This window comes from Hyphomonadaceae bacterium BL14, from assembly GCA_027627705.1.
Classification (GTDB): domain Bacteria; phylum Pseudomonadota; class Alphaproteobacteria; order Caulobacterales; family Maricaulaceae; genus Oceanicaulis.
On record CP091242.1, the window covers coordinates 2,483,430 to 2,598,772 of the forward strand.

At 67.6% G+C, this 115,343-nt stretch carries 99 protein-coding genes, 2 pseudogenes and 1 riboswitch (2 of these 102 cut by a window edge); of the genes and pseudogenes, 44 read left to right on the top strand and 57 right to left on the bottom strand.

Annotated features, from left to right (window positions below; genetic code table 11):
- The 6 genes from mgtE to L2D00_12150 form a co-directional block, all read right to left on the bottom strand.
- Positions 1-282 carry the start of a magnesium transporter gene (gene mgtE, locus L2D00_12125; protein WBQ12588.1) on the bottom strand. The gene continues 1,056 nt to the left of window position 1, outside the view, so only the first 282 of its 1,338 coding nucleotides appear in the window; it begins with the start codon at positions 280-282; its stop codon lies off the left edge, out of view.
- A gap of 67 nt (positions 283-349) precedes the next feature.
- Entirely contained in the window at positions 350-2,350 is a 2,001-nt protein-coding gene (tkt, locus tag L2D00_12130; GenBank protein WBQ12589.1) for a transketolase, read from the bottom strand.
- A 69-nt stretch (positions 2,351-2,419) separates the two neighbouring features.
- Positions 2,420-3,961: a glucose-6-phosphate isomerase gene (gene pgi / locus L2D00_12135; GenBank protein WBQ12590.1), complete on the bottom strand. Its 1,542-nt coding sequence runs from the start codon at positions 3,959-3,961 to the stop codon at positions 2,420-2,422.
- An 18-nt stretch (positions 3,962-3,979) separates the two neighbouring features.
- On the bottom strand, positions 3,980-4,927 hold the full coding sequence (locus L2D00_12140; GenBank protein ID WBQ12591.1) for a metalloregulator ArsR/SmtB family transcription factor: 948 nt from the start codon (positions 4,925-4,927) through the stop codon (positions 3,980-3,982).
- A gap of 101 nt (positions 4,928-5,028) precedes the next feature.
- Positions 5,029-6,282: a hypothetical protein gene (locus L2D00_12145; GenBank protein ID WBQ12592.1), complete on the bottom strand. Its 1,254-nt coding sequence runs from the start codon at positions 6,280-6,282 to the stop codon at positions 5,029-5,031.
- 28 nt (positions 6,283-6,310) lie between these two features.
- Positions 6,311-7,111 (bottom strand): aldo/keto reductase, encoded by an 801-nt coding sequence (locus L2D00_12150; GenBank protein ID WBQ12593.1) that lies wholly within the window; start codon positions 7,109-7,111, stop codon positions 6,311-6,313.
- Positions 7,112-7,255: 144 nt separating this feature from the next.
- On the opposite strand from L2D00_12150, the gene L2D00_12155 reads away from it, so the two are divergent.
- The 6 genes and pseudogenes from L2D00_12155 (at position 7,256) to rimM (ending at position 12,140) form a co-directional block, all read left to right on the top strand.
- Positions 7,256-7,768 carry a glycoside hydrolase family 108 protein gene (locus tag L2D00_12155; GenBank protein ID WBQ12594.1) on the top strand — a complete coding sequence of 171 codons (513 nt, stop codon included), beginning with the start codon at positions 7,256-7,258 and terminating at the stop codon, positions 7,766-7,768.
- A gap of 107 nt (positions 7,769-7,875) precedes the next feature.
- Positions 7,876-8,442 (top strand): elongation factor P, encoded by a 567-nt coding sequence (efp, locus tag L2D00_12160; GenBank protein WBQ12595.1) that lies wholly within the window; start codon positions 7,876-7,878, stop codon positions 8,440-8,442.
- Between the two features lie 4 nt (positions 8,443-8,446).
- Positions 8,447-9,244, top strand: a complete 798-nt coding sequence (locus L2D00_12165) for an inositol monophosphatase (GenBank protein WBQ12596.1) — start codon at positions 8,447-8,449, stop codon at positions 9,242-9,244.
- A 240-nt stretch (positions 9,245-9,484) separates the two neighbouring features.
- Positions 9,485-11,008, top strand: a complete 1,524-nt coding sequence (ffh, locus tag L2D00_12170) for a signal recognition particle protein (protein WBQ12597.1) — start codon at positions 9,485-9,487, stop codon at positions 11,006-11,008.
- A 30-nt stretch (positions 11,009-11,038) separates the two neighbouring features.
- A pseudogene (gene rpsP / locus L2D00_12175) lies at positions 11,039-11,290 on the top strand (30S ribosomal protein S16).
- Between the two features lie 316 nt (positions 11,291-11,606).
- Positions 11,607-12,140, top strand: a complete 534-nt coding sequence (gene rimM / locus L2D00_12180) for a ribosome maturation factor RimM (GenBank protein WBQ12598.1) — start codon at positions 11,607-11,609, stop codon at positions 12,138-12,140.
- Between the two features lie 166 nt (positions 12,141-12,306).
- On the opposite strand, the gene L2D00_12185 is transcribed toward rimM, so the two are convergent.
- The 5 genes from L2D00_12185 to L2D00_12205 form a co-directional block, all read right to left on the bottom strand.
- Positions 12,307-14,421: an amidohydrolase family protein gene (locus L2D00_12185; protein ID WBQ12599.1), complete on the bottom strand. Its 2,115-nt coding sequence runs from the start codon at positions 14,419-14,421 to the stop codon at positions 12,307-12,309.
- A 265-nt stretch (positions 14,422-14,686) separates the two neighbouring features.
- Positions 14,687-15,127: a hypothetical protein gene (locus L2D00_12190; protein ID WBQ12600.1), complete on the bottom strand. Its 441-nt coding sequence runs from the start codon at positions 15,125-15,127 to the stop codon at positions 14,687-14,689.
- Between the two features lie 684 nt (positions 15,128-15,811).
- Positions 15,812-16,696, bottom strand: coding sequence for an oxaloacetate decarboxylase (locus tag L2D00_12195; GenBank protein ID WBQ12601.1), 885 nt, complete (start codon positions 16,694-16,696; stop codon positions 15,812-15,814).
- Entirely contained in the window at positions 16,693-17,241 is a 549-nt protein-coding gene (leuD, locus tag L2D00_12200; GenBank protein WBQ12602.1) for a 3-isopropylmalate dehydratase small subunit, read from the bottom strand. Before leuD ends, L2D00_12195 begins: the two co-directional genes overlap by 4 nt.
- Complete coding sequence (locus tag L2D00_12205; GenBank protein WBQ12603.1) at positions 17,238-18,524, bottom strand: 3-isopropylmalate dehydratase large subunit; 1,287 nt, start codon at positions 18,522-18,524, stop codon at positions 17,238-17,240. Before L2D00_12205 ends, leuD begins: the two co-directional genes overlap by 4 nt.
- A 142-nt stretch (positions 18,525-18,666) precedes the next feature.
- Here L2D00_12205 and L2D00_12210 point away from each other — a divergent pair, with 142 nt between their 5' ends.
- Both L2D00_12210 and L2D00_12215 read left to right on the top strand, forming a co-directional pair.
- Entirely contained in the window at positions 18,667-19,866 is a 1,200-nt protein-coding gene (locus L2D00_12210; protein ID WBQ12604.1) for an acyl-CoA dehydrogenase, read from the top strand.
- Between the two features lie 112 nt (positions 19,867-19,978).
- Positions 19,979-22,555 (top strand): bifunctional aspartate kinase/diaminopimelate decarboxylase, encoded by a 2,577-nt coding sequence (locus tag L2D00_12215; protein WBQ12605.1) that lies wholly within the window; start codon positions 19,979-19,981, stop codon positions 22,553-22,555.
- A gap of 10 nt (positions 22,556-22,565) precedes the next feature.
- Here the strand turns inward: L2D00_12215 and L2D00_12220 are convergent, their stop codons facing one another.
- The 8 genes from L2D00_12220 to L2D00_12255 all read right to left on the bottom strand — a co-directional run bounded on the left by L2D00_12220 (position 22,566) and on the right by L2D00_12255 (position 28,613).
- Entirely contained in the window at positions 22,566-22,997 is a 432-nt protein-coding gene (locus L2D00_12220; protein ID WBQ12606.1) for a hypothetical protein, read from the bottom strand.
- Positions 22,997-24,166, bottom strand: a complete 1,170-nt coding sequence (locus L2D00_12225) for a CoA transferase (protein WBQ12607.1) — start codon at positions 24,164-24,166, stop codon at positions 22,997-22,999. The genes L2D00_12220 and L2D00_12225 overlap by 1 nt, the downstream gene beginning before the upstream one ends.
- On the bottom strand, positions 24,163-24,465 hold the full coding sequence (locus L2D00_12230) for a DUF5615 family PIN-like protein (GenBank protein ID WBQ14511.1): 303 nt from the start codon (positions 24,463-24,465) through the stop codon (positions 24,163-24,165). Before L2D00_12230 ends, L2D00_12225 begins: the two co-directional genes overlap by 4 nt.
- Before the next feature lie 29 nt (positions 24,466-24,494).
- Positions 24,495-24,728 (bottom strand): DUF433 domain-containing protein, encoded by a 234-nt coding sequence (locus L2D00_12235; protein ID WBQ12608.1) that lies wholly within the window; start codon positions 24,726-24,728, stop codon positions 24,495-24,497.
- A gap of 24 nt (positions 24,729-24,752) precedes the next feature.
- Positions 24,753-25,934 carry a CoA transferase gene (locus tag L2D00_12240; protein ID WBQ12609.1) on the bottom strand — a complete coding sequence of 394 codons (1,182 nt, stop codon included), beginning with the start codon at positions 25,932-25,934 and terminating at the stop codon, positions 24,753-24,755.
- Positions 25,935-26,029: 95 nt separating this feature from the next.
- Positions 26,030-27,226, bottom strand: a complete 1,197-nt coding sequence (locus L2D00_12245) for an acyl-CoA/acyl-ACP dehydrogenase (protein WBQ12610.1) — start codon at positions 27,224-27,226, stop codon at positions 26,030-26,032.
- 33 nt (positions 27,227-27,259) lie between these two features.
- Positions 27,260-27,781, bottom strand: coding sequence for a MaoC family dehydratase (locus L2D00_12250; protein ID WBQ12611.1), 522 nt, complete (start codon positions 27,779-27,781; stop codon positions 27,260-27,262).
- A 10-nt stretch (positions 27,782-27,791) separates the two neighbouring features.
- Complete coding sequence (locus L2D00_12255) at positions 27,792-28,613, bottom strand: CoA ester lyase (protein ID WBQ12612.1); 822 nt, start codon at positions 28,611-28,613, stop codon at positions 27,792-27,794.
- Between the two features lie 230 nt (positions 28,614-28,843).
- On the opposite strand from L2D00_12255, the gene L2D00_12260 reads away from it, so the two are divergent.
- A complete protein-coding gene (locus L2D00_12260; protein WBQ12613.1) occupies positions 28,844-31,393 on the top strand; it encodes a zinc-dependent metalloprotease in 2,550 nt (849 codons plus the stop codon).
- A 103-nt stretch (positions 31,394-31,496) separates the two neighbouring features.
- Here L2D00_12260 and L2D00_12265 read toward each other — a convergent pair whose 3' ends face one another.
- The 5 genes from L2D00_12265 to L2D00_12285 all read right to left on the bottom strand — a co-directional run bounded on the left by L2D00_12265 (position 31,497) and on the right by L2D00_12285 (position 35,164).
- Positions 31,497-32,021, bottom strand: coding sequence for a hypothetical protein (locus L2D00_12265; protein WBQ12614.1), 525 nt, complete (start codon positions 32,019-32,021; stop codon positions 31,497-31,499).
- A gap of 28 nt (positions 32,022-32,049) precedes the next feature.
- Entirely contained in the window at positions 32,050-32,331 is a 282-nt protein-coding gene (locus L2D00_12270) for a DUF2312 domain-containing protein (GenBank protein ID WBQ12615.1), read from the bottom strand.
- Positions 32,332-32,423: 92 nt separating this feature from the next.
- Positions 32,424-33,404 carry an alpha/beta hydrolase gene (locus L2D00_12275; GenBank protein WBQ12616.1) on the bottom strand — a complete coding sequence of 327 codons (981 nt, stop codon included), beginning with the start codon at positions 33,402-33,404 and terminating at the stop codon, positions 32,424-32,426.
- Positions 33,401-33,964 carry a hypothetical protein gene (locus tag L2D00_12280; GenBank protein WBQ12617.1) on the bottom strand — a complete coding sequence of 188 codons (564 nt, stop codon included), beginning with the start codon at positions 33,962-33,964 and terminating at the stop codon, positions 33,401-33,403. Before L2D00_12280 ends, L2D00_12275 begins: the two co-directional genes overlap by 4 nt.
- A 516-nt stretch (positions 33,965-34,480) precedes the next feature.
- On the bottom strand, positions 34,481-35,164 hold the full coding sequence (locus tag L2D00_12285) for an SDR family oxidoreductase (GenBank protein ID WBQ12618.1): 684 nt from the start codon (positions 35,162-35,164) through the stop codon (positions 34,481-34,483).
- A 185-nt stretch (positions 35,165-35,349) separates the two neighbouring features.
- Here L2D00_12285 and L2D00_12290 point away from each other — a divergent pair, with 185 nt between their 5' ends.
- Positions 35,350-40,263, top strand: coding sequence for an NAD-glutamate dehydrogenase (locus L2D00_12290; GenBank protein WBQ12619.1), 4,914 nt, complete (start codon positions 35,350-35,352; stop codon positions 40,261-40,263).
- A 20-nt stretch (positions 40,264-40,283) separates the two neighbouring features.
- Here L2D00_12290 and L2D00_12295 read toward each other — a convergent pair whose 3' ends face one another.
- Genes L2D00_12295 through L2D00_12310 form a run of 4 tightly spaced genes read right to left on the bottom strand, consistent with a single transcriptional unit; the run spans position 40,284 to position 44,686 of the window.
- The gene (locus L2D00_12295; protein ID WBQ12620.1) at positions 40,284-41,036 is read right to left on the bottom strand and encodes an ABC transporter ATP-binding protein; all 753 of its coding nucleotides are present in this window, start codon (positions 41,034-41,036) and stop codon (positions 40,284-40,286) included.
- Positions 41,033-42,022: an iron ABC transporter permease gene (locus L2D00_12300; GenBank protein ID WBQ12621.1), complete on the bottom strand. Its 990-nt coding sequence runs from the start codon at positions 42,020-42,022 to the stop codon at positions 41,033-41,035. The genes L2D00_12295 and L2D00_12300 overlap by 4 nt, the downstream gene beginning before the upstream one ends.
- Positions 42,019-42,858, bottom strand: a complete 840-nt coding sequence (locus tag L2D00_12305) for an ABC transporter substrate-binding protein (protein WBQ12622.1) — start codon at positions 42,856-42,858, stop codon at positions 42,019-42,021. Before L2D00_12305 ends, L2D00_12300 begins: the two co-directional genes overlap by 4 nt.
- A 10-nt stretch (positions 42,859-42,868) precedes the next feature.
- Entirely contained in the window at positions 42,869-44,686 is a 1,818-nt protein-coding gene (locus L2D00_12310; protein ID WBQ12623.1) for a TonB-dependent receptor, read from the bottom strand.
- 176 nt (positions 44,687-44,862) lie between these two features.
- A riboswitch (cobalamin riboswitch) is annotated at positions 44,863-45,072 on the bottom strand.
- A gap of 180 nt (positions 45,073-45,252) precedes the next feature.
- Between L2D00_12310 and mdh the strand changes: the two genes are divergently transcribed.
- Positions 45,253-46,221 (top strand): malate dehydrogenase, encoded by a 969-nt coding sequence (gene mdh, locus L2D00_12315; GenBank protein WBQ12624.1) that lies wholly within the window; start codon positions 45,253-45,255, stop codon positions 46,219-46,221.
- Between the two features lie 176 nt (positions 46,222-46,397).
- Positions 46,398-47,426 carry an aspartate-semialdehyde dehydrogenase gene (locus L2D00_12320; protein WBQ12625.1) on the top strand — a complete coding sequence of 343 codons (1,029 nt, stop codon included), beginning with the start codon at positions 46,398-46,400 and terminating at the stop codon, positions 47,424-47,426.
- A gap of 15 nt (positions 47,427-47,441) precedes the next feature.
- On the opposite strand, the gene selD is transcribed toward L2D00_12320, so the two are convergent.
- Positions 47,442-49,631, bottom strand: a complete 2,190-nt coding sequence (gene selD / locus L2D00_12325; GenBank protein ID WBQ12626.1) for a selenide, water dikinase SelD — start codon at positions 49,629-49,631, stop codon at positions 47,442-47,444.
- Positions 49,632-49,801: 170 nt separating this feature from the next.
- On the opposite strand from selD, the gene L2D00_12330 reads away from it, so the two are divergent.
- Positions 49,802-51,004, top strand: a complete 1,203-nt coding sequence (locus L2D00_12330) for a pentapeptide repeat-containing protein (GenBank protein WBQ12627.1) — start codon at positions 49,802-49,804, stop codon at positions 51,002-51,004.
- A gap of 40 nt (positions 51,005-51,044) precedes the next feature.
- On the opposite strand, the gene L2D00_12335 is transcribed toward L2D00_12330, so the two are convergent.
- The 4 genes from L2D00_12335 to L2D00_12350 are packed head-to-tail and all read right to left on the bottom strand — an operon-like array spanning position 51,045 to position 53,436.
- Positions 51,045-51,539, bottom strand: a complete 495-nt coding sequence (locus L2D00_12335; GenBank protein ID WBQ12628.1) for a DUF1178 family protein — start codon at positions 51,537-51,539, stop codon at positions 51,045-51,047.
- The gene (locus L2D00_12340) at positions 51,536-52,360 is read right to left on the bottom strand and encodes a carbon-nitrogen hydrolase family protein (GenBank protein WBQ12629.1); all 825 of its coding nucleotides are present in this window, start codon (positions 52,358-52,360) and stop codon (positions 51,536-51,538) included. Before L2D00_12340 ends, L2D00_12335 begins: the two co-directional genes overlap by 4 nt.
- The gene (gene grxC, locus L2D00_12345) at positions 52,357-52,623 is read right to left on the bottom strand and encodes a glutaredoxin 3 (protein WBQ12630.1); all 267 of its coding nucleotides are present in this window, start codon (positions 52,621-52,623) and stop codon (positions 52,357-52,359) included. The genes L2D00_12340 and grxC overlap by 4 nt, the downstream gene beginning before the upstream one ends.
- A 27-nt stretch (positions 52,624-52,650) precedes the next feature.
- A complete protein-coding gene (locus L2D00_12350) occupies positions 52,651-53,436 on the bottom strand; it encodes a ComF family protein (protein ID WBQ12631.1) in 786 nt (261 codons plus the stop codon).
- On the opposite strand from L2D00_12350, the gene L2D00_12355 reads away from it, so the two are divergent.
- Complete coding sequence (locus tag L2D00_12355) at positions 53,424-54,359, top strand: methyltransferase domain-containing protein (protein WBQ12632.1); 936 nt, start codon at positions 53,424-53,426, stop codon at positions 54,357-54,359. The genes L2D00_12350 and L2D00_12355 overlap by 13 nt on opposite strands.
- A 4-nt stretch (positions 54,360-54,363) precedes the next feature.
- Here L2D00_12355 and mutS read toward each other — a convergent pair whose 3' ends face one another.
- Complete coding sequence (gene mutS / locus L2D00_12360) at positions 54,364-57,048, bottom strand: DNA mismatch repair protein MutS (protein ID WBQ12633.1); 2,685 nt, start codon at positions 57,046-57,048, stop codon at positions 54,364-54,366.
- A 125-nt stretch (positions 57,049-57,173) separates the two neighbouring features.
- Between mutS and L2D00_12365 the strand changes: the two genes are divergently transcribed.
- From L2D00_12365 to L2D00_12375, 3 genes and pseudogenes are all read left to right on the top strand, one after another.
- Positions 57,174-59,099 (top strand): beta-lactamase family protein, encoded by a 1,926-nt coding sequence (locus L2D00_12365; protein ID WBQ12634.1) that lies wholly within the window; start codon positions 57,174-57,176, stop codon positions 59,097-59,099.
- A gap of 186 nt (positions 59,100-59,285) precedes the next feature.
- Positions 59,286-60,407, top strand: a pseudogene (locus tag L2D00_12370) (NADP-dependent malic enzyme).
- A gap of 15 nt (positions 60,408-60,422) precedes the next feature.
- On the top strand, positions 60,423-61,475 hold the full coding sequence (locus L2D00_12375) for a hypothetical protein (GenBank protein WBQ14512.1): 1,053 nt from the start codon (positions 60,423-60,425) through the stop codon (positions 61,473-61,475).
- Here the strand turns inward: L2D00_12375 and L2D00_12380 are convergent.
- Positions 61,472-63,187 (bottom strand): carboxylesterase family protein, encoded by a 1,716-nt coding sequence (locus tag L2D00_12380; GenBank protein WBQ12635.1) that lies wholly within the window; start codon positions 63,185-63,187, stop codon positions 61,472-61,474. The genes L2D00_12375 and L2D00_12380 overlap by 4 nt on opposite strands.
- Before the next feature lie 160 nt (positions 63,188-63,347).
- Here L2D00_12380 and L2D00_12385 point away from each other — a divergent pair, with 160 nt between their 5' ends.
- Positions 63,348-63,785 (top strand): acyl-CoA thioesterase, encoded by a 438-nt coding sequence (locus L2D00_12385; GenBank protein ID WBQ12636.1) that lies wholly within the window; start codon positions 63,348-63,350, stop codon positions 63,783-63,785.
- 15 nt (positions 63,786-63,800) lie between these two features.
- On the opposite strand, the gene trxA is transcribed toward L2D00_12385, so the two are convergent.
- The 6 genes from trxA to tsaE all read right to left on the bottom strand — a co-directional run bounded on the left by trxA (position 63,801) and on the right by tsaE (position 73,185).
- Positions 63,801-64,121: a thioredoxin TrxA gene (trxA, locus tag L2D00_12390; protein ID WBQ12637.1), complete on the bottom strand. Its 321-nt coding sequence runs from the start codon at positions 64,119-64,121 to the stop codon at positions 63,801-63,803.
- An 87-nt stretch (positions 64,122-64,208) separates the two neighbouring features.
- Positions 64,209-67,874, bottom strand: coding sequence for a double-strand break repair helicase AddA (gene addA / locus L2D00_12395; GenBank protein WBQ12638.1), 3,666 nt, complete (start codon positions 67,872-67,874; stop codon positions 64,209-64,211).
- Positions 67,871-70,936: a double-strand break repair protein AddB gene (gene addB / locus L2D00_12400; protein ID WBQ12639.1), complete on the bottom strand. Its 3,066-nt coding sequence runs from the start codon at positions 70,934-70,936 to the stop codon at positions 67,871-67,873. Before addB ends, addA begins: the two co-directional genes overlap by 4 nt.
- Positions 70,933-71,646, bottom strand: a complete 714-nt coding sequence (locus L2D00_12405) for a nucleotidyltransferase family protein (protein WBQ12640.1) — start codon at positions 71,644-71,646, stop codon at positions 70,933-70,935. The genes addB and L2D00_12405 overlap by 4 nt, the downstream gene beginning before the upstream one ends.
- Entirely contained in the window at positions 71,643-72,743 is a 1,101-nt protein-coding gene (locus L2D00_12410; protein ID WBQ12641.1) for a phosphotransferase, read from the bottom strand. Before L2D00_12410 ends, L2D00_12405 begins: the two co-directional genes overlap by 4 nt.
- Positions 72,727-73,185 (bottom strand): tRNA (adenosine(37)-N6)-threonylcarbamoyltransferase complex ATPase subunit type 1 TsaE, encoded by a 459-nt coding sequence (gene tsaE / locus L2D00_12415; GenBank protein ID WBQ12642.1) that lies wholly within the window; start codon positions 73,183-73,185, stop codon positions 72,727-72,729. Before tsaE ends, L2D00_12410 begins: the two co-directional genes overlap by 17 nt.
- Positions 73,186-73,320: 135 nt before the next feature.
- On the opposite strand from tsaE, the gene L2D00_12420 reads away from it, so the two are divergent.
- The 7 genes from L2D00_12420 to L2D00_12450 all read left to right on the top strand — a co-directional run bounded on the left by L2D00_12420 (position 73,321) and on the right by L2D00_12450 (position 77,258).
- The gene (locus L2D00_12420) at positions 73,321-74,538 is read left to right on the top strand and encodes an FAD-dependent oxidoreductase (protein ID WBQ12643.1); all 1,218 of its coding nucleotides are present in this window, start codon (positions 73,321-73,323) and stop codon (positions 74,536-74,538) included.
- A 48-nt stretch (positions 74,539-74,586) separates the two neighbouring features.
- Positions 74,587-74,907: a 2Fe-2S iron-sulfur cluster-binding protein gene (locus L2D00_12425; protein WBQ14513.1), complete on the top strand. Its 321-nt coding sequence runs from the start codon at positions 74,587-74,589 to the stop codon at positions 74,905-74,907.
- A 135-nt stretch (positions 74,908-75,042) separates the two neighbouring features.
- A complete protein-coding gene (locus tag L2D00_12430) occupies positions 75,043-75,603 on the top strand; it encodes a hypothetical protein (protein WBQ12644.1) in 561 nt (186 codons plus the stop codon).
- Positions 75,604-75,966: 363 nt separating this feature from the next.
- Positions 75,967-76,239, top strand: coding sequence for a hypothetical protein (locus tag L2D00_12435; GenBank protein WBQ12645.1), 273 nt, complete (start codon positions 75,967-75,969; stop codon positions 76,237-76,239).
- A 6-nt stretch (positions 76,240-76,245) separates the two neighbouring features.
- Complete coding sequence (locus L2D00_12440; protein ID WBQ12646.1) at positions 76,246-76,632, top strand: hypothetical protein; 387 nt, start codon at positions 76,246-76,248, stop codon at positions 76,630-76,632.
- Positions 76,633-76,812: 180 nt separating this feature from the next.
- On the top strand, positions 76,813-76,986 hold the full coding sequence (locus tag L2D00_12445) for a CsbD family protein (protein ID WBQ12647.1): 174 nt from the start codon (positions 76,813-76,815) through the stop codon (positions 76,984-76,986).
- 116 nt (positions 76,987-77,102) lie between these two features.
- On the top strand, positions 77,103-77,258 hold the full coding sequence (locus L2D00_12450; protein ID WBQ12648.1) for a DUF3309 domain-containing protein: 156 nt from the start codon (positions 77,103-77,105) through the stop codon (positions 77,256-77,258).
- Positions 77,259-77,330: 72 nt separating this feature from the next.
- On the opposite strand, the gene L2D00_12455 is transcribed toward L2D00_12450, so the two are convergent.
- Positions 77,331-77,564, bottom strand: a complete 234-nt coding sequence (locus tag L2D00_12455) for a hypothetical protein (protein WBQ12649.1) — start codon at positions 77,562-77,564, stop codon at positions 77,331-77,333.
- A gap of 168 nt (positions 77,565-77,732) precedes the next feature.
- Between L2D00_12455 and L2D00_12460 the strand changes: the two genes are divergently transcribed.
- Positions 77,733-78,467 carry a Crp/Fnr family transcriptional regulator gene (locus tag L2D00_12460; GenBank protein WBQ12650.1) on the top strand — a complete coding sequence of 245 codons (735 nt, stop codon included), beginning with the start codon at positions 77,733-77,735 and terminating at the stop codon, positions 78,465-78,467.
- Positions 78,468-78,471: 4 nt separating this feature from the next.
- Here L2D00_12460 and L2D00_12465 read toward each other — a convergent pair whose 3' ends face one another.
- Positions 78,472-78,813, bottom strand: a complete 342-nt coding sequence (locus L2D00_12465) for a DUF2794 domain-containing protein (GenBank protein WBQ12651.1) — start codon at positions 78,811-78,813, stop codon at positions 78,472-78,474.
- A 329-nt stretch (positions 78,814-79,142) separates the two neighbouring features.
- On the opposite strand from L2D00_12465, the gene L2D00_12470 reads away from it, so the two are divergent.
- From L2D00_12470 to L2D00_12510, 9 genes are all read left to right on the top strand, one after another.
- On the top strand, positions 79,143-79,898 hold the full coding sequence (locus L2D00_12470; protein ID WBQ12652.1) for an ABC transporter ATP-binding protein: 756 nt from the start codon (positions 79,143-79,145) through the stop codon (positions 79,896-79,898).
- Positions 79,895-80,635, top strand: a complete 741-nt coding sequence (locus L2D00_12475) for an ABC transporter permease (GenBank protein ID WBQ12653.1) — start codon at positions 79,895-79,897, stop codon at positions 80,633-80,635. The genes L2D00_12470 and L2D00_12475 overlap by 4 nt, the downstream gene beginning before the upstream one ends.
- Positions 80,632-82,479 (top strand): Gldg family protein, encoded by a 1,848-nt coding sequence (locus tag L2D00_12480; protein ID WBQ12654.1) that lies wholly within the window; start codon positions 80,632-80,634, stop codon positions 82,477-82,479. The genes L2D00_12475 and L2D00_12480 overlap by 4 nt, the downstream gene beginning before the upstream one ends.
- Positions 82,476-83,555, top strand: coding sequence for a DUF4340 domain-containing protein (locus tag L2D00_12485; GenBank protein WBQ12655.1), 1,080 nt, complete (start codon positions 82,476-82,478; stop codon positions 83,553-83,555). The genes L2D00_12480 and L2D00_12485 overlap by 4 nt, the downstream gene beginning before the upstream one ends.
- Before the next feature lie 250 nt (positions 83,556-83,805).
- Positions 83,806-85,656 (top strand): ATP-binding protein, encoded by a 1,851-nt coding sequence (locus L2D00_12490; protein WBQ12656.1) that lies wholly within the window; start codon positions 83,806-83,808, stop codon positions 85,654-85,656.
- 25 nt (positions 85,657-85,681) lie between these two features.
- Positions 85,682-87,124 (top strand): MFS transporter, encoded by a 1,443-nt coding sequence (locus L2D00_12495; protein ID WBQ12657.1) that lies wholly within the window; start codon positions 85,682-85,684, stop codon positions 87,122-87,124.
- A gap of 106 nt (positions 87,125-87,230) precedes the next feature.
- Positions 87,231-87,872 (top strand): outer membrane beta-barrel protein, encoded by a 642-nt coding sequence (locus L2D00_12500; protein ID WBQ12658.1) that lies wholly within the window; start codon positions 87,231-87,233, stop codon positions 87,870-87,872.
- Positions 87,873-87,959: 87 nt separating this feature from the next.
- Positions 87,960-89,474 carry an NAD(P)/FAD-dependent oxidoreductase gene (locus L2D00_12505; protein WBQ12659.1) on the top strand — a complete coding sequence of 505 codons (1,515 nt, stop codon included), beginning with the start codon at positions 87,960-87,962 and terminating at the stop codon, positions 89,472-89,474.
- A 121-nt stretch (positions 89,475-89,595) separates the two neighbouring features.
- Positions 89,596-90,489 (top strand): RNA polymerase factor sigma-32, encoded by an 894-nt coding sequence (locus L2D00_12510; GenBank protein WBQ12660.1) that lies wholly within the window; start codon positions 89,596-89,598, stop codon positions 90,487-90,489.
- Positions 90,490-90,493: 4 nt separating this feature from the next.
- On the opposite strand, the gene L2D00_12515 is transcribed toward L2D00_12510, so the two are convergent.
- The 5 genes from L2D00_12515 to L2D00_12535 form a co-directional block, all read right to left on the bottom strand.
- Positions 90,494-91,342: a DMT family transporter gene (locus L2D00_12515; protein ID WBQ12661.1), complete on the bottom strand. Its 849-nt coding sequence runs from the start codon at positions 91,340-91,342 to the stop codon at positions 90,494-90,496.
- A 92-nt stretch (positions 91,343-91,434) separates the two neighbouring features.
- Entirely contained in the window at positions 91,435-91,974 is a 540-nt protein-coding gene (locus L2D00_12520; GenBank protein WBQ12662.1) for a DUF3035 domain-containing protein, read from the bottom strand.
- Between the two features lie 92 nt (positions 91,975-92,066).
- Positions 92,067-92,573 (bottom strand): signal peptidase II, encoded by a 507-nt coding sequence (lspA, locus tag L2D00_12525; protein WBQ12663.1) that lies wholly within the window; start codon positions 92,571-92,573, stop codon positions 92,067-92,069.
- A 71-nt stretch (positions 92,574-92,644) separates the two neighbouring features.
- Complete coding sequence (locus L2D00_12530) at positions 92,645-93,577, bottom strand: bifunctional riboflavin kinase/FAD synthetase (GenBank protein WBQ12664.1); 933 nt, start codon at positions 93,575-93,577, stop codon at positions 92,645-92,647.
- Positions 93,578-93,585: 8 nt separating this feature from the next.
- Positions 93,586-94,026: a MaoC family dehydratase gene (locus L2D00_12535; protein WBQ12665.1), complete on the bottom strand. Its 441-nt coding sequence runs from the start codon at positions 94,024-94,026 to the stop codon at positions 93,586-93,588.
- Between the two features lie 139 nt (positions 94,027-94,165).
- On the opposite strand from L2D00_12535, the gene L2D00_12540 reads away from it, so the two are divergent.
- From L2D00_12540 to L2D00_12560, 5 genes are all read left to right on the top strand, one after another.
- Positions 94,166-94,552 carry a response regulator gene (locus L2D00_12540; protein ID WBQ12666.1) on the top strand — a complete coding sequence of 129 codons (387 nt, stop codon included), beginning with the start codon at positions 94,166-94,168 and terminating at the stop codon, positions 94,550-94,552.
- A gap of 78 nt (positions 94,553-94,630) precedes the next feature.
- The gene (locus L2D00_12545; GenBank protein WBQ12667.1) at positions 94,631-95,299 is read left to right on the top strand and encodes a protein phosphatase CheZ; all 669 of its coding nucleotides are present in this window, start codon (positions 94,631-94,633) and stop codon (positions 95,297-95,299) included.
- Between the two features lie 109 nt (positions 95,300-95,408).
- Positions 95,409-97,583: a primosomal protein N' gene (locus L2D00_12550; GenBank protein WBQ12668.1), complete on the top strand. Its 2,175-nt coding sequence runs from the start codon at positions 95,409-95,411 to the stop codon at positions 97,581-97,583.
- A gap of 97 nt (positions 97,584-97,680) precedes the next feature.
- The gene (gene purE, locus L2D00_12555; GenBank protein WBQ12669.1) at positions 97,681-98,178 is read left to right on the top strand and encodes a 5-(carboxyamino)imidazole ribonucleotide mutase; all 498 of its coding nucleotides are present in this window, start codon (positions 97,681-97,683) and stop codon (positions 98,176-98,178) included.
- Position 98,179: 1 nt separating this feature from the next.
- Complete coding sequence (locus L2D00_12560) at positions 98,180-99,259, top strand: 5-(carboxyamino)imidazole ribonucleotide synthase (GenBank protein ID WBQ12670.1); 1,080 nt, start codon at positions 98,180-98,182, stop codon at positions 99,257-99,259.
- On the opposite strand, the gene L2D00_12565 is transcribed toward L2D00_12560, so the two are convergent.
- On the bottom strand, positions 99,250-100,611 hold the full coding sequence (locus tag L2D00_12565) for a dicarboxylate/amino acid:cation symporter (protein ID WBQ12671.1): 1,362 nt from the start codon (positions 100,609-100,611) through the stop codon (positions 99,250-99,252). The genes L2D00_12560 and L2D00_12565 overlap by 10 nt on opposite strands.
- A gap of 232 nt (positions 100,612-100,843) precedes the next feature.
- On the opposite strand from L2D00_12565, the gene L2D00_12570 reads away from it, so the two are divergent.
- A complete protein-coding gene (locus L2D00_12570) occupies positions 100,844-103,081 on the top strand; it encodes a TonB-dependent receptor (GenBank protein WBQ12672.1) in 2,238 nt (745 codons plus the stop codon).
- 85 nt (positions 103,082-103,166) lie between these two features.
- Here the strand turns inward: L2D00_12570 and L2D00_12575 are convergent, their stop codons facing one another.
- The 7 genes from L2D00_12575 to hslU all read right to left on the bottom strand — a co-directional run bounded on the left by L2D00_12575 (position 103,167) and on the right by hslU (position 110,280).
- On the bottom strand, positions 103,167-103,568 hold the full coding sequence (locus L2D00_12575) for a F0F1 ATP synthase subunit epsilon (protein ID WBQ12673.1): 402 nt from the start codon (positions 103,566-103,568) through the stop codon (positions 103,167-103,169).
- Positions 103,569-103,604: 36 nt separating this feature from the next.
- The gene (atpD, locus tag L2D00_12580) at positions 103,605-105,044 is read right to left on the bottom strand and encodes a F0F1 ATP synthase subunit beta (GenBank protein WBQ12674.1); all 1,440 of its coding nucleotides are present in this window, start codon (positions 105,042-105,044) and stop codon (positions 103,605-103,607) included.
- Positions 105,045-105,107: 63 nt separating this feature from the next.
- Positions 105,108-105,992, bottom strand: coding sequence for a F0F1 ATP synthase subunit gamma (locus L2D00_12585; protein WBQ12675.1), 885 nt, complete (start codon positions 105,990-105,992; stop codon positions 105,108-105,110).
- 60 nt (positions 105,993-106,052) lie between these two features.
- Positions 106,053-107,585 (bottom strand): F0F1 ATP synthase subunit alpha, encoded by a 1,533-nt coding sequence (atpA, locus tag L2D00_12590; GenBank protein WBQ12676.1) that lies wholly within the window; start codon positions 107,583-107,585, stop codon positions 106,053-106,055.
- Positions 107,586-107,589: 4 nt separating this feature from the next.
- On the bottom strand, positions 107,590-108,150 hold the full coding sequence (locus L2D00_12595) for a F0F1 ATP synthase subunit delta (GenBank protein WBQ12677.1): 561 nt from the start codon (positions 108,148-108,150) through the stop codon (positions 107,590-107,592).
- 486 nt (positions 108,151-108,636) lie between these two features.
- The gene (locus L2D00_12600; GenBank protein ID WBQ12678.1) at positions 108,637-108,891 is read right to left on the bottom strand and encodes a type II toxin-antitoxin system ParD family antitoxin; all 255 of its coding nucleotides are present in this window, start codon (positions 108,889-108,891) and stop codon (positions 108,637-108,639) included.
- Between the two features lie 84 nt (positions 108,892-108,975).
- Entirely contained in the window at positions 108,976-110,280 is a 1,305-nt protein-coding gene (gene hslU / locus L2D00_12605) for an ATP-dependent protease ATPase subunit HslU (GenBank protein ID WBQ12679.1), read from the bottom strand.
- A 166-nt stretch (positions 110,281-110,446) separates the two neighbouring features.
- Here hslU and L2D00_12610 point away from each other — a divergent pair, with 166 nt between their 5' ends.
- From L2D00_12610 to L2D00_12620, 3 genes are all read left to right on the top strand, one after another.
- Positions 110,447-110,884: a VOC family protein gene (locus L2D00_12610; protein WBQ12680.1), complete on the top strand. Its 438-nt coding sequence runs from the start codon at positions 110,447-110,449 to the stop codon at positions 110,882-110,884.
- A gap of 92 nt (positions 110,885-110,976) precedes the next feature.
- A complete protein-coding gene (locus L2D00_12615; GenBank protein WBQ12681.1) occupies positions 110,977-113,550 on the top strand; it encodes a valine--tRNA ligase in 2,574 nt (857 codons plus the stop codon).
- A 1-nt stretch (position 113,551) separates the two neighbouring features.
- Positions 113,552-113,968, top strand: a complete 417-nt coding sequence (locus L2D00_12620; GenBank protein WBQ12682.1) for a DUF1330 domain-containing protein — start codon at positions 113,552-113,554, stop codon at positions 113,966-113,968.
- Here the strand turns inward: L2D00_12620 and L2D00_12625 are convergent.
- Positions 113,954-115,343, bottom strand: partial view of a Na/Pi symporter gene (locus L2D00_12625; GenBank protein WBQ12683.1) — the 3' portion only. Its footprint extends 266 nt past the window's final position; only the last 1,390 of its 1,656 coding nucleotides appear in the window; the start codon falls outside the window, past its right edge; the stop codon is at positions 113,954-113,956. The genes L2D00_12620 and L2D00_12625 overlap by 15 nt on opposite strands.

Sequence of the window (115,343 nt, forward strand, 5' to 3'; positions counted from 1 at the left end):
GTCGGCCCGGTCGTCGGAGTTCATCTCGCTGACGATCTCGACCAGCTTGGCGCGCTCCAGGATCAGCGCCAGCGCCTCCTGGGTATCGCCATAGAGATAGCCGAAAATCTCGGTCTGATGATCCAGTGTCTGGGCCATCAGAAGATCGCGCGCCTGTTCGGGCTCCAGCTCGTCCAGCAACGCCGCCGCATCCACCGCGTGGGCGTCGGCCACAAAGGCGGTCAGCGCTTCGGTGTCGTTCAGGTCGAGGCCGTCCTCGGCCATGGCTTCGAGCACGCTCATGAGCGATCCGTGTTTGCTGCGGGCAGGGCGCGCGCGGTCAGGTGTGCGCGCCGGAGGCGGTATAGGCTTATACGCGCTTGAGGGCCTCAGCCGCCACAGCCTGCGCTGTAATGGCGAAATGATCGTAGAGCGCCTCCGCCGGTGCCGACGCGCCAAAACCGGTCATGCCGACAAATCCGCCTTCGCGTCCGATCAGCGCGTCCCAGCCCCAGCGTATCCCGGCCTCCACCGCCACGGCGGGCAGAGCCGGATCGACCACGCTGTCGCGATACCCCTTGTCCTGGGCCAGGAAGGTCTCGACGCTGGGTGCGGATACCACGCGGGCGTCCACGCCGCGCTCTTTCAGGAGGCATTGGGCTTCCAGCGCCAGCGCGGTCTCGGTGCCGGTGCCGATCAGGGTTACCTGAGCCGTCCCGTCCGCCTCGCTCAGCACATAGGCACCGCGCCCGCTGAGATTCTTCGAGCCAGTGTCCGTGCGCAGGTGCGGCGTCTTCTGGCGCGACAGGATCAGGCAGGTCGGCCCGTCCCGGCGCTCCAGCGCCACACGCCAGGCTTCGGCGGCCTCCACCGCGTCAGCGGGTCGGAACACCGCCAGATTGGGGATGGCGCGCAGGGCGGAGAGATGCTCCACTGGCTGGTGGGTGGGGCCGTCTTCGCCCAGCCCGATGGAATCGTGGGTGAAGACATAGATCACCGGCTGGTTCATCAGCGCCGACAAGCGCACCGCCGGGCGGCAATAGTCTGAAAACACCAGGAAGGTCCCGGCATAGGGGCGCACGCCGCCATGCAGCGTCATGCCGTTCATGGCCGCGGCCATGCCGTGCTCGCGCACGCCGTAATGGATGTACTGGCCGGCGTAATTGTCAGCGCTGAGCGGGGCTTGCCCCTTCACCAGCGTGTTGACCGAGCCGGTCAGGTCCGCCGATCCGCCGGTCAGGCCGGGGACTTTGTCCCAGAAGCTTTCAATCGCCTTGCCCGACGCGGCGCGGGTGGCCAGCGCCGGCTTGTCGGTCATGAGCTTGGCGATATGAGCGTCCAGCGCCTCCAGCGCGGCTTTGGGCGTGTCTCCCGACAGCTGCGCATCGAACTGCGCGCGCGATGATGACGTGGCGTGGCGCTGCGTCCACGCCGCGCGGGCCTGCGCGCCGCGTTCCGCCACGCTTCGCCAGCCCTCATACACGGCGTCCGGAATCTCGAACGCGCCATGGGTCCAGCCCATGGCCTTGCGGGCACCGGCAATCTCGTCCGCGCCCAGCGGCGACCCGTGGGACCCGGCCGTGCCGGCCTTGGTGGGCGCGCCCTTGCCGATGATGGTCTTGCACGCGATCAGCACCGGATGGTCGCTCAGCCGCGCCTGCGTCAGCGCGTCGTCCACCGCTTTGGGGTCATGTCCGTCCACGTGAAACACCCGCCAGCCCGCGCTTTCAAAGCGCGCGCCGTGGTCAGTGGTGTCGGACAGCTCGGTGGAGCCGTCGATGGAGATGGAGTTGTCGTCCCATAGCACGATCAGCCGGTTCAGCTTCCAGTGACCGGCCAGCGCAATGGCTTCCTGGCTGATGCCTTCCTGCAGATCGCCGTCCGAGGCGATGACGAAGGTATGGTGGTCCACAAGATCATCGCCATAGCGCGCGTTCAGCATGCGCTCGGCCAGCGCCATGCCCACCGCCGTGGAAATGCCCTGACCCAGCGGGCCGGTGGTTGTCTCCACGCCCGGCGTGTGGCCGTACTCGGGATGGCCCGGCGTCTTGGAGCCGAGCTGGCGGAAGTTTTTCAGCTCCTCCATGGTCACACCCTCCACCCCGATCAGGTGCAGGATGGAATAGACCAGCATGGAGCCGTGACCGGCTGACAGTACGAACCGGTCCCGGTCCGGCCAGGCGGGATCGGCCGGGTCAAACTTGATGTGGCGCGTCCACAGCACGGCGGCGGCGTCCGCCATCCCCATGGGCATCCCCGGATGGCCCGACTTGGCCGCTTCCACCGCATCCATGGCGAGGGCGCGGATGGCGTCGGCCAGCGGCTGGATCGCCGTGGTGTCCAGAGGGGGGAGAGCGGGGGTGCGGGTCATGGGCGAGCCTTCGTCAAGAGCCTGTCAGTGGCGCGCATATAAGCGGATTCGCACCCCGGAAGCGAACGCCTAGACGGCGTCCAGCCCCAGCCTGCGGGCGAGATCAAGCGCAACGGGATCGAAGCCGCCCGTGTCGCCGGAAAGCAGATCGCGGGCAAGCGCCTTGCCCAGCTCCACGCCCCATTGGTCAAACGGGTTCAGGCCGTAAAGCGCGGCCTCCACAACGACTTTATGCTCATGCAATGCCACCAGCGCGCCCAGGCTCTCAGGGCTCAGGCCGGGCAGAAGGATCGTACTGCTCGCCCGCCCGCCCGTGATGGCCTTGTGCGCCGAGAGCGGGCCCTCGCCGCCGCCGCGTCCCGTGGTCAGGGCTGCGCCCTGAGCGGTCATGTTGGCGTTGAGCGCGCGCGCACGCGGGTCTTCCATGAACCCCGCATCCTTGAGGGCGATGAAGTCCACCGGCGCCTCGTCCTGGCCCTGATGCAGCCACTGGAACACCGAGTGCTGCAGGTCCGAGCCGCGCCCGCCCCACACCAGCGCGCCCGAATGACTTGCCGCCAGCGCGCTTCCGTCATGGGTCACCGACTTGCCCAGGCTCTCCATCTCCAGCTGTTGCAGATAGGCGGGCAGGCGCTCGAGGCGTGAGGAATAGGCCGTCACACAGCGCGAGGGGAGCCTGCGCGCCGCCCGGTTCCAGGCGTCCACCAGTCCCTTGGCGATGGCCATGTTGGCGGCGGGCGGCGCGTCCATCACATGATCGTCCATCACCCGTGCGCCGTGCAGCAGGCGCGAATAGACCCGTGAGCCCACCGCCAGCTCGATGGCGATCCCCGCCGGCGACCACAGCGAATAGCGCCCGCCCACCCCGTCCTCGAACGGGAAGATGCGCTGGGGATCCACGCCGAACGCCGCCGCCTTGTCCGGCGCGGCTGTCGCCGCGCACAGGCGCGCATTGGCACCGGCCTCGCCCAGCCGTGCCGCGAGCCAGTCGCGCGCCGCCTGGCCATTCATCAGGGTTTCCTGGGTGGTGAAGGATTTCGACACGATGACCACCAGCGTGGTCTCAGGCTCGGCCCCCTCCAGCGCGTCGTCCAGATCGGCCGGATCGAGATTGGAGACGAAGCGCGCCTCCACGCCCTCGCGCCGCCAGGCTTTCAGGGCGTCATAGATGAAGCGCGGCCCCAGATCGGATCCGCCAATGCCGATATTGACGATGCGCCGCAAGGGATGACCGTCCAGCACATCGTGCGCCTGCGTCGCGTCGGTGAAGGCGGCGGTGCGCGCGCGGGCGTCGCGCAGCCGGCCCGCCAGCGCCGCGTCAGACAGGCGCTCCGGGTTGCGGCAGGCGGTGTGCAAAGACGGGCGGCCTTCAGTGGTGTTGACCTGATCGCCGCGCATCATGGCCGCGAAGGCGTCCGGCACGCGGGCCTCGTGTGCGGCACCCAGAAGGGCGGCCCAGGCCTCCATATCCAGGCGCTGGCGGCGGGCGTCGAACACCAGGCCGGCGGCGTCGACCACCAGCGCGTCATCGCGGCGAGGCTGCGCGATCAGGGTGCTCATGTCAGCTTTGGCGAGGCGGCCGGCATGGGTCGTCAGGGCGGCGAGAGTCATCGGGGGTGCTCCAGAATTTCAGTCCTGCCGGTGTTCGGCGGCCCAGATCAGCACGGTCAGCCCGCCCTTGATGCCTTCCGGCTCGAGGGTGACAAGCTGTTTGAGGTCAAGGCCCGCGCCGGTCAGCCAGCCGGTGACCTGGGCGGGGGGGAAGCCGAGATGGCGGTGATGATGCTCCACGCGCAAGGCTTCGTGCCGGTGCTCGGCGAAGTCCACGATCAGCAAGACACCGCCGGGTGCCAGCACGCGCGCGCATTCGCGCACCGCCTCGCGCGGGTCAGACAGATAGTGCAGCACCTGGTGCACGGTGACCAGGTCGGCAGCGCCATCTTCCACCGGCAGAGCCGAGGCGTCCGCCTGGCGCACGAAGCGCGTGCTCAGCCCGGCCTCTGACAACTTGGCGCGCGCAACCGACAGCATTTCGCGCGACAGATCCACGCCCATGCCTTCATCGGCCTGGGCACTGAACAGCTCCAGCATCCGCCCGGTGCCCGTGCCCACATCCACATGGCTTTTGAAGCGCCGGCCGGTCACCAGGCGCACCAGTTCATTTTCCACCGCCGCTTCGGAGAAATGCATGGAGCGGATCTGCGCCCATTGCGCCGCGGCGGCCTCGAAAAAGCGTTCGGCGCTCTGGGCGCGCAGGCGTTTCAGCTCGCTCAGGCGCTGGCGGTCACGCTGTACCTGGGGGTATTCAGGATCGGTGAAGTCCTCGATCAGCGCTGCCAGCCTCGAGACCGGTCCGGTGCGCACCAGCCGGTAGAATACCCAGCCGCCTTCGGGGAAGCGCTCGCACAAACCGGCGTCTGCCAGGAGCTTCAAGTGACGCGACACGCGCGGCTGGCTCTGGCCGAGCACCTGGATGATTTCGCTCACCGTCATTTCGCCCTGGGACAGCAGCGACACGATGCGCAGGCGCGAGGGCTCGGCAAGCGCCTTCAGTTTCGCCAGCAGATCGGTCTGCATCCCGTCACCTCGCTTCACGCCGGACCGATGCGCGAGCATGGCCAGACGATGATGGCTTAGCGGGGCTGGTGCGATTTGTCATCCGGACGCGGGTGTGCGCCTCAGATCAGATCCAGTGATCCGAGCACGCCGGGGATGGCCTGCTTCAGCTTGAAAAAGCCTTTTTGCGCATGGGTGAAGAAGCCCCGGTCCCAGTCCCGGCGCAGTTCGCCCAGCGTCAGGCCGGCGGACTTGAACGTGGGCATGGCCGAATCCAGGGCGTCACGCGCCGGGCCCTGACAGGGGCGCTGGGTCAGGATCTGGCGGGCACCGGCCTGCTTGGCGAGGGCGATGACGTCGGCCATGGACGCGGCCTCGTGAACCGGGCAGCCCAAGGTCTGCGCCGTGCGCTGGCGCGCATCTTCGAAGGCGGCGCAGGTGAAGGCGTTTGCCGCGGCACCAGTCGCGAGCGGGCTGAGCGCGGCGGACGTATCCAGCGTCACCGCGCCGGCAATATCCATCCCCGCCAGGCCCCAGCTTTCCGGGTGCAGGTCGTCGGCCGTCAGCAGCAGGAAGCCCGGCGCAGTCCGGTCCAGGCGCGCCGCCGGTGCCAGCGGTACCGGCGCGGGATGACCCGGATCGTCCGCCAGCGGCGGTGCCTCAGGTGCCAGATCGCCGGCGCGCGGCTGGAAGCGGCCGCCTGTGAACCGCGCGATATTGTCAGCGCGCGCCAGATAGGTCTTGCCCGGCGTATGCAAGCCCCCCACCCAGCGCCAGCTCAGCGTGTTGGACGCGGGGTCGGCGTCGATGAGATGGCGCAGGAACCAGTCCGCCCCCAGACGCCAGGGCAGGCCCAGCGTGTAGATCCAGATCGAGGCCGCCCACATGCGCGCATGATTATGCAGATAGCCGAACGCATCCAGCTCGCCCGCCCAGGCGTCGAAGCAGTCCAGTCCCGTGCGTCCCTCCATAGCGGCGGTGTAGCGGGCCGCCAGCGCGCGATCACGTTCCAGCGCGTCGAGATCACGCGCCAGCCCGGTGCGGTAATCGGCCCAGACCGAGGGCCGCATCTCCAGCCAGCCTTTCCAGTAAGTGCGCCAGCAGACCTCCTGGACGAACTTTTCCGCGCCCTGAAGCCCGTGGGCCTCTATCGCGGCGCGGGCCAGCTCGTCCTCGCCGATCATCCGCCGGCGTATATGGGCGCTAAGGCCCGAGATATTGGACCGGTCATCCGGCCCCCGGTCCTCATTGCGGTGCGCGCCATACACCCGGCCCATGGACGGCGTGAATGCCGCAAGCCGGGCGAGCCCGGCGGCACGCGTCGGGCCGGGCAGGGCGGCGCTGAGGGCACCGGAAAACAGATCGGTCTGGCTCATGGGCGCAGCATTTAGCGCGCCCCCGGCGTCAGCCCAGCCCGGCGGCGTCGAGATGGGCGTCGAGATGGGCGCGCCGCGTGGTGTTGACCAGCACGCTGTCCACATCGCTGCGCGCCAGCGCCGCAAGGACGCCCGCCGCCGGATGCACCCGTCCCCGTCCGCCTGTGGCCGGACGCAGACTGCGCGCCAGCGCATAGAGATCGGCCGGACGGCGCGGGACGCGCCGCGCCGGGCGCGCATCGCCTGCCGTCTGAATGGCGATCACCGCCATGCCGCGGGCGCGGGCGGCGGCCAGGCGCGCGTCTTCGCGGGCCCCGATGAAAGGGTGGACAGGGGCCATCATCAGATCAAACCGCCCTGTGGCGATGGCGGCGTCCAGCTCCGGCCCCAGCCCGGTCACGCCCAGCCGCCCAAACGCGCCTGACGATTTCAGCGCCGCCAGCCGGGCGAACAACGCATCTGTCAGCTCGGACGGGTCGGGTCCGTGCAGGAACAGCGCGTCCACCCCCTCCACGTCCAGCCGGGACAGGCTGGCGCGCAGGCTGGTTTCGATGGCTGCGGGCGAGAAATCGCGGCTGCGCCGGGCCACACCGCTGCTGGCAATCCCCGCCTTTGTGCAGACGAAAACATGATCGCGCGGCAGCTCCCGCAACGCCCGGCCCAGCCGCCGCTCCGCCTCGCCCGCGCCATAGGCGGGCGCGGTGTCGAACACCCGCACCCCGCCCTCGAACGCATGCCGGATCAGGCCCAGCGTGGCGTGGGCGGGAACCAGCGGCGTGCCATGGGCGCCCGAGACGCCGAAGCCGAGACGGGAGAGACCTTCAATCATGGGCGCGAGCTTTACTGGCTTTGCGCGCCGACGGGAATGCATTTCGCCATTCCATGGGCGCACCGTCCGCCCTGCTATCCCGTCGTTATCAGACAACGGAGCGATGGCCCCATGCTCTGTCGCGTTCAATTCAGGGAGACCGGCATGGACAGGTTCGAGACGGCGCTGGCGCACGTGTTTCACTGGGAGGGGGGATTTTCCGATCACCCGGCTGATCCCGGCGGTGCCACGAATTTCGGCATCACCCAAGGCACGCTCGCGGCCTGGCGCAGCGCGCCGGTGAGCCGCGAGGATGTACGCGCCCTGACCCGGCAGGAGGCCGGCGCTATCTATCGCGCGCGCTACTGGGATGCGTGCCGCTGCGATGATCTGCCGGCGGGCGTGGATGCGATGGTCTTTGACGCCGCGGTCAATCACGGCCCCCGCCAGGCTGCGCTCTTCCTCCAAAGGGCGCTCGGCGTTGCCGATGACGGCGTGATCGGCCCGCAGACGCTGGCCGCCGCCGCGCGCCTCAAACCCGCCGATACGATCTGCGAGATCGCGGCGCGGCGCATGGTGTTCTATGCCCGCCTCAACACATTCCCGACTTTCGGCCTGGGATGGGCGCGGCGGCTCATGAGTACAGTGATGGAGACGGGGGCGCTGGCGGCGGGGTGAGGGCGTGCAGCTTGCCGGGGCCGGGCGGCCCTGATACACGGGCGCGGCTCTAGACAAACCCGCGCCCGGTCCGTCCGGACGCGCCGCATCCCAGGATCGCGCCTTCCATGAAAATCAACGGCAATGAAATCAAGCCCGGCATGGTGATCAAGCACCAGGAGACGCTGTGGACGGCGGTCAAGGCCGATCACGTGAAGCCCGGCAAGGGCGGTGCCTTCGCCCAGGTGGAGCTGAAGAACATTCTCGACGGGCGCAAGCTCAATGAGCGCTTCCGCTCGGCCGACAAGGTGGAGCGCGTGCGCCTGGAGCAGCGCGATTATCAGTATCTCTATCCCGAGGGCGAGATGCTGGTGTTCATGAACACCGAAACCTACGAGCAGATCTCCCTGCACATCGATTTCGTCAGCGAGGAGCGCGCCGCCTTCCTGTCCGACGGCATGAAGGTGATGGTCGAGCTCTACGAGGACAAGCCCATCGGCATCACCCTGCCCAATCATGTGGAGTTGGAAGTGGTCGAGACCGAGCCGGTGGTGAAGGGCCAGACGGCGGCCAATTCCTACAAGCCGGCTGTGCTGTCGGGCGGTGTCAAATCCGCCGTGCCGCCCTTTGTCGGCGTGGGCGAGAAGATCGTCGTGTCCACCGAAGACGGCACCTACGTGCGCCGGGCCGACTAGGCCCATGGGAAATGTCTCCGCCCTGATGCAGGTGATGACCGGCGCGGTCCGCAAGGCCGGCCGCAAGCTGGTGCGCGACTTCAACGAGGTCGAGCATTTGCAGGTCTCGCGCAAGGGCCCGGCCGATTTCGTCACCGCCGCCGATCTCAAATCGGAAGAAATCCTGTTCGCCGAGCTGTCGCGCGGGCGTCCGGGCTATGGCTTCCTGATGGAGGAGCGCGGCGCGGTGGACGGCACCGACCGCTCCCACCGCTGGATTGTCGATCCGCTGGACGGCACCACGAACTTCACCCACGCCCAGCCCCATTTCGCCATCTCCGTGGCGCTGGAGCGCGAGGGCGAGCTGATCGCGGGCGTGATCTATAACCCGGCCACCGACGATCTGTTCCACGCCGAAAAGGGCCGCGGCGCCTATGTCAATGACCGCCGCCTGCGCGTCGCCGAGCGCCGCCATTTCCAGGACTGCGTCATCGCCACCGGCCTGCCCTTCTTCGGCAAGACCGGCCATGCCCGCGCCCTGAAGGAACTCCACGCCATCATGCCCATGTGCGCCGGCATCCGCCGCTATGGCGCCGCCTCGCTGGATCTGGCCTGGACCGCCGCGGGCCGCTTCGACGGCTTCTGGGAGCGCGGGCTGAAGCCCTGGGACATCGCAGCCGGTATCGTCATGATGCGCGAAGCGGGCGGCTTCGCCGGCGCTATCGAGGAAACCGGCGACGTGCTGGAAACCGGCGACATCGCCGCGGGCAATGAATACGTCCTGGCCGAGCTGCGCGAGCGCCTGAAGAAGGTGGCGGGGTAGGGGGTGGAATCCCCTCACCCTTGACTCTCCCGCCGTCTCCCCCTATCCCCCGCGGGTTCTCTGAAGCGACCGGCTTACCGCTCGTCATCACCGGCACACGGAGCCCGCGAAAGCGCGGGACACCCTCCTGGAGGCCGGCGAGACACCCAGGCTCGACGCGTTGCGTCCAGCGGGGTTGTTGCGGCGTGTGCGCTTGCCGGCGCGGCTTCAGGGACATGAGCGGCTATTGAAGGGCTTTGAATGTTCGACACGTTGACCGACCGCCTGTCCGGCGTCTTCGACCAGCTCACGGGGCGCGGCGCGCTCTCTGAGAAGGACGTGGACGCGGCCCTGCGCGAGATCCGTGTGGCGCTGCTGGAGGCCGATGTGGCCCTGCCGGCGGTGAAGGACTTCATGAGCCGGGTGCGCGCCGAGGCGGTGGGCGAGCGCGTCATCCGCGCTGTGGCCCCCGGCCAGCAGGTCATCAAGATCGTCCATGACGAGCTGGTGGTGCTGCTGGGCGGCGAGGGCGAGCCTGAGGGCCTGTCGCTGGGCGGCGAGCCGCCAGTGGCGATCCTGATGGCGGGCCTTCAGGGCTCCGGCAAGACCACCACCACGGCCAAGCTCGCTTTGCGCCTGACCAGCCGCGAGAAGAAAAAGGTTCTGGTCGCCTCGCTGGATACGCGCCGTCCGGCGGCGATGGAGCAGCTCGCCCAGATGGCCGAAAAAGCAGGCGTCGCCTGCCTGCCCATCGTCAAGGGACAGTCGGCCACCGAGATCGCCAAGCGCGCCATGAGCGCGGCGCGCCTGCAGGGCTTTGACGTGGTGATCCTGGACACGGCCGGGCGCACCTCCATCGATGAAGAGATGATGGCCGAGGCCGCGCGCATCGCCGACATCGCCCGCCCACGCGAGACGCTGCTGGTGGCCGACGCCCTGACCGGTCAGGACGCGGTGGAGACGGCGCGCCGCTTTCACGAGCGCCTGCCGCTGACGGGTCTCGTCCTGACGCGGATGGATGGCGACGGGCGCGGCGGCGCGGCCCTGTCCATGCGCTGGGTCACCGGCCTGCCGATCAAGTTTTTGGGCGTCTCGGAAAAGGTGGACGGGCTCGACGCGTTTGACGCGCGCCGTCTGGCCGGGCGGATTCTGGGGCGCGGCGACATCGTCTCGCTGGTGGAGAAAGCCGCCGCCGAGGTGGATCAGGACCAGGCCGAGCGCCTCGCGCGCAAAATGGCCAAGGGCAAGTTCGATCTGGAGGATTTCCGCCAGCAACTGGCCCAGCTCAAGAAAATGGGCGGGCTCGCCTCGATCATGGGCATGATGCCCGGCATGAACAAGGCAGCCAAGGCGCAGGTCGCGGCGTCTGGCTTTGACGACAAGGCGATCTCGCGCCAGGAGGCGATCATCCTGTCGATGACGCCCGAAGAGCGCGCCAAGCCGGACATCCTCAAGGCCAGCCGCAAGCGCCGCATCGCCAAGGGTGCCGGTGTGGAGGTGCCCGAGGTCAACAAGCTGATCAAGATGCACCGCCAGATGGCGGACATGATGAAGAAGGCCGGCAAGGGCAAAGGCCTGCCCGGCATGCCCGGCGGCGGCAAAATGCCCCCCGGCATGAGTGGCGCGGGTCTCGACGCCGCCGCCGCCGATCTTCTCAAGGGACGCGCGCCTTCGGGCGCGGGTGGACTGCCAGGCCTGCCGGGCGCTGGCGGACCGTCTCAGCCGCCGGCTTCCGGCGGTTTTCCGGGTCTGCCCGGCCTGCCCGGCGGCAAAACCAAACGCTGACATTCAACCAACCAAAGGACTTCGAATCTCATGGCCGTTAAAATCCGTCTCGCCCGTGGCGGCGCCAAGAAGCGCCCCTATTACCGCATCGTCGTGGCTGACAGCCGCAATCCGCGCGATGGCCGCTTCATTGAAAAGATCGGCACCTACAACCCGATGCTGCCCAAGGATCACGAGAACCGCGTGACCCTGGACACCGAGAAAGCCGCCGACTGGCTGAAAAAGGGTGCCCAGCCCACCGACCGCGTCGCGCGCTTCCTCGCCGCCGCCGGCGTGATGGAATGGAAGCCGGGCCAGAACCTGAAAAAGGGCGAGCCGGGCGCCAATGCCAAGGAACGCGCCGCCGAGCGCGCCGAGAAGGAAGAAGCCCGCAAGACCGCCGCCGCCGAAGCCAAGGCCGCCGCTGAAGCCCCGGCTCCGGTGGAAGAGGCCCCGGTCGAGGAAGCCCCTGCTGAAGACGCCCCGGCCGAAGCCGCCGCAGAAGAGGCGCCCGCCGCTGACGCCCCGGCTGAAGAGACCCCGGCCGAAGACACCCAGGCCTGATCATCGCACCGGCCCTGCGCATCCGCGCGGGGCCGGGCTGCGTTGAGCCTTGCTCATGACAAAAAAGACCGCCGATCCGTCACCGGAGCTGATCGTCATTGCCGCCCTGGCCGGCGCCCACGGGGTGCGCGGCGAGGCGAAGATCAAGGCGTTCGGCGATCCGGCCCTGGTGTGCAGCTATGGTCCCTTCCTGGATGCGTCGGGCAAGCCTGTGCTCACGCCCGTGAAGGCCAAGCCGGGCGCGGGCGGTTTCGTGATCGCTACGTTGCGTGAAACCCTCACCCGCGAACAGCTCATGGCCATGAAGGGCACGCTGCTGCACGTGCCGCGCGCCGTGCTGCCGCCGCCGGAAGACGACGAGTATTACCACGCCGATCTGATCGGCCTGCAGGCCCGCGATGCCGGCGGCCAGCCCTTGGGCCGCGTGCGTGCGGTGCAGGATTTCGGCGCCGGCGACGTGCTGGAGATTGCCGGGCCGGGCGGCGTCGTCTACGCCCCCTTCACCCGCGAAGCCGTCCCCCACGTGGACCTGGCCGGCGGCTGGCTGACCTTGATCGTGCCCGAGACGCTGGACGGCGACGCGCCTTAGGGCTTGCAATCTCCGCCCCATGCTTTCCCGGCCGACCCCGGACTTGATCCGGGGGAGAGCCGGGACCCATCCACCAGAACGGGCCGCCGCTGCGGCGGTCGACACTGACCGGGATGGATCCCGGATCGGCTTCGCCGTCCGGGACGGCAGTCTCGGGGTTAACCCCCTACTGCGCCACGCTCACCGCCGGCGCGTCCACAAACGGGCGGATCCCGAATTCAGGGTAGATATCCGCCGGGAAATAGATCACCCCGTCCGCGGCCACCATGGCGATGGTTTTGATGGCTTTCAGGTCCGCCGTGGGATCGCCGGGGATCAGGAAGAAATCCGCCAGATAGCCCGGCGCGATGCGGCCGACCTCGTCACCCGCGCCCAGATACTCCGCCATGCCATGACCGGCCCAGGCGAGAATCTCCGCCGGGCTCATGCCGATCTCCTGATACAGCTCCAGCTCGCGGTGATAGGTGAAGGAGCCGCCGGTATCCGTTCCGGGGACCAGGAAAATCCCGCGGTCGCGCATGCGCCGCAGGGTTTCGATGATCTGGTCGAACGCGCCGCGATAGGCCGCGTCATCCGCGTCAGAGGCGATCTCCACCCAGGCGCTGCGCGCCGAGCGCTGCACCGAGACCGGCATGTGGTCGATATAATCCACCGCACCCGGATTGATCACGCCATTGCGCGACAGAAGCAGCGATTCATGGATCACCAGCGTGGGATCAATCGCCACGCCGCGCGCCTGCATGGCGTCCAGGGTCGCATTGACGGCGGCGCTGTCCAGATCAAGCTCCGGCAGGCGCTTGAGCGCGGTCAGCCTGAGCAGCGTGCGCGTATCCTCGTCCGCCTCCAGCACCCAGCCCAGCATGAGCTGGTTGATATGGGTGATCTCGTCATAGCCCGCTGCGATCATCGCATCGGCATTGGTAAAGGCGGGCACATGGCCCGACACCCGCATCTCGCGCTCACGCGCCGCGGCGATCACCTCGGGGATCCAGTCCGGGCTCATGGAGTTGTAGATCTTGATCTGGTGAAACCCGCCCCGGTCGGCATAATCGTGGACCGCGGCCACCGCGTCCTCCACCGAATCCACCAGCACGCCGGAATTGGAGTTGAACGGGCTGCGCCCCTCGATGAAGGCGCTGCGGAACACGCGCGGCCCCGCCACACGCCCGGCCTCGATATCGGCCACCAGCCGGTCCAGGCTGTCATTGTCATTGCCCATATCGCGCACGCTGGTCACGCCCGCCGCGACGTTCAGAAACGCCGCCGTCTCGCTCAAATGCGCATGCATTTCAAACAGGCCCGGCACCAGCGTGCCGCCCGCGCCATCGATCACCGTCTCGCCGGTCACGCGCGCGTCCGGCGCTTCCACCGCCACGATCCGCTCGCCCTCCACGCGCACCGACACCAGATCGGTCAGGCCCAGCGCTTCGGGATCGAACACGCGCACATTGGCGATACGCACCGGCGTCTCATAGCGGCGCGCCACACGGTCCTGGATGGCACCATAGCGTTCGGATTCGTAATTCCCCGCCCGCTCGCGCAGGCGCGCATCCTCGCCCTCAAACCCTTGCGCCAGCACCGCAAAGCGCGGCGACACCGTGCCGAAGAAATCCTCGCCGTCCATCAGCACCCAGGACGGGTTCAAACTGGTGCCCGACAGCGCCCACACGCTCACCGCACGCACACCGCCATCGGCATGGGTCACCTCCAGCGTCTCCACGGGGTCCAGGCGCAGCATCCCGCCGGGCAGGGCCGGCAGGGACCGCTCCGGCGCCGCCATCAGCGCCTGCGCCGCCAGGCCCAGCGCCCAGGGGCTGGCGTTCTGCGGCACATAGAGCGCCGGGCCGTCCGGCACTGCTTGCCCCTCGCCGGTGGAATCGCGCCAGCGCGCGCCGGTCTCATCGCGGTGGAACCTCTCGTCCACCTGATTGCCGAACGTGGTCGCGCCCTCCACCGTCCAGTGGACGGGATGACCGGCGGCATCCAGGCCAATCGCTTCCTGATAGGTCGGCCCGCGCCCGTTATTGCGGAATTCATAGCCGATGGCATAGCCGGCCTCTTCGCGCCAGACCTCCAGCGCGCCGATGGCTGTGCCGCTGGTCAGCACGGTAAAGACCGCGTCGGCCGGCTCGCTCTGGCCCCAGCGATTGACCTCGGTCGCGCCCGGCTCACCGCCCGCGCCGGCACCCTCGCCAGCGCCCTCGCCGCACGCCGTCAGCACCAGCGGCGCCGCCAGAACCGCTGCCCACAAGCCCGCCCGCGCCGTCATCCATGCCCGCATCTCAACACCCTCCGCCGAATATCTGTTTGGCCAAAGGGTTAGCACGCAAGGCGCGGGCCTGTCTGCGCGTTATAGAATAACGGGGGGCGTGTGGATCTGATCAAAATAGTGTTGTCCCGGCCGAGCGTAGCGAGAGCCGGGACCCATCCACCGAAACTCTCCACCGCCGCGGCGGCTCAAAGCTATCGGGATGGGTCCCGGACAGCCCCGGCTCGGGGCCGGGACTTCCGGGAAAACAGGGGTGGGGATTTGGGCCAGAAGCCCCCTACTTCCCCCCGCCCGCCGGCGTCACGCCGCGGAACTCTTCCACCGGCTCGCCGAAACAGACGCCGAACCGGGCCGTCCAGCTGGACGGAAACTCGGGATTGTCGAAGGTCAGCTCCACCCGGCCCCAGTCATAGGTGGTCGTGCCCATGGGATCGGTCAGCGCCGCGCTGCACGCCGGCTCGCCGCTCTCGGCGGTCCAGAAGCCCGAATAATGGCCGCGCCCGCCCATCACATCATTCTGCAGGTCCGGAAGGAACAGGCGCATCTCCGACGGCGCCACCCCGTCGCCATAGAGGTTGAACACCGCCATATCGCGCAGCGTGGTCTCCCACTGCATGTCGCCAAACGGGGTGGACCACACCTCGTCCGCCATCACAGGCGCAGCGCCCGCATCCAGGACGATCAGAGCGGCGGTCAGTTGAGTGGGCAAACAACGCATGGACATACTCCCCGAAGCGGCGCGGACTGCGCCGTGCCGCCGACAAGGTCACATAAGTCATTGAGACGCATGGAAATGTGGGAAGGCGGGGCGTGCGAGGATCAAACAACCCACCTTGTTTTCCCGGGCGGCGGAGCCTTGAGCCGGGGAGACCCGGGATCCATCCACCAATACTCTCCACCGTCGCGGCGGCTGAGATGGGGCGGGATGGGTCCCGGACAGCCGCTTCGCGGCTTCCGGGAAGGCAGGGATGGAGATTAAATCAAACTATTGTTTTCCCGGCCGAGCGGAGCGAGAGCCGGGACCCATCCACCGACTTGCTGCACCGCCGGGGCGGCTAAAAGCTATCGGGATGGGTCCCGGATATTTGCTGACGCAAATTCCGGGAAGGCAGAGATGGGGATCAAGCAACCCGAACGCCCTTCCCGGATGGGCCAGGCGAAAGCAATGCCGGCAAAACCTCCAGCGTCAAAGCCTCGCCCTCCCCCCTTATCCACCCCCACCCCACGCCGGTGTAACCTGCGGGCCGCTCTTTCTCATGCCGGACTATCCGCCGCGTCCCGTTTGCAGGGGCGCCAGGCGGCCTCGAACGCAAACGGCCGGAGAAGCGGGAGGGTGGTAATGATGATAAGAATTCACGCTCCGCGCCGACTCTCACCCCTCTCACGCTCTCACACGCCCCCCTCACTCCGCAGCTTTGGGCGCTTCGCCGGCATCATAGCGCTCGCCGTCGGCCTTCATCTCGTCAATGCCCAGAAGGGCGTTGAGCTGGCCGAAATCGAGCATGCGGTCGCGGTACCGGGCTGTGGCGCCGTCGGTTTTGAGGGTTTTGAGGAAGTCGCGGGCCATGAAGGCCAGGGCACGCACCAGGGCGCCGGGGGTGATCACCAGGCGGTATCCGGCGCCGGACAGATCATCGAGGGTGCGCATCGGGGTGCGCCCGCCCTCCACCATATTGGCCAGCAGCGGGGCGCGGCCGGCGAAGCGGGCGGCGGCGGCGTTCATCTGGGCCATGTCCTGGGGCGCTTCGATGAAGAGGATGTCGGCGCCCGCATCCAGATACGCCTCGGCGCGGTCCAGCGCGGCATTGAAGCCCTCCACCGCGATGGCGTCGGTGCGCGCAATGATCAGGGTGGTCTCGCTGGCGCGCGCATCCACCGCGGCGCGCACCTTGCCGGCCATTTCCTGTGCGCTGACCAGCGACTTGCCGGACAGATGCCCGCAGCGCTTGGGCAATTGCTGGTCTTCCAGCTGGATGGCGCTGGCGCCCGCGCGCTCAAAGGTTTTGACCGTGCGCTGCACGTTGAGCGCATTGCCAAAGCCGGTATCGGCGTCAACGATCAGGGGGATGTCCGTGCGCTCGTGAATGCGCGCGATGGTGTCGGCTACCTCCTTGGCGCTGACCAGGCCCAGATCGGGGCGGCCCAGCTGGGTGTAGGCGATGGAGGCGCCCGACAGATACGCCGCCTCGAACCCGGCCTCGGCCACCAGAAGCGCGCTGAGCGCGTCATACACGCCCGGCGCCAGGACGGCGGGGCCGTTTTTGAGGCGGGATTTGAGGTCAGTCATGTGAGGCTCCCAGAAGCGGGGACGGGCCGGGCGGGCACCGGGTGGCGGGCGGCGGGGTCAGCAAAGCGGGCCGTCAGGCTCGCCATCAGCCCGCCCTGTTCGATCATGGCCATGAGGTGGGGCGGCAGGGCCGGCACCGGCCAGGTCTCGCCCCTGGCCAGATTGGACAGGCGCCCGGCGGCCAGATCCAGCCGCAGCGTGTCGCCGGGATGGATGCGGCCGGCCGGATCAAACACGATCGCGGGCAGGCCGATATTCATGCAGTTGCGGTAGAATATCCGCGCAAAGCTCTTCGCAATCACCGCCGAAACGCCCAGCGTTTTCAGCGAGATCGCCGCCTGCTCCCGGCTCGATCCGATGCCGAGGTCCGCGCCCGCCACCAGCATGTCGCCGGGCTTGATGTGGGCTGCAAAATGGGGGTCGATGGCTTCCAGCGTGTGTCTGGCGAGCTCCGCCGGGCTTTTCTTCATGGCGTGGCCGGGGGCCAGCAGATCGGTGTCGATCCCGTCGCCATAGACCCAGGCCCGGCCCTCGCGCACACTCATGCTGCGGCCCTCTTGTCCTTGAGGAAGGGGCGCGGATCGGCGATGCGGCCCTCGATCGCGCTGGCCGCCACGGTGTAGGGCGAGCCCAGATACACCGACGCGTCCTTGTGGCCCATGCGGCCCTTGAAATTCCGGTTGGTCGAGGAGATGCACACCTCCCCGGCCGCCAGCAGGCCGGCACCCAGTCCCGCACACGCGCCGCAGCCCGAGGCGAGCACCACCGCGCCCGCCTCCACCAGCGCCGCGAGCGTGCCGTCTTTCGCTGCGGCCGCCGTGACTTTGGATGAGGCCGGCGCCACCAGCAGGCGCACGCCCGGCGCTACGTGCCGACCTTTCAGGACCCTGGCCGCCATATGCAGATCGCCGAGTTTCGCGCCCACGCAGGCCCCGATATAGGCCTGATCAATCCGCGCCCCGCCATGGGCGTCCACGCCCGCGCTGTTGGCCGGGGAATGCGGCGCGGCCACTTGCGGCACCAGCGAGGAGGCGTCCAGATCAAACACCTGCGCACAGGCTGCGTCCGGATCGGAGCGCCAGCGCTCAATGGCGTCGTCGTCGACACTGCCGCCATGGGCGCGGATGTGATCGAGCGTCGTCTGGTCCGGCGCGATCAGCCCGGTTTCGCCGCCCAGCTCCGCAGCCATATTGGCCAGCACGGTGCGCGCCTCCATGTCCAGAGTGTCCACGCCGGTGCCGGCGTACTCGATCACCTTGAAATGATTGCCCATGCCCAGATCGCGGCACAGGGCGAGCATGATGTCCTTGGCGGTGACGCCCGCGCTGAGCGCTCCGGCGATCTGCACGCGGATCGTCTCAGGAATGACGGTCCAGGTCTCGCCGGTGGCCACGATGGCGGTCATGTCGGTGGCACCGAAGCCGGCTGCATAGGCACCGAACGCACCGGCATTTGTGGTATGGCTGTCGCCGCCCGCAATCACCATGCCCGGCTTCACATGGCCATGCTCGGGCAGGATGACATGGCAGATGCCCTTCATGTCATAGAAATTCTTCACGCCGTAATCGCTCGCGAATTCACGCGTCAGCTGCAGGATGGCCGCTGAGTCCGCATCCACTGCCGGCACATAGTGATCGGACACGATCACGACCCGCGACGGGTCCCAGAGCCCGGTCCCCAGCGCTTCCAGCCGCGCCTGCCAGCGCCTGGGCCCGGACGAATCATGGGCCATCGCCAGATCCACCGCGATGGTTACAATCTCGCCCGGCGACACTGTGTCACGCCCGGCCGCGCGCGCCATGATCTTCTCTACAAGGGTTGCAGCCATAGCTCCGCCTCAGTACCACACTGCCAGACTACACGCGCAAACGGTTTCCGATCAAAGGATATATCTTTATAACATTTCGAACCCAAGCCTGCGCATGCGTATTATCCGCCGCGCGTCGCAGGCGGTGATCAGGAGATGACCCATGGCCGCGCTGGACGCTGCAGATAACACCCCGTTGAGTTTCTCGTGGGAAGACCCGCTCCATCTCGAGCATCAGCTCAACGAGGAAGAGCGCATGATCGCGCACAGCGCGCGCGCCTATTGCCGTGAAAAACTCATGCCGCGTGTCATCAGCGCCTATCGTGAAGAGCGCTTCGACCGCGAGATCATGACCGAAATGGGCGCACTCGGCCTGCTCGGCGCAACCGTCGGCGAAGAGTATGGCGGGGCGGGTCTGTCCCACGTCGCCTACGGCCTGATCGCGCGCGAGGTCGAGGCGGTGGATTCCGGCTATCGCTCGGCCATGAGCGTGCAGTCCTCGCTGGTCATGTACCCGATCGAGGCATTCGGCAGCGAAGCCCAGAAACGCAAATACCTGCCCAGGCTCTCCACCGGCGAATGGGTCGGCTGCTTTGGTCTGACCGAGCCTGATGGCGGCTCCGATCCGGGTGCCATGCGCACCACGGCCAAAAAGGTCGATGGCGGCTATCTCCTGAACGGCTCGAAAATGTGGATCACCAACTCGCCGATCAGCGATCTTGCGGTGGTCTGGGCCAAGCTCGACGGCGTTATTCGCGGCTTCATCGTGGAGCGCGGCGTGACTGGCTTCGATACCCCGAAGATCGAGGGAAAGATGTCCCTGCGCGCGTCGGTTACCGGCTCGATCTCGCTGAGTGATGCGCTGGTCCCCGAAGACGCGCTGCTTCCCAATGTGAAGGGGCTGCGCGGGCCGTTCTCCTGCCTCAACAAGGCGCGCTACGGCATCGCCTGGGGCGCGATGGGATCGGCGGAGTTCTGCTGGCGCGCCGCGCGCGACTACGCGATGGAGCGGGTCGTGTTCGGCAAGCCTATCGCCGGCACCCAGCTGGTGCAGAAAAAGCTCGCTGACATGCAGACCGAGATCGCGCTGGGCTATCAGGGCGCGCTGCGTCTGGGCCGCCTGATGGACGAAGGTGCCTACGTGCCCGAAGCCATCTCCATGATGAAGCGCAATAATTGCGGCAAGGCGCTGGCCATCGCCCGCGAGGCGCGTGACATCCATGGCGGCAACGGTATAGCCGAGGAATATCACATCCTGCGCCACGCGGTGAATCTGGAGACGGTCAACACCTATGAGGGCACCCACGATGTGCATGCCCTCATACTGGGCCGCGCCCAGACCGGGTTGCAGGCGTTTTACTGATACCCCAGCGCGGGGGACGGGGATCTGCACCCCGCGCTGAACGTCTTTGCGCAGTGCAGCATGGCGCGCTATGTCACGCAGCCCCGCTGTGAGACCTGACCGGATCGTCGCCATGCCTGCAAACGCTGCCTGTCCCTGGATCGTGATGAAGTTCGGCGGCACGTCCGTGGCCGCTCCGGACCGTTGGCGCGTGATCGCTGACATCGCCCGGCAGCGCCTGGAGGCCGGCGAGCGGGTGCTGATCGTCCACTCGGCGCTGGCCGGGGTGTCCAACCTGCTCGAAGCCCTGCCCGCCGCCGCACTGGCCGGGGCCGGGGAGGCTGCGGCGCAAGCGGTCAAGGCGCGCCATCGCGCGTTCGCCGCCGACGCCGGCCTCGACGCCGACACCCTTTTGGAAGACCATTTCGCCCTCATCGACCGGCGCTCCGCCGGGATCGGCTATTCGGGCGAGGCCAGCGCCCGCCTGCGCGCCGAGCTGATGGCCCAGGGCGAGCTGATGGCCAGCGAGCTGGGGCTGGAATGCCTGAAAGCCGCCGGGCTCGATCCGGTGCTGCTGGATGCCCGCGACGCCCTGACGGCCCTGAACAATGCCGATGAGCCGCGCGCCTGGCTCGATAACGGCGCAGCCGAGGACGCCGACCCGGCGTTACAGGAGCAATTGTCCGGCGCTGGTCTGGTACTGACGCAAGGCTTTATCGCCCGCCATGCGAGCGGTGCCACCGTGCTGCTGGGCCGGGGCGGGTCGGACACTTCGGCGGCGTATTTTGCTGCACGCCTGCAGGCGGCCCGGCTGGAAATCTGGACCGATGTGCCCGGCCTGTTCAGCGCGGACCCGCGCCTGACCGAAGGTGCCCGCCATCTGCGCGCCCTGTCCTATGAAGAAGCCCAGGAAATCGCCACCATGGGCGGCAAGGTGCTGCACCCGCGCTGTATCGGTCCGGCGCGCCGCGCCAACATCCCCATGGAAGTACGTTCGACATTGCGCCCGGATCTGGCCGGTACGCGCATCACTGGCGCCCCCGGCGATGATGCCCCGCGCCTGAAAGCCGTGTCGGTCAAGACCGGCGTTCGCCTTGTGGTCATGGAAGGCGCGGGTATGTGGCGCCAAGCCGGCTTCCTGGCCGACGTGTTCGCTGGCTTCAAGGCGTGCGGTGTGTCGGTGGACCTGGTTTCTACCTCTGAAACCAACGTGACCGTCAGCCTCGATCCTGATCCGGGCCTGGATCAGGCGCGCCTTGACCGCCTGCGCGAGACACTGGCCCCCCTGTGCCGGGTGAAGATCATTGAGGATGCAGCCGCCGTCAGCCTGCTCGGCTACGGCATCCGCCGCATCCTGCACCAGCTCGCGCCGGCGCTGGAAATGTTCCAGGACAAACCGATACGGCTGGTCAGCCAGGCGGCCAATGATCTCAACTTCACTGTTGTTGTCGACGAAACCGAGGGCGCAGCTTTGGCCAAGCGCCTGCACGAGGAACTGATCAGCACCGCGCCTGAAGGCGCCGTGTTCGGCCCCAGCTGGGCGCAGCTCGCCCGGCCCGGGACGCCCCGGGCCGCACGTCCCGCCCCCTGGTGGACGCGCAAGCGTGACGCGCTTCTTGATCTCGCGCCGCCAACCGGCGGCCTCTATGTCTATGATCTCGACACTGTCAGCGCCCGCGCGCGCGCCGTGGCAAGCATCAGCTCTCTGTCGCGTGCCTTCTACGCCATGAAGGCCAATGCCTACCCGGACGTGCTGCGCGCCATTCGCGCTGCGGGGCTCGGTTTTGAATGCGTTTCGCCCGGCGAGATCGCGCGCGTGCGCGGCACCTTCGCCGATCTTCGGCCGGATGAAGTGCTATTCACCCCGAACTTCGCCCATCGCAGCGAGTACGAGGCGGCGGTGGCGTTCGGCACCCACCTGACGATTGACGGGCTACACCCGCTCACCCATTGGCCGGAGGTGTTCCGGGGCACCGACATCATCCTCCGGGTCAATCCAGACCGGCCACGCGGTCACCATCAGCACGTGAAAACCGCTGGCCCCAAGGCCAAGTTCGGCATTCCGCTCGAAGCGCTTGGCGACGCGCGCGCCGCTGCCCAGGCCGCCGGGGCCCGGGTGATCGGCCTGCATGCCCATGCGGGCTCCGGCGTGACAGATGCTGACCACTGGCGCGAGATCGGTGCCATTCTGGCCCAGGCCGCCCGCGCGTTTCCCGATGCGCACATCCTCAATTGCGGCGGGGGACTGGGCGTGCCCGAAAGCCCCGACGCGCCGGCGCTCGACCTGTTGCGCGTGGATGAGGAGCTGGCGCTCCTGAAAAAAGCCCATCCCCGGTTTGAGCTCTGGATGGAGCCGGGCCGTTTTCCGGTTGCCGAAGCCGGCGTGCTGCTCGCACGCGTCACCCAGGTCAAGCACGCTTTCGGCACGCGCTTTATCGGGCTGGGCACCGGCATGAACTCGCTGATCCGCCCGGCCCTCTACGGCGCGCGCCATGAGATCGTGAACCTGTCGAGGCTGGACGAGCCCGGCATCGGCATGGCGTCGGTCGTCGGCCCGATCTGCGAGAGCGCGGACCTCCTGGGTGCCGACCGCCTCCTGCCCGAAACCGAGGAGGGCGATGTCATGCTGATCGCCGAGGCCGGTGCCTACGGGGCGGTCATGGCCTCACGCTATAATCTGCGCGACCCGGCGGGCGAGGCGGTGATCTAGCTTCCGGGGTCTAGCCGGCCCGGCGCTCATCGCACAGCGTACGCCGGACCAGTGCGCCGTCCTTGAACCAGTGCCAGGTGCGCGCGCGGGTGCGCCTGTCCGGTGCCATCACAATGATCTCGACAAAGTGCGTGCCTGGCTCGTCCTTGCGGTCGAGATGCAGCAGCACCAGAGGCCCGCTTTCCCAGGCCAGGCCGGCAAAGGCCGGGGTGTCGAACACAATGCGGTCGCCCTGAATGTGTCCGTCAAACCGGTCCTCGCGCACCCGCCCGTCAGGCCAGGTGAATATGATGTGCTGGACGTAGAAGGGATCGCCCGCGGCCGGGAACGCGCAGACCACGCGTGCCTGGTGCCGGTCAATCTCGCGTCCGTTTGCATCGAGATGGGTATAGGTCCCGGTCCAGACCCCCTCATGGGCGCGCATAGCGGGGAAACGCCCCATCAGATCACTCCCCGCTCTTTCATCGCGTGGATGCGCTCTGCGCCAAACCCCGCCTCGCGCGCCAGTGTTTCGGAGTGTTCGCCAAAGGCGGGGATGGAAGGATCGGGCTGCGGGGGCTCTTTCGCAAAGCGTAGCGGCGGGCCGATATGGCGATGGCCCGCGGCATCCTCGAACACCAGTCCGCGCTCGCGCGTGTGAGGGTCATCAAACGCGTCTTTGAGCGTGCGCACCGGTGCCCAGCACACATCGATGCCTTCGAGGAAGTCTTCCCATTCGCCCAGCGTGCGGCTGGCGAAGGTTTCGGTGAAGAAGACGCGCAAGGGCTCTTGCGCCGGTCCGGGCTCGAGGCGCGCATGGTGGACGAGGTCGGGCCGCCCCAGCGCTTCGAGCAAGTTGGTGGCGAACTTGATCTCCGATCCGCCCAGGACGAGATGCTTTGCGTCTTTCGTCTCATAGGCATGGTACATTGCGGCACCGCCAAACGAGCGCATGTCCTTGACCGGCGGGTGTGCGTCCTGGGCAAACACCGGGCCGGTGACATTGGGCGTCCAGGCCAGGCACGCATCATACATCGCCAGATCGATGAAATCGCCCTCACCCGTCGCGTGACGGCGGTAGAGCGCCATCAGGATTGCCGACAGTGCCATCAGCGAAGCGGCCATGTCGGCAACCGGTATGTTGGGGCTGGCCGGCTTGCCATCCTCCAGCCCGCGATTGAGATCCACCAGCCCCGCCAGCGCCTGCACCGTCAGATCATGGGCGGGCTTCATCGCATAGGCGCCCGCCTGCCCGAAGGCGGAGATGGAGCAATAGACAAGGCGCGGATTGAGCGCGCTCAGCGTCTCGTAATCTGCGGCGAGGCGCCGGGCGACGCCGGGGCGGAACGCCTCCACCACCACATCGGCCTCGCGGGCGAGGGCGTGGAGGAGCGCCTGTCCATCCGGGTCTTTCAGGTTCAGTTTCAGCGACCGCTTGCCGCGCGCGATATTGCGAAACCAAACCGAGACGCCATCGACGTGGCGCAACCCGATCTCACGCGTCGGCTCCCCCGTCCCGTTGGCCGGCTCGATCATCACCACGTCCGCGCCGTGATCGGCCATCATCATGGTCAGATGCGGACCGGGCAGAAAGGCGGAGAGATCGAGAACTTTGAGGCCGGAGAGTTTCATAGGGGCGGGTTTCCCTTGAGCGGGCGTACACGTATGGCACGGTCGGTAACCACGACGAGATTGCCGTGGACTCGATCCAACGTGTCGAGCACGGCTCTCGTGCAGCGGCCATGGTCGTCGCAGCGAAAATAGAAAACACCCACGGCGTCTTGCAAATCGCGAAAGATCAGCGCCCCAAAATCGCGATCTTCGGTGAGCCGAACCGCTTTGCTTTTCAATGCCGTCTCAAGCACGCTGTCATCGGCTGCGCGGCGATCCGAAAAATCGGGTTGCAGGACCTCGTGGCCTGCGCTGCGCATATCCACGCATTCATCTGCCAAGAACCGCACTACTGCGCCGCCGCGACCGGTTCGTCCAGCTGGTCGGCCGCAAACGCCAGCGCCGCCTGCACGTCGCCTTTTTCAAGGTGCGGACAGGCCTCGTGAATCTCCACCTCGCTCATCCCGGCCGAAAGCTTTCGCAAAATCAGATACACGGGCATGCGCGTGCCGGTGATGCACGGCTTGCCGAACATGATGGCCGGATCGACAGACATCCGCGGATGGAGAGCTTTACGGTCCATGGCGCTATCCTAGCATGATCGCGTTCACTGCGCTCCCTGGTCTTTGCCGCCGCCGCCGTTTCCACCGTTCCCCAGCGCATCGAGAACCTCGCGCGTATGCTCCCCTAGCTTCGGCGCCCTCGCCTGCGAAGGCCGTTCGCCATTGATGCGGAAGGGTTCGCGCAGCAGCTTCAGGCCGTCCGGGCGATCAGGATGGTCCACGGTTTCGATGAGCCCAGCGGCGTCCGGCGCGTCGAGAGCCTCAGACAGGGAATAGACCGGCGCGACCGGGACCTTGCCCCCCAGCAGCGCCACCCAGTGGGTAGTGGGCCGGGTGCGGAACAGGGCGTCCAGCTCATCCTGCAGGGCGGCGCGGTTGTCGCCGCGCGAATTCGTGTCAGCGAAACGCGGATCGGCGGCCAGATCGGCGCGCCCCGCCGCCTCGCAGAACACGCTCCAGAATTTGGGCAGCTGGCACATCAGGAAGATCCAGCCATCTTCGGTGGGAAACAGCTGGCTGGGCATCACCGACGGATGGGCCGACCGCGCCAGCCGCGTCGTCTCCGCGCCCTCATTGAGATACCATGTGGCCGGATAGGACAGCTGGTGCAGGGCCGTATCGAGCAGCGACACGTCCACATCGCAGCCTTCGCCCGTGCGCCGCGCGCCCAGCACCGCCGAGACCAGGCCCAGCGCCATCATCGTACCGGTCATGAAATCGACCATGGACAAGCCAAAGCGCGCCGGCGGGCCATCGGGCTCGCCGGTGAGCGACAGAAAGCCGGCCTCTGACTGCATGAGATAATCATAGCCTGGCCAGGTTTCGCGCGCGCCGCCGCGGCCATAGGCTGACAGGTGCGCGCACACAATGTCCGGCTTGATGGATTTCAGCGCGGCGTAATCGACTTTCAGCCGGGCGGGCAGATCGCCGCGCAGATTATTGGCGACCGCGTCGGCGCCCTTCACCAGCGTCTCGAACAGGGCGCGGTCATCAGCATGCTTGAGATCAAGACAGACGGACTTCTTGCCCCGGTTGAAGGTCTGGAAGAACTGACTGTCATCCTCGCCGAGAAAGTAGGGGCCGGCTGCACGCGATGAGTCGCCGCCCTCAGCCGTTTCGATCTTGATCACCTCCGCGCCCAGGCCGGCCAGCAACTGCGTGCCATAGGGCCCGGCGCCATATTGCTCGATGGTCAGGATGCGCAGGCCGTCGAGGGGTTTGTACATCCTGGGTCTCCTGTCGGTGCCCGCGCGGATACTCACGCCTTTCCTCCCCGCTTGCGGGGCGGTGTCAGCGAGGCTGACAGAGGGGGGATGGCACCCTAAACCGGGTTCCGCTTGATCAGCTGTTTGGCGATGATGATGCGTTGCAGCTCGTTTGTGCCTTCCCCGATGCACATCAGCGGCGCGTCGCGGTAGAGGCGCTCGATCACGTATTCCTTGGAATAGCCGTAGCCGCCATGGATGCGCATGGCCTCGGTGGCGACCTCGACGGCGGTCTCGCTGGCGAAATACTTGGCCATGCCCGCTTCCATGTCGATCCGGGCGCCGGTGTCATAGGCACGCGCCGCGTCTTCCACCAGCAGTTCGGCGGCGCGGGTGCGCGCGGCCATGTCGCCCAGCTTCAGCTGGATTGCCTGATGCTCGCAGATCGGCTTGCCCATGGTCTTGCGGGTCTGGGAATAGGCGACGCTTTCGCGCAAGGCCCGCTTGGCGATGCCCACCGAGCGCGCGGCGATATTGATGCGCCCGATCTCGAGACCGCCCGTGGCCATGAAGAAGCCCTGTCCCTCCTCGCCGCCGACCAGGGACAGCTCGGCGTCGCAGGTATAGTCCTCAAAGATGAATTCGCCTGAATCGATGCCCTTATAGCCGAGCTTCTCCAGCTTCTGGCCGTTGCGGATGCCGGGCAGGGCCGCGCCGGTTTCGGGGTCGATCTTGGAGACGATCAGCATGCTCATGCCCTTGTAACGGGGCTCGGCACCGGTGTCGGTCTTTACCAGAAGCGCGCAGGCATGGCCTTTGATGGCGTTGGAGATCCAGGTCTTGGCGCCGTTGACGATGTATTGGCCGCCCTCAAGGCGGGCCGTGGTGCGGATCGCCTGCAGATCGGTGCCCGCATCCGGCTCGGTCAGGCCCAGCCCGCCGCGCAGCTCGCCGGTGGCGAATTTGGGCAGCCAGTATTCTTTCTGTTTGTCCGTGCCGAAGCGCTGGACGATCTGGGCCATCATCAGGTGGGAGTTGAAGATGCCGGTCAGGCTCATCCACTCCTCGGCGATCATCATGACGATTTTCGAATAGGTCGCCGCAGACAGGCCCAGCCCGCCATACTCAGGATCGATGAGCGCGCCGAACAGGCCCAGCTCCTTCATGTCCTCCACCAGGGCGGCGGGCCATTCGTCGGCATGCTCCAGGTCCATCGCCACAGGCGCGACCTTTTTCTCGATCCATTTCGCGATCGCGCCGAGCATCTGGCGCTCGTCGGCCTCGGTCATCTGATAGGTTTCGGCAGCCGCCATGTGAGGCTCCTCAGGTTTGGCGCACACTGCGCCCTAGTAATTGCCCACCTTGTCCTCGACCGCATTGCCGCGGCCGGGGATGAGCATGTTGCGCTTGAAGGTGCAGACCATCTCGCCGCGCTGGTTGAAGCCGCGCGTCAGCACCGTGACAATGCCCTGGCCGGGGCGCGACTGGCTCTCGCGCTTGGCCAGCACTTCGCTCTCTCCATAGATCGTGTCGCCGGCGAAGACGGGCGCGGTGAATTTCACCTCGTCCATGCCCAGATTGGCGATGGCCTTCTGGGACACATCGGTCACGCTCATCCCGATCAGGATCGCCAGCGTATAGGGGCTCACCACCAGATTCTGCTTGAACTCCGAACCCTTGGCGAACTCCGCGTCGAAATGCATCGGGTGCGTGTTCATTGTCATCAGCGTGAACAGATGATTGTCGTATTCTGTCACCGTCTTGGCCGGGCGGTGCTCATAGATGTCGCCGACGATGAAATCCTCAAAATAGCGCCCGAAGGTCTCGCGATAGCGCTGCGGACCGATTTCCTTCACGTTCTGAACCACGAATGTCCCCTTATCCTTGCCGCGCGCCGGCGAGCGTGCGGCGCGCCGCCCGGATCACCGGCAGTTCGATCAGCTTGCCATTGAACAGCGCGGCTCCGCCTTCCGCCTTGTCGAACGCCTCCAGGATGGCGCGCGCGCGGGCGAGTTCGTCCTCGCCCGGCGTGAAGGCGGCGGCGACGCCGCTCACCTGTTTTGGATGGATGCAGGCGCGCCCGCTAAAGCCCAGCGCCTTGGCGCGCGCCGTGGTGTCGATGAGGCCCGCCTCATCCTCCACGTCCAGCCAGGGCACATCCATCAGCTCCACGCCGGCTGCAGCAGCGGCGGCCGCCAGCACGCCGCGCGCATGCAGCAGCGGCTCCCAATCGAGGGTGACGCCCAGATCGGCCGCAAAGTCCGCGCCGCCGAACAGGATACCCTCGACAGCGGGCGCTCCCGCGATCTCGTAGGCATGCCTCAGCCCCAGCGCACTCTCGACCACCGGCCAGAGCGGCGGCGCGTCCGGCCCGCCCAAAGCCTCGGCGATGATCAACAGCTCCTCAGCGTGCGAGACTTTTGGGATCATCAGAAAATCGGTCCGGCCGCCCCCGTGCGCGTAGGCGGCAAGGTCTGCCAGGCCCGCCGGCGTGCGCGGGGAGTTGATCCGGAAGCCCAGCCGCGGCGCGGCTGCTGCCCGAGGCTGCGCCAGCGCCGCCATCACGGCATCGCGCGCCTCGGCCTTGCCGGCGGGAGGTACCGCGTCCTCCAGATCGATGCATACGCCGTCCGCCCCGGCGGCCAGCGCCTTGGCGATACGGTCAGGGCGCGATCCGGGGACAAAAAGCAGGCTGCGCATCGAATTCCATTCCGCCAGGGTTGTCCGGACAAATTAGGGGCGCGCCCCGGGCCGGTCAAGCCGCGCACGGCATGAAGGCGCACGCTTACGTGACCGATAATTAAGCTGCTTCAGGCTTGGCCCCGGCCGCTCCATTGGCCTAGTTTACAAGCCGACCATATTCCGGGGAGGGAAATTCCATGTTGAATCAGGCAGGCCGCTGGGTCGCGGCGGCGCTTCTTGCGCTTTTCATGAGCGCAACCGCATTCGCTGATACCAAGACCATCGAAGAATTTTTTGAAGACGAGACGATCGAGGAAATCGACGGCCTCTTCCCCCTCTACCGCAACACCGAAAACGGCGATCTCTTCATGGAGATCTCCGCTGACCAGCTTGGTGATGAGTTCATCTATTTCACCTACACCGAAAACGGTGCCCCGCGCGTCGGCCATTTCCGCGGCCAGTTCCGCGCCAACCGGGTCCTCACGTTCGAGCACCGCTTCGGCAAGATCGAGATCGAAGCGCTGAACACCAATTTCTCTACCGATCCGGACAATGCGCTGTCGCGCGCCGCCAACGCCAACATCACCCGCGCTCTCCTCGCGGTGGTCGACGTGGTCGCCATGACCCCGGGCGGCGAGACGGCTGACGGCGAAGCGGCCTCCGAGGAAGCCGAGGGCGAAGCTGCCGCCCCCGCCCGCTATCTGATCAATGCCGGCCGGCTCCTGCAGTCGGAAGACATGCATCAGATCAAGCCGACCCCGCCGACGGGCCCGGCGGCGGCCAATATCTTCCAGCTCGGCCGCCTCGACAGCGGCCGCACACGCGTGCTGGACGCGCGCGGCTATCCGCTGAACCTGGATATCGTCGTGGAATACGTGTTCACCAATGACGCGCCGCGCGGCGCGTCGGGTCCGGAAATCACCGATTCGCGCACCATTGCGATCCAGCTCCAGCATTCGTTCATCGCCATGCCCGAGGACGGCTTCACGCCGCGCGCCGATGATTTTCGCGTCGGCTATTTTGGCGAGCGCGTGACCAATCTCACCGACACGACGGTCACGCCGTTTGACGACGTCATCAATCGTTGGCGCCTGGTCAAGCAGGACCCGGATGCGGAACTGTCCGATCCGGTCCAGCCGATTGTCTGGTGGATCGAGAACACCACCCCGCACGAGCTGCGCGACGCCATCCGCGATGCGGCATTGACCTGGAATATCGCGTTTGAAGCTGCCGGTTTCTCCAACGCCATCCAGGTGGAGGTGCAGCCCGACGACGCCGACTGGGATGCCGGCGATATCCGCTACAATGTCCTGCGCTGGACGTCTTCGCCCACGCCTCCGTTTGGCGGCTACGGGCCGAGCTTCACCAATCCGCGCACTGGCGAAATCATCGGCGCGGATATCATGCTGGAATACGTCTTCCTGACGAACCGAATCCGCTTCTCCGAGCTGTTCAACGTGGCCGGCCTGACACAATGGCTGCCTGCCGACATGCTGGCGGAAATGACCGGCCAGCCCGAGCTCGCCCATGTGCACGACCATGCCCATGGCGAAATGTGCAATTTCGCCGAACACCTGCAGTTCGAAACCCAGGCGGCCCTGGCCGCTCTGCAGGCGCGCGGTGCTGCACAGATCGAACTGGATGAGCTGCAGCGCCAATCGCTGGCCTATCTGGTCATCCACGAGATCGGCCACACGCTCGGCCTGATGCACAACATGCGCGCCACCTCCGGCGTGCCGCTGGCGGACCTGCATGACGGACGCGCCGTGACCAACTCGATCATGGACTATCCCGCACTCAACCTCGCCCCGGCGGGCGTGGCGCAGGGTCAGTACTCGCTCGATGTGCCGGGCGCGTATGACATCTGGGCGATCCAGTACGGCTACACGCCTGATGAAACCGCCCTGCCGGCGATCCTGGCCCGCTCCACCGAGACGGAACTGGCCTTCGGCAATGACGCCGACGACATGCGCTCGCCGGGCCGCGGCATCGACCCGCGCGTGATGATCAATGACCTGTCAGATGATCCGGTGGGCTGGGCTGCCGAGCGCGTGGCGATGGTGAATGAGACGCTGGCGACCCTGCCGGACGTGTTCGAGCGTGAGGGCGAGACCTATCAGGGTCTGCTGACCAGCTATCAGATCCTGTCGGGCCAGCGCTTCGGCGCTGCGAATGTGGCCACGCGCCACATTGCCGGGGTCTACAATAATCGCGCCGTGGTCGGGCAGCCTGGTGCCGGGCGGCCCTTCGTGCCGGTGCCGGAAGCCAAGCAGAAAGAAGCCCTGCGTGTGCTGGAGGCGGCCATGTTCGGTCCGGACGCCTTCATGATCGAAGAGGCCTATGCAGACCGTCTGCAGCGTCAGCGCCGCCTGTTTGACCATTTCGGCTCCAACGAGGACCCGTCCCTGCACAGCCGGGCGTTCGGACAGCAAATGGCGCTTCTGGCCCATCTGACCCATCCCAACGTCCTTGATCGTCTGCAGGATTCCCGCCGCTATGGCGGGACCTACAGTGCAGCTGCATACATGCGTGACCTGACCCGGATCATGTATGCGGCCGATGTGGGCGGCGAGCCGAACACGTACCGGCAGAACCTTCAGGTCGCCTATCTGCAGCGCCTGATCGCGCTGACTGGCGATGCCAGCGTCTCGCCTACGGGCCGCTCGGCGGCTCTGGCGGCGATCAATGACGTCAAGGGCCGGGTTGGCCCGTCCTGGATACCGGATCTGTTCGGATCGGAGGAGGCGCGCGCCCATCGCGCCCATCTGCGCCGCCTGATTGCGGCGTTCGAGGCCTGACGCAAAACGGATGAGGCGCAGGAAGCGGTTCGCCGCCCCTGCGCCTCACAGCCGTTGCCGCCCTGCGCTCTGCCCACTTGCGGTGAGCCCGGCCTGAGGGGGCTCAATCGTCCTTGCCGCCCTTGATCACCTTGAAGACCGGACGCGCCGACGGGGCAGGGGCCTGGCCGGATCTGTCCGGTGCACCCGGTGGCGACAAGACCGGGGCAATGCGGGGCGGGTCCGCCGGCGGCGCATCGACATCCTCGTGAATGTCGCGGCTGCGCGGCTTTGCCGGCGGGGTCCTGGACCGGAAGCTGGCGCGCTTTGGCGCGAAACCGCCGCGTGGCTTGCCGCGGGCTTTGGCTTCGATCTCTTTGAGCTTCACCAGTTGCAGGCGTGACAGCGCCTCGCCGGGCGCGCCTTTGGCCGGGTCGGCGAAGGCGGAGCCATACTCGTTCAGACGCGCCTCGACAGACGCCATGAACTCGTCTTCCCAGTCGGTCAGTTCGGCGCGGGCGCTTTCAGCCGCATCGCGATCACCTGCCTCGGCGATGGCGCGGGTGACCGCGTCGCGGGCCCGGCGGATCCGGGCGAGCGCCTTGCGCGTCGCCCGCTCTGCCTCCCTGTCATCGGTGTCTCGCGCCATGGCGCCTCCGCGCCGGGCGGGTGGCGAATCAGAATTCGCCGACCGCGCCCAGATACAGCTCCAGAAGCGCTTCCTGCTCCTGGCGCTCATTGCGATCCTGCTTGCGGATAGAGATGACCTTGCGCAGCACCTTGGTGTCAAATCCGAAGCTCTTGGCTTCGGCGTAGACTTCCTTGATGTCGGCGGCGAGGCCGGCCTTTTCCTCTTCCAGACGCTCGATGCGCGCCACGAAGCTTTTCAGCTGGTCACGGGCGGCGGCACCGATGGCGTCGGATTCGTCTTTATCGGGGGTGGCGGCAAAGTCGGCCATGGTCCATATCCTTGTCTCGGTCGAAGGGTGTGGCGATGGGGATAGGCACGCCGACCCGTCAGGGCAAGCGTGCGGTCAGCGCACAGTCATCTCTATGGCAGGCGCGCCCGCACATCGCCCAGCGCCTGCACCACGGCGGCGCGCCCGCGCGCGCTGTGATGAGGATTGTGTCCGGCACCCTCGATGAGGCGTAGCTCGCCGGCGGGCAGGGTTTCGGCCACCGGCCCGGCATGGCGGTGGGTGAACACCACTGTATCCTCGGGGCCGGCGACAAGGATCACCGGCTGAGTGATTTGATCATAGCGCCCTTCCTGGGCGGCCAGGTGCTCGTTCACGCGCGCCATGTCGTCGGCATTGGCGCGCCAGGGTCCCGGACGCAGGATCAGTGGGAGTTGGGTCCGCTCCACATAATTGTCCGGCATGGTCTCCGGCTCGAACGCGCTCTGCGCGCCGCCTGCAAGCTGGCCCGGCCCGGCAATGGGCACCACGGCATGGGTGATCAGCGGGCCGATCACCGGCCAGGTACTGGCGCGATTATACAGCGCCGCCTCGCCGACCCAGGCGCGCACGGCGGGCGCGATCAGCACCGCCCCGGCGGTGCGCTCCGGGTGATCCATCAGCAGGCGCAAGCTGATCGCTGCGCCCCAGGAATGGCCGATAACGCTTACCGCCGGCTGGTCCAGCGCTTCCAGAAAGGACGCGATCAGTGCGGCCTCGCGCTGCGGGCTCCAGGACCCGCCCGGACGCTCGCTCCAGCCCAGACCTGGACGATCCAGCCAGATCACGCGGTATCCGCCCAGCGCGCCTTCCAGCCCGGTCTTGATCTCATGCAGATTGGCCGAGGCGCCATGCAGGGCCAGTACGGCCGGCGCATCGTCTGGCCCGGTGACGTGATAATGCAGACGTGTGCCGGCTACAGTAACGAATTGGCCGTCTGGCGGATATTGCTCGGCCAGCTCGCCGGTGCGCCCGGCCCCGGCGGCGCAGGCCCCGAGCACGGTCAGAGCCAGCAGCGCCAGGCCGGCGGCTATGATCATCACCGGCGCCGGCGGGCTCATGTCTGTCAGGTTCACAGTGCGCGTCCGGCCAGGTCGCGTGTTAGCCGGGCGCGGGCCGGTCCGGCTGTGTGGTGGTGAGGGTGGATGGCCAGCGCCTCTTCATAGGCTTCCAGCGCGGCCGCGCGCGCCTCAGCACGCTCCAGCGCCTGCGCCAGCATGACCCAGGCGTCAAAGCGCCGGGGTTCGCGGGCCACCGCTTCATTCAGCGCTTCGAGCGCGAAGCCCCAGTCATCGCCTGCAGCGGCGAGCCGCGCCGAGGCCACCCAGCCCTCGGCAAAGTCTGGCTCCAGGCGGCGCAGATGGTCCAGCGACCGTTGCGCTGTGGCGCTGTCACCGCGCTCGCTAGCCTCGGCGGCCCGGCTCAGAAGGAGATCGGAGGCGGGGCCCGCTTGCTGGCGCCACAGCGACAGCACCTCCTCGGCGATAACGTCCGCCTCGGCGGGCGTGGCCGCCTCGCGCAAGGACGCCAGACGCATATCCAGCCGCTCGTCCAGGGACTGGCGGACGGGGGCAGTGTCCAGCCGGATCACCGGATCGTCACCGGCCTGGACAGAAATGAGGAGCAGCTCGATCATTACCAATGAGCATAGGCGTCTGCAGGCGGGAGACAAGCCGCCGAACCGATGTGCGCTGCCGAGAGGGTCGCCCGCGGCGCATCACAGTCTTGTGACCGCACGTGGCCGCCGCATCACCCGCTTGCGCGCAGATGCCGCAGATCAAGGCTTCAGCCCGTTCACGGCAAGAGTTGCATATGAAAAATCAGACCCTTGACCGAAGCGCCGTCACAATGATCAGATGGCTACAGGTGGACATGAGGAGCTGACGGCGCAGTGCGGGACAGAGGATGGCGCTTGCGCAACGCTCTATGATCTCTACATCACCCGGTACGTTGATTTGGTTCAACAAACGCACACATCGAACAGGCCTCAGAGTGCGTCCCCCCAGCCTGCCCGATGAGGCCTGCAGGCGCCGCCGGACACGCCTGTCCCCGTTCGGCGGCGCCGCCATCACCAGAAACGCCCCGCGAACCGTCGCGGGGCGTTTTGCATGTCAGGGTGCGGGCGAACATCTTGGGCCTACAGCCGGCTCCCCTACCAAGGCAGATCCTGGCCGTTGGAATGGAAAAACCGCCCGCTCATCGCCGGGTTGGCGCGCGCGATGAGATCCAGCTGCGCCTCCACCGATTCGGTGACGGTCAGATTGCCGCCCGGCCCGCCCATATCGGTTCTGACCCAGCCGGGATGCAGGATCAGAACGACGACGCACTTGGCCTTGAGATCATTGCTGAGTGATTTGCCCACCGCGTTGAGCGCGGCCTTGGAGGCGCGATAGGCGTACATGCCGCCGGAATCATTGTCAGCGATGGAGCCCATGCGGGAGGATTGCAGCGCGATCACTTTCATCTGGCTGGCCGCCACCTGATCGGCGAAAGCTTCGGCCAGGGCCAACGGGGCCAGCGCATTCACGCGCATGGAAGCGATGAACTCTTCGCTGGCACCAGAGCCGAACCCATCGCGGTGCATCATGCCGGCATTGGCAAACAGGATATCGATCGGCCCGCTCACGCGCGATTTCAATGCGGCCGCTGAACCCGGTTCAGAGGCATCATAAGCCTCGATCTGCAGCCGGCCATCGCCGGGATCGAGTGCCTTGAGGTCCGTGGCGGCACCGGGATCGCGCACGGCGGCGGTGATGATCCAGCCGCGCGACAGCAATTGTTGCGCGTGTTCCAGGCCAAGGCCGCGATTGGCGCCAGTGATGAGGGCGTGGGGCATGGGGGCTCCGGTTGGTGGGGTAAGGTGTGTGACAGGTTGACGTTCACCTCACCACAGCGCCGACTACAGGTCCAGACGCGGGACAGCGCTTGAACGGTGCGCGCGGTGCCGTAGTGTGCGCCCATAAATTTCAATCTGCGGCGCACCGCACTTACGCGCGCCGCGCCATTGCGGAGCCTCCGGCCATGAGCGCTGTCGTCAGCGTCGCCTATGCGTTCGATCAGCACACGTTTGTCAAAGCCGGACGCGCTTTGTTCAAGGCGAAGTTCAAGGCCTGCGGGCCCGATGCGGAAAGCTATCTGCAGCAGGTGTGGGGCGACGCCCTGGCCGATGACATGGCCGGGCTGGCCATGGAGGACGCGCTCGCGCTGGCGGCCGAATTCTGGGAGTACGCGGCGGCCCGCCCGGGCGAAAAGATCAAGGTGCGCGTGCGGCGGGCCTGCGGCGCGGACGGGCGCGCGCTTGATCGCGACGTCCTGGAGGTCATCGGACAGGACCGGCCCTTCCTGGTTGATTCGGTCATGGGCGAGATCGCGGTGCTGGGCCTCGACGTGCTGGCCATGTTCCACCCCATCGTGGAAGTGCGGCGCGATGACAACGCCGACCGGGTCGAAACCGGCGGGCGGATCATCAAGGAATCGATGATTCAGGTTCATGTCGACCGGATGTCGGCCGAGGCGGGCGCACGGCTCGAACAGGAAGTTGCGGCCACCCTCGCCGACGTGCGCGATGCGGTGGATGACTGGAAGGGCATGCTCGCCCAGATGGACGAGGTGATCGGCCACATCGAGACCGCGCCCACCAATGCGCCGAAGGAAGAGCTGGACGAGGCGCTGGCCTTCCTGCGCTGGCTACGCGCGGGTCAGTTCACATTCCTGGGTTGCCGAGACTATCGCTACATCGTCGGCGCGGACGGCAAGCTGGAGCGCAAGGAGCCCGATATCGTCGATGGTTCCGGCCTTGGCGTGCTGCGTGATCCCGACCGCAATGTGCTGCGCTCCACCGCCGAGCCGCTGCTCCTCAGCCCCGCGATCGAAGCCTATCTGCGCGCGCCTTCGCCCGTAATTGTGGCCAAGGCGAATATGAAAAGCCGCGTCCACCGGCGCGTTTACATGGATTATATCGGCGTCAAACGCTATCGTGAGGACGGCTCGGTGATCGGGGAGACCCGGTTTGTCGGCCTGTTTACCTCGGACGCCTATGACCAGATGGCGCGCGAAGTGCCGCTTATCCGGCGCAAGGTGCGCCGGGTGATCGAGCGCTCTGGCAAGCAGCCCGGCTCGCACTCCTACAAAAAGCTTCAGAACATCGTGGAGACCTATCCGCGCGATGAGCTGTTCCAGACCGAGGAGAACGATCTCCTGCAGCTGGCGCTGGGGATCCTCCATCTCTATGACCGCCCGCGCACCAAGCTGTTCATGCGCCGCGACCAGTTCGACCGCTTCGTCTCATGCCTGCTCTTTGTGCCGCGCGAACGCTATAATTCGAAGGTGCGCGAGCTGGCCGGCGAACTGATCCGCGATGCGTTCAACGGGCGGCTATCGGCCTTCTACCCCAATTTCGGTGATGGCCCGCTGGCGCGGGTCCATTTCATCGTGGGCCTCAACCCGTTCAACCATCCCGAACCCGACCCGGCCGAGCTGGAGCGCCGTATCGCCGCGCTGGCGCGCACCTGGGAGGACGAGCTGAACGCTGCCGCGCGCGCCGCCGTGGACACAGCCTTGCGCCGCGCCGTGCTCACCTATGTCGACGGGTTTTCGGCCGGCTATCGCGAGCGCTTCTCGCCGGATGACGCGCTGGCGGATGTGCGGCGCATGGAGACGGTGAGCGGGCATCAGCCGCTGGCCGCGCGCGCCTACGCCGCGCCCGACGATGGTCCGGGGCGGCTGCGCGTCAAGCTTTACCGTCATGGCGAACAGATCGCCCTGTCTGAAGTGCTGCCCGTGCTGGAGAATCTCGGCCTGCACGTCCAGGCCGAGGCGGGCTATCCCGTCCGCCGGCAGAGTGCGGCCGGCGCGGGCGAGACGATCTGGGTGCACGAGTTCGAGGCCCGGATGCCCGTGAGCGCGGCCAGAGATGTGGCCAGCGTGGCGGACGCCTTCGAAGAGGCCTTGCTTGCCGTGCTGTCCGGCCAGGGCGAGGATGACGGCTTCAACAAGCTGGTGCTGGCCATCGGCGTCACCTGGCGCCAGGCCGCGTTCCTGCGTACCTGCGCGCGTTACCGCCAGCAATCGGGTCTCGATCCGTCACAGACTCTGCAGGAAGAGGCCTTCGCGGCCAATCCCGAGATCGCGCTGGGCCTGCTCCGCCTGGCCGAGACGCGGTTTGATCCGGCTCTGGATCTGGACCTGAAGGCGCGCGAGACGCATGCCAAGGCAATTGCCGCGGATATCCGCACCCGTCTGGACGCGGTTGAAAGCCTGGACCATGACCGCGCCTTGCGCCGCATCCTGCGCCTGATCGAGGCGGTGCTGCGGACCAATTTCTACCAGACCGGGGCCGATGGTTCGCCCAAGCCCTGGATTTCGCTGAAAATCGCCAGCCGCAAGCTGCGCGACCTGCCGGCACCCAAGCCCTATCGCGAGATTTTCGTGTGGAGCCCGCGTGTTGAGGGTGTGCATCTGCGCTTCGGCCCGGTGGCGCGCGGTGGCCTGCGCTGGTCAGACCGGCGCGAGGACTTCCGCACCGAGGTGCTGGGGCTGGTCAAAGCCCAGCAGGTCAAGAACGCGGTGATCGTGCCGGTGGGCTCCAAGGGCGGGTTCTACGCCAAGCAATTGCCTGACCGTTCCGACCGGGAAGCCTGGCTGACGGAAGGCCAGGAGGCCTACAAGATTTTCCTGCGCGGCCTGCTCGATATCACCGACAATCTGGCCGAGGACGCGGTGAAGCGCCCCGAAAACGTCGTATGCTGGGACGGCGAGGACCCGTACCTGGTCGTCGCCGCCGACAAGGGCACGGCCACCTTCTCCGACATGGCCAACGGCGTCGCCCAGAGCGAGTATGATTTCTGGCTCGGCGATGCGTTCGCGTCGGGCGGGTCGGCGGGTTATGACCACAAGAAAATGGGCATCACCGCGCGCGGTGCCTGGGTGTCGGTCCAGCGCCATTTCCGCGAAATGGGCAAGGACATCCAGACCGAACCCTTCAGCGTCATCGGCGTGGGCGACATGTCCGGTGACGTGTTCGGCAATGGCATGCTGTTGTCGAAGAAGATCAAGCTGCTGGCCGCCTTCGATCACCGCGACATCTTCATCGATCCCGACCCGGCCGACATGGACGCTGCCTGGAACGAGCGCAACCGCCTGTTCCAGCTGCCGCGTTCCAGCTGGCAGGACTATGACAAGAGCCTGATCTCCAAAGGCGGCGGCGTGTTCCCGCGCGCGTCCAAGGCGATCACCCTCACCGACGAAATCCGCGCCCTGACGGGGCTGGAGGGCAAGACCGCTGCGCCCAATGATCTGATGCGTGCCCTGCTGAAAGCCGAGGTGGAACTGATCTGGTTTGGTGGCATCGGCACCTACATGAAAGCCACCCACGAACAGGATTGGGAGGTCGGTGACCGGGCCAATGATCCGCTGCGCATCAACGGAAACGAGATGAAGGCCGCCGTCATCGGCGAGGGTGCCAATCTGGGGATTACACAGGCCGCGCGCATCGAATACGCACGCCATGGCGGGCGCTGTAATGCGGACTTCGTGGACAACTCGGCCGGGGTCGACAGCTCCGACCATGAGGTCAATATCAAGATCTTGCTCAACCCCATGGTCCGCGACGGCCAGATGGACATCCCGGCACGCAATGTGTTGCTGGAATCCATGACCGATGCGGTCGCCGACCATGTGCTGCAGCACAATTATGATCAGAGCCTGGCGCTCACCATCGCGCGCGAGCATGCGGCCGAAGACATCGACGCCCACGAGCGCCTGATGGACCGTCTGGAAAAGGCCGGCCAGCTTGACCGCAAGGTGGAGGGCCTGCCGGGTGCCGAGCAATTGCGCGAGCTGAAAGAGCAGGGCCTGGGCCTGACCCGGCCCGAGATCGCGGTGCTGGCCAGCTATGCCAAGATCACGCTCTTTGACGCGCTGGTGGCCTCCAGCGCGCCGGATGACCCCCATTTCTCCGAGATGCTGGTTACCTACTTCCCCCATCAGCTCGCCAGCCACGCCGATGCCATGCATGGCCATCGGCTGAAGCGCGAAATCATCGCCACGCGCCTGGCCAATGACATGGTCAATCTGGGCGGGCCGACCTTCCTGTCGCGTGCCATCGAGAGCACCGGGGCGGATGTGGATGCCATCGCCCGCGCCTTCGAGGCCGGCCGGCGGATTTTCCGGTTCAAGGACTTCACCGACCGGATCAACGCGCTGGACAATACCGCGCCCGCCAGCGTCCAGACGGCGCTGCATGACGAGGTAATCCGGCTGCTGCGCCGGCAGACCTACTGGCTGGCCCGCCGGGCCATGGGCCGCGACGCGGCACCCATCGCCGAGGTCATCGCCGCCTACCAGCCGGGCGTGGATGCGCTCAAGACGCTGGTTGATACCGTCGTCTCGCCCCATGAGGCCGACGGCATTGCCAGCCGCATGCAGGCCTATGTGGATCAGGGTGCTCCTGTGGAGCTGGCGTCCGACGTGGCGCGGCTCAAACCGCTTACCTCCTCGTCCGACGTCATCGATCTGGCGCGGGAATCGGCCTGGCCGCTGGCCGCGGCCGCTGCGCTCTACCACGCTGTCGGGGCGCGCTTCCGCTTTGACGTGCTGCGCGGCGCGGGCGGGCAATTGTCCTCCAGCCTCCATTGGGACAGGCTGGCCATGCGCCGCCTGATCGAGGACCTCTATGCCAGCCAGTATGCGCTCACCACCCAGGTCTCGGCCTATGCGGCCAAAGCCGGCGGGGCGCTGGCGGCAGGGGTGGAGAACCCGGATCGCGACTGGGCCGAGAATCTCGTCGAAAGCTGGACGTCCCAGCATAGCGCCGAGGTGGACCGGGCCGACCGGACACTGGACGAGCTGGGCTCGTCTGGGGTCTGGGCGCTGTCGAAAGTGGCCATTGCCTCGACCCAGCTGCGCGAACTGGCGGGACCTCAGGCCGGAAGCTAGTCCGGGTCCTTCCCCGGGCCCTAAACGGGATCGTACCCGCCTTCAGCGCGCCGGCGCACGCCGAACACGTGCGCCAGCATGTCTGCGTTCAGCGCAGCAGCGGGCGCCGCGTCGGCGGCTACCTGGCCCTGATTGAGCACGATCACCCGGTCGGCCCAGCGCGCGGCGGCGTCCAGGTCATGCACGGCCGCGATCACCGACCTGCCCAGATCGGCTTCGGCGCGCAGCACCGCCATGGCCTCGTACTGGTGACGCAGATCCAACGCCGCCACGGGTTCATCCACGGCCAGCACCGGTGCGCGCGCGGCCAGCGCCCGGGCGAGATGAGCGCGCGCCTGCTCACCGCCGGACAGGGCATCCAGCGGCCGGTCCGCCAGCGCCGCCGCCCCTGCGCGCGCCAGCGCGTCGTCCACGATGGCGCGGTCCGCATCGGACAGCCGTTCATAGGGCGCGCCGGACCAGGCGAAGCGGCCCAGCGCCGCCAGATCCTTGACCCGGATCGCCCAGGCGCTGGAGCGGTCCTGCGCCAGCCACGCTGCGCGCCGCCCCCGCTGAGCCGGTGAGAGCGTGCCGACAGCGTCGCCGCCCAGCTGCGCCTCACCCGCACTTAACCGGACCAGACCGAGCAGAGCGCGGATCGCCGTGGATTTGCCCGCGCCATTGGGACCGGTCAGGGCGACAAACTCGCCGGGCGCCACGCTGAACGAGACCGTGTCCAGCGCAGGGCGGCCGCCCAGCATGACGCTGGCGCGGATGAGGGCGGCGGCGCTCATCGGCCGATACTCGCGCTGCGCGCCGCGATCCAGATAAAGGCCGGGGCCCCGATCAGGGCCGCGGCCACACCCAGTTTGAGTTCCTGCGTGAACGGCGCGAGCCGGATCGCCAGGTCCGCCAGCGCCAGGATCGCCCCGGCGGCCAGCGCGCTGGGCAGCACCAGATCGCCTGGATCATGGCGCACCAGCGGGCGCACCAGGTGCGGCGCGACTATGCCGACAAACCCGATCATCCCCGCCACCGCCACCGCGGCCCCTGTGAGCAGGGCGCTCGCCAATATCGCCAGCAGGCGCGCGCGCGGGACGTCCGCGCCGAGGCTCAGCGCTGTGTCCTCGCCCAGCGTCAGGGCGCGCAACCCCGGCAAGGCCAGCGCCGCCAGGCCTGCCCCGGCGATCCAGAATGGTGCGGCCAAAGCCAGATCGGTGAAGGACCGGTTGGCCACCGAACCCAGGAGCCAGTTGACCAGATCGCTCAATGTGAAAGGCGTGGGCGCCAGATTCATCGCCAGCGCGCTCAAGGCGCCCGCAAAGCTCGACACCCCGACCCCCGCCAGAATCAGCTGCACCACGGACAGCCGCGCGGCGGCGAGACCGGCGAGCAGGGCGGCGGCCAGCGCGGCGAACGCGATGGCCATGAGCGGCACCGCAAAAGCGCTGATGGCGGCCAGGCCAAACCAGATCGCGATCACCGCGCCCAGCGCCGCCATGGCGCTGACGCCCAGCACGCCGGGATCGGCCAGCGGATTGCGCAAAAGACCCTGCAAGAGCGCGCCCGACGCCCCCAGCGCTGCGCCGGTCAGAAAGGCCGCCAGCACACGCGGCAAGCGGATTTCCTGGACGATCAGGCGCGCGCCCTCCGGCCCGGTGCCGGCAAGACCTGCCAGGGTGTCGGCAAGGCTCAGGGGCGCGCTGCCCGCCATCAGTCCGGCCAGGATCGCGGTGGCACCGGCCAGCGCCAGCGCGCCATTGAGGCGCAGGCGGGTCATGATTCCGGTCCCAGCAAAATATCCGCCTCCTCGCGCAGGATGCGCGCGGCTGTTGCCAGACCCCAGTCACTGCAGCCGATCAGCGCGCCGTCCAGATGAATCGCCGGCGTGCGCGCCAGAAGGTCCCTAAGGACGCGATGGCGCGTCAGGCTCCACTGGTCGGCCAGAATATCGGGCTGGTTGAAGAAGCCGGTGATGATCAGCTCGGGCGGGTCGAGCACCAGCGTTTCCAGCGGCACGCTGACCCAGCCGCTCGCCCCGCGGGCCGCCGCCGCATTCTCCAGACCTGCCGCTTCGATCATCGCGTGGATCAGCGTGCCGGACCCCGATGTCACCCCGCCCGGCGTGAGATACAGCGCGCGGGCGCGAATGCCCGGCGCGGCGGCCGCATCGAGATCGGTCTGCATGGCCGCGATCAGGTCAGCCGCGCGCGCGTCCTGTCCCATGGCCGCGCCGGTGCGCGCCATGGTCGCGGCGATATCGTCAAAGCTGCGCGGGAAGCCCAGATCATGCACGCCGAGCCCGGTACGCGCATAGAATGCCTGCGCCCTGACCCCGCCGCCGAAGCTGCGCACGATCAGGTCCGGTGCCAGCGCCAGCACGTCCTCGGCGCTGTCGCGCACGCGTGGCAGGCCCGCCGCCCGGGCCCGCAGCGCCGAATGAGCGTCATCGGGACCGGTCGCGATCGCGGCGATTTGGCTGCGGTCGGCCAGCGCCAGCACATACTGATCGGCGCAATAGTCCAGCGACACGACGCGCGGGCGCTCGGCCCCGCCAGCGGGGCCGGCGAGGCAGGCAGCGGCCAGAGCCGCCAGAGCGCCTGCGCGCAGGGTCATGTGCTTCGCCTCACCGTGACAGCCTCACCCCCGCCCAGGCCGAGCGGCCCGGCGTGCCATAGCCGAAGACCTGCTGGTAGTGACGGTCCAGCAGGTTCTCCACCCGGCCATACACCTGCAGGCGCGAGGTCAGCTGGTAATGGGCGTTCAGGTCAAGCCGCGTCCAGGCGGGAACCGTCCCATTGGAGTCGAATTCCTCGCTGTTATACCGGCCAGACACGGTCGCGCCCCAGCGGTCTGCGTCATAGCTCAGCGCCGCATCAACCGTGTGGCGCGGCAGGCGCGCCAGCCGGGCCCCGTTGGCGTCTTCGGCTTCCAGCCAGGCATAGCTGGCGCTCATGCTCCAGCGCTCGGAGAGCGTGGCGCGCGCGGCCAGTTCGGCTCCATGCGTGTCGGCGCGCGCGATATTCTCATACCCGCCCGCTGCAAACGAGAAGTCGATGAGATCGGTAATGTCCTGCGCGAACCATGTGGCTTCGAGCATGACCCGTCCGCCTGCCAGCATGACGTCTGCCCCGACATCATAGCCGATGCTCTCCTCGGCCCTCAGATCTGCGTTCGGGGCGGTCGCGCCGCAGCAGAAGAAGGTGGTCTGGAAAATGCTCGGCGCGCGGAAACCGGTCCCGGCATTGGCGCGCAGACGCACCGCGTCCGTCACCCGGGCCGAGGCGCTGATGCGCCCTGTCGTGGCCCCGCCATAGCGGTCGGATTCATCCCGGCGCAGGCCCGCTGACAGCACCACGCCCGTGGCAGGGCGCAGCTCGCCTAGCACAAACACGCCCTCCTCGTGAGAGCTGACACCATCGGCCTGCGATCGCTCCAGATCCAGCCCCGCCGCCAGCCTGTGGCCCGCATCCAGCGTCCAGGCGGCGTCAGCGCGGCCAATGGTCCGCTCGCCGCGCGCGCTGAACGGAAAGGCGCTGAACGCGTCGCGTTCAATATCGGCGTAGCCGATCAGCGCCTGGGCGGTCAGCGCCTCGCCGGCAAAGCTGTTGGACCAGCGCAAGGAGGCCGAGCGGTCACGTGTCTTGTCGAAATCATCGCTGTCGGCGACGCCCGTGGGCAGGCCGAACCCGTCATACTCGGTCCGCGCGCGGGTCTGGCGCGCAGCCAGCTCCAGCGCTCCGGCACCGCCCAGTTCCAGCCGTCCGCTGGCGTGCAGGGTCAGGGCGTCATAGCCGTCCCGCTCGGTATTGCCGTCGCGTTCATCGGCCTTGGAGATGCCGTCGGTGTTGAAGCTGGTGACGCCGACACGCAGCGCGCCCGCATCACCGGACGCCTCGAACGCCGCGCCGCCACGGCGGGTGTTGAACGCGCCGGCCTCGGCGAACCCGCTGAACCCCGTTCCCGGCACCGCGCGCCGGGTCTGGATGGAGACCACGCCGCCAATGGCGTCCGAACCCCAGATCACTGACTGGGCACCGCGCAGAATCTCGATGCGGTCCACTGCGTCCGGGTCCAGCGCCGCGAAATTATAGGCTCCGCCGGGAGAGGTCGCGTCATTGACCGGCACGCCATCGACCAGCACCAGGGTCTGGCCGCCCGATGCGCCGCGTATGCGCACGGTCGCCGCACCGCCAAACGCGCCGGTCTGGTTGATGGTCACGCCCGGCGCAGCCGCCAGCGTGTCCACCACGAAGGTGGCCCGGTCCAGCTCGGCCCGGCCGATCAGCGTGATCGCCGCAGCGCTTTCATTGACCAGGGCCGGCAAGCGGACTGCTGTGACTTCAATCACGTCGGCAGGGTTGGAGGTTTCGGTTGTCGTGTCAGCTGCCAGCGCGCCATGCGCCAGCGTGAGGGCCGCAAGGCCCGTCAGGGTGAAGGTCATGTCAGACTCATCCCGGTGATGCGCACACCAGCGGGAGTGAGCACCCCGCTGTCTGCGTCTTTGTCAAACACCGCGCTCCGGGACGGACGCAAGGACGCCGGCCCGGCGCTCACGCGCCTTTTCGGTGTCGTTTCACGCGGGATAAACCCTCGCCGGCCATGGTGTACGCCCGCACCCGGTCCACACGACGTGACGGCAGGTCTCCTGGCTTGCAGATCATCACGCGTCCGCCGCCTTCCCGAAGCCTTGCGGCCCAGTGGCGATACTGGCGGACGCCCTCCCTGCTCACAGTTGCGGGTACAGCCCCGGACCTGAAGGCCCTGAAGCCCTCTCACCGGTGTTCCCTTTTCACCCGCTCGCGCGGGACCGTCACTGTCATCGTTAGGGGGGCGGCCTGCAGCCGTCAAGCCGGGCCGGGGAGCACCGGCAACCGCGATATGTCCGGACCCCTTCGCACCCCGATTGCCTTCGCGCGCGTCCGGCGCTAGACCCGTGCGCAATATTTGTGCGCCTGCGAAAAACGGGCGCGACCAGCCCGGTTGCTCAATTTCAGGAGACCTCCTCACATGGCACGCAAGAAGATCGCCCTTATCGGCGCCGGCATGATCGGCGGCACGCTCGCCCATATTTGCGCTCGCGAGGAGCTGGGCGACGTGGTGCTGATGGACCTGGCCGAAGGCGTGGCCAAGGGCAAGGCGCTGGATCTCGATCAGGCGAGCCCCGTGTTCGGCAAGGACAGCCATCTCACTGGCGGCTCGGTGGAGGATTACGCGCCCATCGCCGGCGCCGATGTGTGCATCGTCACCGCCGGCGTGCCGCGCAAGCCGGGCATGAGCCGCGATGATCTTCTGGGCATCAACCTCAAAGTCATGAAATCGGTGGGCGCGGGCATCAAGGCCCATGCGCCGGACGCCTTCGTGATCTGCATCACCAACCCGCTGGACGCCATGGTCTGGGCCCTGCGCGAGTTTTCCGGCCTGCCCCAAAACAAGGTGGTGGGCATGGCGGGCGTGCTGGATTCGGCGCGCTTCCGCTGGTTCCTGGCCGAAGAGTTCGGCGTCTCGGTGGAAGACGTCACGGCCTTCGTCATGGGCGGCCATGGCGACACCATGGTGCCGCTGACGCGCTACTCCACCGTGGCCGGTATCCCGGTGCCGGACCTGATCAAGATGGGCTGGACGACGCAGGACAAGATCGACGCCATCGTGGCGCGTACCCGTTCGGGCGGCGGCGAGATCGTCCAGCTTCTGGGCACCGGCTCTGCCTTCTACGCGCCGGCTGAAAGCGCCGTGGCCATGGCCAAATCCTATCTCAACGACAAAAAGCGCGTGCTGCCCTGCGCGGCGCACCTGACCGGCCAGTTCGGCGTGGACGGGCTCTATGTGGGCGTGCCCATCGTAATCGGCGCGGGCGGCGTGGAGAAAGTGGTCGAGATCAGCCTCAACGCCGACGAGCAAGCCATGTTCGACCACTCGGTGGACTCGGTGAAGGGTCTGGTCGAGGCTTGCAAGGGCATTGATCCGAGCCTGGCCTGATCGCTCTTTCCTCTCCCGCTTGCGGGGGATGAGGCGTCAAAGATCAATACGGGGTATCGATCGACACGCCGAAAGTCCGCGACGCTGACGGAGGGGGAGTTTGGCATCCCCCTTGGTCCTTCGAACGGCTCCCCCCGCAGGCGGGGGGAGAAACCTCCACCACAGGAACCCGCCCCATGCCCCTCAATATCGCCGTTCTGGGCGCCACCGGCGCGGTTGGCGCGGAAATGCTGACCATTCTGGCCGAGCGCCTGTTCCCGGCTGCCACCGTCCATGCGCTCGCCAGCCGCAAATCCATGGGGCGCGAACTGTCCTATGGCGACAAGACGCTCAAGGTTAAGGACGCTGATGCGTTCGATTATTCCACCGTCGATCTGGTGCTGATGAGCGCGGGCGGCGACATATCCAAGGCTATGGCACCCAAGATCGCGGCCTCCGGCGCGCTGGTCATCGACAATTCTTCGGCCTGGCGCATGGATCCGGACGTGCCGCTGGTGGTGCCGGAGGTGAACCCTCAAACCCTCGCCACGCGCCCGAAGAAGAACATCATCGCCAATCCCAATTGCTCGACGATCCAGACCGTGGTGGCGCTCAAACCCATTCATGATCTGGCCGGGATCGTGCGCGCCAGCGTGGCGACCTATCAGTCGGTGTCCGGCGCGGGCAAGGAGGGCATGGACGAGCTGTGGACCCAGACCCGCGGCATTTTCGTCAATGACGAGGCCACGCCCGAGCACTTCCCCAAGCAGATCGCCTTCAACATCATTCCCAAGATCGACGACTTCATGGAGGACGGCGCCACGAAGGAAGAGTGGAAGATGATGGTCGAGACCAAGAAAATCCTCGATCCCAAAATCCGCCTCTTCGCCACCTGCGCGCGCGTGCCCGTGTTCGTCGGCCATTGCGTCGCCGCCCATCTGGAGCTGGAGCGCCCCCTGAGCGCCGCCAAGGCCCGCAGCGTGCTGCGCGAGGCGCCCGGTCTCATGGTCATCGACCGCGCCGATGATGACGATCCGCAATTCATCACCCCGGTGGAAAGCGTGGGCGAGTTCGCCACCTTCGTCAGCCGCATCCGCACAGATCCGACGGTGGAAAACGGCCTGGCCATGTGGATCGTCGCCGACAATCTGCGCAAGGGCGCAGCCCTGAACGCGGTTCAGATCGCCGAGGTGTGCCTGAACGCCGGCTGGCTGAAGGGGCGGTAGGGGTTTTTCTCCGCCCTATCGCGCCCGGATACCGGCAAACCCTGCGCTGACCACCCCGATGCGCCAGGCCGGCTCGCCGGCGGCGTGGAGCGCGGTAAGGGTTGCGTCAACTGTCTCTGCAGGCACAGCCGCCAGCAGCCCGCCCGCCGTCTGGGGGTCGAAGAGCAGATCGCGCAACGGTCCGTCCGGCGCGTGCACGGGTCCTGCACCCGCCACATTGTCCGCGAACAGGGACGAGCGCACACCGGCTTGCGCCAGATCGAGCGCGCCGGACAGGACCGGTATGGCGTCCAGCGTGATCTGCGCACCCGGTCCTTCAGGTCCCAGCAGGCTGGCGAGATGCCCGGCCAGGCCAAAGCCTGTGACGTCGGTGAGGGCGCTGGCCGCGGCTGCAAGGATGGCGGCGGCGCGGCCCTGGGGCCGGGCCATCATCTCGAGCGCCGCCATGACATCCCGCCCGCGTGCGGCCAGACGCATCTCGGCAGCCAGAATGACGCCGGTGCCGATGGGCTTGGTCAGGATCAGCACGTCGCCCGCGCGCGCGCCGGACTGGCGCACGGGTCTGCCGGCCAGCCCGGTGATCGTGAAACCGATGGTCAGCTCGGCACCCAGGCTGGTATGCCCGCCTGCCAGCTCCGCGCCGGCATCGCGCAGCACCGCGCCCGCCTCGGCCAGGATTTCCGTCAGCGACGAGGCCTGCAGGGCGGCGTTCATGGGTGGCAGGATGATCTGGGCCAGCGCCGCCTGGGGCACCGCACCCATGGCCCACACATCGCCCAGAGCATGCACCGCCGCGATGCGCGCCAGAAGGCCGTGATCATCGGTGAAGGCCCGCACATGGTCGGTGGTGATCACCTGCACGCCTGCGCCATGAACCAGTACCGCCGCGTCATCGCCGGGTCCGGTCAGCAGGTCGGCGCGGGTTGGCGCGGGCAGGGAGGCCAGCGCCTCGGACAAGGCCCCGCGGCCCGCCTTGGCGCCGCAGCCCGCGCACAGGGGCGGTGCGTCCCTGTCCTGACCCGCGGCGGTGCGCGCCGGCAGGGGCTGGGAGGCCATGACCGGCAGATCGCTCAAACCTTCCATGAACGCGCGGTCGATCCGGTCCTTCCAGCGCCAGACCCAGCCGCCGGCGAGGCTGAAGCCATTGCGCGACGCCAGCGCACGCTGCCCGCCCAGCGAGATCAGGCGCAGATAATCGCCCTGGGGCGCGAAGCGCTCCAGCCGTCCGGTCTGGCGCAGCGCCGCTTCCAGATTGCGCGCCAGCACCGGCGCGGCGCGCACGGCATAGACGCCGGCCTTGGGCCGGGGCGCATGGGTCAGGTGGGCGCAATCACCGCTGGCGAAAACATTCGGGTGCGAGGTGCTGCGCAAGTGCGCATCCACCGCCACATAGCCTTCATGCAGGGCGAGCCCGGTCCGCCCGAGCCAGCCATGAGGCCGCGCCCCGGCGGCTGACAGCGTCAGGGCGGCGGGCAGGCGCAAGCCATCGGCGAGGGTCACCGCGTCTGCCTCGACCCGAGCGATGCTGGCCCCCGTGATCACCTGCACACCCGCCCGCTCCAGGGCGCGAATCAGGGCGCGGCGCGGCCCGCCCGGCAGATCGCTGACAATCCCGGACCGGGCCTCGACCAGCGAGACAGAGACGTCCGGCGCGCCCGCCGCTGTCAGCCGGTGCATGGCCGCCAGCGCCAGCTCCACCCCGGCGGCACCGGCACCGATGACGCACACCTGCGCGCGCGCCTGCCCGGCCTGCACCGCCCGCATGAAGTCCGCCCAGCGTGCCGCGAACACGTCCAGCGGCTTGGCCGCCAGCATGTGCCTGGCGCCGGGCACATCGGGGATGGCACCGGCAATGCCGATATCCAGCGACAGGACATCAAAGCGCACCGGCGCGCGCCCTGTCACATGAACCCGCCGCTCAACCGGGTCGATTCCCTCAGCCATACCCGGTACCAGCCGTGCGCCCGCAAACCGCGCCAGCCGCACCAGATCGATCTCAAGCTCATCGCGAGGGTAGTGACCCGCCACATGACCGGGCAGCAGGCCGGTATAGGGTGCGGTGGCACCGGGATGGATCAGCGTCACCCGTGCGCCGGGAAGCTTTACCATCCCCCAGCGTTTGAGCACCAGCGCATGGGCATGCCCGCCGCCGACAAGCACGAGATCACGCGTCAGGGTCGCGGGCGGGGCGGAACGGGTCAGCATCGCGCCAACCTAGCTCCGTCCGGCGTGTCCACGCCAGTGGCCAGGGCGTCTCACCGCCTGCGCCCATCCCCAACCGGGCTCGCTGGAACAGATGATGCCCGCACCCGGTGCGCCGATGGCGTGCCGGAGGGGTGTGGGCCTGTGCATCACTTCACCTACTCGATATTAACTTGAACAGATCCATACAGTTTCAAAAGAAACGAAGGAGTGTTTTTCGCACCGATGCAGTCGCGACGGAGGGCATTATGAGCATCGCAGATTTAATTCGGTCGCATGAAGCATACGTCATGGGTCGCCCGGGCGGATGCCGCGTTGCTTTCCGCATGGAAAGAATGCCGAATTTACGTCTGATCAATCGAAAGCTCAACGACATTGAATTTGTTGGCTGCGATCTCAGCCATAGCCATTTTACGCTTTCCACCATGCGTTCTGCGTCGCTCTATTGCGCCTCACTGATATCTGTTGACTTTCGGGGCGTCAATTTGGAGCGGGCGGATCTGCGCGGCGCAATACTGCGCGGTGCCAATCTCTACAGGGCCAATCTTGACGGTGCCGATTTCAGAAGAGCGGTTCTGTTCAAAAGCGAACGGGACAAGGAACTTTCCAAGATGGACTGGGTGCCGGATGATGAATCCCGCTTCCCTGACGGCGCGGTGGACTTTCGTGACAGCTCGCTCGCCGGTGCCCATTTCGGGTGCGCCAAACTGGCGGGCGCGGATTTTTCCGGGGCGCTGATGGATGGCGCGTCCCTGAGCACTGCCGATTTGCGCGGTGCCAAGTTCGACAATGCCGTGCTCAGCGGCGTGGTTTTTGGCAATGCGCGTCTGGACGGTGCAAGCTTTGACGGCGCGCTGCGCGATCCGTCCGAGGCGCTCAAGCTGCGCCGGGCGGAGTGGCTGGAGGCTGTGCGCAAATTGGATCAGTATACGCGCACGTATGGCCAGGAGGGCGGACGTGCCGATCTGGCCGGCTCGGACTTGCGGGTGATCGGCGACGCACTGGCTGGCAAGGGGCTGGTCGGGGCCAATATGCGCGGGGTATGCGGGGCGAGCGTCAGTTTCGCCGGCGCCTCACTGGTTGGAGCCGTGTTCGACGGGGCCGATCTGCGCGGGGCGAACTTCACCGGTGCCTTGCTCCAAGGGGTGAGTTTCCGCGATTGCGATCTCAAGCACGCCGTGTTCACCAAGGCCAACCTGACGGCTTTCGTGGGTGCGAGCGGGCGCAAGTTCTACCCGTCATTCGACGGGGCACAAACGGACGGGGCCCGGTTCGACCAGACACAGATCGAAAATGGCCTCGAACTGGCCGTTCCGGTTTCTGTGAATCCGGTGCCTGTGAATCCGGTTCCCGGGAGCCCGGTTCCCGTGATTTGATCCGCAGCGGCCTGCACGCAAACCCGCCGGGCCGGCCGGCTCAATGGGCTTTCTTGGCCGGGACCGGTGCAAAGGGCTCGGGCAGGGGTGCGCACGGAACACCCTCTTGGCTCAGTTGCGCGCGTTCAGCCGGGGTGGTTTCGCCATAGATCAGGCGCTGTGGCGCGTCGCCGGCATGGATGGCGCGCGCCTGTCTGGCAAAATCCTCGCCCACATAGTCGTAATGGCTGCGGATGTGGGCGCGCACCTTGCGCGCCACGGCCTCGAGGTCGTCCGTTGTGAGGTCGTCCGTTGTATTGATTCCGGGCGCGGCGTCCGCAGCGGTGTCAGGCGTGTCATGGCGCAGCGTCTCACGCGCCTCCCTGGCGCGAGATGTGCGCACGGCCGGGGCCATGATCTGCTTGCGCACCTGCGTGGAGCCGCAGTGCGGGCACTCCACCAGACCGCGCTTGACCTGGCCGTCATAGGCGTCAGAGCTGGAAAACCACGCCTCGAAGCTGTGATCCCCGTCGCACGCCAGGGCGTAGCGGATCATGGGCCGGACATCTCCCGGTCGCCTTTCAGCGACGGGATGCGCATACGGGCATCGCGCGATTCTTCCGGGTCGATCTCGGCGTAGAGAAGCCCCGGCTCGTCATGGGCCAGGCTCGCGATGATCTCGCCCCAGGGCCCCACCACCATGGAGTGTCCCCAGGTCTTGCGACCGTCCTCATGCTTGCCGCCCTGGGCCGGTGCCAGCACGAAGCTGCCGGTCTCGATCGCACGCGCGCGCAGCAGCACTTCCCAGTGCGCCCGGCCCGTGGGGCGGGTAAACGCGCTGGGCACGGTCATCACATTGGCGCCGGCTTTGGCGAGGCGGCGGTAGAGATACGCAAAGCGCACGTCATAACAGATGGTCAGGCCAAGCTTGAGCCCGGCCGCGTCCGCCATCACCGCCCGGTCGCCGGGCGCATAGTTTTCCGATTCCGAATATTCCTCGCCGGCCCCCAGCGAGACATCAAACATGTGGATCTTGTCATAGCTGGCTTTCAGCGCACCATCGGGACCAAACAGGCAGGAGCGGTTCACCGCCCGCCCGTCCGGGCCCAGCAGGGCCAGCGAGCCCACCAGAATGTCGATGCCCAGCGTCTGTGCCAGATCGGAAAAGCGCACCAGCGCCGGATCCTCGCCCGGCGTGCGCAGGGCGTCGAACAACGCGCCGGCATCGCGCTGGGCCAGATTGGTGACTTCCGGCGTCACCACCAGGCGCGCGCCGTTGGCCGCAGCCTCGCGGATCATCGCGCCGGCGTCATCGATATTGCGCGCCGGATCAATGCCCGAGCGCATCTGGACCAGGGCGAGCTTGACCCGGCTCATGCGTCTCTGGCCTTGGCCAGCAGCGCGTCCAGCGCGCCCTTGCGCTCCAGTGCCATCATGTCGTCACACCCACCCACGTGAACATCCCCGATGAAAATCTGCGGGAAGGTGCGTGCGCCACCAGCGCGCTCGACCATTTCCGCTTTCTTCTGCGGATCAAATCCGGCCTCGATCTCCTCGAAACCCACATTCTTCTTCTTGAGCAAATCCACCGCCCGGACGCAATAGGGACAGAAAGGGCGGGTATAGATCGTGACGGCCATGACGGCGAACTCCGGTGCTGACACCCCTTATTTAATGAGGTTCACCGGTTTCACAACGCGCGCCAGCGTCAGCGCGCACACCGAGGCGGCCCCGGCGCGTTTGAGTGTGCGCGCGCACGCTTCCAGCGTGGCACCTGTAGTGTGGACGTCATCGATGAGGACGAGCCGCTTGCCCTTGATCGTCTCCGCGTGGCCCGCCCGCACCGCGAAGGCTCCGGCCACGTTGCGGGTCCGCCCCCCGGCGCTGAGGCCCCCTTGGGTGGGTGTGGCGCGCACCCGCATCAGCACATGGGGGTCCACCGGCACACCGCTGGCGTGCCCGACCGCCTGCGCCAGCAGCAGCGACTGGTTGAACCGGCGCTGGCGCAGGCGCCGCCGATGCAGCGGCACCGGGATCAGCACATCGGTGCCGGGCAGGAACTCACTCCCGGCGCGCGCCATCCAGCGGCCGAACGCGCTTAAGCCATCCGTCCGCCCGGCATGCTTCAACCCCAGCGCCAGCGCCCGGCTGGACGCGTCATAGACAAAGGCCGAGCGCGCATGGGTATAGGCCGGCGCGCGGGCATGGCAGGCCGGGCAGATCATCTCCGGCGCGGATGGATAGGCGAAGGGGATGCCGCAGGACTTGCACCAGGGCGGCGCCAGGAACTGGATGCGTGCCCAGTCGCTGGCATCCAGCAATCCCGGCTCGCTCACCGGGCGTCCCGACAGAGGCGAGAGCGGTGGCCAGATCAGATCGAGCAGGCGCGCAATCGCAGCCCCGGCTTTGCCCGCCAGGCCAAAGCGTGCATATCCCGACCATGGCTGCTTCACCCTCGCCCTCCGCTTATCCGCCGCGCCTGTTCGACCGGGCGCTGGTGCGCGCCCGCCGCAATCGCGCTGCAGGCGAATTTATAGCCTATGACTTCCTTCATGCGCGAGTCGCCGATGACCTGCTTGACCGGGTGGAGAGTGTGTCGCGTGCTTTTCCGGTCGCCCTGGTGCTGGGCGGTGGCGGGGCGGTGGGGCGCGCCCTGAAGAACCGCCCGCTTGCCGCCGCCAAGATCGGCACGCTGATCGAAGCGGACCTCTCCCCAACCATGGCCGCGCTCAGCTCGGGCCCCGCCGTGTGCCTCGATGAAGAGGCCCTGCCCATCGCGCCTGAAAGCGTAGACCTTGTCCTGTCCTGCCTGTCGCTGCACTGGACCAATGATCTCGTGGGCGCGCTCATCCAGATCAATCATGCGCTGAAACCCGACGGCTTCTTCGCCGGGGCCATGCTGGGCGGGGCGACGCTCACAGAGCTGCGCCAGGCTCTGCTGGCGGCTGAAAGCGAGCTCAAGGGCGGCGCCCATCCACGCGTCTCGCCCTTTGCCGATGCGTTTGATATGGCCGGCCTGATGGGCCGGGCCGGCTTCGCCCTGCCGGTCTCGGACGTGGACCGGGTCACCGCGCGCTATGGCAACGCCTTCGTCCTGATGCGCGATCTGCGCAAGATGGGCGAGACCAGCGCGCTCACTCAGCGCCCCCGCACGCCTGCGACCCGCGCCCTGTTCGTGCGCGCCGCGCAGATCTACGCCGAGCGCTTTGCCGAGCCTGACCGCCGCATCCCCGCCCGCTTTGAGGTCCTCCACATGGCCGGCTGGGCCCCCCACCCCGGCCAACCCAAACCCCTGCGCCCCGGATCGGCGAAAGTCCGGCTGGCCGATGCGCTGGGGGTGAAGGAGCAGGGCGCGGGAGAGAAGGCGGGGGGTTAGCCCCCTAAACCATCCCCTTCAGCGCATAGATCAGCTCCAGCGCGTCTTTCGGGCTGAGGCCGTCCGGGTCGACGCTTTTGAGGCGGGCCTCCACCTGGCTGGGCTTGGGCGCCGGGGCGGGCGGGGCGGCGGAGAAGAGGGGGAGGTCGGCCAGCGCCGCGGCGGGGGCGCCGTCGGATTCCAAGCGGTCGAGGATTTCGCGGGCCCGGGCCACGGCGGCGGAGGGAAGCCCGGCGCGGCGGGCCACCTCCACGCCGTAGGAGCGGTCGGCGGGGCCGGGCTGGACCTCGTGCAGGAAGACCAGCTCGCCCTTCCATTCCTTGGCCCGCAACGAGCAATTGCCTGCGGCCTCCAACGCGTCCACCAGCCGCGTCAGCTCATGATAATGGGTGGCGAACAGGGCGCGGCAGCGATTGACCGCGTGCAGATGCTCCACCGCGGCCCAGGCGATGGACAGGCCGTCAAACGTCGCCGTGCCGCGCCCGATCTCGTCGAGGATCACCAGCGCGCGCGGCCCGGCCTGGTTGAGGATGGCGGCGGTCTCGATCATCTCGGCCATGAAGGTGGAGCGTCCGCGCGACAGATCATCCGCCGCGCCCACGCGCGAGAACAACCGGTCCACCAGGCCGATGCGCGCCTTGCTCGCGGGGACATACAACCCTGCCTGGGCCATCACCGCGATCAGCGCATTCTGGCGCAGAAAGGTGGATTTGCCCGCCATGTTTGGGCCCGTAACCAGCATCAGGCGCGGATGGGTCTTGCCCGCGCCATCCAGCGTGCAGGCATTGGGCGTGAAGCGGCCCTCTCCCGTGCGTGCCAGCGCCGCTTCCACCACCGGATGGCGCCCGCCCTCCACCTCGAAGACGAATGAGTCATCCACCTCGGGCCGGGACGCGCCGCTTTGCGCGGCCCATTCAGCGTTCGCAGCGGCCAGGTCCAGCGCCGCCAGCGCGGACGCCGCGGCGCGGATGGCGCTCGCTTCAGCCTCGACCCGCGCGCGGAAGGCTTCAAACGCCTCCAGCTCCATGGCCAGGGCACGCTCGCCAGCCTGAGCGATTTTGGCTTCCAGTTCCCCAAGCTCCGGGGTGGAGAAGCGCACCGCATTGGCCATCGTCTGGCGGTGGATGAAGGCCTGGTCGCCCATCAGCGCGTCGCCATGGCGTGCCGTCACCTCGATGAAATAGCCCAGCACATTGTTGTGCTTGACCTTCAGGCCCGCCACGCCGGTCTGGTCGGCATAGGTTTTCTGCAGGCCCGCCACCACCCGCCGCGACTGGTCGCGCAGGCTGCGCGCCTCGTCCAGCGCCGGGTCCCAGCCCGGCGCAACGAAACCGCCATCACGCGCCAGCAGGGGCGGTTCGGCGATCAGCGCGCGTTCAGCATCCGCCACCAGAGCCGCCAGTTCAGGCCGCGCCGCGAGAGACAGCGCATCCAGCGCCGCGGCAAGGCTGGCGGGCGGGTTGGCGAGGCGTTCCCTGGCGAACGCCGCAATCAGGCGCTCGCCCTCCTTCAGGGCGCGCGCCAGCTGGGCCAGATCGCGCGGCCCGCCTCGCCCCAGCAGAAGCCGGGTCAGGCAGCGCGCCGGGTCCCCGGCGGCCTTCAGGCGCTCGCGCACGCTGGCGCGCACGGCCCGGTCCCCGGCGAACCAGGCCACGGCGTCCAGCCGCGCATGGATCTCGCCTGCGTTCATGGACGGGCGCGCCAGACGCTCAGCCAGCAGGCGGGCGCCGGGGGCGGTCACCGTGCGGTCAATGGCTTCGATGAGGGAGCCCTTGCGCGCGCCGGTCAGCGTGCGCTCGATCTCCAGGCTGGCGCGGGCCGCCGGATCGATGGCCATCACCCCGCCCGCGCGTTCAGAGCGCGGCGGCGTCAGGCGGGCGGGCGCGCCTGCTTGCGAGAGTTCCAGATAGTCGAGCAGCGCGCCCAGCGCGGCGATCTGCGCGCGGGTGAAATCGCCGAACGCCTCCAGGCTCTGCACCTCGAAGCGCTGCTTGAGCCGGCGTTCGCCTGCGCCCGGATCGAACTTGGCCCGCGCGCGCGCCGTGATCGCCGCGGACGGGGCCAGCATGGCGGCCAGGCGCGCATCCTCGTCCGCGCACAGAAGCTCGGACGGGTTCAGCGCCGCCAGCTCGGCCTCCAGCGCCTCGTCTGTGCTGAGCGCCGTAGACGCGAATGTGCCGTCAGTCACATCGGCCCAGGCCAGCGCCCGCGTGCCGTCGGCCAGACGGGCCAGCGATGCGATACGGTTGGCGCTGCGCGCATCCAGAAGGTCTTCTTCGGTCAGCGTGCCCGGCGTGACGATGCGGGTGATGGCCCGGCGCACGACCGATTTGGCGCCGCGCTTTTTTGCTTCCGCCGGGTCCTCGATCTGCTCGCCCACGGCGACCTTGAAACCCGCCTTGATCAGGCGCGACAGATAGCTCTGGGCGTGGTGGACCGGCACGCCGCACATGGGGATGGGCTCGCCCTGATGCTCGCCGCGCTTGGTCAGGGCGATGTCCAGCGCCTCGGCGGCGCGCACGGCGTCGTCAAAGAACAGCTCGTAGAAATCGCCCATGCGGTAGAACAGCAGCGCTTCCGCCGGGGCCTGCGCCCGCAGCTCGAGAAACTGCACCATCATGGGCGTGGCCCCCTCCGGCGTGGGGAAGGCGCGCTGCATCAGCGTGTCGGGATCGGCGGGACGGGTCATCGTGCGCAAATTACCCGTGCGCGTGCGCGGAGCAAGGCCGGCGCGCCGACCGATTTAAGCTGACAGCCCGCCCGCCTCTCCGGCATGCTCTGGCCTGAAGGCCGGTTTATCGGGGAGGGCAGACCATGGCGGCATCGATACTGATCGCATTGGCCGGCGCGCTGGCGCTGGCGGGCGCGCAGGACGCCCCGCTGCCCGAGGCTCAGGCACCGGTGCCCGCCGTGCGTGAGCTGCCGGAGCGTGACCTCAATGGCCTCGAGGCCTTCACCGACGGGCTGGCCGCGGCCTTCCTGTCCGAGCACGACATTCCCGGCCTGATCGTCTCGGTGGTGCAGGGCGATGATGTCCTCGCCAAGGGTTATGGCCTGAGCGATGTCGAGGCGGGCCGCGCGGCGGACGGGGAGACCGTGCGCTTCGAAATCGGCTCGGTGTCGAAAACCTTCATCTGGACCGCGGTGATGATGCTGGAGGCCGAAGGTGTCCTGGACCTGCATGCGGATGTGAACACCTACCTCACAGGCTTTCAGGCCGGGCATGGCGGTGAGCCGATCACGCTGGCCCAGCTGATGAGCCACCGGCCGGGGCTGGAGGACAGTTTTGCGATCTTCCTGCCGCAGTTCGCTGCCTTCGACCGGCCCGAGGCGCTGGCGCGCACGCAGCCGCGCCAGGTGATGGGACGGGGGGAGGCCACCGCCTATTCCAACTGGGGCTCGGTGCTGGCCGCCCAGGTCGTGGAGGACGTCTCGGGCCTCAGCTATGGCGAGTTCCTCTACACCCGCATTCTTCAGCCGCTGGGCATGAATGCGACCACGTTTCTGGAAGCTGACGCCCGCCCCGATCAGCCGCCGCTTTCGGTGAGCTATCGCATTCGTTCCGGCGCTGCAGAGCCGGTCGAGCGCCTCGATATCGGCGCGTTCGGCCCTGCGGGCTCCATGGCCTCGACCGCTGCCGACATGGCGCGCTGGATGCGCTTTCATCTGAACGGCGGCGAGCTGGACGGGGTGCGCCTCATGCCGGCCCAGACCCATGCGCGCATGCTCACCCGGCTCTATGACGACCGTTCCGGCGGTGCCGACATGGCCCACGGCTTCATGCACTGGCGCGTCGATGGCGTGGACGTGTTCGGCCATGGCGGTTTCATCAATGAGTTCATGACCCTGATGGCCTTTGCGCCGGAGCTGGGCGCGGGCGTGTTCGTGTCCCAGAACGCCGCGCCGGCCATAACGCCCGCCGTCCGCGTCTCCAATCTCATCCTGGCCCGTCTGATCGAAGACGCGGGTCTCGCCGGGCCGGTGCCGTCTGCGCCCGCAGATGCGATTGAGCGGGCCGAGGCAGCGGCGGGACGCTATATCGCCAACCGGCGGGTGCATACGGGCGTGGAGCGCATTTTCGCCGCCGGCGCGATGTTGAGCGTGACGGCGGACGACACCGGCGCCCTGACGGCGGACACGGCTTCGGGACAGGAGCGGTGGGTGCCCGTCGGCGCCGATGTGTGGCAGGACCGCCATGGCGCACGCATTATCGCATTGCGCGGCCCGGACGGCTCAGTCACCGGCCTGTCCGACTCGCTCGGCACGCAGACCTGGGAGCGGGTGGGCCTGTCGACCGATCCCAATCTTCTGTTCGCGGCGGCGGGCGGTGCCTTGCTCCTGTCCCTGACCACCTGGCTTGGCCTGTGGCGGCGCCTCGCCGCGCCGTCCGCAGCTGTAACCGGGCGCGGGCGGGCGATCTCGATCTTCAATCTTGCCGCTGCGGCGCTGGTGACCGCTTTCCTGGCGAGCCTCGGCGCGGCGATGGCCGCCATGTCTGACTTCACGCTTGAACTGATGATGAACTATCCGCCGCCCGCACTGCGTGTGGCGATGGCGCTGGCCGGCGCGGTGGTCGTCGCGGCGGTGCTGGCGGTTACAGCGCTGGTTCCGGCCATCGCCATGTCGGGTTGGTCGGTCTGGCGCAAGCTGCACCATGCTCTGTTCGCCGCTGCGCTGGCGTTTCTGGCCTGGGCGCTGATCAATTGGGGCCTCGCCTTTGGCGGGCATGCCGGAGGCTGACAGCGAGTTTGCCGCCGCGCGCGAACCTTGTAGGTTACGGGTCCGGACCCGCTCCTCGTGACCCAGGAACACCCCGCCATGACCGACCGCCGCCCCCGCGTGGATGATGAGGAAGCGCTGAACTTCCACCGCTATCCCACGCCCGGCAAGATCGCAATGCAACCTACCAAGCCCATGGCGACCCAGCGGGATCTGTCGCTGGCCTACTCGCCGGGCGTGGCGGCGCCGGTCAAGGCGATCGCGGCCGATCCGGACGCGGTCTACGACTACACCTCCAAGGGCAATATGGTGGCGGTGATCTCCAACGGGACCGCCATTCTGGGCCTGGGCGATCTGGGCGCCGCCGCCTCCAAGCCGGTGATGGAGGGCAAGGCGGTTTTGTTCAAGCGCTTCGCCGATGTGGACGCCATCGACATCGAGGTGGAGGAAAACGATCCCGACGCCTTCGTGGAATGCGTGCGCCGGTTCGGCAATACGTTCGGCGGCATCAATCTGGAAGACATCAAGGGTCCGGAGTGCTTCATCATCGAGCAGCGCCTGCGCGAGGCGCTGGATATTCCGGTCTTCCACGATGACCAGCATGGCACAGCCATCATCACCGCGGCCGGCATCATCAATGCCTGCGAGCTGACCGGGCGCGACATCAAGGACCTGAAAGTCGTGGTCAATGGCGCGGGCGCGGCGGGCATCGCCGTGCTGGAGCTGATCAAGGCCATGGGCGTGGCCCATGACAACGCGATTTTGTGCGACTCCAAGGGCGTCATCTACAAGGGCCGCATCGACGGCATGAGCCAGTGGAAATCGGCCCACGCTGCCGATATCGGCGCGCGCACGCTGGCCGATGCGCTCAGCGGCGCGGACTGTTTCATCGGCCTGTCGGTCAAGGGTGCCGTGGATCAGGACATGGTCCGGTCCATGGCCGCCAATCCCATCATTTTCGCCATGGCCAATCCCGATCCGGAGATCACGCCCGAAGAGGTGCGCGCCACGCGCTCCGACGCCATCATGGCCACGGGCCGGTCCGATTATCCCAACCAGGTCAATAACGTGCTGGGCTTCCCGTATATTTTCCGCGGGGCGCTGGATGTACGCGCCAAAACCATCAATGAGGAGATGAAGATCGCCGCCGTGATGGCGCTGGCCGAGCTGGCGCGCGAGGACGTGCCCGACGAGGTCGCCGCCGCCTATCACGGTGCCCGGCCCACATTCGGCAAGGATTACATCATTCCCGCCCCCTTCGACCCGCGCCTGATCAGCCATGTCCCGCCCTATGTGGCCAAGGCGGCGATGGAGTCGGGTGTGGCCCGCCGGCCCATCCCGGACATGGTCAGCTACAAGGCCTCGCTGGCGCGCCGGCTCGATCCCACGGCTGCGATCCTGCAAGGCATCCAGGACGAAATCCGCTCACGCCCGCGCAAGACCATCGTGTTCGCCGAAGGCGAGGAGCCGGCGGTCATCCGTGCCGCCTTCGCCTTCCAGAACCAGGATCTGGGCCGGGCCATCCTGATCGGGCGCGAGGAGCTGGTTCACGCCAATATGCGCCTGCTGGGCGTGCCGTCCGACGCCATCGAGATCATCAATGCGCGCCTGTCCGACCATAATGCCGACTATGCCGACTGGCTGTTCGCGCGACTGCAGCGCCGGGGTTATCTGCGCCGTGACGTGACGCGTCTTGTGAACAATGACCGTAACGTGTTTTCCGCCTGCATGGTGGCGCGGGGCCAGGCGGACGGCATGGTCACGGGTGCCACGCGCAACTACGCCCAGGCGCTGGATGATGTCCGCCTGGCTCTCGACGCCGCGCCGGGCGAGCGGGTGATGGGGATGAGCGTGCTCCTGTCGCGCGGGCGCACGCTGTTCATTGCCGACACCAGCGTCACCGAGTTCCCCTCGCCCGAGGCGCTTGCCGACATGGCAGTGGAGAGCGCGGCCGCCGCGCGCCGCTTCGGCGTGACGCCGCGGGTCGCCTTCCTGTCCTACTCCACCTTCGGCAATCCGGCGGGCGACCGGGCCGAGAAGGTGATCGAGGCGGTGCGTCTGATGGGCCAGCGCGATATTGATTTCGAGTACGAGGGCGAGCTCAACGCCGATGTGGCGCTGGATCCCGACCACCGCCGGCTTTACCCGTTCTCGCGCCTGTCCGGCCCGGCCAATATCCTGATCATGCCGGCCATCCATTCAGCCTCCATTGCCACCAAGCTGATGGGCGCGGCGGGTGGAGCCACGGTGCTGGGGCCCATGCTGCTGGGCATGGAAAAGCCGGTTCAGATCGCGCGTCTGGGCGCGGGCGTGTCGGACATCCTGACCCTCGCCGCCCTGGCCGCCCACGATCTGTCGCGCGAGGCGGCCGACGGGGTGGAGACGGCCGAGGTCTAGCCCGCCTCACACCCCAGACCGCCGAGAATCTCCGCGCCCGCCTCCTCGCCCCAGAATCCCAGGGCGCGGGCGATCTGGCAGCGCTGTTCGGCGTCGAGGCGCGGGTCCTGCCCCAGATCGGCGATAATGGCCGCGCGCGTGTCGGCACCCGTCATCAGCGCCGGCCCGCCATCTTGCGGCGTATCAAAGCGCATCAGCGGACCATCGGCCTCAAAGACCGGCCAGGCTGGCCCGCCCGCATCGCCCGGTGCGCCATCGCGCGCAAACGCGGCCCAATACGCCCCCATGGACTGCGCCAACGCCTCGCGGCCCTCGCGATTGCGCCGGTTGAACAGGATGGAGTCAATCTGGCCGAAGAAGTCGAAATTATTGAAGATGAACGGGATTTCCATGGCGTGGGCGGCGCCGAGTACGCGCGACAAATCCATGGTCAGGAATGACCCGCCCTCATCCCAGTCAAACCGGTAGGCCCAGATGGCATCATGTCCGCCTGTGCGCATGGTCGCCGCCGGCTCATCCACTGCGCGCACGCGCCACATGCGGCCCTGATAGTCTGACAGCGCATCATAGAAATCCGGCTCGCGCGGGCTGAACAATACACCCAGCCGCCGGCGGGTGAGGGTCTCGACAAAGGCGTTGAACAGCTTGGTTTCGTCGCGATTGGTGCCGGTGATCAGCGGCACGGCATTGAACCCCTCAGCGCGCGCGAACGCGCCGATCAGCCCGTCGCGCGGCAGGCTCACCCCGTCCGCGATCATGCGTGGCAGGTCGCCCAGCGGCCCGCCGCCGCCATAGGCAAGGTATATGTCCGCCAGGTTCGCGCCGCGCACCGTATCCGCGTCCGCGCCGGCCCCGGCGAAGCGGGCCGCGGCGTCGACGGCATTATTCTCCGCGGCCGATTGCGCCTCGTCCAGGCTGATCGAGGTGAAACTGCCTGACTGGATGATCGCCCGGTGAAACAGGCCCGAGGCCAGCGGCGAGGCCAGAAGGCCCGCCACATTATGCCCGCCTGCGCTTTCGCCGAAAATCGTCACGCGTGAGGCATCGCCGCCAAACTGGGCGATATTGTCCTGCACCCAGTCCAGCGCCGCGATCAGGTCCAGCAGGGCGAAATTGGCCGCCGCGTCCTCGGGCGTCCGGGCATCTGCCTCGATCAGCGGGTGGGCGAAAAAGCCCAGCGGGCCCAGCCGGTACTGGACCACGGCCACCACCACATTTTCAGCCGCCGCCAACGCCGCGCCGTCATACTGGCTGGCATGGCCCCAGACGTTGGAGCCGCCGTGGATCCATACCATCACGGGCAGGGCCGCATTGTCCGGACCGGCACTGGCGGGCGCGTAAATGTCCATCTGAAGGCAGTCTTCCGATCCGATCAGATCGCCCGGGCTGGCTCCGCTGGCCGCCGCCGACAGGGCATTGGCCACCTGGGGGCAGGGATCGGGATGGGCCAGCGCCTCGCGCACACCCTCCCACGCCTGTGCCGGACGCGGGGCGCGCCAGCGCAGATCGCCCTGCGGTGCCGCTGCGAAGGGCACGCCCTGCCAGATATGGGCGCTGGCACCGTCAATCGCACCGTCGCGGCTGAAGCCGATAATCTGGCCTTGCGCGATGGTGCGCTGCGTCGCCGCATCCGCCACGGGCGTCTCAGGGCCTCCGGCACAGCCGGACACAAGCGCGCCCAGTGCGAGCATGGCGGTGATGGTGCGGATCATGATCTTGGCCTCCCCCTCCGGCCCGGCCCTCAGAATGGCGCGAGACCGCGACGCGTGAGTATGGCGCACATGACGCGCACGGCAAGCCGGGCTTTCCCGCGCGGCGCGCGGACGGCATAAGGCGTGGCTTGTGCACCGCAACGAGCCGGACCTGTCAAAGATGAGACCTGATGCCTTCCGCCTGACGCGCGAGACCTACCCGGTCTCGGTCATCGTGCCTTCGCGCTTTCGCGATCTCGACACGCTGGGCCATCTTAACAATGTGGCGCTGGGATCGTTCTATGAAGAGGGCCGCGCCCAGCTCAACCGTGCGGCTTTCCCCCAGGAAATGCGCCATGAGAGCGGGCTGCGCATGCTGATCGCCGACGTGCACATCGCGTATCTGGCCGAGGCGCATTACCCCGGCGATATCGAGGTGGCAGCCGGGGTGGGCCATATCGGCCGGTCAAGCTACACCATTGCGCTGGCCCTGTTCCAGAACGGGGCCTGCGTGGGCACGTGTGAAACCGTGCTGGTGGTCACCGATGACAATGGCGCGGTGGAGATCCCGCCCGCCCAGCGCGCGGCGCTGGAGGGGCTGAGACTCAAAGGCAGCTGAGGGCGGACACCGCCGTCAAATTTCGCCTTGCACCCACTCGACCAGCTTGCTTTTGGGCAGGGCACCGACCTTGGTGGCGGCGATCTCGCCGTTCTTGAACAGGATCATGGTGGGGATGCCGCGCACGCCATACTTGCTGGGTGCCATCGGATTTTCGTCGATATTGACCTTGGCCACGGTCAGCTTGCCGGCCATGTCGTTGGAAATATCTTCCAGTGCCGGGGCGATTTGGCGGCAGGGCCCGCACCATTCGGCCCAGAAATCCACCAGCACCGGGCCGTCAGCCTTGAGCACGTCGGCATCAAAGGAATCGTCGGTCACCGTCTTGGTCGCCATCGAAATCGCTCCTTGTCATATCCGGGGCCGGTCCGGGGTCGGGCGGCCCTTTGAGTGGTCCGCATCTAGGAAGGCGCGGGCTTCGGGTCAAGCGCGCCGGGCTTTGCCGATCCGCGCCAGCGTGTCGTCCAGAAGCGTCTCAGGCAGCTCCATCAGGCGCGGACCATCGGTCCAGAGCAGGGCGCAACGCACTGGCCTGCCGGCATGCAGGCCCTGCAGGAGTGCGCGGTACGCCGCCATCTGGGCCAGATAGGTGAGCGGCACATCCGCCACGTCGTGCGGCGGCGGGCGGTTGGTCTTGTAGTCCACGATCAGGATTGCGTGACCGGTCACCACCAGCCGGTCGATCTGGCCGTTGATCACCACATCCTCCGGCAGTCCCGGCGCCCGGCCGGACACCGACACTTCGGCGCGCGAGCCCGGGCCAAACAGCGGCGCAAACGCCGGATCGTCGAGCACCTTGAAGGTTTCCGCCGCGATCTCCGTGCGCTGCGCGTCGGTGAGGTCGGCCTGCGCGGCCAGATAGCGGGCGGCGGAGGCGGCGCGGCGCTCGCGCGGCAGATCGGGCAGGGTCTGCAACAGCTTGTGGATCAGCGCCCCGCGCCGGAAGCGCGCCTCGCCACCCTCGGCCAGCGGGGATAGCGACACCGGCGCAAACCCGCCCGCCTCGTCTTCCAGCAGGCGTGAAGGTGCCGCGGCGCGCGGTGCCGCCGGCTCCGCGGGGACAGGCGCGCGCGCCCAGGCGGGCAGGGCCTCGTGCGCGGCGGCCTCTTGCGCCTTGCCCAGCTGCTGCGGATCGGGTCCCAGGCGCAGGCCGGGCTCGGACAGCCAGCCATGGCGGTCGGCCATCGCATTGACCGGCGTCCTGAAAGGCCGCCAGTCCGGCCCTCTCCAGGTCCGCGCGCACCGGTCATACCAGCTGCCGGCGCTGACATCGCCGGTGCCGTGGCCATGGCGGTGCCCGCACACGACCAGCCGGTCGCGCGCCCGCGTCAGGGCGACGTAAAGCAGCCGGATATACTCGCCGTCCTGATCCAGCTCGGCGCGTTCCTTCATCGACGCCACCAGACGGGGCGGCACAGAGGAATCCGGCGCCCAGATCAACCCGGCGTCCGGGTGAGCATAGAGCCCGCCGGACTTGTTCTTCGGCATCTGGGTGGTGTCGGGCAGGAAGACGATGGGCGCTTCCAGACCCTTGGCGCCGTGTACGGTCATGACCCGCACCTCGCCGCGCCCGGCCTCCATCTCGCGCTTGATCTGGCCATCGTCCGCCGCCAGTGCCGTGATGAAGCGCGCCAGCGACGGCGCGCCCTCGCGCTCATGGGCCAAAGCCCGGCTCAGAAATTCCTCCACCGGATCGCGCGCCTCCTCGCCCAGCCGGGCATAGAGGCGCGACAGGCGGCTCTCGCCGGTTGCCGACGCGCCGGTCAGGAAGCCGGCAAACAAGGCGTAGGGCGCGTCGGTCTCGACCCGTCCGCGGACGGCGTCCAGCGCCATGCGGGCCTCGGCAAAGCGCGGATCATCGCTATGGCGCAGCTTGTCCCACAACCGCCGTCCGGGCCGCTGGCTGAGATCGAACAGGGCGTCGTCATCAATGGGTGGCAGCGGGCTGGAGACCGGATGGAAGACCGGGCTTTTGAGCACTTCGGCCAGCGCCAGATCGTCTTCGGGCAACAGGGCGAACCGGCCCAGCGACAGCAAATCCTCCACCACGAGCTGGTCCGGCAGGGTCATGCGGTCAGCGCCGGCCACCGGCACGCCATTGAGCTTCAGCCTGCGGATGATCTCCTCGAACAGACCGCCGCTGCGCCGGCGCACCAGAACCAGGATGTCGCCCGCGCGGGCAGGGCGCAGGTGCCAGGGTTTGCCTTCCTCCCACACGCCATCGCCGCGGGCGATAATGGCAGCGATTTCGTCCGCCACCGCCTGGGCCAGCTGGTTGCGCTCGGAGCGCTCCTCGCGCGCATCCACCGGCTCGATCTCCAGCGTGTCGGCTTCCAGACCTTCGGGGCGCGGAATGGCGGGCCAGATCTCGACGCAGCCGGGCATGCCCTGACGCGCCGCGCGGTGGGGCGGATAGCGATGGAAGGGCAGAGGGTCGCGGGGCGTTTCGGTCTCGGGATCCGACATCAGGAATTTGCGTTCCAGCACCGCCCCTGCGTCATCCGGCTCCGCCGCCTCCAGCGCGGCCTTCTCGGCCATGAAGGCGTCATCCACCGCCCGCAGGATTTCCGGCGCGGAGCGGAAAGACGCATCCAGCGCCGGGCTGGCGAAAGCGAGGCCTGCGCCCCGGGTTTCGGCTTCAAGCCTTGCGCGCTGGGCCAGGAACTGGCGCGGATCAGCCTTCTGGAAGGAGTAGATGGATTGTTTCTCGTCGCCCACGCAGAACACGGTGCGCAGCGGGCCGTCGGCGCGGGCGCCGGACCCGGAGAAAAATTCCTCCGTCAGCGCATTGATGACAGCCCACTGGTCGGGCGCGGTGTCCTGGGCCTCGTCGACCAGCACATGATCCAGCCCCTCATCGAGCTTGTAGAGCACCCAGGCGCTCAGCTCCGCATCGGTCAGGAGCGCGCGGGCGCGCACCACCAGATCGGCGAAATCGACCCGGCGCAGGCGTTTGAGGCGCGCCTCATAGGCCTCGATGGCCGCAAAACCGATCTTCAGCGCGGCGCGCGTGGCGGCGTTGGCGCGCGCTGCGGCGATGGCGGGCAGCACCTCGTCCATGATGCGGTGCATTTCATTGCCGTCATCGCCATAGAGCGTGGCCAGGATGCGGTAACGCTCGCCCAGCGCCTTGCCGTAGAAGCTGCCGGGTTTCTTGAACGTGCCGCTTTTGGTCAGCACGAAGTCGAGATAGTCCGAGATCGCGTCTTCGCCCGACACCGTGGCGGATTCCAGCACGCCGGCGAGCGCTGCGGCGCTCTTGTTTTCAGTCTTCGAGGTCCCGGCCTGGAACGCGGACAGCGCTGCTTCCAGATCATCGACGGGCGTGTCGTCCCAGGCCTCTTCCAGCGCGGAGGCTTCGTGCGCATCCGGCGCGACTTTCAGCGCTGCGCTCGCCCGGTTCATCAGCGCGTCCAGCGAACCGGCCGCGTCCAGACAGGCGCGCAGCTCATGCCGGCGGGCCAGCGCAAAGGCGGCGATATCGCCCGGCGCATCGGCTCCGGCGTCCAGCGCCTGGGCAATGGCGTGTGCCAGCGCGCCGTCGGGCGCGTGCGCCGCTTCACCCCAGACCGCTTGCAGCGCCTCGTCGGTGATGACGCCCTTCACCGCATCGTCCTGAACCTCAAAGCCCGGCGGCAGGCCGGCCTCCAGCGGGAAGCGCCGCAAGAGGCTTTCGCAGAACGCATGCAGGGTCTGGATTTTCAGACCGCCCGGCGTCTCCAGCGCGCGGGCGAACAGCTGACGCGCGGCGGCCAGATCATGGGCCGCCTCCTCTCCGCCCGACAGCGCGGCCATGTCGGCACGCAATTGCGCATCCGGCATGACCGACCAGTCGCCCAGCTTGCGGAACAGGCGCGTCTGCATCTCGCCCGCGGCGGCCTTGGTGAAGGTCACACACAGTATGCGTTCGGGCGCGGCGCCGCCCAGCAGCAGGCGCGCCACCCGGTCTACCAGGACGCGCGTCTTGCCCGATCCGGCATTGGCCTCCACGAACACGCTGCGCGCCGGATCGGCGGCGTCGCGCTGGGCCTGGCTGGCCGCGTCGACGACAATCGGATCAAAGCCCGGCGATGTCACATCTGTGCTCATGATCCGCCCCCCTCGCCGCCTTCGCCGGGCGCACTCGCCCATTCCTTGCGGCGGGCCAGATGATCATAGGCGCCGTAGGTATTGACCCATTTGCGCCGCGGCTGGCTGGGATAGCCGGTCTCGGGATCGTCAAACCGCGTGATCCAGTCGATCAGATCCTCGCGCGCATCGCGCATCAGGTCGGACGCTTCATCCGTGCCCGGATATTCAACGATGGAGGCCTCGTCGCCAGCCACCTTGCCGCCCCCGGCTTTCAGATAGATCAGATCGCCCGGCTCATGACGCGGGCAGTCTTCAAATCCGCCCTGTGCGGCAATGAGGGCGGTGAGCGCCAGCTGGGGCGCGAAGAAGGCTTTGGCCTCTTTGGCGCTCGGGGCCGAGCCGGTCTTGTAATCGATAATGTCCAGCGCCCCGTCCGGGCGCAGATCAATCCGGTCGGCGCGGGCCGTCAGGGTAAAGGGCCCGCCCGGGGCGTCATTCAGGGTCAGCGCGCCGCGCCACTCCAGAATCTCGGGCAGGAAGCCGGCCCGGCGCCGCTCACCCTCCCAGTCCATCATGAAATAGGCCGCCCGCTCAAACCGCGCCAGCTCCAGCCCCAGCATGGCCTCGGGCATGCCCGCTTGCAGCAGCGCCTCGCGCCCCGCCGCCATCAGCCGGTCCCAGGCGTCGCGCGGCAGATCATCCGCGCGCCCCAGGCTTTTGACCCAGACCTCGAAAGCGGTGTGATAGGCATTGCCCCGCTCGGCCGGGCCGGGCGCCTGGTCGGGCGCGTCCAGTTCTTTCAGCCCCAGAACATACTGGGCGTAGATCGCATACGGATCGCGCACCCAGGTGGAGATCGCCGTGACCGGCAGCGTGCGCGGGCGCACCGCAACCGGCGGGCGCGGCTCTGGCGGATTGACGCCGGTGCGCGTGCCCGGCTCATCCAGCTGGCGCGCCAGCGCCAGAAAATCCGTTGCCGGGGCCAGCGCCGCCTCCGCCGCCCCGCCCAGCGCGCCGCGCGCCAGGGTCTGCAGCCGCCACAGCCAGCGCGAGGCCACGGTGGGCGCGCCATCCACGCGGGTGGAGCGGGTCAGGATCACCTCGGGCAGGCAGGCGAGCTGGGCGAAATCATGGGCGGCCAGGCCAAACCGCTGTTCAGGCGCGGCGAGGCCGGCGCGGGCGCGCATGCCCAGGCTCATGAACGGATCGGCCTTGGCCGGTGCCGGCCAGACGCCTTCATTGAGGCCCGCCAGGATCACCCGGTCGGCACTGATCAGGCGCGCTTCCAGCGGACCCAGCACCTGCAGGCGCGGATGCCCGCCGGCACGCTGGCGCACCATGCGGCTGCGCGCCGCCTCCAGCAGGGCGCCGGCAAAATCATGCAGGCTCAGCGCGGTCAGCGCCTCGGCCTCATGCAGGAAGGCGCGCACCAGCCCTGCTGCCGCCTCGCCCGCATCCCCGGCCCACAGCCGGTCCGCGCCCGCACGCGTCTCATCCGCCGCCAGCGCCTCGCCCGCTTCGGCAAGCGCTCTGGCCCAGTCTGCACACGGATGATCGCCTGTCAGCCTGGCCAGCGGCGCCATGGCCGTCATCGTCCGGTCGATCAGCGCCAGCCAGCGTTCCCGCTGCGGCTCGACCGGTTCAGGCAGGCGTGCGGTCTCGACTGCGTGGCGCAGGGCCGCCCAGTCATGGCCGGGCCGGCGTCCGCGCAGGGTCCAGCGCTCCAGCGCCATCAGGTCCAGCGACAGCTGGGCGCGCGCCTCGCCCAGGGCGAACAGGGGTGAGGCGGACAGGGCGATGAAGCCCAGCGCCGATCCCGGATCGCGCGCGGCTTCCAGAATGCGCATCAAAAACGCACCCGGCGGCGTGTCGGACAGGGGCGCGCCGGCCGAATCGTCCAGCGTCACGCCAAAGCGCTCCATCTCCACGATGACCCGGCGCGCCAGCCCCCTGTCCGGCGTTACCAGCACGGCCCGCCGACCGGGCGTTTCCAGTGTTTCGCGCATGGCCAGCGCAATGGCGCGTGCTTCCTCGGCGGGGGCGGGGGCCTCGATGAGGCTGAGGCCGTCCAGCGCCTGGACAAAGGCCTGGCCGCCGCGCCCGGCTTCGATGGCGCGCACCTGATTGAGCCAGTCGCCGGTCGCGCGTGCAGGGCGCAGCGCCTCGGCGATCACCCGCGCCCGCGCTGCCTGCCGCACGCCGGGCTCGGCACCGGGCCAGACGGGTATGGCGCGATGATCGAGCTCCAGACGGGCCAGCAGCGCCTTCATGGCGCGCTGGGGATGGGTGTCGTCCACCTCGTCCCACGCCGCGCCGTCCATGGCTGTGTCCAGGCCCGGCAGCACGACGCAGCCCTGATCGAGCTGCGCCACCACGGCCAGCAATTCCGCCGCCGCCGGGATGGAGCCGGTGGAGCCTGCCGCGATGACCGGCCCGGGCGGCGGCGTCTCGCGCCAGCGTGCGGCCAGCGCGCTCAGAAGGCGCGAACGCCGTTCGGCCGGGTCCACAAGGCCCAGCTCGGCGAGGCGCGCAGGCCAGGCCTCCAGAATGATGTCGAGGAACAGCGCCGCTTCCTGCCGGTGGGCGGGCAGGGCGGCGCGGATATCGCCGTCCAGCGCGGACAGATCGCGCACGCCGGCCGTGGCCAGATCATCCACCAGCCGGGCCAGATCACCAGCCAGCGCCAGCGCGCCGCCTGCGCTCATGGATCGGCCGGCCGCCGCTTCGCGCTGCAGGACCAGGCGGGCGAGCTCGAACTGGCGCCGGGCCGGAGAGACTGCGTCGGGCGCAGCCTGCGCCAGCTCACCGGGTTCGAACGGGGGGTCATCGGCGTCCACATCGCCGATGGGGCGGATCATGGGCAGCAGCGCCGCGCCGGGTCCGCCGTCCAGGCCGGCAAAGGCCTCCGCCAAAGCCCGGCCTGCCCGCCGCGTGGGGGCCAGCACGGTCACCCCCGCCAGTGCGCCGGGATCGGGAAAGGCGCGGGTCAGACCCCGCGCCAGCACGCTCAGGAAGGGCGCGCCTGCGGGCAGGGTGAAGACACGCGGCGCAGGGCCGGAAAACAGATCGGTGGCGCTCATAAACCCGAGCGTAGCCGATTCTCCGCCGCGTCACGCGCATGGGGATCGCCCACATGCATCCAGAACGCGTCCATGACGCAGCCGAACACGCGGCCTTTGGCCAGCGCCTCATCCCACAGCCGGTTGGTGGAGAAAGGCTCGATCGCCCGGCCCGCCAGTATGGCCGGGTTCATCACCTGCACCCCGGCATAGGCGAAGGGGGCAGCGGGCCGCTCGCCGCGCCGGGTCAGGCGGCTGTCCGCCCCGATGAAAAAATCACCCGGCCCGTCAAAGCCCAGCGTGTGGTCGAGCCGCGCCAGCATCAGCAGGAAATCCATCCGGTCCGGGTCGAAGGCGGTGGCGAGGCGCGACAGCTCCGCCTGCGCCCCGTCCACCCACAGCGCATCGATATTGGCGGTGAAGATGGGGCCGCGACCCAGCAGCGGCGCGGCCCTGGCCAGCCCGCCGCCGGTTTCCAGCAGCTGGCTGCGCTCGTCAGAAATCAGGATTTCCGGCCGCGTCCGGCCTGACAGATGCGCCTCCAGCGCGTCGGCGAAGTGATGGACATTGACCACCGCCCGCATCACGCCGGCCGCTGCCAGCTTGTCCAGCGTCCAGTCGATCAGCGCCTTGCCGTCCACCGCCACCAGCGCCTTGCAGCGGTCATCGGTCAGCGGACGCATGCGCGAGCCGACGCCCGCCGCCATGACCATGGCGGTGGTGATCGTCACGTGTCCGCCTCCGCATAGACGCCGGGCGCGGCGTCGCGCACCAGAGCGCGCACGTCAGCCAGGGCGGGATGGGCGATGTCGCGCACGAAATGGCGTGCCACGCGGGGCAGAAGGTCGAGATAGCGCGCCTTGCCGTCGCGCTTGGCCAGGCGCACGAATATGCCGAGAATCTTGGCATTGCGCTGGGCGGCGAGCACGGCGGCGGCGGCGTCAAACGCCGCGCGGTCGGCCAGACCGGCGGCGGCGAAGAAGCGGTCGGTGAGCGGGCGGGCCAGCTCCGGCTTCACGTCGCGGCGGGCGTCTTCGATCAGCGAGATCAGATCATAGGCGGGATGGCCGAACAGGGCGTCCTGAAAATCCAGAAGCCCCACCTGCGCCTCGCCGGAGCGTTCGGGCAACCAGATCAGATTCTCCGCGTGGAAATCGCGCAGCACCAGTCCCGGCGCGTGGGCGTCCAGAACACCGAAGGCGCGCCGCCAGGCGCTGGCCCAGTCATCGCGCAAGGCGGGCTCGAAATCGCCGCCCCGGAAGGGCGCATACCAGTCGAGCATCAGCTCGGTCTCGGCCAGCAGGGCTTCGGCGTCATAGTCCTGGATGCGCCAGCTGCGCCCGAAGGCTCCGGGCTCGGCCTCGAGGGTGCAGCGGTACAGCGCGGCCAGCGTGTCGACCGCCGCCGCATACAGCCGCCCCTCATGGGCGCGCTGCGGGATCAGGCGGGCATACAGATCATCGCCCAGATCCTCGATCAGCAGATAGCCTGCCTCGGGGTCGGCGGCATAGATGCGCGGGGCGGAGAAGCCGCGCGCCGTCAGCGCCCCGGCGATGGCGGCAAAGGCGGCCGTGTTGTTGCCCGCCAGCCGGGCGCGGGCGTTATAGCCCAGCGCCCTGCGGGCCTGCGGATCGGCGTCCGGCGGGCAGGCGGGGGCTTCGGCGGCGCCGGGGGCGTCCATCAGCACAGCGGTGCGGTCACCCTCGCTCAGGCGCACATAGGCGCGGGTGGAGGCGTCGCCGGGAAACGGCGTTTCGCGGGCGTGCGCCCAGCCGGCGCCGCGGATCAGTGCAGCCCGGCGCTGCGCGCGGTCAGATGAGGCGGTCAAGGCGCGTCTCCCAGCTGCCATGGGCGGCAAGGCGCACATCTCGCCCGCCATCATGTGTCTCTTCAAGGCGTATCTCCAGCCGGTCGGCCGGGCGCCAGCCGCCCAGCCGGTCGGGCCATTCGATCAGCGCCGCGCCGTGATCGAGCGCCTCGTCCAGACCCAGCTCGTCGAGCTCGCCCAGGTCCTGAAGCCGGTAGAGATCCGCATGCAGCAGGCCGAACCCGGCCTGCGTCTCATAGCTCTGCACCAGCGTGTAGGTGGGGCTCGGCGCATCGGTCTCGCCGGTCAGCGCGGCGATGATGGCGCGCGCCAGCGTGGTCTTGCCCGCCCCCAGATCGCCCTCCAGCAGCACGCCATCGCCGGTCTGCAGGCCGTCAGCGATGCGCGCGCCCAGGCGGGCGGCATCGGCGAGGCTGGCAAGATGGAGGCGGTGTTCACGCATGACGGCGCTGATAGCCCGGCGCGCGGCGTGCGGGCAAGGCGCAGCGGCCGGGCCGGGCGTGAGCCACCGGCTTGACTTCGCGGCTCCCGCGCGGCGTCCTGCGGCCCTCATGACGGCAGAACAGGCGGCGCGGGCGTGATAGCGGGAACCGTGATCATCGGGGCGGGGCAGGCCGGCCTGTCGGCGGCCGAGGCGCTGCGCAAGCGCGGCTATGAGGGCCCGGTCACGCTGATCGGCGATGAATTGGCCCCGCCCTACCAGCGCCCGCCTCTGTCCAAGGGCTATCTGTCGGGCGAGCTGCCCGCGCAGCGGCTCTGGCTGAAGCCGGAGGCCTATTTCGATGCGGCCGGCATCCATCTGCGCACCGGCGTGCCGGTCACGCGGATCGACCGGGGCGGCAAATGCGTCATCACCGGCGAAGGCGAGGCCATCGCATACGACCACCTCATTCTCGCCACCGGCGGCGCAGCCCGGCGTCTGGCCCTGCCCGGGGCGGAGCTGCCCGGCGTGCAGGTGCTGCGCAGCCTGGCCCAGGCCGATGCCCTGTCAGACGCCATGACGGACGCCCGGCGTCTGGCGATCATCGGGGCGGGCTATATCGGGCTGGAAGTGGCGGCCAGCGCGCGCAAGCGCGGGCTGGAGGTCAGCGTGCTGGAAGCGGCCGACCGGCCCATGGCGCGCACGGCGAGCCCGCTCTTGGGCGGCTGGTTCGGCGCGCTGCATCGCGGCTATGGCGTTGATCTTCAGGTCAGCACGGGCGTGGCGGCCATCACCGGCGCGGCGCACGCCGACGGCGTGCGTCTGGCCGATGGCGAGCGCATCGAGGCCGATCTGGTGCTGATCGCCGCCGGGCTGGTCCCGGGCACGGCGCTGGCTGAACAGGCCGGGCTCGCCTGCGCCGACGGCATTCTGGTGGACAAGCATGCCCGCACCAGCGACCGCGATATCTTTGCCATCGGGGATGTGGCGCGCTTTGAGTCCGGCCTCTATGGCCGCTCGATCCGGCTGGAATCGGTCCAGAACGCCATCGAACAGGGCCGCGCCGCAGCGGCGGCGATCTGCGGCGCGCCGGTCAATTATGATCCCGTGCCCTGGTTCTGGTCGGACCAGTACGCCATCAAGCTGCAGATCGCCGGGCTCATTGACGGTGCGGACCAGATGGTGCGCCGGGGCGATCCTGAAGAGGGGGCGTTCGCCCTGTTTCACCTGAAGGATGGCGTGCTGATCGCCTGCGAGGCGGTCAATGCCGCGCCGGAATTCATGGCCGCCCAGCGCCTGATCGCCGCGCGCGTCCGGCCCGATCCGGACGCACTGCGGGACGTGACAGTGGCGATGCGCGCCTTCCTGTCCTAAATAGCGCCCGGCAAACACTGACGGCCAAGCATGGGACCCGAATTCTTCATGGCGAAAATCACCTATATCGAGCATTCCGGCGCAGAGCATGTGGTGGATGTGGAGACCGGCCTGACCGTGATGGAAGGCGCGATCCGCAACCTGGTGCCGGGCATTGACGCCGATTGCGGCGGCGCGTGCGCCTGCGCGACGTGTCACGTTTATGTCGACCCGGCCTGGATGCCGCTCACCGGTCAGCGCGAGTCCATGGAAGAGTCCATGCTCGATTTTGCGGGCGATGTGCGGGACAATTCGCGTCTTTCGTGCCAGATTAAGGTGCACGATGCGCTCGACGGCCTGATCGTGCGCATGCCTGAGCAGCAGGGCTGAGGCTCTATCGTTTGCGAGTCCGCGGGGGGCGGGCGCAGGCGGCGGTCCACAGCGCTGCGCCCGGGCGCCAGCGAGGGGACGCACACGATGGCAGGGACAGGACGGGCAGGGACAGGACGGGCAGGAACAGGATGTGTGTCCGGCGCCGGGGCCGTCATGGCCGCCCTGGTGCTGGCCGGCTGTTCGGAGGGTGCCGCGCCGCGCACCGTGACCGTGGGTGACGAGAGCTACCCGGTCCATCACCTGGTCAGCCTGACCGATCCCTGGACGGACCTGTACATCGCGCCGGACCAGAACGTGTTCATCGAGTTCGGCCGCGCCGAGCCGGTGATCACCTGCGAGGCGGAAGGCTATCATTGTCAGGAATGGCCCTTTGTCTTCGCCTTCCCGCTGCGCGGCGGCGCGCCGGAGGCGGGCTGGAGCGCGGGCGGGTATGAGTTCCGCATCGTCGAGCAGGTGGAGCGGCGCTTCTGCGGGCGCGCGCGCGAGGCCTATCTCATCGAGGGCGCCAACCCCGCCGGCTGGGCGACGCGGGTCTGGTACCACCCCGATTTCGGCGTCTACGCGGTGATGAGCGGCCAGTCCGAAGACGGCGAACTGGTCACGGTGGAGCGCGCCTACACCACGTGCGACCGGGGGCTATACGCGCGTCAGGGCGGCGCGCTGGGCGGGCTGGGGGACACCTGGCCGTTCTAGCTCATCGCGTCTGAAATCGCGGCCAAACCTGATCCAGGTTAGCTCGACGCTCGTGCGAGCGGCTATCGTCACATTGCCGGGGAAACAGAGCGAACGCCAGACAAGCGGGGCGCCCATGAACCGGAATACCGACCTTGCCAGACCGCTGCCCTTTTCCCGGCTCTTTTACCTTGTCGGCTTCATCGTGCTCGCCCGGGTCGTTCTGGGCTTTCTCGGGCTGCACTGAGCCCGGGGGCCGGCGCACCCCACCGATCATGAATCCCCTCTGAACCAAACGGTCCGCCCGCGTCCCGAGGGACGGGGCGTGCCCAAGTGAGCTCCGGCACAATCCGGAGCCATCGCCCCCTGTCTGGAGAGACACACATGAATGCCATGCAACCGTCGAACAAAGCCTCCGGAGATCACGACGATCTCAAGGCGCAGATTGAATCCCTGCGCAACGATCTGAGCGAGCTGGCCGCGACCGTCACCGACGACGTATCCGACAGCATCGAGGACGCCGGCCGCAAGATCAGCAAGTCCGGCAAGAACGCCACGAAACGGGCGACCAAGGCGGTACGCAACAATCCCCTGGCGGCTGTGGGTGTCGCAGCAGGCTTTGGCCTGATTGTTGGCCTGCTCCTGCACAAGGGCTGATCAGCCATGATGCTGCCGCTTCTCGCGCCGCTGCGCGACCTGATCGCCGGTCATGCCGGCAAGGCTGCGGAACAGGCCGCTGCCACCACGGTCACGGTGCTGCTCGGCGTGGTGGCGGCGTCGTTCCTGACGGCGGCGGGCGTTGTGTGGCTCGCCGCTGTCATCGGCTTCCCGCTGGCCGCTTTGGCCTTTGCAGCCCTGTTCGCGGCAGCGGCGCTGGCCGTGCATCTCTATGCCCGCCGTCAGGCCCGGCGCCGCGCCGCCCAGATTGCGGCGGCGGAGAGCCGGGCCGTTGCGGACGCGGCCATGGCCAGTGCTGCGGTCAGGCTCGTGGTACCGCTTCTGTCTCTGGCTGGCGGCATTGCGGCGCTGGTGATGGCGCGCCGGTCGTGACCGCTTTGCCGGCGTGGCGAGACCAGGTTGCGCCGCGCAAGGCCGCGCGGGAACGAAAAACCGCTGATGCACGTTAGCGTCATACCGGCACCCGCCGGTGATGCTGCCAGCCGTTCACGCCGGGCCCGGTACAGATCCCTGGCCGCGCAGGCGCTGACGCTCAGAACAAGGAGACCGATCATGGGTGACGACCGCACCAAAGGAACTGCCAAGCAGGCCAAGGGCAATGTCAAGGAAGCCGCCGGCAAGGTCACCGGCGACAAGAAGCTGGAGTTTGAAGGCAAGGCCGACAAGGCCGCCGGCACGGTCCAGAAGAATGTCGGTAAGGCCAAGGACGCGGCCCGCAAGGACTAGCGCTTGACGCCCGCCGCCCGGACGGGGCGCGGCCTGACCGACCGCCGCAAGGCGGGCGTCAGGCGCGCTCCGTTCCCCGTCTAAGCACATGAAAATTTTTAATAAAGGACAGCCTCATGCTTGGAACCATTCTGATTATCATCCTGATCCTCGCCCTGATCGGCTCGCTGCCGCGCTGGGGCCACAGCCGGTCCTGGGGCTATGCGCCCAGCGGCGGGGTCGGGGTCATTCTCGTCATCCTGATCATCCTGGTTCTCTTGGGCTATTTGTGACGCCCTGATCGGCCGGCGCACCCCGGGGCGCACGGACAGGCCGCACGCCCCGGGGGCCGGCGGACCGCGCCCTCAGGGGTGCCGCACCGAATTGCCGCCGTCCAGAATGCTGTTGATCAGCGCGGCGACCGCGGCATGAAGCGCGTCCTTGTCGCCCGCAGGGGCCTCTTCATGGGCGGACGCCGCATCCTTGAGAATGCCGAGGATCTCGGCCTCGGGCAGGATGTTTCGATCGTTCAATGCCAGCAGCAGCGATTCGCAGATCGCCAGTGCGGCTGTGCCGGGGACATCTTGAGGTGCGCTCATATCGCTTCGCTTTCAAACAGGGACAAAAGGCCCCGCAACGGGTGGCTGGAAACTCCCCCGACCATAGGCGCAAACTGATATGCTTGGCTTATACAGAGCAGCTTTGAGCCTTGTTTTCCCGGCTACCTGCATCGGCTGGCAAAGGCTGCCCGATCCAAGCGGAAAGGCATGCCGTTGATTCAAATCAGCCCGCTGACACGAAAGCTGTCAGCTTTCGTCGCCTTGTCCCAGACCGATCTGTCGACGCTGGAGCGCTTTGACCGGCGCCGCCGGACGTTTCTCAGCGGCCACCAGATGGTTCATGAGGGCCAGGTCAAAGCCTCGGCCTTCATTCTGTCGGATGGCTGGGCTTGCTCTTACAAAATCCTGCCCGATGGCGAGCGCCAGATTGTGGACTTCCAGATCCCGGGCGATTTTCTCGGCCTGCGCAGTATCCTGTTTCGTACCTCCGATCACACCATTGAGGCCGTCACCCGGATCGAGGCATCCGAAGTGCTCGCGTCCGACATTTTCGATGCCTTCAACCATGCGCCGCGTCTGGCCGCGGCCGTGCTCTGGGCCGCCTCGCGCGACGAAGCGATGGTGGTGGAGCATCTGGTCAATCTGGGCCGGCGTTCGGCCGACATGCGCATGGCGCACTTCCTTCTGGAGCTCGCTTCGCGCCTCCATCTGGTGGGCGTGGGCGACCGGACCGGCTTTGTCTGCCCGCTGACGCAATATCATCTGGCCGATGCGCTGGGTCTGACCGCGGTCCACGTCAACCGAGTCCTGCGCCAGCTGCGCGAGCAGGGTCTGGCCACATTTCAGAAAGGGCAGGTCACCTTCCACGACTTCAACGCCCTGGTGGCGCTGGCGGGTTTTGACACCGGCTATCTCGACCAGGACGGGCCGCTTCTGCGCTGACGCGTCAATCGGCGCGCCAGGCGAGCTTTTTCAGCTGCCGGTCAAACACTGCCAGCACCGCCTCCAGCTCATGGCCGCGTTTCAGTATCGCCCCGCCCCCGCCCATGACCTTCCAGGCCCCCTGACGGCGCGCATCACCGGGCGTCTTGACGATGCGGTAAAGCGGAAAATCGGCCGCGTGGCGGAACACCGAAAACTCGGCGCGGTCTTTCAGCCCGTCTATGGCGTAATCGCGCCATTCCCCGCCCGCGACCATCATTCCGTAGAGCCAGAGAATGCGGTCGAGCTCGGCGCGCTCGAACATGATCCGGTCGTCGCGCGGAGCGGGCGGGGTGTGTGGCGTCATCAGACCATCCATTGCGACATCACAACAAGCTTACAGAGATTTCATACTGCGCCGCAATCCGGCCATGTTTTGGTCCTTGCGCAGCCCTACGGCGCACCCACCTTCCGTCTTGCCGGTCAGTGCGGTCAAGACCGCCGGGTCTGGATTCACAGCCCCCCCAGCCCCCCGGATCCGGAGGGTTCGCACTGGCCGGTGCTTCACCTCCTGTTATGGCATGCGTGCCAGCATGACGCCTCACCCGGTCCAATGGCGCCGGAGCGGTGGCGTATGGCTGCGCCATGCGATATCGCTGGTGCGCCGCGTATTTCAGCAAAGCGTGCGGACGCCCGATGATCCTCGCCGACTCCCTGGTCAAAACCTTTGCCGGCAAAGCGGCAGTTGACCATGTCAGCTTCGAGGTGCGTCAAGGCGAGGTGCTGGGCTTTCTCGGCCCCAATGGCGCGGGCAAATCCACCACCATGCGCATGATTGCCGGCTGTCTGGAGCCCGATGGCGGGCGGGCGCTGGTGGGCGGTTTCGACAGCGCCATGCAGCGCCGTCAGGCCCAGACCCGGCTCGGTTATCTGCCCGAGGGGGCTCCGGCCTACCCGGCCATGACGGCCCGCAGTTTTGTCCGCTTCTGTCTGAGGGCGCGCGGGTTCTCCGGAGCGGATCTGGACGCGGCGTGCGAGCGCGCGCTCGACCGCGCCAATCTGGGCGAAGCCGCCGACAAGGCCATCGGGACGCTGTCCAAGGGCTATAGGCGCCGCGCGGCCCTGGCTGCCGCCATCGCCCATGACCCGCCTGTGCTGATCCTCGACGAGCCCACGGACGGGCTTGATCCCAATCAGAAAGACGGTGTGCGCGCGCTGATCACCGCCATGGCGCCGGACAAGGCCATCATCATCTCCACCCATCTGCTGGACGAGGTGGAGGCGATCTGCACGCGCGCCATCATCATCGCCGGCGGGCGCATTCTTGCCGACGGCACCCCGGCGGCCCTCGCCGCGCAAAGCCCCGGCGGGGACATTCGCTCGGCCTTCCGCGACCTCACCGCCATGAGCGGCGAGGTGATGTCCAGCCGGCCCCGCAGGCGCGCACCATGACCGGCCTCAATGCCATCTACCGCCGCGAGCTGGCGGCCTATTTCCAGACGCCTCTGGCCTGGGTCTTCCTGACCGTGTTCGCCATCGCCGCGCCCAGCCTGACCTGGCAGACCGGACGCCTGTTCGAGACCGGACGCGCCGATCTGTCGCCGCTGTTCGATTACCTGCCCTGGCTCTTGCTGGTGCTGATGCCGGCGCTGGCCATGCGCGCCTGGGCGGAGGAGCGCGACCGCGGCACGCTGGAGACCCTGCTGGCGAGCCCCATCGCCCTGTGGGAGGTGGCGGCGGGCAAGTTCCTGGCCGCCTGGACCGTGGCGGGCCTGGCCCTGGCCCTGACCTTCCCGCTCTGGATCGCCATCAACTGGCTGGGCTCGCCCGACAACGCCGCCACCGCCACAGCCTATTTCGGCGCGCTTTTGCTGGCGGGCGGCTATCTCGCCATCGGCCAGGCGCTGTCGGCCACCACCACCAATCAGGTGATCGCGTTTGTGCTGGGTGCGGCGGCGTGCCTCCTGATCACGCTGGCCGGCCTGCCGCTGGTGCTTGATGCGATGTCGGCCTGGCTGCCGGGCGCGGCGGCCGAGGCGCTGGCCGAGCTGTCGGCCCTGTCGCGCTTTGAATCCCTGCGCCGCGGCGTCATCAGCCTGCCCGACATCGCCTATTTCCTCAGCCTGATCGCGCTGGGCCTGGCCTGCGCCATGACCCTGATCGACGCGCGCCGCGGGGGCGGACGATGAGGGCGGGCCGGTTCATCGCGGTGATGATCGCCAGCCTGGTCCTGGGCTTTGCCGGGCTCAACCTGTTCCTGCGCGCCACGCTGGAAGGCGTGCGCCTCGACCTCACCGAAAGCCAGCTCTACCGCCTGTCGCCGGGTGCGCTGGCGATGATCGGCCGCCTCGACGAGCCGGTGAGCCTGACCTTCTATTATTCGCGCGCCGAGGCAGCGCACTACCCGGCCGTGSGCGCCTATGGCGCGCGGGTCCGCGAGCTGCTGCGCACGCTGGCCGCCCGCTCGGGCGGACGCCTGATCCTGCAGGAGATCGACCCCGCACCCTTCTCGGCGGCGGAGGATGCGGCCATCGCGGCGGGCCTGTCGCCCCTGCCCACCGATGATGGCGGCCAGATTTTCTTCGGCCTCACCGCGCGCAATGCCATTGATGAGGCCCGGCGCATTGCCTTCTTTGATCCGCGTGACGAGGCGCGGCTGGAGTACGAGATCGTGCGCGCCATCACCGAGCTGGAGCGCGCGCGCACGCCGGTCATCGCCATCGCCACCTCCCTGCCGCTGGCCCCGGCACGGGGCGGGACGGCGTCCAATCCGGTTTTCACGGATCTGGCCGAAACCTATGAGCTCATCTGGCTGGACGAGGATTTCGACGCCATTCCGGCTGAGACCGATGCGCTCTTCCTGATCCATCCCGAGCCTTTGAGCGATGCCCAGACCTATCTGGTGGACCAGTTCGTGCTGTCGCGCGGCCGGGTGCTGGCGGCGGTGGATCCGCTGTCCCACTACGCGCTGAAGCCCGGTCCGGACGGGCTGCCGCCGCTGCGTGCCCGGCGCGAGTCTGATCTGGGCGGGCTGTTGTCCCACTGGGGCGTGCTCTACGACGTCAACACCGTGGCCATGGATGCCGAGGCCGGCCTGCCGGTGCAGATCCAGGAGGCCGGACGCACGCGCATGCGCGCCTATCCGCTCTGGTTCTCGGTCCCGCCTGCGGGTCTGGATCGCGACCTGCCGGCTGTCGCCGCGCTGTCGCGGGGGATCAATCTGGGCTCGCCCGGCGCGCTGTCGCCCCTGCCGGGCCTTGAAAGCCGTTTCTCGGCGCTGATCCGCACCGGGCCTGACGCGGCCCGGCTGGACGTGGACCGTGCCGCCGCCTCGCCCTCGCCCGAAGACCTGATGCGCGATTACGAGACCGCTGCCGACGCGCCGCTGGTGCTCGGCGCGCGTGTGTCAGGCCGCTTCGCCAGCGCCTTCCCCGATGGCCCGCCGGCAGGCGAGGGCGTGTTCGCGCCCGGCGATCATCTCGACCGCTCGGCCGTGGACGCCGAAATTGTCATCCTGGCAGACTCAGACCTGTTCGATCCGGCCTTTTTCCGGCGCAATGACCCGGTCCAGGGCCAGCAAGTGGTCGCCGACAATCTGGCGCTCGTGCTCAATCTCACCGACTGGCTGGCGGGCGATCCGGCGCTGGTGGGCTTGCGCGCACGGGCCAGCTCGGCCCGGCCCATGGTGCGCGTTGACCGTCTGCGCAGCGAGGCGGAAGCGCGCTATCTGACCCTGGAAGACCAGTTGCAGGTGAGCCTTCAGGATGCCGAGGCGCGCCTGGCCGAGCTCAGCCGCACAGGCCGCGCCTCGGCGCTGGGCGGCGCGGAGACCGCCGGGACGGTGGAGGCCGACGCCCTGCGCGCCACCATCGCCGACGCCCGGACCCGCCTGCGCGGGATCGAGCGCGGCTTCCGGGTGGAGATCGACGCCCTGGAGCGCGCCCTGATGATCTGGACCCTGTGGGTTCCCGCCGGTGGCGTGATCCTCGCCGGGGCCGGGTTCGGCCTCTACCGGCGCTGGAGGCGGCCATGACGCAAGCCCTCTCCGGAACGCCGGAACCCGGCATGCCAGCGCCCGGGACGCCGCGCCTGACCGCGCCCGCCCGGCGCCGCCGGCGTCAGGCCCTGACGGCGGCGCTGACCGCCGCCGCCCTCGTGCTGCTGGCTGCGCTGGCCCTGTGGCGTGAAGCCGCCACCGGCGCGCCGCCCGGCGTGTCGGGACCGGTGGCACCGGGCTGGGCGGCTGAAGCGCCGCGCGCCGACCGGATCGAGATCCTGAGCGCAGATGACCAGTTCGTCCTGCAGCGCACGGCGGAGGGCTGGACCATGCCCTCGCGCGGCGGATACGCCGTACGGCCCGAGCGCATCGCCGAGCTGGACGAGGCGCTGCGCGGTTTGACCTTCTCGCGCGCCCTGACCCGCGACCCGGACCGGTTCGCCCGGCTCGGCGTGGATGACCCGGCCGATGGCGGGGCGGGGGTGCGCCTGACCGTGCTCGACGCCAATGACCGGGTGCTGGTCTCGCTCATCGCCGGCGCCAGCCGGGGCGAGAGCGGCCAGTATGTGCGCCCTGACGGGTCGCAACGCGCCTTCGCCGCCGATGGCGCGCTGCCTGAACTGGCCGATCCGGGACGCTGGCTCGGCCTCGATTTCTGGGATCTTGATCCGGGCAATGTGGCGCGCGCCGACATCCGTCCGGCCCGGGGTCCGGTCTACGCGCTCGCCCGCGAAGCGCCCACCGATCGTCACCATGCCCTGACCGCGCCGCCCGGCTGGCGCCTGATCACAGCCGGAGCGGCCAATGGTGTGGCGGCGGCCGGTGCCCGGCTGCGCTTCCGCGATGTGCGCCCGGATCAGAGCCTGACCGGTGCCTTCACTGCGCGCCACTCCGGCGTCAGCTTTGACGGCCTTGCCTGGCGCTTCGATTTCCTGGCCGAAGGCGAGGAACGCTGGGCCCGCATCGAGGTGCGCGCCCTGGCGCCCGAGGCCGAGGCGCGGGCCGCGGCGCTGAACGAGCGCACAAGAGGCTGGGCGTTTCTGGTCAGTGCCGATGCGTATGAGCGCCTGACACGGCCGCTCGCCGATCTGGCCGAGCCGTCGGCTGATTGAACGGGGCGTGTCAGCTTGGGCCTGCCGGTGGATGAGCGCGATGACGCCAGGCGCGCCGGGTTGAACCCCCAAACACCCGCTGAGAACCCGTCGAGCCCGGTTTTGAACGCGTCGCGCCAGGGTGATGACCCCCACTATCCCGCGCCGCCGTGACATCTGTCCCGTGCGCTATCCCCGCTTTTCCGGCGCAATCAGCGGAGCGTTAACGCTCTCATGGCATATCGGAACGATGAACTCTGGCTCCGATCCCATGCCTGACGCGAACAGCGTTCTGGACGCCCTGGGCGAACTGGTGGTGGTGCGCGGTGCTGACGGGCGGGTGGTCCGGGTCAATGCGGCGTTTCTGGCCGCCTTTGGCGGGCGGGCTGAAGACTGGGCCGGACGCTGGTTTGCCGTCGCGCCGGGGCTGGGCGAGCCTGGCCAGGCTCGCCGCTTTGACGCCGCGATGCAGACCCGCGCCGGTTCCCGCTTCATCGAATGGTCGGAAACCCCATTGGCCGGGGGCGGCGCTGTGGCGCTGGGGCGCGATGTCACAGCCGAGCGCCAGGCCCGTGCGGCGGCCAGCGAGGCGGCGAAGGGCAAGACGGTGTTTTTTGCCTCGGTGACCCACGAACTGCGCACCCCTCTGGCCGGCGCGCTGGGCGCCGCGGACCTGTTGCGCGAGACCCGGCTGAAGCCCGACCAGCACGCCTATCTGGATGTGATCCGCGCCAGCACCGAGCATGCGCTCAAGCTGATCGACGACATTCTCGACCTGTCGCGCCTTGAGGCCGGCCAGCTTGAGCTGCGGCCCGAGCCGGTGGATTTGCGCGCGCTGGTGGAAGATGCCTGCGAGCTTCTGGCCCTGCGGGCCGCCGAGAAGGGCCTGACGCTGGATCATGTCATCCATCCACAAGTGCCCGAACGCCTCAGCGCCGACCCGGCGCGCGTGCGCCAGATCCTGTTCAATCTGGCCGGCAATGCCGTGAAATTCACCACCTCGGGCGGCATTCTGGTGGAGGCCGATTATGTCGACGGTGCGGTGCGCCTGAGCGTACGCGACACCGGCCCGGGCATCAGCGAGGCCGATCAGGCGCGCTTGTTCGAACAGTTCGAACGCGGCGCCCAGGAGGGCTCGGGCGCGCCCGGCGCCGGCCTGGGCCTGGCCATGGTCCGCCGGCTGGTTCAGGCCGCCGGCGGTGATGTCGGTGTCGAATCGCGCCCCGGCGAAGGCCCTGCCTTCTGGTGCGCCTGGCCGTGCGAGCCTCTGGAGCCTGCGCCCGCAGCGCGGCCCTTGCGCGGGCGCACGGTTCTGATTGCGGTACCATCACGGCTGCAGCGTGAGGCGCTGGGGGCTCAGGCCACCGCGCTGGGTGCCAAAGTGGTCTGCGCCGGTGAGCCGCGCGAGGCGATGCGGCTGGCGGCGCGCCTGCGCGAGAACCTCACCGTCATTCTGAGTGAACGCTGGGCGGTGGAAGCCCGCGCCGTGAAGGCCGCAGCGCCGCGCGCGCGCCTGATGGCACTGGCGCGTCCCCAGACCAAGGATTTGTTCGCGGCTGCGGCGCGTCCTGCCGGCTTTGACGGCTGGCTGGTGGCCCCGGTGCGTTTGTCGTCCCTGGCGGCTTTTGCCGCCGGCCATGATGCGCCCGATGATGCGCCCGGGCGGCGTGAGCCTGCGCCGGCACCGGCCCCCGCCGTGGCCTCTGCCCGCCGCGCGGGCCAGCCGCTCAAGGGCCTTTCGGTCATCCTGGCTGAAGACGATCCGGTCAATGCCCTGATTGCGCGCACAGTTCTGGGCCGGCTGGGCGCGGACGTGCTGCACGTCACCGACGGCCAGTCAGCGGTGGATGCGGCCGCCACAGGCACCCACGATGCCGTATTGCTGGATTTGCGCATGCCGGTCATGGACGGGCTGACGGCCGCGCGCGCCATCCGCGCCCTCACCGGGGCCGGAGCCGGTTCGCCACTGATTGCGCTGACCGCCAACGCCACTGAAGCCGACCGGCTGGCGTGCCTGGCGGCCGGTATGGACGCGTTTCTGGCCAAGCCGCTCAATGCCGATATGCTGGCGGACACGTTGACCAGCTTGTGCGCGCCGCAAAACCGCGCAAGGCTCGCCTGATATCGCCAATGAGACGCCCCAGCTGATGACTGACGCCTCGACCGACGCCGCCCTCTCCGGCGCTGCACCCCGCCAGACATTGTGGCAGGCCCTGTCCAGTCTGGGCTGGCGCCGGTCCGGGGTGATGCTGCTCATGGGCTTTGCCGCCGGCCTGCCAATTCTGCTCGTCTTTTCAACCTTGTCGGCATGGCTGCGGATCGAGGGCGTATCGCGTACCGAGATTGGCTTCTTCGCCTGGGCGGGTCTCGCCTACACATTCAAGTTCATCTGGGCCCCGCTGGTGGACAGGTTGCCCTTGCCGTTTCTCAACACGCTTCTGGGCCGGCGGCGCTCATGGATTCTGTTCGCCCAGATCATTGTGATCGCGGCGATCCTTCTGGCCTCCACCGCCACACCGGCGGACGGGCTGGTGGTGATCGCCCTGGCCACGGTGATGATCGGCTTTGGCTCGGCCACGCAGGACATTGCGCTGGACGCCTGGCGGATCGACATCGCCGAGGACCGGCTTCAGGCGTTGCTGGTGGCGATCTATCAGTGGGGCTACCGGTTCGGCATGATCGCGGCCGGTGCCGGGGCGCTGGTCATGGCAGATTATGCCGGATTTTCCTTTGCTTACATGGTGCTGGCCGGGCTCATGGGGATTGGCGTCCTGGGAGTCTTCCTGGCACCGGAGCCTGCCCGGCCCCAGGCACTGGGCGGCGGGACCGAGGCCATTGCAGGCGCGGTGACGGGTAATCCGATGGGCCAGGCCGCCGCCTGGCTCTACTCCGCTGTGGTGGCACCCTTTGTGGACTTCATTGTGCGCTATCGCTGGATTGCGCTTCTGATCCTGACCCTGATCGGCGCCTACCGGCTGAATGATTTCGTGCTCGGGTTCATGGCCTATCCCTTCTATGTGGACATGGGCTACACCCTGTCAGAAATAGCAGCAGTTTCAAAGATTTATGGCGTCTTCGCCATGCTGGCGGGTGCCATGCTGGCCGGTGTCGCGGCAACCCGGTACGGCGTCTATCCGGTGCTGCTCATCGGGGCGGTCATCAGCGTGGTGTCCACCTTCTCCTTCGTCTGGCTGGCCATGATCCAGCCCACCGAAGCGGTCACCATGCTGGACGGAGCCGCCCTGACGCCCTGGCCGCTGGAGAAAGACCCCTCCATCGTTTACCTCACCCTGGCGATCACCGTCGAAAACGTGGCGATCGGCTGGTCTGGCACCGCGCTGATCGCGTATATGTCGAGCCTGACCAACCGCGCGTTTTCGGCCACGCAGTACGCGCTGTTCAGCTCCTTCTACGCCCTGCCGGGCAAGCTGTTCGGCGGCTTCTCCGGGATCATGGTGGACGGGCTGGGCTATGCCAGCTTCTTCGCCACGACTGCCCTGATCGGTGCCCCGGCCATCGTGCTGGTTTGGATCGTCATGCGCTGGCGCGCCGCGCGCGAGGTTGCCAGCGCACCCCCTCAGATCAGCTAGCCAAGCCGCCCTGCGGCAGCCTGACGCGCGGCGCCTTGTCCACTCGCCCGCCTGACGGGAGGGGCGCAAGAAAGACCCTATTCCAAGTAAGGAAAAGGGGACTGCCATGAAATCCATGCTTGCCACCACCGCCGCCGTTCTGATCGCTGCCGGAGCGGCCGCACCTGCCGCGTTCGCCCAGGACAGCGACTGGATGTTCCGCGTGCGCGCGATCACCGTCATGCCGGACGAGGGCGCGGCCATCTCGCCGATCGGCGGATCAGTGGATATCGCGACCTCGATCGTGCCCGAGTTCGACATCACCTATTTCCTGTCGGACCATCTGGCGCTTGAACTGATCCTGGGCGTGACCCCGCACGACGTGACCGCGATCAACACGGCCCTGGGCGATGTCGAGCTGGGAGATGTGTGGCTTCTGCCGCCGACTCTGACCCTGCAATATCACTTCAATCCGGGCGCGCAGATCCGGCCCTATGCCGGTGCCGGGGTGAACTTCACCCACTTCTTCAATTCCAGCCTCCCGTCCGCCTCACCGCTGACATCCATCAGCTATGACGACAGTCTCGGCTTCGCGCTGCAGGCCGGTGTCGACTACCAGATCAATGAGCGCTGGTTCGTGAACTTTGATATCAAGAAGATCTGGATCAATACCGATGTGACCATTGATGCAGGCGCGCTGGGGCGCGTCACGGCGGACGTGGACATTGACCCCTGGGTCTTCGGCATCGGCTTCGGCTGGCGCTACTGACGCCGTCCTCAGGCGCGGCCCCTTGCCTCCAGGAGGTGAACGGTGTTCACTTCCCGTAGTGCCAGTGTCCGGGAGACCGCTCGCGCCATGAAAACCGAACCCGCGCCCGGCGCGGACGATCATCTTGACGTTCTGATTGTCGGGGCCGGCATCTCCGGCGTGGGTGCCGCCTGGCATCTCCAGCACCGCTGCCCCGGGCGCAGCTACGCGATTTTCGAAGCCCGTGCGGCGATGGGCGGGACTTGGGATTTGTTCCGCTATCCGGGTATCCGCTCCGACAGCGACATGTACACGTTCGGCTACGCCTTCCGGCCCTGGACGGACGGCAAGGTGTTCGCCGACGGGCCGAGCATCCGCGGCTATATCGAGGACACCGCACGCGAAGCCGGTATTGACCGCCATATCCGCTTTGGCCGCCGCGTGGTCTCGGCCCGCTGGGACAGTGCAACCGCGCGCTGGACCGTGGAGGCGGACGGACCCGACGGGCGCGAGGTTGTGACCGCGCGCTTCTTGATGCTGTGCTCGGGCTATTACCGATATGACCACGGCTACATGCCTGAATTTGAGGGGCTTGAGGAGTTTCAGGGCCAGGTAATCCACCCTCAGCTCTGGCGCGAAGGGACTGAGTTTGCCGGCCAGCGCGTGGTGGTGATCGGCTCAGGCGCCACCGCCGTCACGCTGGTCCCCGCCATGGCGGGCGAGGCCGCCCATGTCACCATGCTGCAGCGTTCGCCCAGCTATATTGCCGGCCGGCCGCAGCGCGACGCGATCGCAGACGCCCTGCGCAAAGTGCTGCCCGGCCGGATCGCCTACGCGCTGACACGCTACAAGAATATCGCCCTGGCCATGATGTTCTTCCAGCTGGCGCGGCGCTGGCCGGACTTTGTGAGGAAGGGTGTGCTCAAGCAGGTCCGTGCCGAGCTGGGCGAGGATTTTGACGTCGAGCGTCATTTCTCCCCGCGCTATAACCCCTGGGACCAGCGCTTCTGCCTGGCCCCGGAAGGCGATTTCTTCCAGGCGCTCAAATCGCGCCGTGCCAGTATTGTTACCGGCGAGATCGAGCGGTTCACGCCTGATGGCATCCGTCTGAAATCGGGTGAAGAGATCAAGGCCGATCTGGTGATCCCGGCCACCGGGCTGGAGATGCAGGTGGGCGGTGCCATCGACATATCCGTGGACGGCCGCCCGTTCGTGCCGTCGCAAACGATCACCTATCGCGGCATGATGCTGTCCGGCGTGCCCAATGCGGCCATGGCGTTCGGCTACACCAATGCCAGCTGGACGCTGAAGATCGACCTGACCTGCGAGCGGGTGTGCCGGCTGCTGAACCACATGGCGCGCACCGGTGATGATTATTGCGTGCCGGTCCCGCCTGAGGGACTGGAGACGCTGCCGCTTCTGGATTTCTCCTCGGGTTATGTCCAGCGGGCCTTGCCCGGCCTGCCGCGTCAGGGTGCCCATACGCCCTGGAAGACCCACCAGAATTATCTCCAGGACATGCTCTCGATCCGCTATGGGCGGCTGGAGGACGGGCATTTGCAGTTCGGCAAGGCCGCCAGCGCCCACGCTGGCGCGGCGCTGGCACCAGCCGCCGCGCAGTGATCTGCGCCATCCTGACGCAGGCGTGTCCAAATTGCGGCGCCCGTGTGATCCGCGCCCGTTTGAGGTGCGTACAGATGGCACGAACACAGATAATCGCGAGCCGCTATGAAAGGCGCCAGCCATGACCACGCGCGTTGCTCCCTCCAGATCCGTTGACCCTGACCGCCGCTATCTCAAGCGGGCCATGGCGACCCCTCTGCTTGAACGCGAGGAGGAGCTGGCGCTCGCGACGGCCTGGCGCGAGGAGGGCGATGAGGCCGCGCTGCACAAGCTCACCAGCGCCTATATGCGTCTGGTCGTCGCCGTGGCGGCGAAGTTCCGCCATTACGGCCTGCCGTTTCCCGACCTCGTGTCCGAGGGCAATATCGGCCTGATGCAGGCCGCTGCGCGCTTCGAGCCGGAGCGGGGGGTGCGCTTTTCCACCTATGCCAGCTGGTGGATCCGCTCCTCGATCCAGGACTATGTGCTGCGCAACTGGTCCATTGTGCGCACCGGCACGACCGCCGCCCAGAAGTCGCTGTTCTTCAATCTGCGCCGCCTGCGTGCCCTGATCCGCGATGTCAGCTCCGGAGCCCTGACGCCTGAAAACCGGGCCTATGTGGCCCAGGCGCTGAAGGTCGGCGAGGATGATGTAGAACAGATGGCCGCGCGGCTGTCGGCGGTGGACCGCTCGCTCAATGCGCCGTTCGGCGAGGATGGTGAGGGCGAGTGGCAGGACTTGCTGGCCAGCGAAGCGCCCAGTCCCGAAGCGTCCGTGATGGAAAGCCGCGACACGGCCAAGCGCAGCGAATGGCTTGGTGCGGCCATGGACCGGCTGAACGCCCGCGAGCAGCTGATCATTCGCGAACGCCGCCTGCGCGAGGACAGCGTGACGCTGGAGCAGCTGGGCGAGCGCCTGGGCATCTCCAAGGAGCGCGTCCGCCAGATCGAGCACCAAGCCCTGTCCAAGCTGCGCAAGGCGCTGGTGGAACAGGTCGGCGATCCGGCTGAAGCCGGGCTGATACCGACCAGCTAGCCGCTCAGCCCACGTGCAGGAGAGCCAGCGCGCCCGCCAGGACGACCGCCAGCAGCGCCCGGCGTACGCCAAAAGGCTCCTTCAGCACGAGGGCGGCGAGCACTGCCCCGAACACGATAGATGTCTCGCGCACAGCGGCGATTGGCGCGACCGGGGCGATGGAAAAGGCATAAAGCGCCAGCCCGTACGTGGTGATGTTGAAGACAGACGACATCGCGGCGCGGCGCAGCTCGGGCCGTGCCTGCGCTGTAAAGCGCCGCCCGCGCCGGACCAGAGCCGTCGCCGTGAGGGTGGTGGCGCTCAGGACAAAGAACCAGGCCAGATAGCTCAGCGTCGACCCGGCGGCGCGCACGCCTGAGGCGTCATTGACTGTATAGCTGGCTGTCATCACCGCAGCGGACAGGGCAAACGCCAGCGCCGCGGCCTTGGGCGCGCCCCCTCGTTCGGGCCAGGCGAAGGCGGCAAGCGCCGCTGAGGCCAGCGCCAGGCCTGTCACGGAGAGCGGGCTCAGCGGTTCACCAAGGACGATGACCGCAAACAGGCCCGCCAGGGCCGGGGCCGCACCGCGCATCACCGGGTAGACCAGATTCATCTGGCCGCGGGTCATGGCGGAAATCATCAGCATGTTGAACGCCCAGATGATCCCTGCGCCCAGCAGCAGGAAGCGCCACGCCTCCCAGGGCGGGAAGGGTGCCAGGACCAGGAGCGGGCTGAGCAGAACGGCGCAGATCATCATCGACACCGCGCGAAACACCAGCATGTCGCCTGCCTGTTTGGTGAACAGCGTCATGCCTGCGTGGGCCATCGCCGACCCCAGCGCCGCCAGCAGCGCAATCAGTGGCGTCTCGGTCACCCTCTGCGCTCCCAGATCAAGCCTTGTCGGAACGCAAACGGCCCCGCACAGGGCGGGGCCGCGATTGCGTCAGGCATCAGGCGCACGCGCGCTCAGAGGCCGGGCAGCTTGGGGCGCACGCGGCGGCGATCGCGGGTGATCTCCACCTGGCCACCGCCTGTGATGGCCGCTGCGCGGGTCAGTTCGTCTTCATAGTCGACCGGATCGCGGCCGTGGCTCTCCAGGCGGTCATTGTCCCGCCAGAACAGGATGCGGTCGGCAATGGACGGCGGCTTGCGAACAATGGCGGCGGTTTCGCCATCGATCAGGGCACGCACATCCGGGATGGCGTCGGCCGCACCGGCACGCTGGGCGAACAGGATTTCGGCATCGGTGGCGTTCGATGCCGAGAGGTCACCAAACAGGGCCCGCCGGGCGGCCTGGTCCTGGAAAATGTCTTCGGGGCGCAGCTCGCCCGGCCGCGGCGGGCGCAGATTGAACTCTGGCGGCACGGTCAGCGGCGCGATGGTCACCGTGCGAAACTCGTCCGGCACGGTCTTGTCCGCGCCCAGCGCCTGACGGACGCCGGAGGTGCAGGCCGAGGTGCCGAACACGGCGGCGGCTGCAATGATGAGGGCTGTGCGTATGTGCATGACGGGTACGCTCTTTCTCAGGACTTGGTGCGGCTTCAGCCGGGTTTGTAACAGAGCCGGGGCGCGTCTGGCCAGTGCGCCCGGCACCCGGTCTAGCGCCGGCGGTCGTTGATCAGAAGGTCGGCCAGCATCACGGCAACGCCGATGGAGATCGCGGCGTCGGCGATATTGAAGACGAAGGGAAAATACAGCCCCGAAAAATCGAGAAAATCGGCGACAGCTCCATAGGCGAGCCGGTCGATCACATTGCCGATGGCGCCGCCAATAATCAGCCCGAAGGCAGCAGCCTGAAGCACGCGTTCTGCACGCATCATCCACACGGCCAGGAAGCCGGCTACGGCCAGCGAGACCGCCACCAGGATCAGGCGCTGCCACAGGCTGTCGGCGGCGAACAGGCCGAAGCTGATGCCGCGATTCCACACCATCGTCAGATTGAACCAGGGCGGCAGCACCAGGATCTGGCCCGCTTCGGGAAGTCCTGATGCGTAGAGGATCCAGGCCTTGGACGCCTGATCGCCGGCCAGCACAGCCACAGCGGTCAGAAGCCCGATCAGGGCTGGCGCCGAAAACGTCCGGCGTCGCGCGAACATGAACTTCATGCGCCTGTCGTCCTCCTCCCCCGTCCTGATTGGCTAGCAGGCCCGGGCGCTGCGGTCCAGTGACAGAGCGCTCATGCGCCCAGCAGACGCCGGGCTGCCTCGCAGTCTGCCGCGATTTGAGCCTTCAATGCGCCTAGGCCTTCAAAGCGTTGCTCGGGGCGCAGGAAGGCGATCAGGGCGCAAGAGATAACACGCCCATACAGGTCTGCGTTGGTGTCGAACAGATGCGCTTCGAGCCGCGCCTGCGTTCCGTCAACGGTGGGCCGGCGCCCGATATTGGCCACACCGGGGATGGCTTCGCCCCCGCCCAGATCAACGTGCACAGCGTACACGCCAAAGGCCGGGCGAACATAATCGCCCAGCGCCACATTGGCTGTGGGAAAGCCCAGCGTGCGTCCGCGCTGATCGCCCTGGCTCACCACGCCTTCAATGGCGAAGGGGCGGCCCAGCAGTCCGGCGGCGCGCGCCGGATCGCCCGCCCTCACGGCCTGGCGTACATCGGATGAGGAAATCTTGCCCGATTGCCCCTGCGTGCTCACCGGCTCTGCGATGGCGACGGTCAGACCGCGCGCCGCCCCCAGGGCCTGAAGCGCCTTCGCATTGCCGGCTCTGTCCTTGCCAAAGCAGAAATCGGTACCGGTCACCACGCCTTTCAGGCCCAGCCCGTTATCGAGCACCTCGGCCACGAAGCGTTCCGGCGTCATCGCCGCCAGAGCGCGATCAAAGGGAATGTGATGGACCAGCTCGGCACCCGCCTCACCCAGGGACTTTGCCCGCTGGCTGTCGCTCATCAGGGCAAACGGCTCGCCGCCAGGCTGGAAGATGCGGCGCGGGTGCGGGCTGAACACGGCGGCGGCGGGAGGGGCCTTGAGCGCGTGCGCCAGCGCGGCGGCCTGCGCCATCACGGCCTGATGACCGAGATGCACTCCATCGAAGTTGCCCAGCGCCGCCACGCCGCCGCGGGCACTGCCGGGCAAGCCGGTATAGCCGTGGAAAATCTGCATCAGCCCGGTCAGGCGCTCGCCGGACGGCGCTTGCGCACCACGACCTCGGCGTCTGCCTCCATGCAGGTCTGGCCATCCACTTCGCAGACGCAGGCGAGTTTCACCTTGCGCGCCTTGATGTCGATTTCGACCACGGTGGCGCGCGCCACAACTGTGTCGCCAATGCGCACCGGGCGCTCGAAACGCATGGTCATGCCTGCGAAGACAGCGCCGGGACCGGGCAGATGATTGCCCAGAACGCACGAAATGAAGCTTGCCACCAGCGCCCCGTGTGCGATGCGCCCGCGAAACGGCGAGCGGGCGGCGTAGGCTTCGTCCATGTGCAAGGGGTTGAAATCACCCGACACTTCGGCGAAGCGGCGCACCGTGTCGTCGTCAACCAGACGCGATATCTCCGCGGTCTGGCCGATCACGAGTTCGTTGATTCCGAAGCCTTCGCTGCCGGTCATGTGAGCGCCCTTTCTGCTCTGGCGCGGTGTTTAACCGAATTTTGATTGTGCTTGTCTAGTTCTGTTTGCGCGCAGGGCGATCACCGACACCAGTCCGGTCGTCTGCGGCGGGTGTCAAAACAGGTAGGAGGCTGAGGTAATGGCCGTCGAGATGAGTATGCCGATCCTGGTGGTGGATGACTACAAGACGATGGTGCGCATCATCCGCAACCTGCTCAAGCAGATCGGATTTGAGAACGTGGATGAGGCCAGCGATGGGGCCGAAGCGTTCGAAATGATGAAGAAGCGCAAATACGGGCTTGTGATCTCTGACTGGAACATGGAACCGGTGACCGGCTACGAGCTGCTTCAGAATGTGCGGGCAGACGAGGCGGTGAAATCCACCCCGTTCATCATGATCACGGCTGAATCCAAGACCGAGAATGTGATCGCCGCCAAGAAGGCCGGTGTGAACAACTATATCGTGAAGCCGTTCAATGCCGGCACGCTGAAGGCCAAGATGGCCGCCGTGATCGGCGATTTTTGATTTCAAGTTTTGAATCCAGGGCCTGCTCAAGCGCGGTAAACGCGCCGGGCACTGCGCGTTCTGAGGGAAGGATAGTCCATGCCTGCAGCTGAAGTCGCCGCGCGCGTGCGCGCATCCCTCTTGTCGGTGAAAGCCGCCGACCTGAAGGATGCCCAGTTGATGGATGTGTTGCGCCTGGCGCAACAACTCACCGACACCATGCAGATGTTCTTCGGATCGCTCGATCAATCGATCCATGCCGAGTTCAATGACATCGCGGCCTATATCGCCCGCACGCGCGATGAGATCGCCCAGCTGCGCCCGAACGATATCAAGGAGCAGCGGATCCCGGTCGCCGGTGCCGAACTCGAGGCTGTGCTCGGGGACACTGAACGCGCCACTGAACTGATCATGACCGAAGCCGAGGCGATCATGTTGCTCAGCCAGGACGACCCGTCTGCCTACAAGGCAGAGGTCGACGCGGCCATGACGCGGATCATCGAAGCGTGCTCGTTTCAGGATCTCGCGGGCCAGCGTGTGTCCAAAGTGGTGGCTTCGCTGCGCCATATCGAACAGCGCGTGTCGCGCTTCGCCGCCACTATGGGCGTACATGATGCCGAAGCCAGCGAGGAAGAGCGCGCAGAAGCCGAACGCCGCCGGCAGCTTCACCTCAATGGTCCTGCCATGGGCGGGCCGGAAACCGGTCAGGACGATGTCGATGCGCTGATGGGCATGGACCAGGACGCCATCGACGCCCTGTTCGACTAGCATCAGCGCCAATCGTTTCAGAGTGAGCAGAGGCCGGCGCGTTCACGCGCCGGCCTCTGCTATGATGGGCCTGTGATTCCCCTCGCAAGCGGAGGCCTGTGCGCCCGCCATGTCCGCCCTGTTGAGCGTCAAGGCGTCGGTACTGTTCCCGATGCCGCTGCCCGAGCCGTTCGACTATGCGGTGCCTGACGGCGTCGAGGTCCGCCCCGGCGACCACGTGATCGCGCCGCTGGGCAAGCGCTCAGCGGCCGGCGTGGTGTGGGCGGTGAGCGCCGATGACGGATCGCGCACGCTCAAATCCATCGAAGCGGTGATCGGTGGACCATCACTGAGCGAGGCGACCCGGCGCTTTGTCGACTGGAGCGCGCGCTATCTGGTGGAGCCGCCCGGCGTGGTTCTGCGCGCGGTCCTGCGCAGTCCGGGCGCGCTTCGGCCTTCGCCCATTGAAACGGTTTACCATCTCACTGGCGCACCCCTCGCCCGCCTGACGCCGGCCCGCCGCGCCGTGCTGGACGCCGCTGCGCAAGGCCCGGCCACCGCGGCCGAGCTGGGCCGCCGGGCGGGTGTGTCAAGTTCAGTCGTGTCAGGGCTCGCCGGGGCGGGCGGATTGCGGGCCGAGGACATCGCCACCGACCCGCCGTTCGGGGCTCCCGATCCCGAGCAGGCGGGTCTGGAGCTGACCGATCTGCAGGCCGCCGCCTCGGCGGCCCTGCGCCGCATGGCGGCGGCAGGCGGGTATCAGGCGGCCTTGCTCGACGGCGTCACCGGATCGGGCAAGACGGAGGTGTATTTCGAGGCCGCCGCCGAGATTCTGCGCCGCGAGCCCGATGCCCAGGTGCTGGTGCTGCTGCCCGAGATCGCGCTCACCCAAGCAGTCACCCGCCGTTTTGAAGCGCGCTTCGGCGCGGAGCCCGCCGTCTGGCATTCGGGCCTGTCCGACAAGGCGCGCCGCCGCGTCTGGCGCGAGGCGGCGTCCGGACGCGCGCGCATCGTGGCCGGCGCGCGCTCGGCGATCTTCCTGCCCTTCGCCAGATTGCGTTGCATCATCGTCGATGAAGAGCATGACCCGACCTACAAGCAGGACGAGATGCTCGCCTATAACGCCCGCGATCTGGCCGTGGTCCGCGCCAAGATCGCGGGTGCCCTGTGCGTCCTGGCCAGCGCTACGCCCTCGATGGAAAGCCTCGTCAACGCCGAGACCGGCCGCTACGTGCATGTCCGCCTGCCGGCCCGCGCTGCAGGGGCGACCTTGCCGGAGATCGCGCTGATCGATCTGCGTGAACATCCCCCTGAGACCGGCGAGTGGATATCGCCCGCGCTGGCGCGCGCTGCCGCCGACACGCTGGCGCGGGGCGAGCAGGTGATGTTCTACCTCAACCGGCGCGGCTACGCCCCGCTGGTGCTGTGCAAGGCCTGCGGCCACAAGATGAAAAGTCCCGAAGCCGACCGCTATCTGGTCGAGCACCGCTATACCGGGCGTCTGGTCTGCCATGTCACCGGCTTTTCCATGCCGCGGCCCGAGGCCTGTCCGTCCTGTGGGGCGAAAGACAGCCTGATCAGTGTCGGCCCCGGCGTCGAACGCGTCGCCGAGGAGGCGATCCGCCGTTTCCCCGATCAGCGCGTGGAGGTGTTCTCCTCCGATACCGCGCAAGGCCCTGACGCCGTGCGCGACATGGTCGCGCGCATGGAGAGGGGGGAAATTGATATTCTGGTCGGCACCCAGATCGCGGCCAAGGGCCATAACTTTCCGCGCCTGACTCTGGTGGGCGTGGTGGACGCCGATCTGGGTCTGGCGGGGGCTGATCTGCGGGCCGGTGAGCGCACCTACCAGACCCTGGTCCAGGCGGCGGGGCGGGCCGGGCGCGCCGACCGGCCCGGCCGGGCGCTCCTGCAGACCTGGAACCCGCAGCACGAGGCGCTCCAGGCGCTGGCCGCCGGGGACCGGGAGGCGTTTCTGGGGGCAGAGCGGTCCGTGCGGGAGATGCTGCGCCTGCCGCCGTTTGGACGCCTCGCCGCGATGATCCTGTCGGGGCCTGACCCCGAAGCGCTGGAGGCTATCGCGCGCACGATCGCGGCGGCGGCGCCGCTGGCGGATGGGGTGGAGGTGTTCGGCCCTGCCGATCCGCCGCTGGGCGTCGTGCGCGGGCGCTGGCGCAAGCGCTTCCTCGTCCAGGCTGACCGGCAGGTGGATATCTCGGCCTATATGCGCGCCTGGGCCGCGCGGTTCAAAACGCCGCCCTCGATCCGCGTGAATCTCGATATCGAGCCGTATTCCTTCCTGTAGATACCGGCTTTGCAGGGTGGCGCACGCCTGTTTTCCTTGACCTGACCGGGCGCACTTGTATTGTCCCGCGCTTTCCAGTCACCCGGCAGGCTTCATCATGAGCAATCGCGCCGCAGCGGCGCCCGTCGCCATCGTCATGGGATCGCGTTCGGACTGGCCGGCCATGAAGGCCGCCGCCGCCATGCTGGACGCCCTTGAGGTGGCCTATGACGCGCGCGTGGTCTCCGCCCACCGCACGCCGGACCGGCTTGTGGACTTCGCCAGGGGCGCAGCAGCGGCGGGTGTGAAGGTGATCATTGCCGGCGCGGGCGGCGCGGCGCATCTGCCGGGTATGGTCGCGTCCATGACCTCCCTGCCGGTGCTGGGCGTGCCGGTACAATCCAAAGCCCTGTCCGGCCTCGATTCGCTTCTGTCCATTGTGCAAATGCCCGGCGGCGTGCCCGTGGGCACACTCGCGATCGGCGAGGCGGGCGCCAAGAATGCCGGCCTTCTGGCCGCCTCTATCCTGGCCTTGTCCGATCCCGCCCTGATGGCCCGGCTGGAGGCCTGGCGTGCGGCCCAGACCGCTTCGGTACCCGACAGCGTCGAGGACTGAAGTGAGCGCGCTGAAGCCGGCAGACCGCATCGGCATTCTCGGCGGCGGCCAGCTGGGGCGCATGCTGGCGCTGGCGGCGGCGCGGCTGGGTCTCGACGTGGTGATCTATGATCCCGAGCCCGATTGCCCGGCCTCCCGGGTGGCGGCGGAGCATGTGCGCGCGCCCTATGAGGATCTGGAAGCGGTCGCCCGCTTCGCCCGCTCCGTGGCGGCGGTGACCTTCGAGTTTGAAAACGTGCCGGTTGAAAGCGCGCGCGAGGCGGCCCGCCATGCGCCGCTGAGGCCCGGCGCGCAGGCACTGCAAACCGCGCAGGACCGGTTGACGGAGAAGACCTTCCTCAACACCCATGGCGCGCAGACGGTGGATTTCCGCGCCATCGACAGCGCTGGAGACGCGCGCGCCGCGCTGGCGGAGCTCGGCGCCCCCGCCATCCTGAAGACAAGGCGCTTCGGCTATGACGGCAAGGGCCAGGCCGTGGTGCGCAGCGCGGATGAGGCTGCCGCCGCGTTTGAACGCTTTGAGTCCCGCCCGGCCATCCTGGAGGCGTTTGCGCCCTTCCGCCGGGAGCTGTCGGTCGTGGCCGCCCGGGCCCTGGATGGCGAGGTGCGTGCCTTTGCGCTGTCGCAGAACCACCACGCGGGGGGCATTCTGCGCGAGAGCCTGGCACCGGCCGATGTCAGCCCGGCGGCTGAGGCGCGCGCCGGCACCATCGCGCGCTCCATTCTTGAGGCGCTCGACTATGTCGGCGTGATCGCGGTGGAGCTGTTCGAGCTGGAGGACGGGTCGCTGCGGGTCAACGAGATCGCCCCGCGCGTCCACAATACCGGCCACTGGACCATGGATGCCTGCCAGACCTGCCAGTTTGAACAGCATATACGCGCCGTCGCAGGCTGGAGGCTGGGCGACGCATCCGCGCACGCGCGCGCGCGGATGGTCAATCTGATCGGGTCTGACGCCGATGACTGGCCGCGCTGGCTCGCCGTGCCGGGCGCGCATCTGCATCTCTACGGCAAGCGAGAGGCCCGTCCCGGCCGCAAGATGGGACATGTCACCGTGACCGGTCCGCTGGATCAGGACTGACGGGCTTCAGCCGCGTCCAGTTCCTTGCCATTACGGGTCAAAATGCGCGTGGCGGCCAGATCGCCGGTGACGTTGACCGCCGTGCGCGCCATGTCGAGGAAGCGGTCCACGCCCAGGACGAAGACCAGCCCCTGGGGCGGGATGCCGAAGCTGACGATCAGTCCGGACAGGATGGCAATGGACACGCCCGGCGCGCCGGGCGCGCCGATGGAGGCGGCCACCAGCGTGGCCACCATGAAGGCGACCTGGAACGGGTCCAGGCTCACCCCGGCGATCTGGGCCACGAAGATGACCGCACACGCCTGATAGAGGGCGGTGCCCGCCATGTTCACCGTGGCCGCCAGCGGGATCACGAAGCTCGCCGTGGACGAAGGCGCATGCAGCTTTTCCACCGCTGTGCGGATGGACAGCGGGATCACGGCGGCTGACGACGAGGTGGAGAAGGCGAGGAGTTGCGCCTCGCCCACGGCGCGCTGGAAGGCCAGAGGGCTCATCCGTCCGAATGCGGCAACGCAGGCGTAATACAGCAATAACAGCCCGGTCAGACCGGCCAGAACTGTCGCGACATAGGCCCCCAGCGCCACCAGCGATTCTGCGCCCAGACGGGCCAGCAGCTGCGCGGTCAGGCCGAATACGGCGTAGGGCGTGATGTACATCGCCCACTTGACCACGGTCATGGCCACTTCCAGCAGGCCTTCGAGCACCCGCAGCAACGGATCGAGCCGGGTCTTGTTGGGCGAGGTGACATAGGCGGCGCCCAGGAAGATGGAGAAAATCACCACCGCCAGCATCTCGCTCTCCACCATGGAGGCCAGCGGGTTGTCCGGCACAAGTGCCGCAATCATGCCCGGTGCCTCCATCGCCATCTGCGCGAACGGATCGGCGCTGGCGGCGGCCTCTGCCGGATCCGGGCGCAGGCGCGGGACCGGGACGGCATCCACGGCGACCAGCGCGCCGGGTTTGAAGGTGAGGGTCAGGACCGGGCCCAGCGCCGCCGCCGCCGTGGTGGTGGCCCCGACGAAGACCGCCAGCCTGCCGCCCACGGCACGCAGGCGGGCCGGGTCGGCCGCGCCGGCGGCGAGGCCCAGAATGATGGAGCTCGCCACCAGGGGCATCAGCACCATCTTGATCATCGCCAGGAAGATATGGCCGGGCAGGGCCATCCATTCTCCCAGCGTCGCGGCGACGCTGCGGCTGACCAGTCCCGCTTCCGGTCCCAGCATCAGCCCGGTCCCCACGCCCAGCACCAGCCCGATCAGAACCTGCGCCCACAGGCGCGACCGCACCCAGCCTTCCAGCTGGCGCGTGAGCATGTTGTAGCGGATGCGCCGGGGCGGGCGTGGTGTGATCATCGTCATCCTTTCTGCGGCCTGCGATCCGGTACGCATCCGGGTCAGTGTCATAACATGATGCGCGCTGTGGATCGAAAGCCGGGCCGGGTGCCCAGACATCAGCCGACGGTATAACGCACGCTGCGGTCAAAAGGGCTCAGCTGCAATTCATTCTCATGCGCTCTGGACCGGGCCGTGCGCTTCCTATAGCTGAGAATGCCTCTCAAGAACGCATCCGGGAAGTCTCATCGCCATGAAAACCACGCTTCTGTCGAGCGCCGCTGTCGCGCTCCTCGCCGCCCCTGCCATGGCGGATGCCGCGGCCAACACGGACGCAGCCGTCAGCACCGATACCATCGTCATTGTCGGCCTCAAGGGCGATGTGCGCGAGGTTGCCGGCTCGGCAGCGGTCATCACCACGCAAGAGCTTCAGATCCAGGACTACAGCGATCTCAACCGCGTGCTGCGCGCCATACCCGGCATCAATATCCAGGAAGAGGACGGCTACGGCCTGCGCCCGAATATCGGCTTGCGCGGGGCGGGCCTCGACCGTTCGGCCAATGTGCTGATCATGGAAGACGGCATCCTGGCGGCACCGGCACCCTATGCCGCACCCGCTGCCTACTACACGCCCTTCATGGGCCGCATGGCCGGGGTCGAGGTGATCAAGGGCGCAGCGGGCGTGCGCTACGGCCCACGAACCCAGGGCGGCTCGATCAATCTGTTCTCCACGCCCATCCCGGACAGTTTTGCCGGACGCGTTGCGGTGACGGTGGGTGAGGAAAGCGCGCGGCGCATCCACGCCTGGACCGGTGGCATGACGCAAGCCGCGCCGGGTGTGCGCCTGGGCGGGCTGCTGGAAGTGTTCACCGACACGGCGGATGGCTTCAAGACCATTGATTTTTCGAACCAGGGCACGGGCTTCGATCTCGCCGACTATGGCGGACGGCTGCGTCTGGAGATCGACGCATCCGGCGTCACCCACAGTTTCGAGGCGCGTTACCAGACCTCGGACGAGACCTCTGACGAAACCTATATGGGCCTGACGGACGCGGACTTCACCGCCAATCCGTACCGTCGCTATGCGGCCAGCGCCAACGACCAGATCATTGTGGACCAGTCGCGCTCTACGCTGACCTGGAACGCCGATTTCGACAGCGGACTGCGCATGACCGCGCTGGCCTACCGCACCGAGGTGGATCGCAACTGGTTCAAGGTCGAAGGCGTCAATGCCGGGGCCGGGCGGCGCTCGCTGGGCGCGGTGCTGTCCAACCCGGTTGGCTTCGCCGCCGAGTATGCGGTCCTCACCGGCGCGCCCGGCTTTGTTTCCAACGACAATGCGATCATTTCGCGCAATAATCGCCGCAGCTATTACGCCGAAGGCCTGCAGGGCGAGATTGCCGGGGATGCGGCCTGGCTGGGCGCCCAGCATCGCTGGCGGATCGGCGTGCGCGCCCACCGGGATCAGGAAGACCGCTTCCAGGAGGAGATTTTCTTCCGCATCGACAATTCCGCTCTGGTGCAGACCGGCCAGCAGACGCCGGGTCAGCAGGCCAACCGGATCAGCACGGCCGAAGCGCTGGCGGTGTTCGTGCAGAACGACATCACCCTCAATGACCGCCTGACCCTGACCCCCGGTGTCCGCTTCGAGCGTATCGAGGGCGAGCGCCTCGACTATGCCGGAACTGATCCCACCCGCAGCGGCGCACCCAATGTGCGCACCAGCACGGACGACGTGTTCATCCCCGGCATGGGCGTGCGCTATGACCTCAGCGATGCAGTGACACTGTTTGGCGGTGTGCACCGCGGCTTCTCCCCGGCCGCGCCCGGCTCCTCCAGCGAGGCGGAGACGGCGGTCAACTGGGAGGCCGGCGCGCGCTGGACCAGCGCAGCCGGTTATGCCGAGGCGGTCGGCTTCTACAATGATTACGAGAACCTCCTGGGCACCTGCACGGCGTCCACGGGCGGGGGCTGCACCATTGGCGACCAGTTTGACGGCGGCGAAGTGCGCGTGCGCGGGCTGGAGTTGTCAGCGGGCTCCGATCTGGCGGCGTTCGCCAATCTTGATGGCGTCGCCATCCCGGTGCGGGCAGCCTATACGTTGACCGATGCCGAGTTCGAGACGGCGTTCCGGTCCGCCTTCGGCCCCTGGGGCAATGTTCAGGCGGGCGATGAACTGCCCTACCTGGCCCAGCACCAGTGGTTCGCCTCCATTGGACTTGAGCGCGGCCGCCTGGGTGGCGAGCTGGCGCTGACCTGGGTCGGCGAGCGCCGCACTGTGGCCGGTCAGGGTGCCAACCCCGCAGGGACGGGCCTGGAATCCTTCTCCGTGGCCGATCTGGCGGTGTGGTATGATCTGACCGACGCCCTGCGGGCGCGGGTCCAGGTGCGCAATCTCACCGATGAGGTCTACGCCGCGTCGCGCAGCCCCGCAGGCCTGCGCCCGGGCGCGCCACGTGCGGTGCTGTTCGGGCTGGCGGCGGATTTCTAGGGCCGGTCCTGAAACCTGAGACGAGAAAGGCCGCGTCCTGCATGGACGCGGCCTTTTCATGTCTTGGGTCGGCGACGTGCCGACGTCAGTGCGTCAGCACGTGGAACAGCGCTTCCAGCTTGTCCACCTGCGCCTGGGCGGCGTCACGCTCCATGTCATCGCGCGCCATGGCAAGCGTTTCGCGCGCCTGCTGCAGCTCCACGGCGACGGCATCCGCGGTGACGGTATCCAGCGCGATGGCTTCCTCCGCGAGGATGGTCAGGCCGTCGGGCGTCACCTCGGCGAACCCGCCATGGATGAAGGTGCGGGTGACCGCGCCCCCATCATGGATCGCGATGGCACCCGAACGGATCGTCGACATGAAGGGCGCATGGCCCGCCAGTACGCCGAAATCGCCCAGCTCGCCGGGTACGACCACCATGTCCACCGCGCCCGCAAAGACGCGCTTTTCGGGCGAAACGAGGTCGAATTGAAGCTTGTCAGCCATGGCCTGGTCTTTCTTGTCCCTGGACCGGAAGCGGGCTTACGCCGCTTCCGCCGCCAGCTTCTCGGCTTTCTTCACGGCGTCCTCGATGGTGCCGACCATGTAGAAGGCCGGCTCGGGCAGGTGGTCATACTCGCCGTTACAGATCGCCTTGAACGAGCGCACCGTGTCCTCGATCGGCACCTGGATGCCCGGCGAGCCGGTGAACACTTCGGCCACGTCGAAGGGCTGGGACAGGAAGCGCTCGATCTTGCGGGCGCGCGCCACGGCCAGCTTGTCCTCTTCGGACAGTTCGTCCATGCCCAGAATGGCGATGATGTCCTGCAGCGACTTGTAGCGCTGAAGAATTTCCTGCACCCGGCGGGCGGTCTGGTAGTGCTCTTCACCCACGATGCGGGGCTCAAGGATGCGCGAGGTGGAATCGAGCGGGTCCACGGCCGGGTAGATCCCTTTTTCCGAGATCGCGCGGTTGAGCACCGTGGTCGCGTCCAGGTGGGAGAAGGTGGTGGCAGGGGCCGGGTCGGTCAGGTCGTCGGCGGGCACGTACACGGCCTGCACCGAGGTGATCGAGCCCTTCTTGGTCGAGGTGATGCGTTCCTGCAGCGCGCCCATGTCGGTCGACAGGGTCGGCTGATAGCCCACCGCCGACGGAATGCGGCCCAGCAGCGCCGACACTTCCGCGCCCGCTTGGGTGAAGCGGAAGATGTTATCCACGAAGAACAGCACGTCCTTGCCCTCTTCGTCGCGGAAATACTCCGCCTGGGCCAGACCCGACAGCGCCACGCGGGCGCGCGCGCCCGGCGGCTCGTTCATCTGGCCGAACACCAGCGCGCAGCGCGAGCCTTCCACCGAGCCGTTATTGGCTTTGGGGTCCACGTTCACGCCGGACTCGATCATTTCCCAGTAGAGGTCATTGCCCTCACGGGTGCGCTCGCCGACGCCGGCGAACACCGAGTAGCCACCGAACAGCTTGGCGATATTGTTGATCAGCTCCTGGATCAGCACGGTCTTGCCCACGCCCGCGCCGCCGAACAGGCCGATCTTGCCGCCCTTGGCGTAGGGGCACAGCAGGTCGATGACCTTGATGCCGGTGGGCAGGATTTCCGCTTCGGTGGACTGCTCCTCGAAGCTCGGCGCGGTGCGGTGGATGGACGCCATGGCGACGCTGTTCACCGGGCCGGCTTCATCAATCGGATCGCCGGTGACGTTCAGGATGCGTCCCAGCGTGCCCGGTCCCACCGGCACCTGGATCGGCGCGCCGGTATCGGTCACGTCCTGGCCGCGGCGCAGGCCCTCGGTGGCATCCATCGCGATGGTGCGCACGGCGTTTTCGCCCAGGTGCTGGGCAACTTCGAGCACCAGCTTGCGCTCGCCATTGGTGGTCTCCAGCGCGTTGAGGATATCGGGCAGTCCGCCTTCGAACTCCACGTCCACGACCGCGCCTGTGACCTGTACGATCCGGCCTTTAAGTGTGCTCATCTTGCTCAGCCTCTTCTTGTCCCGGGGCGGCGCGGTCGCGCCCGCCCGATAGTGTGTGATGCGCTAGACCGCCTCGGCGCCGGAGATGATCTCGATCAGCTCCTTGGTGATCTTGGCCTGGCGGGTGCGGTTGAATTCCAGTTTCAGCTTGTCGATCAGCTCGCCGGCATTGCGCGTGGCTGAATCCATGGCCGCCATCTTCGCGCCCATCTCGCCGGCCGCATTCTCCAGCAGCGCCGAGAGAATGACCGTCTTGATATAGCGCGGCAAAAGGGCGGCGAGGATCTGCTCCTCGTCCGGCTCGTACTCGTAGATCGCGCCCTTCAGGTCAGGCCGCGGCACGCTCTCGTCGATGGCGTCGCGTGCCGGGATCAGCACCTGGGCGCGCGGCTTCTGGGTCATGACCGAGATGAATTGTGAGCTGATGACCTCGCACACGTCGAAGCCGCCCTCGTCAAACAGCGACACGACCCGGTCGCCGATCTGGCCGGCCACCGCGCCGTCCAGCGCTTTCACGGTTTTCAGCTCGATCACGCCGATGATCTTGTCGGCGTGCAGGCGCTTCAGGGCGTCTGCGCCCTTCTTGCCGACGCACAGGATTTTCACCGTCTTGCCGGCGGAGGTCAGGGCCGCAATCCGTTCGCGCGCCAGGCGGGCGATATTGGTGTTGAACCCGCCGCACAGGCCGCGGTCAGCCGCCGCGACCAGCAGCAGGCGCACCTCGTCCTTGCCGGTTCCCACCAGCAGGCGCGGGGCCCCGGGGCCGTCGGCGGCCGTCGCGAGATTGGCCATTACGGCCGCCATGCGCTCGGCATAGGGACGCGCGGCTTCAGCCGCGTCCTGCGCCTTGCGCAGCTTGGCGGCGGCGACCATCTGCATCGCTTTTGTGATCTTCTTGGTCGAATTGACCGAGCTGATCCTGTTTTTCAGTTCCTTGAGGCTGGCCATGATTTCCGTGCCGCTCGTGTCAATTCAGTCGCCGGCGGCCTGAACCGCCGGCGCAGAGGATCAGGCAAAGCGCGCCGTGAATGTCTCGACCGTGCTTTTCAGCTTCGCCTCGGTGTCGTCGCTGAGCTTCTGTTCCTTGCGGATCGTGGCCAGCAGGTCGGCCTTGTCGGCATGAAGGTGGCGCAGGAAGTCCGCCTCATACCGGCCCACATCGCGCGCCGGAATCTTGTCGAGATAGCCGCGCGTACCGGCATAGATCACGCAGACCTGCTCTTCCATCGACAGCGGCGAGAATTCGGGCTGTTTCAGGAGCTCGGTCAGGCGCTCGCCGCGGCCCAGCATGCGCTGGGTGGCGGCGTCCAGATCGGAGCCGAACTGGGCGAAGGCGGCCATTTCGCGATACTGGGCAAGCTCGCCCTTCATCTTGCCGGCCACCGATTTCATCGCCTTGGTCTGGGCGGCCGATCCCACGCGCGACACTGACAGGCCGACGTTCACGGCCGGGCGCACACCTTGATAGAACAGCTCGGTTTCCAGGAAGATCTGGCCGTCCGTAATCGAGATCACGTTGGTCGGGATATAGGCGGCCACGTCATTGGCCTGGGTCTCGATGATCGGCAGCGCGGTCAGCGAGCCCGAGCCATGGTCCTCGTTCAGTTTGGCCGCGCGCTCCAGCAGGCGGGAGTGCAGGTAGAACACGTCGCCGGGATAGGCTTCGCGGCCCGGCGGGCGGCGCAGCAAGAGCGACATCTGGCGGTAGGCCACGGCCTGCTTGGACAAATCGTCATAAACGATCAGCGCATGCATGCCGTTATCGCGGAAATACTCGCCCATGGCGCAGGCGGTGAACGGCGCCAGGAACTGCATCGGCGCCGGGTCAGAGGCAGTGGCGGCGACCACGATGGTGTAGTCGAGCGCGCCTTTTTCCTCGAGGGTCTTGACGATCTGGGCGACGGTGGAGCGCTTCTGGCCGATGGCCACATAGACGCAATAGAGCTTCTTGCTCTCGTCGTCGCTTTCGTTGATCTGCTTCTGGTTCAGGATGGCGTCGAGCGCGATGGCGGTCTTGCCGGTCTGGCGGTCGCCGATGATCAGCTCGCGCTGGCCGCGTCCGACCGGGATCATGGCGTCAATGGCCTTGATGCCGGTGGCCATCGGCTCGTGCACGGATTTGCGCGGCAGGATGCCCGGCGCCTTCACGTCCACGATGCGGCGCTCGGCCACATCTTTCAGCGGGCCCTTGCCGTCGATCGGCTCGCCCAGCGCGTTGACCACGCGGCCCAAGAGGGCCTTGCCCACGGGCGCGTCCACGATGGAGCCCAGGCGCTTGACGGTGTCGCCTTCCTTGATGCCCCGGTCTTCACCGAAGATCACGCAGCCGACATTGTCGCGCTCCAGGTTCAGGGCCATGCCCTTCACGCCGCCGGTGAACTCCACCAGCTCGCCGGCCTGGACCGCGTCCAGCCCGTGCACGCGCGCGATGCCGTCACCGACTGACAGGACCTGACCGACTTCGGACACGTCCGCAGCGGCACCGTAATTCTTGATCTGCTCTTTCAGAATGGCGGAGATTTCCGCAGCCCGGATGTCCATGGCGTCAGGCCTCTTTCAACGTTTTGCGCAAGCCCTCGAGCTGCGTGCTCAGGGACGAATCAAACAGGCGCGAGCCGACCTTGACGATCAGCCCGCCGATCATGTCCGGCCGAACCTCGGCACGGATTTCAACGTCCTTGCCAAGCGCGGTCTTCAGCGCCTCGGCCAGTTCCTTGAGCTGGGCGGCGCTCAGCGCATCGGCGCTGGCCACCTCAGCGGTCATGGCACCACGGCGCTTTGCCGCCAGCGCCGCGAAAGCGCGCGCCATATCGCCCAGTCCGCCGGCCCGGCCATTGCGGGCGGCGACTGCGACGAAGCGCCGCGTCAGGTCGTGGAATTTCATCGCAGCAGACAGGGCTTCCAGCGTGGCGGCCTTGTCGCCGGTCTTGTGGACCGGGCTGGCCATGGCCCGCTGCAGCGCGTCTGATTGCGCAAAGGCGGCGGCCAGCGCCGCCATATCGGCTTCGGCGGCGTCCAGAACGCCTGCCTCATCCGCCAGTTCGAAGAAGGCGCGCGCATAACGCCCGCCTGCCTCGCTCGTGATCGCATCCTGTCCGGTGGTCACCGTTAGCGCCGCTTTCTTCTCATGATGCCCGTCTGCGGGTCGCGCCTGAAAGGCGGACGCAAACGTTTGAAGGACCGTAAGTTTTTAGACGGCGCGACTGGCCTGAGCCCAAGCGTCCGTTAGAACCCGGCGCCGAACTAGCACAGGGGGATGCAGGCGGCAACACCGCGCGCAGGGCCGGTGCAGGGAGAGAGGCGATCATTAAGGCAGCGCGTCCTCGCTGCGCTGGCGGACGTGAAGCACGCGCAGGATTTCGATCCCCGCATCAACCGGGCGATACCAGACCACATGACGGCCCGCAGGGTAGCTGAATACGCCGGGCCGGACATCCTCACGGTGACGGCCAAGGCCAGGCATAGGACGAGACGATTGAAGGTGTCGTTGAGCCGGTCGAGATATCGCTCGCTCTGCTCCTCTCCCCATTCCTGCGACGTATACCGGCCTATCGCCAACACATCCTCGCCCGCTTGAGGGCTGAGGCGCCAGCTAGGCATTACGCTCTTGGCGCAGGCGGGACTTGATGTCGTCCATGCTCCAGTCGAGCAGTTCCCCGCGTTCGGCTTGCTGCAGGCCGATGTCGATCTGGGCGCGCAAGGCCTCCAGGTCTTCGGCTTGCGTGCTCTCGGCGCGTATCTGCGTGCGCAGGGCCTCGCGGATCACTTCGCTGGCATTGTTGTAAAGCCCGCTCTCCACCTTGGCGCGGACCCAGGCTTCCAGACGGTCGGTGAGGGAGATGTGCATGGCGGCCTCCGGCGCGATGTGACGCCGTGACCATACACGCTTTGACAATGTTTGTCGCTATGGCGCCCGCCGGACGGCGCCGGGCTACAGGATGAATTTGGAGAGATCGGCGTTCTTCGCCAGCGAGTCCACGCGCGCCTTCACATAGGCCGCATCGATCACCAGCGCGTCGCCGGACCGGTCAGACGCGGTGAAGCTGATTTCCTCGACCACCTTCTCCAGAATCGTCTGCAGCCGCCGGGCACCGATATTCTCGATGCTGGCGTTCACTTCCGCCGCGTAGTCGGCGACGGCGTCGATGGCGCTGTCATCAAACGACAGATCAAAGCCTTCGGTCTCCATCAGCGCGACATACTGGGTGACCAGGCTGGCTTCAGGTTCGGTGAGGATGCGCCGCAGATCGTCGCGGGTCAGTGCCTTGAGCTCCACCCGGATGGGCAGGCGGCCCTGCAGCTCGGGCAGGAGATCGCTGGGCTTGGTCACGTGAAACGCGCCCGAGGCGATGAACAGCACGTGGTCGGTTTTCACCGGCCCGTACTTGGTGGCCACGGTGGCCCCTTCGATCAGGGGCAGGAGATCGCGCTGCACGCCTTCGCGCGACACGTCCGCGCCGCGATTATCGGCCCGGCCCGCGACCTTGTCGATTTCGTCGAGGAAGACAATGCCCTCGTTTTCCGCCAGCCTGATCGCGTCGATCTGGATCTGGCTTTCATCCAGCAGCTTGTCGGCCTCTTCATTGATCAGGGGCGCATAGGCGTCCTTCACGCTGGTGCGCACGGTCTTGGACCGCCCGCCCATGCCTTTGCCCAGCATGTCTGACAGATTGATCATGCCCATGCCGCCGGGCATGCCGGGAATGTCGATATTGCTGAAGGGCGAGGAATCGTCGGCAATCTGGATCTCGATCTCGCGGTCGTCCAGATCGCCCGCAATGAGCTTCTTGCGGAAGGATTCGCGGGTGCCAGCCGACGCATCGGCGCCGACGAGGGCATCCAGAACGCGGTTCTCCGCCGCCTCGTGGGCCTTGGCCTTCACCTCTTCACGCTTGGCGTCGCGCACGATGGAGATGGCGACCTCCACCAGATCGCGCGCGATGGAATCCACGTCCCGGCCCACATAGCCGACTTCGGTGAATTTGGTGGCCTCGATCTTCAGGAAAGGCGCGCCGGCGAGCTTCGCCAGGCGCCGGGAAATCTCGGTCTTGCCCACGCCGGTCGGGCCGATCATCAGGATGTTCTTCGGCGTGACCTCCTCGCGCAGCCCCTCGGCCAGGCGCTTGCGCCGCCAGCGATTGCGCAGCGCGATGGCCACCGCCTTCTTGGCCTCGGACTGGCCGACAATGTGACGATCGAGCTCGGAGACGATCTCGCGGGGAGAATAATCGGTCATGGGGCAGGTCCGGTGTATGGGCGGTGTGTCACTATCCCATGTAGGCGAGCCGGGCCGCACGCACAAAGGCCCTTGCTGCATCGTACACGCCGGACGCTTGACTTGAGACGGGCTCTGCCGACGTCTGGGCGCAGACCCTCTGACCCTGATCTGAAAGGACGGCACAATGTCCCGCCCGCGCTTTCATCTGGCCTTCCCGGTGCATGATCTGGCCGCGGCGCGCGCCTTCTATGCCGGCGTTTTGAACTGTCCGACGGGCCGCGAAAGCGAGTCCTGGATCGATTTCGATCTGTTGGGCCATCAGATCGTCGCCCACCTCTCGCCCGGCGACTGCACGCCCGTGGGCGCGGGCGGGGTGGACGGCCAGGCGATTCCGGTGCGTCATTTCGGGCTGATTGTGGACTGGGATGTGTTTGACGATCTCGCCGCCCGGCTGAAAGCGGCGGCGACGCCCTTTCTGGTCGAGCCCTATCTGCGCTTCGCCGGATCGCCGGGCGAACAGAAGACGCTGTTCGTCTCTGACCCCAGCGGCAATGCGCTGGAGTTCAAGGCGTTCCGCGACGAGGCCATGATCTTCGCCACCGATGGCCGCTTGTTCGCCTGAGCGGGCGGGTGGCGCGTGCTTTTGCGCGGGCGCGAAATCGTCTAAGACCGCCAGCCATTCCCTGACGCTCCAGACATCACGGTCCTGCGCCCATGAAACCGTTTCCCGATTCCTATGACGCCAAAGCCAATGAAGCCGCGCTGCGCGCGCGCTGGGCGCAGGATGACGCGTTCCGCTGGGACCCGGCCCGTCCGGCCGACACCGACTATGTGATCGACACCCCGCCCCCGACCGTGTCGGGCGCGCTGCATGTGGGCCATGTCTATTCCTACACCCAGGCCGATATCACGGCCCGCTACATGCGTATGAGCGGGCGCAACGTGCTCTATCCCATCGGCTGGGACGATAACGGCCTGCCCACCGAGCGGCTGGTGGAAAAGGTGCGCAAGGTGCGCGGCGGGACCATGGCGCGCGATGAATTCGTGGCGCTGTGCCGCGAGGTGATCCCCGAGTATCACCAGCAATTCCGCGACCTGTTTTCGCGCCTCGCGTTGAGCGTGGACTGGAGCCGGGAATACCAGACCATTTCCGATGAAAGCCGGGCGGTGTCGCAGATGTCCTTCCTGGACCTGTACCGCAAGGGGCTTCTGGAGCGCCGCCTGGAGCCCACCTTGTGGGATCCGGCTGACCGCACCGCCATCGCCCAGGCCGAGGTGGACGAGATCGAGCGCGACGGCCTGCTCAACTACATCGCCTTCGAAGTGGAGGGCGGCGGCGAGCCGGTGGTCATCGCCACCACGCGGCCCGAGCTCATTGGCGCGTGCGGCGGGCTGATGATCCATCCGGATCACCCGCGCGCCGGTGAACTGATTGGCAAGCGCGCCATCAGCCCGCTCTACCGTGTGCCGGTGGAGATTTATGCTGAGTCCAGCGTCGACCCGGACAAGGGCACCGGCGTGGTGATGTGCTGCACGTTCGGCGACGTGACCGATATTCAGTGGTGGCGCACCCACAAACTGCCCCTGCGCATGGTCATCGATCAGGCCGGCAAGATGATCGAGGCCTTGCCGTTCGGCGAAGAGGGCTGGCCGAGCCTGGACCCGGACGCGGCGCGTGACGTCACCGCGGCGCTGGCCGGGCAGAAAGCCGCCAAGGCCAAGGAGATGATCCTTGATCTGCTCAAAGCCGCAGGCGTTGTGCTGAAGCAGGAGCCGACCCGGCAGGTGATCCCGGCGGCCGAGCGCTCGGGCGCGCCGCTGGAGATTATCGTCACGCCGCAATGGTTTATCCGCACGCTGGACTTCAAGGATGAGATCCTGGCCAAGGGCCGGGAGATCACTTGGCGGCCCGCCTATATGCGCCAGCGCTTTGAAAGCTGGGTCGAGGGCCTCAAATGGGACTGGTCGATCTCACGCCAGCGCCATTTTGGCGTGCCTCTGCCAGTCTGGTATTCAAAGCGCCCCGGCGAAGAGGGCCAGATCATCGTCGCGTCGAAAGACGAGCTGCCGGTTGATCCCACCCTGCAGGCGCCGCGCGGTTACGAGCTCCATGAGGTGGAGGGCGAGCGCGATGTGATGGACACCTGGGCGACCTCGTCGGTCTCGCCCCAGCTGGTGACGCGCTCGATCAATGCCGATTTCGCCCTCGATTACGAGAGCCACAAGCGCCAATTCCCCATGGCGCTGCGTCCGCAAGCCCATGAAATAATACGCACCTGGGCGTTCTACACCATCGTCAAGGCGCTCCACCACGAGAACAAGATCCCCTGGAGCGATATCGCCATTTCCGGCTGGTGCCTGGCGGGCGACGGATCGAAAATGTCCAAGTCCAAGGGCAATGTGATCGATCCGATCAAGCTTCTGGACGAATACGGCACCGACCCGGTGCGCTACTGGACCGGGACCTCGCGCCTGGGCCAGGACACGGCGCTGAGCGTCAACACGCTCAAGCAGGGCAAGCGCCTGGTCACCAAGCTGTGGAACGCCTCCAAGCTCGCCCACATGGCGCTCAGCGCGGCTGACGCGCACGGCGCGCTGAACCCGGCCTCGCCGCGCGAAGACATTGCGCAGGGGCGGATCAGCCATCCGATCGATGTCTGGCTGATGGGCAAGCTTGCCGAGACTGTGCGCAAGGCGACCGAGGCGTTCGAAACCTATGAATACGCCGCCGCCCAGCGCGTCATCGAAACCTTCTTCTGGAGCGATTACTGCGACAATTATCTGGAGATCGTGAAACGCCGCACCCGGTTTGAAGGCGCGCCCTCTGATGAGGAGCGCTCGGCTGTCCATACGCTCTGGCACGCCAATGACACGCTGATACGCCTGTTTGCGCCCTTCATTCCGTACGTGACCGACGCGCTTCACACCGTCTTTCATGGCGATGAGGCCGGAACGGTCCATGCCCGCGGGATGTGGCCCGAACAGGCCAGTCAGGCCGATGAGGACGCGTTCCGCACGCAAGGCGAAGCCTTCCTTGAGGTGCTGGCAGCGGCCCGCAAGGTTAAGTCCGAGGCCCAGCGCTCCATGAAGACGCCGGTCAGCGTGCTCACCGTGATCGGCGAGGGCGCGCTCACGGATTTGATCGGTGATACGGTGGAGGATCTCAAGGCGGTGACCAGCGCCGAACGCGCAGAGATGGCACCCGCAGCACCGGAGGGTGCCCGTCAGGCCGCAAGCCCGGACGAGCGTGTCCAGGTAGGGCTGGTCATGGCCCCTCAGGAGGACTGACATGACCCATATCGATCCCGAACGGGCGGCCTTCGAGGCGTTCAAGGCCCTGCCCCGCGACGAGCCGGTGGAGATGCTCAATCTGATCGCCCTGCATGAGCAGGCCGCCTATCCCGACGGCCGCACGCTCAGCGGTGCCGACGCCTACCGCCTCTATGGCGAAACGTCGGCGCCAGTGTTTCAAAGGGTTGGCGGGCGGATCCTCTGGCGCGGCGCGCCGCGTTGCGTGCTGATCGGGCCGTCAACCGAGCAGTGGGACCTCGCCTTCATCGCGGCCTATCCCAGCGCCGGGGCGTTTCTGGAAATGGTCACCGATGCGTTCTATCAGAGCGAGGCCGTGCCTCACCGGCGCGCTGCCGTGCGCGACAGCCGGCTGATCCGCAACGCGCCGTCCGGTGCCGGTTCAGCTTTCGGCTGAGGCGCTTTCTGGGTTTTCTGCCCCGGGCTCCGCAACCGGCAGGGCGGGACGCCACGGGTGCAGGCGGCGATGGGCCTTGATCACCGTATCGCAGATCTGCCGGATGCGGCGCGCATGCATCAGGGCGGCGTCAACCGCGCTGACCGCCAGATCGCCCGACGCGACGCCCTTGAGCAATTCAGCCTTCACATCGCTATAGGTGGCCTGAAATGCGCGGTCCAGACTGCGGGCCCGCTTTTCAAATCCGGCTTCGTCGAGGTCGCTCACGTCCAGCGCCAGAACGGCATCCAGCGCATCCTGCAAGCCCGTCCAGGCTTCGCTCTTGCCGAAGCGGCCGGGCGGCGATGTGTCCGGCGCAATCTCGGCCGCGAGCATGGCGAGTTCTTCAAGATGCTGGAGCGCACGCACCAGATCGGGCACGGCGGCGGTGACGCTGGCGGGCAGGGCCGACGCATTCATGCGCGCCAGAAACGTCCGGATCTGCTCGCCCAGCTGCATCAGACCGTCCCGGCGCAGTTTCAGGCGGGTCTTTGCGATGGGTTTCGGCCCCGCCGCTTCGCGCACCAGGCCGAGCGTCAGGCCGGTCATGCGCACCAGTTCCTGGGACAGCGCGTTCAGCGCCAGGCTGGGCACGGGCAGGCTGGTGGGGTCGAGATGGAGCGGGCGCGCCAGCGTTTCGTCCTCTGTGACGAAGCGGGTCGACAGCCATGACACCGCCCGGCCCACCAGCGGCCAGGCCAGCGCCACGCCGGCGACATTGAACAGGGTGTGGAACAGGGCCAGCGTCGCGGGCACGTCTTCGGAGCCCAGCGCAAGTCCGGCCAGTTCCCGCGCCACAGGCAGAAAGAGCGGCATCGCCGCCAGCGCCACAACGCCGGCAAACAGGTTGAACGCGATATGGGCGCTGGCCACGCGGCGGGCCGGTGCCCCGGCACCCAGCGCGGCGAACACGGCGGTGGAGGTGGTGCCCAGATTGGTGCCGATCACGGCGGCGGCGGCGAGCGCCAGCGGGAAGGCGTCGCCCGCGCTGGCGGTGAGCACGATGGCGATGGCCGCGCTGGAGGACTGGGTCAGCACCGTGACCAGCGCACCCAGCGCCACGAAGGCGAGGATGGACAGGATGCTGGCGCTCTCCGGCGTGATCGACGCCAGCGCCGGGGCCAGCCCGCCAAATCCGTCCTGCAGCACGCCGACGCCCAGGAAAAACAGGCCGAACCCGGCCAGTGCCCGCCCGGCCCCGGCCATGCGCGCCCGCTCGCCCGCGCCCAGTGCCAGGGCCATGCCGATCCCGATCAGCGGCAGGGCCAGCGCGCCCACATCCACCTTCACCCCGACCAGCGCCACCAGCCAGCCGGTCATGGTGGTGCCCACATTG

Coding starts and splice junctions, on each gene's coding strand:
- L2D00_12260 (WBQ12613.1), top strand. CDS start 28,844: ATGAGCGCAACCGCATTCGCTGATACCAAGACCATCGAAGAATTTTTT.
- L2D00_12230 (WBQ14511.1), bottom strand. CDS start 24,465: ATGCGCAGCGCAGGCCACGAGGTCCTGCAACCCGATTTTTCGGATCGC.
- L2D00_12495 (WBQ12657.1), top strand. CDS start 85,682: ATGACTGACGCCTCGACCGACGCCGCCCTCTCCGGCGCTGCACCCCGC.
- L2D00_12365 (WBQ12634.1), top strand. CDS start 57,174: ATGGCGGCATCGATACTGATCGCATTGGCCGGCGCGCTGGCGCTGGCG.
- tkt (WBQ12589.1), bottom strand. CDS start 2,350: ATGACCCGCACCCCCGCTCTCCCCCCTCTGGACACCACGGCGATCCAG.
- L2D00_12550 (WBQ12668.1), top strand. CDS start 95,409: ATGTCCGCCCTGTTGAGCGTCAAGGCGTCGGTACTGTTCCCGATGCCG.
- selD (WBQ12626.1), bottom strand. CDS start 49,631: ATGCTGACCCGTTCCGCCCCGCCCGCGACCCTGACGCGTGATCTCGTG.
- L2D00_12425 (WBQ14513.1), top strand. CDS start 74,587: ATGGCGAAAATCACCTATATCGAGCATTCCGGCGCAGAGCATGTGGTG.
- L2D00_12490 (WBQ12656.1), top strand. CDS start 83,806: ATGCCTGACGCGAACAGCGTTCTGGACGCCCTGGGCGAACTGGTGGTG.
- L2D00_12245 (WBQ12610.1), bottom strand. CDS start 27,226: ATGGCGGCTGCCGAAACCTATCAGATGACCGAGGCCGACGAGCGCCAG.
- L2D00_12620 (WBQ12682.1), top strand. CDS start 113,552: ATGACCCATATCGATCCCGAACGGGCGGCCTTCGAGGCGTTCAAGGCC.
- rimM (WBQ12598.1), top strand. CDS start 11,607: ATGACAAAAAAGACCGCCGATCCGTCACCGGAGCTGATCGTCATTGCC.
- L2D00_12280 (WBQ12617.1), bottom strand. CDS start 33,964: ATGATCGAGCTGCTCCTCATTTCTGTCCAGGCCGGTGACGATCCGGTG.
- L2D00_12385 (WBQ12636.1), top strand. CDS start 63,348: ATGAGACCTGATGCCTTCCGCCTGACGCGCGAGACCTACCCGGTCTCG.
- L2D00_12310 (WBQ12623.1), bottom strand. CDS start 44,686: ATGACCTTCACCCTGACGGGCCTTGCGGCCCTCACGCTGGCGCATGGC.
- atpD (WBQ12674.1), bottom strand. CDS start 105,044: ATGAGCACACTTAAAGGCCGGATCGTACAGGTCACAGGCGCGGTCGTG.
- L2D00_12295 (WBQ12620.1), bottom strand. CDS start 41,036: ATGAGCGCCGCCGCCCTCATCCGCGCCAGCGTCATGCTGGGCGGCCGC.
- L2D00_12290 (WBQ12619.1), top strand. CDS start 35,350: ATGAGCGCTGTCGTCAGCGTCGCCTATGCGTTCGATCAGCACACGTTT.
- L2D00_12210 (WBQ12604.1), top strand. CDS start 18,667: ATGGCCGCGCTGGACGCTGCAGATAACACCCCGTTGAGTTTCTCGTGG.
- L2D00_12615 (WBQ12681.1), top strand. CDS start 110,977: ATGAAACCGTTTCCCGATTCCTATGACGCCAAAGCCAATGAAGCCGCG.
- tsaE (WBQ12642.1), bottom strand. CDS start 73,185: ATGCGTGAACACCGCCTCCATCTTGCCAGCCTCGCCGATGCCGCCCGC.
- L2D00_12500 (WBQ12658.1), top strand. CDS start 87,231: ATGAAATCCATGCTTGCCACCACCGCCGCCGTTCTGATCGCTGCCGGA.
- L2D00_12475 (WBQ12653.1), top strand. CDS start 79,895: ATGACCGGCCTCAATGCCATCTACCGCCGCGAGCTGGCGGCCTATTTC.
- atpA (WBQ12676.1), bottom strand. CDS start 107,585: ATGGACATCCGGGCTGCGGAAATCTCCGCCATTCTGAAAGAGCAGATC.
- L2D00_12485 (WBQ12655.1), top strand. CDS start 82,476: ATGACGCAAGCCCTCTCCGGAACGCCGGAACCCGGCATGCCAGCGCCC.
- pgi (WBQ12590.1), bottom strand. CDS start 3,961: ATGACTCTCGCCGCCCTGACGACCCATGCCGGCCGCCTCGCCAAAGCT.
- L2D00_12145 (WBQ12592.1), bottom strand. CDS start 6,282: ATGAGCCAGACCGATCTGTTTTCCGGTGCCCTCAGCGCCGCCCTGCCC.
- hslU (WBQ12679.1), bottom strand. CDS start 110,280: ATGACCGATTATTCTCCCCGCGAGATCGTCTCCGAGCTCGATCGTCAC.
- L2D00_12380 (WBQ12635.1), bottom strand. CDS start 63,187: ATGATCCGCACCATCACCGCCATGCTCGCACTGGGCGCGCTTGTGTCC.
- L2D00_12565 (WBQ12671.1), bottom strand. CDS start 100,611: ATGATCACACCACGCCCGCCCCGGCGCATCCGCTACAACATGCTCACG.
- grxC (WBQ12630.1), bottom strand. CDS start 52,623: ATGGCCGTCACGATCTATACCCGCCCTTTCTGTCCCTATTGCGTCCGG.
- L2D00_12355 (WBQ12632.1), top strand. CDS start 53,424: ATGGCTGCTTCACCCTCGCCCTCCGCTTATCCGCCGCGCCTGTTCGAC.
- L2D00_12140 (WBQ12591.1), bottom strand. CDS start 4,927: ATGCAGACCGATCTGCTGGCGAAACTGAAGGCGCTTGCCGAGCCCTCG.
- L2D00_12570 (WBQ12672.1), top strand. CDS start 100,844: ATGAAAACCACGCTTCTGTCGAGCGCCGCTGTCGCGCTCCTCGCCGCC.
- addA (WBQ12638.1), bottom strand. CDS start 67,874: ATGAGCACAGATGTGACATCGCCGGGCTTTGATCCGATTGTCGTCGAC.
- L2D00_12225 (WBQ12607.1), bottom strand. CDS start 24,166: ATGAAACTCTCCGGCCTCAAAGTTCTCGATCTCTCCGCCTTTCTGCCC.
- L2D00_12255 (WBQ12612.1), bottom strand. CDS start 28,613: ATGCGCAGCCTGCTTTTTGTCCCCGGATCGCGCCCTGACCGTATCGCC.
- L2D00_12300 (WBQ12621.1), bottom strand. CDS start 42,022: ATGACCCGCCTGCGCCTCAATGGCGCGCTGGCGCTGGCCGGTGCCACC.
- L2D00_12540 (WBQ12666.1), top strand. CDS start 94,166: ATGGCCGTCGAGATGAGTATGCCGATCCTGGTGGTGGATGACTACAAG.
- L2D00_12150 (WBQ12593.1), bottom strand. CDS start 7,111: ATGATTGAAGGTCTCTCCCGTCTCGGCTTCGGCGTCTCGGGCGCCCAT.
- L2D00_12240 (WBQ12609.1), bottom strand. CDS start 25,934: ATGTACAAACCCCTCGACGGCCTGCGCATCCTGACCATCGAGCAATAT.
- L2D00_12460 (WBQ12650.1), top strand. CDS start 77,733: ATGCCGTTGATTCAAATCAGCCCGCTGACACGAAAGCTGTCAGCTTTC.
- ffh (WBQ12597.1), top strand. CDS start 9,485: ATGTTCGACACGTTGACCGACCGCCTGTCCGGCGTCTTCGACCAGCTC.
- L2D00_12450 (WBQ12648.1), top strand. CDS start 77,103: ATGCTTGGAACCATTCTGATTATCATCCTGATCCTCGCCCTGATCGGC.
- L2D00_12440 (WBQ12646.1), top strand. CDS start 76,246: ATGATGCTGCCGCTTCTCGCGCCGCTGCGCGACCTGATCGCCGGTCAT.
- L2D00_12455 (WBQ12649.1), bottom strand. CDS start 77,564: ATGAGCGCACCTCAAGATGTCCCCGGCACAGCCGCACTGGCGATCTGC.
- L2D00_12265 (WBQ12614.1), bottom strand. CDS start 32,021: ATGGCGCGAGACACCGATGACAGGGAGGCAGAGCGGGCGACGCGCAAG.
- L2D00_12610 (WBQ12680.1), top strand. CDS start 110,447: ATGTCCCGCCCGCGCTTTCATCTGGCCTTCCCGGTGCATGATCTGGCC.
- efp (WBQ12595.1), top strand. CDS start 7,876: ATGAAAATCAACGGCAATGAAATCAAGCCCGGCATGGTGATCAAGCAC.
- L2D00_12435 (WBQ12645.1), top strand. CDS start 75,967: ATGAATGCCATGCAACCGTCGAACAAAGCCTCCGGAGATCACGACGAT.
- L2D00_12585 (WBQ12675.1), bottom strand. CDS start 105,992: ATGGCCAGCCTCAAGGAACTGAAAAACAGGATCAGCTCGGTCAATTCG.
- L2D00_12305 (WBQ12622.1), bottom strand. CDS start 42,858: ATGACCCTGCGCGCAGGCGCTCTGGCGGCTCTGGCCGCTGCCTGCCTC.
- L2D00_12520 (WBQ12662.1), bottom strand. CDS start 91,974: ATGCACATACGCACAGCCCTCATCATTGCAGCCGCCGCCGTGTTCGGC.
- L2D00_12320 (WBQ12625.1), top strand. CDS start 46,398: ATGCCCCTCAATATCGCCGTTCTGGGCGCCACCGGCGCGGTTGGCGCG.
- L2D00_12545 (WBQ12667.1), top strand. CDS start 94,631: ATGCCTGCAGCTGAAGTCGCCGCGCGCGTGCGCGCATCCCTCTTGTCG.
- L2D00_12190 (WBQ12600.1), bottom strand. CDS start 15,127: ATGCGTTGTTTGCCCACTCAACTGACCGCCGCTCTGATCGTCCTGGAT.
- L2D00_12185 (WBQ12599.1), bottom strand. CDS start 14,421: ATGCGGGCATGGATGACGGCGCGGGCGGGCTTGTGGGCAGCGGTTCTG.
- addB (WBQ12639.1), bottom strand. CDS start 70,936: ATGAGCGCCACCGATCTGTTTTCCGGCCCTGCGCCGCGTGTCTTCACC.
- L2D00_12155 (WBQ12594.1), top strand. CDS start 7,256: ATGGACAGGTTCGAGACGGCGCTGGCGCACGTGTTTCACTGGGAGGGG.
- L2D00_12600 (WBQ12678.1), bottom strand. CDS start 108,891: ATGCACATCTCCCTCACCGACCGTCTGGAAGCCTGGGTCCGCGCCAAG.
- L2D00_12465 (WBQ12651.1), bottom strand. CDS start 78,813: ATGACGCCACACACCCCGCCCGCTCCGCGCGACGACCGGATCATGTTC.
- L2D00_12375 (WBQ14512.1), top strand. CDS start 60,423: ATGGTCAGCTACAAGGCCTCGCTGGCGCGCCGGCTCGATCCCACGGCT.
- L2D00_12340 (WBQ12629.1), bottom strand. CDS start 52,360: ATGAGCCGGGTCAAGCTCGCCCTGGTCCAGATGCGCTCGGGCATTGAT.
- mutS (WBQ12633.1), bottom strand. CDS start 57,048: ATGACCCGTCCCGCCGATCCCGACACGCTGATGCAGCGCGCCTTCCCC.
- trxA (WBQ12637.1), bottom strand. CDS start 64,121: ATGGCGACCAAGACGGTGACCGACGATTCCTTTGATGCCGACGTGCTC.
- L2D00_12165 (WBQ12596.1), top strand. CDS start 8,447: ATGGGAAATGTCTCCGCCCTGATGCAGGTGATGACCGGCGCGGTCCGC.
- L2D00_12470 (WBQ12652.1), top strand. CDS start 79,143: ATGATCCTCGCCGACTCCCTGGTCAAAACCTTTGCCGGCAAAGCGGCA.
- lspA (WBQ12663.1), bottom strand. CDS start 92,573: ATGAAGTTCATGTTCGCGCGACGCCGGACGTTTTCGGCGCCAGCCCTG.
- L2D00_12505 (WBQ12659.1), top strand. CDS start 87,960: ATGAAAACCGAACCCGCGCCCGGCGCGGACGATCATCTTGACGTTCTG.
- L2D00_12285 (WBQ12618.1), bottom strand. CDS start 35,164: ATGCCCCACGCCCTCATCACTGGCGCCAATCGCGGCCTTGGCCTGGAA.
- L2D00_12205 (WBQ12603.1), bottom strand. CDS start 18,524: ATGGCTGCAACCCTTGTAGAGAAGATCATGGCGCGCGCGGCCGGGCGT.
- L2D00_12195 (WBQ12601.1), bottom strand. CDS start 16,696: ATGACTGACCTCAAATCCCGCCTCAAAAACGGCCCCGCCGTCCTGGCG.
- L2D00_12235 (WBQ12608.1), bottom strand. CDS start 24,728: ATGGACCGTAAAGCTCTCCATCCGCGGATGTCTGTCGATCCGGCCATC.
- L2D00_12535 (WBQ12665.1), bottom strand. CDS start 94,026: ATGACCGGCAGCGAAGGCTTCGGAATCAACGAACTCGTGATCGGCCAG.
- L2D00_12445 (WBQ12647.1), top strand. CDS start 76,813: ATGGGTGACGACCGCACCAAAGGAACTGCCAAGCAGGCCAAGGGCAAT.
- L2D00_12335 (WBQ12628.1), bottom strand. CDS start 51,539: ATGATCCGCTACGCCCTGGCGTGCGACGGGGATCACAGCTTCGAGGCG.
- L2D00_12510 (WBQ12660.1), top strand. CDS start 89,596: ATGACCACGCGCGTTGCTCCCTCCAGATCCGTTGACCCTGACCGCCGC.
- purE (WBQ12669.1), top strand. CDS start 97,681: ATGAGCAATCGCGCCGCAGCGGCGCCCGTCGCCATCGTCATGGGATCG.
- L2D00_12270 (WBQ12615.1), bottom strand. CDS start 32,331: ATGGCCGACTTTGCCGCCACCCCCGATAAAGACGAATCCGACGCCATC.
- L2D00_12215 (WBQ12605.1), top strand. CDS start 19,979: ATGCCTGCAAACGCTGCCTGTCCCTGGATCGTGATGAAGTTCGGCGGC.
- mdh (WBQ12624.1), top strand. CDS start 45,253: ATGGCACGCAAGAAGATCGCCCTTATCGGCGCCGGCATGATCGGCGGC.
- L2D00_12575 (WBQ12673.1), bottom strand. CDS start 103,568: ATGGCTGACAAGCTTCAATTCGACCTCGTTTCGCCCGAAAAGCGCGTC.
- L2D00_12530 (WBQ12664.1), bottom strand. CDS start 93,577: ATGCAGATTTTCCACGGCTATACCGGCTTGCCCGGCAGTGCCCGCGGC.
- L2D00_12220 (WBQ12606.1), bottom strand. CDS start 22,997: ATGGGGCGTTTCCCCGCTATGCGCGCCCATGAGGGGGTCTGGACCGGG.
- leuD (WBQ12602.1), bottom strand. CDS start 17,241: ATGAGTGTGCGCGAGGGCCGGGCCTGGGTCTATGGCGACGGGATCGAC.